This window comes from Achromobacter sp. GbtcB20 (assembly GCF_019091095.1).
GTDB classification, from domain to species: Bacteria; Pseudomonadota; Gammaproteobacteria; order Burkholderiales; family Burkholderiaceae_B; genus Achromobacter; species Achromobacter mucicolens.
The window spans coordinates 1-113,120 of sequence record NZ_JAGXJZ010000002.1; the positions used below are offsets into that span (position 1 = coordinate 1).

105 protein-coding genes and 3 tRNA genes (1 of these 108 running past the window's edge) are annotated in these 113,120 nt (G+C 65.8%); 26 read left to right on the forward strand and 82 right to left on the reverse strand.

All coding sequences use genetic code 11. The features are described 5' to 3' along the window. Window positions 1–143: 143 nt before the first annotated feature. From KVT32_RS02800 to KVT32_RS02855, 12 genes are all read right to left on the reverse strand, one after another. Entirely contained in the window at window positions 144–1,526 is a 1,383-nt protein-coding gene (locus tag KVT32_RS02800; protein WP_056322477.1) for a replicative DNA helicase, read from the reverse strand. After that, window positions 1,523–2,362, reverse strand: a complete 840-nt coding sequence (locus tag KVT32_RS02805) for an RIO1 family regulatory kinase/ATPase (protein ID WP_062838664.1) — start codon at window positions 2,360–2,362, stop codon at window positions 1,523–1,525. The genes KVT32_RS02800 and KVT32_RS02805 overlap by 4 nt, the downstream gene beginning before the upstream one ends. Before the next feature lie 131 nt (window positions 2,363–2,493). Next, window positions 2,494–2,949, reverse strand: a complete 456-nt coding sequence (rplI, locus tag KVT32_RS02810) for a 50S ribosomal protein L9 (protein ID WP_056322471.1) — start codon at window positions 2,947–2,949, stop codon at window positions 2,494–2,496. A 14-nt stretch (window positions 2,950–2,963) separates the two neighbouring features. Then, window positions 2,964–3,236 carry a 30S ribosomal protein S18 gene (gene rpsR / locus KVT32_RS02815; protein WP_006218308.1) on the reverse strand — a complete coding sequence of 91 codons (273 nt, stop codon included), beginning with the start codon at window positions 3,234–3,236 and terminating at the stop codon, window positions 2,964–2,966. 99 nt (window positions 3,237–3,335) lie between these two features. Then, complete coding sequence (priB, locus tag KVT32_RS02820; RefSeq protein ID WP_056322469.1) at window positions 3,336–3,659, reverse strand: primosomal replication protein N; 324 nt, start codon at window positions 3,657–3,659, stop codon at window positions 3,336–3,338. A 50-nt stretch (window positions 3,660–3,709) separates the two neighbouring features. Further along, a complete protein-coding gene (gene rpsF, locus KVT32_RS02825; RefSeq protein WP_056322467.1) occupies window positions 3,710–4,084 on the reverse strand; it encodes a 30S ribosomal protein S6 in 375 nt (124 codons plus the stop codon). Window positions 4,085–4,270: 186 nt separating this feature from the next. Then, window positions 4,271–5,194, reverse strand: coding sequence for a DUF817 domain-containing protein (locus KVT32_RS02830; protein ID WP_217617683.1), 924 nt, complete (start codon window positions 5,192–5,194; stop codon window positions 4,271–4,273). A gap of 6 nt (window positions 5,195–5,200) precedes the next feature. After that, the gene (folE2, locus tag KVT32_RS02835; protein ID WP_142049988.1) at window positions 5,201–5,998 is read right to left on the reverse strand and encodes a GTP cyclohydrolase FolE2; all 798 of its coding nucleotides are present in this window, start codon (window positions 5,996–5,998) and stop codon (window positions 5,201–5,203) included. Between the two features lie 192 nt (window positions 5,999–6,190). Continuing rightward, entirely contained in the window at window positions 6,191–8,053 is a 1,863-nt protein-coding gene (dxs, locus tag KVT32_RS02840; RefSeq protein WP_175156236.1) for a 1-deoxy-D-xylulose-5-phosphate synthase, read from the reverse strand. A 54-nt stretch (window positions 8,054–8,107) separates the two neighbouring features. Continuing rightward, entirely contained in the window at window positions 8,108–9,019 is a 912-nt protein-coding gene (locus tag KVT32_RS02845) for a polyprenyl synthetase family protein (RefSeq protein ID WP_217617684.1), read from the reverse strand. 7 nt (window positions 9,020–9,026) lie between these two features. After that, complete coding sequence (locus tag KVT32_RS02850) at window positions 9,027–9,293, reverse strand: exodeoxyribonuclease VII small subunit (RefSeq protein WP_056322452.1); 267 nt, start codon at window positions 9,291–9,293, stop codon at window positions 9,027–9,029. Window positions 9,294–9,374: 81 nt separating this feature from the next. Next, window positions 9,375–10,229 carry an IclR family transcriptional regulator gene (locus KVT32_RS02855; protein ID WP_217617685.1) on the reverse strand — a complete coding sequence of 285 codons (855 nt, stop codon included), beginning with the start codon at window positions 10,227–10,229 and terminating at the stop codon, window positions 9,375–9,377. Window positions 10,230–10,408: 179 nt separating this feature from the next. On the opposite strand from KVT32_RS02855, the gene KVT32_RS02860 reads away from it, so the two are divergent. The 3 genes from KVT32_RS02860 to KVT32_RS02870 all read left to right on the forward strand — a co-directional run bounded on the left by KVT32_RS02860 (window position 10,409) and on the right by KVT32_RS02870 (window position 14,037). Beyond that, complete coding sequence (locus KVT32_RS02860) at window positions 10,409–11,377, forward strand: tripartite tricarboxylate transporter substrate binding protein (RefSeq protein WP_217617686.1); 969 nt, start codon at window positions 10,409–10,411, stop codon at window positions 11,375–11,377. 213 nt (window positions 11,378–11,590) lie between these two features. Further along, a complete protein-coding gene (locus KVT32_RS02865) occupies window positions 11,591–12,601 on the forward strand; it encodes an acyltransferase (protein WP_056322444.1) in 1,011 nt (336 codons plus the stop codon). Between the two features lie 290 nt (window positions 12,602–12,891). Next, window positions 12,892–14,037, forward strand: coding sequence for an aromatic ring-hydroxylating dioxygenase subunit alpha (locus tag KVT32_RS02870; RefSeq protein ID WP_062838656.1), 1,146 nt, complete (start codon window positions 12,892–12,894; stop codon window positions 14,035–14,037). 90 nt (window positions 14,038–14,127) lie between these two features. Here the strand turns inward: KVT32_RS02870 and KVT32_RS02875 are convergent, their stop codons facing one another. The 5 genes from KVT32_RS02875 to KVT32_RS02895 form a co-directional block, all read right to left on the reverse strand. Continuing rightward, window positions 14,128–15,258 (reverse strand): TIGR03364 family FAD-dependent oxidoreductase, encoded by a 1,131-nt coding sequence (locus KVT32_RS02875; RefSeq protein ID WP_217617687.1) that lies wholly within the window; start codon window positions 15,256–15,258, stop codon window positions 14,128–14,130. A 15-nt stretch (window positions 15,259–15,273) separates the two neighbouring features. Continuing rightward, window positions 15,274–16,296 (reverse strand): putative 2-aminoethylphosphonate ABC transporter substrate-binding protein, encoded by a 1,023-nt coding sequence (locus KVT32_RS02880; protein ID WP_217617688.1) that lies wholly within the window; start codon window positions 16,294–16,296, stop codon window positions 15,274–15,276. A gap of 126 nt (window positions 16,297–16,422) precedes the next feature. Next, window positions 16,423–17,253 carry a phosphonoacetaldehyde hydrolase gene (gene phnX, locus KVT32_RS02885; protein ID WP_217617689.1) on the reverse strand — a complete coding sequence of 277 codons (831 nt, stop codon included), beginning with the start codon at window positions 17,251–17,253 and terminating at the stop codon, window positions 16,423–16,425. Window positions 17,254–17,270: 17 nt separating this feature from the next. Then, entirely contained in the window at window positions 17,271–19,043 is a 1,773-nt protein-coding gene (locus KVT32_RS02890) for a putative 2-aminoethylphosphonate ABC transporter permease subunit (protein ID WP_371825566.1), read from the reverse strand. Between the two features lie 7 nt (window positions 19,044–19,050). Then, on the reverse strand, window positions 19,051–20,124 hold the full coding sequence (locus tag KVT32_RS02895; RefSeq protein WP_217617690.1) for a putative 2-aminoethylphosphonate ABC transporter ATP-binding protein: 1,074 nt from the start codon (window positions 20,122–20,124) through the stop codon (window positions 19,051–19,053). A 146-nt stretch (window positions 20,125–20,270) separates the two neighbouring features. On the opposite strand from KVT32_RS02895, the gene KVT32_RS02900 reads away from it, so the two are divergent. Then, on the forward strand, window positions 20,271–21,134 hold the full coding sequence (locus KVT32_RS02900) for a LysR family transcriptional regulator (RefSeq protein WP_056322757.1): 864 nt from the start codon (window positions 20,271–20,273) through the stop codon (window positions 21,132–21,134). Between the two features lie 53 nt (window positions 21,135–21,187). Further along, window positions 21,188–21,757, forward strand: a complete 570-nt coding sequence (locus KVT32_RS02905) for a phosphonate degradation HD-domain oxygenase (RefSeq protein WP_056322428.1) — start codon at window positions 21,188–21,190, stop codon at window positions 21,755–21,757. Between the two features lie 56 nt (window positions 21,758–21,813). Here KVT32_RS02905 and KVT32_RS02910 read toward each other — a convergent pair whose 3' ends face one another. Together KVT32_RS02910 and KVT32_RS02915 are read right to left on the reverse strand one after the other, a co-directional pair. Further along, complete coding sequence (locus KVT32_RS02910) at window positions 21,814–22,665, reverse strand: sulfurtransferase (RefSeq protein ID WP_217617691.1); 852 nt, start codon at window positions 22,663–22,665, stop codon at window positions 21,814–21,816. Between the two features lie 39 nt (window positions 22,666–22,704). Next, window positions 22,705–23,559, reverse strand: a complete 855-nt coding sequence (locus tag KVT32_RS02915) for a DMT family transporter (RefSeq protein ID WP_217617692.1) — start codon at window positions 23,557–23,559, stop codon at window positions 22,705–22,707. A gap of 153 nt (window positions 23,560–23,712) precedes the next feature. Here KVT32_RS02915 and htpX point away from each other — a divergent pair, with 153 nt between their 5' ends. Beyond that, a complete protein-coding gene (htpX, locus tag KVT32_RS02920; protein WP_056322419.1) occupies window positions 23,713–24,594 on the forward strand; it encodes a protease HtpX in 882 nt (293 codons plus the stop codon). A 185-nt stretch (window positions 24,595–24,779) separates the two neighbouring features. Here htpX and KVT32_RS02925 read toward each other — a convergent pair whose 3' ends face one another. Next, on the reverse strand, window positions 24,780–26,171 hold the full coding sequence (locus KVT32_RS02925; protein ID WP_217617693.1) for an L-serine ammonia-lyase: 1,392 nt from the start codon (window positions 26,169–26,171) through the stop codon (window positions 24,780–24,782). A 175-nt stretch (window positions 26,172–26,346) separates the two neighbouring features. On the opposite strand from KVT32_RS02925, the gene KVT32_RS02930 reads away from it, so the two are divergent. After that, window positions 26,347–28,008, forward strand: a complete 1,662-nt coding sequence (locus KVT32_RS02930) for a Na/Pi cotransporter family protein (protein ID WP_056322414.1) — start codon at window positions 26,347–26,349, stop codon at window positions 28,006–28,008. 141 nt (window positions 28,009–28,149) lie between these two features. Here the strand turns inward: KVT32_RS02930 and KVT32_RS02935 are convergent, their stop codons facing one another. From KVT32_RS02935 to polA, 3 genes are all read right to left on the reverse strand, one after another. Next, window positions 28,150–28,938: a dienelactone hydrolase family protein gene (locus tag KVT32_RS02935; RefSeq protein WP_217617694.1), complete on the reverse strand. Its 789-nt coding sequence runs from the start codon at window positions 28,936–28,938 to the stop codon at window positions 28,150–28,152. Window positions 28,939–28,994: 56 nt separating this feature from the next. Then, window positions 28,995–29,834 carry a ZIP family metal transporter gene (locus KVT32_RS02940; RefSeq protein WP_152383806.1) on the reverse strand — a complete coding sequence of 280 codons (840 nt, stop codon included), beginning with the start codon at window positions 29,832–29,834 and terminating at the stop codon, window positions 28,995–28,997. A gap of 98 nt (window positions 29,835–29,932) precedes the next feature. Further along, entirely contained in the window at window positions 29,933–32,650 is a 2,718-nt protein-coding gene (gene polA / locus KVT32_RS02945) for a DNA polymerase I (RefSeq protein WP_152383805.1), read from the reverse strand. 52 nt (window positions 32,651–32,702) lie between these two features. Between polA and KVT32_RS02950 the strand changes: the two genes are divergently transcribed. Beyond that, on the forward strand, window positions 32,703–33,329 hold the full coding sequence (locus KVT32_RS02950) for a TIGR00730 family Rossman fold protein (RefSeq protein WP_217617790.1): 627 nt from the start codon (window positions 32,703–32,705) through the stop codon (window positions 33,327–33,329). Between the two features lie 64 nt (window positions 33,330–33,393). Here KVT32_RS02950 and KVT32_RS02955 read toward each other — a convergent pair whose 3' ends face one another. Continuing rightward, the gene (locus tag KVT32_RS02955; protein ID WP_217617695.1) at window positions 33,394–34,257 is read right to left on the reverse strand and encodes a LysR family transcriptional regulator; all 864 of its coding nucleotides are present in this window, start codon (window positions 34,255–34,257) and stop codon (window positions 33,394–33,396) included. A 106-nt stretch (window positions 34,258–34,363) separates the two neighbouring features. Between KVT32_RS02955 and KVT32_RS02960 the strand changes: the two genes are divergently transcribed. Beyond that, window positions 34,364–34,762, forward strand: a complete 399-nt coding sequence (locus tag KVT32_RS02960) for a 4-oxalocrotonate tautomerase (protein WP_175156241.1) — start codon at window positions 34,364–34,366, stop codon at window positions 34,760–34,762. Between the two features lie 120 nt (window positions 34,763–34,882). Here KVT32_RS02960 and typA read toward each other — a convergent pair whose 3' ends face one another. From typA to scpB, 8 genes are all read right to left on the reverse strand, one after another. Next, complete coding sequence (typA, locus tag KVT32_RS02965; protein WP_056322397.1) at window positions 34,883–36,706, reverse strand: translational GTPase TypA; 1,824 nt, start codon at window positions 36,704–36,706, stop codon at window positions 34,883–34,885. Then, a complete protein-coding gene (gene truB, locus KVT32_RS02970) occupies window positions 36,703–37,455 on the reverse strand; it encodes a tRNA pseudouridine(55) synthase TruB (protein ID WP_128827766.1) in 753 nt (250 codons plus the stop codon). Before truB ends, typA begins: the two co-directional genes overlap by 4 nt. A 42-nt stretch (window positions 37,456–37,497) precedes the next feature. After that, complete coding sequence (rbfA, locus tag KVT32_RS02975) at window positions 37,498–37,899, reverse strand: 30S ribosome-binding factor RbfA (protein WP_056322392.1); 402 nt, start codon at window positions 37,897–37,899, stop codon at window positions 37,498–37,500. Between the two features lie 21 nt (window positions 37,900–37,920). Continuing rightward, complete coding sequence (infB, locus tag KVT32_RS02980; protein WP_217617696.1) at window positions 37,921–40,989, reverse strand: translation initiation factor IF-2; 3,069 nt, start codon at window positions 40,987–40,989, stop codon at window positions 37,921–37,923. 97 nt (window positions 40,990–41,086) lie between these two features. After that, a complete protein-coding gene (gene nusA, locus KVT32_RS02985; RefSeq protein WP_056322387.1) occupies window positions 41,087–42,565 on the reverse strand; it encodes a transcription termination factor NusA in 1,479 nt (492 codons plus the stop codon). Continuing rightward, window positions 42,562–43,065: a ribosome maturation factor RimP gene (gene rimP / locus KVT32_RS02990; protein ID WP_056322384.1), complete on the reverse strand. Its 504-nt coding sequence runs from the start codon at window positions 43,063–43,065 to the stop codon at window positions 42,562–42,564. Before rimP ends, nusA begins: the two co-directional genes overlap by 4 nt. Before the next feature lie 479 nt (window positions 43,066–43,544). After that, window positions 43,545–45,431 (reverse strand): 23S rRNA pseudouridine(2605) synthase RluB, encoded by a 1,887-nt coding sequence (rluB, locus tag KVT32_RS02995; RefSeq protein WP_371825563.1) that lies wholly within the window; start codon window positions 45,429–45,431, stop codon window positions 43,545–43,547. A gap of 17 nt (window positions 45,432–45,448) precedes the next feature. Beyond that, a complete protein-coding gene (gene scpB / locus KVT32_RS03000; RefSeq protein WP_217617698.1) occupies window positions 45,449–46,681 on the reverse strand; it encodes an SMC-Scp complex subunit ScpB in 1,233 nt (410 codons plus the stop codon). A 63-nt stretch (window positions 46,682–46,744) separates the two neighbouring features. Here scpB and KVT32_RS03005 point away from each other — a divergent pair. Together KVT32_RS03005 and KVT32_RS03010 are read left to right on the forward strand one after the other, a co-directional pair. Next, window positions 46,745–46,821: transfer RNA gene (locus KVT32_RS03005), tRNA-Met, on the forward strand. 173 nt (window positions 46,822–46,994) lie between these two features. Beyond that, complete coding sequence (locus KVT32_RS03010) at window positions 46,995–47,204, forward strand: hypothetical protein (RefSeq protein ID WP_217617699.1); 210 nt, start codon at window positions 46,995–46,997, stop codon at window positions 47,202–47,204. 224 nt (window positions 47,205–47,428) lie between these two features. On the opposite strand, the gene KVT32_RS03015 is transcribed toward KVT32_RS03010, so the two are convergent. The 3 genes from KVT32_RS03015 to KVT32_RS03025 form a co-directional block, all read right to left on the reverse strand. Then, window positions 47,429–48,334 (reverse strand): LysR family transcriptional regulator, encoded by a 906-nt coding sequence (locus KVT32_RS03015; RefSeq protein ID WP_152383799.1) that lies wholly within the window; start codon window positions 48,332–48,334, stop codon window positions 47,429–47,431. A 101-nt stretch (window positions 48,335–48,435) separates the two neighbouring features. Then, window positions 48,436–49,437: a GTP-binding protein gene (locus tag KVT32_RS03020; RefSeq protein WP_175156246.1), complete on the reverse strand. Its 1,002-nt coding sequence runs from the start codon at window positions 49,435–49,437 to the stop codon at window positions 48,436–48,438. A 90-nt stretch (window positions 49,438–49,527) separates the two neighbouring features. Then, window positions 49,528–49,603 (reverse strand) — tRNA-Asn (locus tag KVT32_RS03025). A 214-nt stretch (window positions 49,604–49,817) separates the two neighbouring features. Here KVT32_RS03025 and KVT32_RS03030 point away from each other — a divergent pair. The 4 genes from KVT32_RS03030 to KVT32_RS03045 all read left to right on the forward strand — a co-directional run bounded on the left by KVT32_RS03030 (window position 49,818) and on the right by KVT32_RS03045 (window position 53,520). Next, window positions 49,818–49,893 (forward strand) — tRNA-Thr (locus KVT32_RS03030). Window positions 49,894–50,032: 139 nt separating this feature from the next. Next, window positions 50,033–50,692 (forward strand): response regulator, encoded by a 660-nt coding sequence (locus tag KVT32_RS03035; RefSeq protein ID WP_062838637.1) that lies wholly within the window; start codon window positions 50,033–50,035, stop codon window positions 50,690–50,692. After that, window positions 50,689–52,017 carry an ATP-binding protein gene (locus KVT32_RS03040; protein ID WP_217617700.1) on the forward strand — a complete coding sequence of 443 codons (1,329 nt, stop codon included), beginning with the start codon at window positions 50,689–50,691 and terminating at the stop codon, window positions 52,015–52,017. The genes KVT32_RS03035 and KVT32_RS03040 overlap by 4 nt, the downstream gene beginning before the upstream one ends. Before the next feature lie 63 nt (window positions 52,018–52,080). After that, complete coding sequence (locus KVT32_RS03045) at window positions 52,081–53,520, forward strand: DegQ family serine endoprotease (protein ID WP_056322366.1); 1,440 nt, start codon at window positions 52,081–52,083, stop codon at window positions 53,518–53,520. Between the two features lie 12 nt (window positions 53,521–53,532). Here KVT32_RS03045 and maiA read toward each other — a convergent pair whose 3' ends face one another. From maiA to KVT32_RS03060, 3 genes are read right to left on the reverse strand one after another with little or no spacing between them, the layout of a single operon-like run. Continuing rightward, window positions 53,533–54,177, reverse strand: a complete 645-nt coding sequence (maiA, locus tag KVT32_RS03050) for a maleylacetoacetate isomerase (RefSeq protein ID WP_056322364.1) — start codon at window positions 54,175–54,177, stop codon at window positions 53,533–53,535. A 49-nt stretch (window positions 54,178–54,226) separates the two neighbouring features. Then, window positions 54,227–55,204 carry a 4-hydroxy-3-methylbut-2-enyl diphosphate reductase gene (ispH, locus tag KVT32_RS03055; RefSeq protein ID WP_056322361.1) on the reverse strand — a complete coding sequence of 326 codons (978 nt, stop codon included), beginning with the start codon at window positions 55,202–55,204 and terminating at the stop codon, window positions 54,227–54,229. Beyond that, the gene (locus KVT32_RS03060; RefSeq protein ID WP_081100848.1) at window positions 55,204–55,680 is read right to left on the reverse strand and encodes a peptidylprolyl isomerase; all 477 of its coding nucleotides are present in this window, start codon (window positions 55,678–55,680) and stop codon (window positions 55,204–55,206) included. Before KVT32_RS03060 ends, ispH begins: the two co-directional genes overlap by 1 nt. A gap of 50 nt (window positions 55,681–55,730) precedes the next feature. Here KVT32_RS03060 and radC point away from each other — a divergent pair, with 50 nt between their 5' ends. From radC to KVT32_RS03090, 6 genes are all read left to right on the forward strand, one after another. Next, window positions 55,731–56,408 carry a DNA repair protein RadC gene (gene radC, locus KVT32_RS03065; protein ID WP_217617701.1) on the forward strand — a complete coding sequence of 226 codons (678 nt, stop codon included), beginning with the start codon at window positions 55,731–55,733 and terminating at the stop codon, window positions 56,406–56,408. A 91-nt stretch (window positions 56,409–56,499) separates the two neighbouring features. Next, the gene (gene kynB / locus KVT32_RS03070) at window positions 56,500–57,126 is read left to right on the forward strand and encodes an arylformamidase (protein ID WP_062838632.1); all 627 of its coding nucleotides are present in this window, start codon (window positions 56,500–56,502) and stop codon (window positions 57,124–57,126) included. 144 nt (window positions 57,127–57,270) lie between these two features. After that, the gene (gene kynA, locus KVT32_RS03075) at window positions 57,271–58,119 is read left to right on the forward strand and encodes a tryptophan 2,3-dioxygenase (protein ID WP_152383794.1); all 849 of its coding nucleotides are present in this window, start codon (window positions 57,271–57,273) and stop codon (window positions 58,117–58,119) included. Window positions 58,120–58,333: 214 nt separating this feature from the next. Beyond that, window positions 58,334–58,600 (forward strand): type B 50S ribosomal protein L31, encoded by a 267-nt coding sequence (locus KVT32_RS03080; protein WP_008164119.1) that lies wholly within the window; start codon window positions 58,334–58,336, stop codon window positions 58,598–58,600. A 124-nt stretch (window positions 58,601–58,724) separates the two neighbouring features. Then, window positions 58,725–60,455: a glycosyltransferase family 39 protein gene (locus KVT32_RS03085; RefSeq protein WP_152383793.1), complete on the forward strand. Its 1,731-nt coding sequence runs from the start codon at window positions 58,725–58,727 to the stop codon at window positions 60,453–60,455. Further along, on the forward strand, window positions 60,452–61,852 hold the full coding sequence (locus tag KVT32_RS03090; protein WP_152383792.1) for an MATE family efflux transporter: 1,401 nt from the start codon (window positions 60,452–60,454) through the stop codon (window positions 61,850–61,852). Before KVT32_RS03085 ends, KVT32_RS03090 begins: the two co-directional genes overlap by 4 nt. A 42-nt stretch (window positions 61,853–61,894) precedes the next feature. On the opposite strand, the gene paaK is transcribed toward KVT32_RS03090, so the two are convergent. From paaK to paaA, 9 genes are all read right to left on the reverse strand, one after another. Further along, window positions 61,895–63,208, reverse strand: a complete 1,314-nt coding sequence (gene paaK / locus KVT32_RS03095; RefSeq protein ID WP_062838629.1) for a phenylacetate--CoA ligase PaaK — start codon at window positions 63,206–63,208, stop codon at window positions 61,895–61,897. 36 nt (window positions 63,209–63,244) lie between these two features. Further along, window positions 63,245–63,715 (reverse strand): hydroxyphenylacetyl-CoA thioesterase PaaI, encoded by a 471-nt coding sequence (gene paaI, locus KVT32_RS03100; protein WP_152385435.1) that lies wholly within the window; start codon window positions 63,713–63,715, stop codon window positions 63,245–63,247. Then, window positions 63,715–64,503 carry a 2-(1,2-epoxy-1,2-dihydrophenyl)acetyl-CoA isomerase PaaG gene (paaG, locus tag KVT32_RS03105; RefSeq protein ID WP_175156250.1) on the reverse strand — a complete coding sequence of 263 codons (789 nt, stop codon included), beginning with the start codon at window positions 64,501–64,503 and terminating at the stop codon, window positions 63,715–63,717. The genes paaI and paaG overlap by 1 nt, the downstream gene beginning before the upstream one ends. Before the next feature lie 15 nt (window positions 64,504–64,518). Then, a complete protein-coding gene (gene paaN / locus KVT32_RS03110) occupies window positions 64,519–66,183 on the reverse strand; it encodes a phenylacetic acid degradation protein PaaN (protein ID WP_062838628.1) in 1,665 nt (554 codons plus the stop codon). 47 nt (window positions 66,184–66,230) lie between these two features. Next, window positions 66,231–67,319, reverse strand: coding sequence for a 1,2-phenylacetyl-CoA epoxidase subunit PaaE (gene paaE / locus KVT32_RS03115; RefSeq protein ID WP_056322336.1), 1,089 nt, complete (start codon window positions 67,317–67,319; stop codon window positions 66,231–66,233). Window positions 67,320–67,333: 14 nt separating this feature from the next. Next, the gene (gene paaD / locus KVT32_RS03120; RefSeq protein WP_152383789.1) at window positions 67,334–67,840 is read right to left on the reverse strand and encodes a 1,2-phenylacetyl-CoA epoxidase subunit PaaD; all 507 of its coding nucleotides are present in this window, start codon (window positions 67,838–67,840) and stop codon (window positions 67,334–67,336) included. Beyond that, window positions 67,837–68,601: a 1,2-phenylacetyl-CoA epoxidase subunit PaaC gene (paaC, locus tag KVT32_RS03125; protein ID WP_062838627.1), complete on the reverse strand. Its 765-nt coding sequence runs from the start codon at window positions 68,599–68,601 to the stop codon at window positions 67,837–67,839. The genes paaD and paaC overlap by 4 nt, the downstream gene beginning before the upstream one ends. A 16-nt stretch (window positions 68,602–68,617) precedes the next feature. Next, a complete protein-coding gene (paaB, locus tag KVT32_RS03130) occupies window positions 68,618–68,902 on the reverse strand; it encodes a 1,2-phenylacetyl-CoA epoxidase subunit PaaB (protein ID WP_006388300.1) in 285 nt (94 codons plus the stop codon). 197 nt (window positions 68,903–69,099) lie between these two features. Continuing rightward, window positions 69,100–70,089 (reverse strand): 1,2-phenylacetyl-CoA epoxidase subunit PaaA, encoded by a 990-nt coding sequence (gene paaA / locus KVT32_RS03135; protein ID WP_056322331.1) that lies wholly within the window; start codon window positions 70,087–70,089, stop codon window positions 69,100–69,102. 172 nt (window positions 70,090–70,261) lie between these two features. On the opposite strand from paaA, the gene paaX reads away from it, so the two are divergent. Then, complete coding sequence (gene paaX / locus KVT32_RS03140) at window positions 70,262–71,191, forward strand: phenylacetic acid degradation operon negative regulatory protein PaaX (RefSeq protein WP_175156251.1); 930 nt, start codon at window positions 70,262–70,264, stop codon at window positions 71,189–71,191. Between the two features lie 25 nt (window positions 71,192–71,216). Here paaX and KVT32_RS03145 read toward each other — a convergent pair whose 3' ends face one another. Both KVT32_RS03145 and orn read right to left on the reverse strand, forming a co-directional pair. Next, entirely contained in the window at window positions 71,217–71,855 is a 639-nt protein-coding gene (locus KVT32_RS03145; RefSeq protein ID WP_217617702.1) for an NAD(P)H-hydrate epimerase, read from the reverse strand. A gap of 59 nt (window positions 71,856–71,914) precedes the next feature. Next, a complete protein-coding gene (gene orn, locus KVT32_RS03150; protein ID WP_142050072.1) occupies window positions 71,915–72,460 on the reverse strand; it encodes an oligoribonuclease in 546 nt (181 codons plus the stop codon). A gap of 61 nt (window positions 72,461–72,521) precedes the next feature. On the opposite strand from orn, the gene KVT32_RS03155 reads away from it, so the two are divergent. Both KVT32_RS03155 and rsgA read left to right on the forward strand, forming a co-directional pair. Then, window positions 72,522–73,772, forward strand: a complete 1,251-nt coding sequence (locus KVT32_RS03155) for a M48 family metallopeptidase (RefSeq protein ID WP_175235443.1) — start codon at window positions 72,522–72,524, stop codon at window positions 73,770–73,772. Next, a complete protein-coding gene (rsgA, locus tag KVT32_RS03160; RefSeq protein ID WP_217617703.1) occupies window positions 73,769–74,671 on the forward strand; it encodes a ribosome small subunit-dependent GTPase A in 903 nt (300 codons plus the stop codon). The genes KVT32_RS03155 and rsgA overlap by 4 nt, the downstream gene beginning before the upstream one ends. An 87-nt stretch (window positions 74,672–74,758) precedes the next feature. Here rsgA and KVT32_RS03165 read toward each other — a convergent pair whose 3' ends face one another. Both KVT32_RS03165 and rplS read right to left on the reverse strand, forming a co-directional pair. Further along, complete coding sequence (locus KVT32_RS03165) at window positions 74,759–75,490, reverse strand: CoA pyrophosphatase (RefSeq protein ID WP_056322314.1); 732 nt, start codon at window positions 75,488–75,490, stop codon at window positions 74,759–74,761. Between the two features lie 124 nt (window positions 75,491–75,614). Further along, window positions 75,615–75,995, reverse strand: coding sequence for a 50S ribosomal protein L19 (gene rplS, locus KVT32_RS03170; protein ID WP_056322312.1), 381 nt, complete (start codon window positions 75,993–75,995; stop codon window positions 75,615–75,617). Between the two features lie 212 nt (window positions 75,996–76,207). Between rplS and KVT32_RS03175 the strand changes: the two genes are divergently transcribed. After that, complete coding sequence (locus KVT32_RS03175; RefSeq protein WP_217617704.1) at window positions 76,208–77,080, forward strand: DMT family transporter; 873 nt, start codon at window positions 76,208–76,210, stop codon at window positions 77,078–77,080. Window positions 77,081–77,099: 19 nt separating this feature from the next. Here KVT32_RS03175 and KVT32_RS03180 read toward each other — a convergent pair whose 3' ends face one another. The 16 genes from KVT32_RS03180 to KVT32_RS03250 form a co-directional block, all read right to left on the reverse strand. After that, window positions 77,100–77,582: a hypothetical protein gene (locus KVT32_RS03180; protein ID WP_217617705.1), complete on the reverse strand. Its 483-nt coding sequence runs from the start codon at window positions 77,580–77,582 to the stop codon at window positions 77,100–77,102. Window positions 77,583–77,658: 76 nt separating this feature from the next. Then, window positions 77,659–79,080, reverse strand: a complete 1,422-nt coding sequence (locus KVT32_RS03185) for a PA0069 family radical SAM protein (RefSeq protein WP_217617706.1) — start codon at window positions 79,078–79,080, stop codon at window positions 77,659–77,661. Between the two features lie 211 nt (window positions 79,081–79,291). Continuing rightward, window positions 79,292–80,590, reverse strand: a complete 1,299-nt coding sequence (locus KVT32_RS03190) for a sulfate adenylyltransferase subunit 1 (RefSeq protein WP_062838618.1) — start codon at window positions 80,588–80,590, stop codon at window positions 79,292–79,294. A gap of 42 nt (window positions 80,591–80,632) precedes the next feature. Then, window positions 80,633–81,541 (reverse strand): sulfate adenylyltransferase subunit CysD, encoded by a 909-nt coding sequence (cysD, locus tag KVT32_RS32055; RefSeq protein ID WP_152383782.1) that lies wholly within the window; start codon window positions 81,539–81,541, stop codon window positions 80,633–80,635. A gap of 39 nt (window positions 81,542–81,580) precedes the next feature. Then, on the reverse strand, window positions 81,581–82,324 hold the full coding sequence (locus KVT32_RS32060) for a phosphoadenylyl-sulfate reductase (RefSeq protein ID WP_254595357.1): 744 nt from the start codon (window positions 82,322–82,324) through the stop codon (window positions 81,581–81,583). Beyond that, complete coding sequence (locus tag KVT32_RS03200; protein ID WP_217617707.1) at window positions 82,321–83,385, reverse strand: sulfate/molybdate ABC transporter ATP-binding protein; 1,065 nt, start codon at window positions 83,383–83,385, stop codon at window positions 82,321–82,323. The genes KVT32_RS32060 and KVT32_RS03200 overlap by 4 nt, the downstream gene beginning before the upstream one ends. 24 nt (window positions 83,386–83,409) lie before the next feature. Continuing rightward, the gene (gene cysW, locus KVT32_RS03205; RefSeq protein WP_142050089.1) at window positions 83,410–84,309 is read right to left on the reverse strand and encodes a sulfate ABC transporter permease subunit CysW; all 900 of its coding nucleotides are present in this window, start codon (window positions 84,307–84,309) and stop codon (window positions 83,410–83,412) included. Continuing rightward, the gene (gene cysT, locus KVT32_RS03210; protein ID WP_056322290.1) at window positions 84,306–85,196 is read right to left on the reverse strand and encodes a sulfate ABC transporter permease subunit CysT; all 891 of its coding nucleotides are present in this window, start codon (window positions 85,194–85,196) and stop codon (window positions 84,306–84,308) included. The genes cysW and cysT overlap by 4 nt, the downstream gene beginning before the upstream one ends. 24 nt (window positions 85,197–85,220) lie before the next feature. Further along, window positions 85,221–86,186 (reverse strand): sulfate ABC transporter substrate-binding protein, encoded by a 966-nt coding sequence (locus KVT32_RS03215; RefSeq protein WP_254636760.1) that lies wholly within the window; start codon window positions 86,184–86,186, stop codon window positions 85,221–85,223. Between the two features lie 276 nt (window positions 86,187–86,462). After that, window positions 86,463–87,104 (reverse strand): peroxiredoxin, encoded by a 642-nt coding sequence (locus tag KVT32_RS03220; RefSeq protein WP_217617709.1) that lies wholly within the window; start codon window positions 87,102–87,104, stop codon window positions 86,463–86,465. Window positions 87,105–87,308: 204 nt separating this feature from the next. Next, entirely contained in the window at window positions 87,309–89,009 is a 1,701-nt protein-coding gene (gene aspT, locus KVT32_RS03225) for an aspartate-alanine antiporter (RefSeq protein ID WP_152383777.1), read from the reverse strand. A 39-nt stretch (window positions 89,010–89,048) separates the two neighbouring features. Continuing rightward, window positions 89,049–90,869, reverse strand: a complete 1,821-nt coding sequence (locus KVT32_RS03230) for a bifunctional aspartate transaminase/aspartate 4-decarboxylase (RefSeq protein ID WP_062838611.1) — start codon at window positions 90,867–90,869, stop codon at window positions 89,049–89,051. Window positions 90,870–90,984: 115 nt separating this feature from the next. Then, complete coding sequence (aspT, locus tag KVT32_RS03235) at window positions 90,985–92,676, reverse strand: aspartate-alanine antiporter (RefSeq protein ID WP_056322278.1); 1,692 nt, start codon at window positions 92,674–92,676, stop codon at window positions 90,985–90,987. A 194-nt stretch (window positions 92,677–92,870) separates the two neighbouring features. Continuing rightward, on the reverse strand, window positions 92,871–93,800 hold the full coding sequence (locus KVT32_RS03240; protein WP_056322276.1) for an electron transfer flavoprotein subunit alpha/FixB family protein: 930 nt from the start codon (window positions 93,798–93,800) through the stop codon (window positions 92,871–92,873). Window positions 93,801–93,802: 2 nt separating this feature from the next. Further along, window positions 93,803–94,552, reverse strand: a complete 750-nt coding sequence (locus KVT32_RS03245) for an electron transfer flavoprotein subunit beta/FixA family protein (RefSeq protein WP_056322273.1) — start codon at window positions 94,550–94,552, stop codon at window positions 93,803–93,805. 71 nt (window positions 94,553–94,623) lie between these two features. Continuing rightward, the gene (locus tag KVT32_RS03250; RefSeq protein ID WP_175156257.1) at window positions 94,624–95,547 is read right to left on the reverse strand and encodes a histone deacetylase family protein; all 924 of its coding nucleotides are present in this window, start codon (window positions 95,545–95,547) and stop codon (window positions 94,624–94,626) included. A gap of 10 nt (window positions 95,548–95,557) precedes the next feature. Between KVT32_RS03250 and mltB the strand changes: the two genes are divergently transcribed. Beyond that, the gene (gene mltB / locus KVT32_RS03255) at window positions 95,558–96,718 is read left to right on the forward strand and encodes a lytic murein transglycosylase B (RefSeq protein WP_152383774.1); all 1,161 of its coding nucleotides are present in this window, start codon (window positions 95,558–95,560) and stop codon (window positions 96,716–96,718) included. Window positions 96,719–96,876: 158 nt separating this feature from the next. Here the strand turns inward: mltB and cysM are convergent, their stop codons facing one another. From cysM to gyrA, 15 genes are all read right to left on the reverse strand, one after another. Next, entirely contained in the window at window positions 96,877–97,785 is a 909-nt protein-coding gene (gene cysM / locus KVT32_RS03260) for a cysteine synthase CysM (RefSeq protein WP_056322744.1), read from the reverse strand. Between the two features lie 199 nt (window positions 97,786–97,984). Further along, the gene (locus KVT32_RS03265; RefSeq protein WP_217617710.1) at window positions 97,985–98,491 is read right to left on the reverse strand and encodes a helix-hairpin-helix domain-containing protein; all 507 of its coding nucleotides are present in this window, start codon (window positions 98,489–98,491) and stop codon (window positions 97,985–97,987) included. A 170-nt stretch (window positions 98,492–98,661) separates the two neighbouring features. Further along, on the reverse strand, window positions 98,662–99,651 hold the full coding sequence (gene rfaD, locus KVT32_RS03270) for an ADP-glyceromanno-heptose 6-epimerase (RefSeq protein ID WP_062838608.1): 990 nt from the start codon (window positions 99,649–99,651) through the stop codon (window positions 98,662–98,664). Beyond that, window positions 99,648–100,589, reverse strand: coding sequence for a D-glycero-beta-D-manno-heptose-7-phosphate kinase (rfaE1, locus tag KVT32_RS03275; RefSeq protein ID WP_056322264.1), 942 nt, complete (start codon window positions 100,587–100,589; stop codon window positions 99,648–99,650). The genes rfaD and rfaE1 overlap by 4 nt, the downstream gene beginning before the upstream one ends. Beyond that, entirely contained in the window at window positions 100,586–101,800 is a 1,215-nt protein-coding gene (gene lapB, locus KVT32_RS03280) for a lipopolysaccharide assembly protein LapB (protein ID WP_056322260.1), read from the reverse strand. Before lapB ends, rfaE1 begins: the two co-directional genes overlap by 4 nt. A 46-nt stretch (window positions 101,801–101,846) precedes the next feature. Continuing rightward, window positions 101,847–102,161: a lipopolysaccharide assembly LapA domain-containing protein gene (locus KVT32_RS03285; RefSeq protein WP_062838607.1), complete on the reverse strand. Its 315-nt coding sequence runs from the start codon at window positions 102,159–102,161 to the stop codon at window positions 101,847–101,849. A 209-nt stretch (window positions 102,162–102,370) separates the two neighbouring features. Beyond that, the gene (locus tag KVT32_RS03290; RefSeq protein WP_056322254.1) at window positions 102,371–102,733 is read right to left on the reverse strand and encodes an integration host factor subunit beta; all 363 of its coding nucleotides are present in this window, start codon (window positions 102,731–102,733) and stop codon (window positions 102,371–102,373) included. A 3-nt stretch (window positions 102,734–102,736) separates the two neighbouring features. Continuing rightward, entirely contained in the window at window positions 102,737–104,449 is a 1,713-nt protein-coding gene (gene rpsA / locus KVT32_RS03295) for a 30S ribosomal protein S1 (RefSeq protein WP_056322251.1), read from the reverse strand. A 176-nt stretch (window positions 104,450–104,625) separates the two neighbouring features. Further along, window positions 104,626–105,312, reverse strand: a complete 687-nt coding sequence (gene cmk / locus KVT32_RS03300) for a (d)CMP kinase (RefSeq protein WP_152383772.1) — start codon at window positions 105,310–105,312, stop codon at window positions 104,626–104,628. Window positions 105,313–105,327: 15 nt separating this feature from the next. After that, the gene (gene aroA, locus KVT32_RS03305) at window positions 105,328–106,650 is read right to left on the reverse strand and encodes a 3-phosphoshikimate 1-carboxyvinyltransferase (protein WP_152383771.1); all 1,323 of its coding nucleotides are present in this window, start codon (window positions 106,648–106,650) and stop codon (window positions 105,328–105,330) included. Between the two features lie 4 nt (window positions 106,651–106,654). Then, window positions 106,655–107,557: a prephenate dehydrogenase/arogenate dehydrogenase family protein gene (locus tag KVT32_RS03310; RefSeq protein ID WP_152383770.1), complete on the reverse strand. Its 903-nt coding sequence runs from the start codon at window positions 107,555–107,557 to the stop codon at window positions 106,655–106,657. Continuing rightward, on the reverse strand, window positions 107,554–108,675 hold the full coding sequence (gene hisC / locus KVT32_RS03315; RefSeq protein WP_152383769.1) for a histidinol-phosphate transaminase: 1,122 nt from the start codon (window positions 108,673–108,675) through the stop codon (window positions 107,554–107,556). Before hisC ends, KVT32_RS03310 begins: the two co-directional genes overlap by 4 nt. Before the next feature lie 10 nt (window positions 108,676–108,685). After that, window positions 108,686–109,771, reverse strand: coding sequence for a prephenate dehydratase (pheA, locus tag KVT32_RS03320; RefSeq protein WP_056322239.1), 1,086 nt, complete (start codon window positions 109,769–109,771; stop codon window positions 108,686–108,688). Further along, on the reverse strand, window positions 109,764–110,894 hold the full coding sequence (gene serC, locus KVT32_RS03325; RefSeq protein WP_056322236.1) for a 3-phosphoserine/phosphohydroxythreonine transaminase: 1,131 nt from the start codon (window positions 110,892–110,894) through the stop codon (window positions 109,764–109,766). Before serC ends, pheA begins: the two co-directional genes overlap by 8 nt. Further along, window positions 110,894–113,120 carry the 3' portion of a DNA gyrase subunit A gene (gyrA, locus tag KVT32_RS03330; RefSeq protein WP_152383767.1) on the reverse strand. 434 nt of this gene lie beyond the right edge of the window, so 2,227 of the gene's 2,661 nt are visible here — the last part of the coding sequence; its start codon lies off the right edge, out of view; it ends in the stop codon at window positions 110,894–110,896. The genes serC and gyrA overlap by 1 nt, the downstream gene beginning before the upstream one ends.

Consider the following 113,120-nt stretch of genomic DNA (forward strand, 5'->3'; position numbering starts at 1 on the left):
GTTCGCTTGATCCTTGATTCCAATTGACTCTCCTTTTTTCTCTCAAAAAGGTGTCAACCAATTCCAGGACGGGTCACCAGAATGAAAAAAGCCGCGCTTACACTGCGCGGCTTTTTTATTGGGCGGCAGCTGTCGCCAGAGGATCAGTACATGTCCCGCGGCTGCGCGCCGGAGAAGTTCAGGAAGCGCGTGCTGGAGCCCTGGAACGTCAGGCGCACCGTGCCGATGGGACCGTTACGCTGCTTGCCGATGATGATCTCGGCCGTGCCCTTGTCCGGCGAATCCGGGTTGTAGACCTCGTCGCGATAGATGAACAGGATCACGTCCGCGTCCTGTTCGATAGCGCCCGATTCACGCAGGTCGCTCATCACGGGACGCTTGTTGGGGCGCTGCTCCAGGCTTCGGTTCAGCTGCGACAGCGCGATCAGCGGGCAGTTCAGTTCCTTGGCCAGACCCTTGAGCGAGCGGCTGATTTCCGACACTTCGGTGGCCCGGTTTTCGCCGGAGCCGTTGCCCGACATGAGCTGCAGGTAGTCGATGATGATGAGGCCGAGCTGTCCGCACTGGCGCGCCAGACGGCGTGCGCGGGCGCGCACTTCCATCGGGCTGAGCGCGGGCGATTCGTCGATGTAGACCTGCGCGTCCTGCATGAGCTGCACGGCGTGGGTGACGCGCGGCCAGTCTTCGGCGATCAGCTTGCCGGTACGCATGCGGTGCTGGTCCAGCAGCCCCACGGAACCCAGCATACGCATGGCGAGCTGAACCGCGCCCATTTCCATGGAGAAAACCGCCACGGGCAGGCCCTCTTCGATGGCGACGTGTTCGCCGATGTTCATGGAGAACGAGGTCTTGCCCATCGAGGGGCGTCCCGCCACGATGATGAGGTCGCCGCCCTGCATGCCGGACGTCATCTTGTCCAGGTCGGTAAAGCCCGTGGGCACGCCCGTCACGTCGGACGTGCTCTCGCGGTGATAGAGCTCGTCGATGCGCTCGACCACCTGGGTCAAGAGCGGCTGGATCTCCTGGAAGCCCGCGGCGCCGCGCGCGCCTTCCTGGGCGATCTTGAACACCTTGGACTCGGCCTCGTCCAGCAGTTGGCGCGCTTCCTTGCCCTGCGGGTTCATGGCGGCCGAAGAGATTTCGTCGGCGATGGACACCAGCTTGCGCAGCATGGCGCGCTCGCGCACGATCTCGCCGTAGCGGCGGATGTTGGCGGCGGACGGCGTGTTGTGCGCCAGCGCGTTCAGGTACGCCAGCCCGCCGGACTCTTCGGCCTTGCCCGCGCTGACGAGGGATTCGTGCACGGTGATGACGTCGGCCGGGCGCGCCAGACCGATCAGGCGAGCGATGTGGTGCCAGATCAGCCGGTGGTCGTGCCGGTAGAAGTCTTCTTCGAGGAGCACGTCCGCGATGCGGTCCCATGCGGCGTTGTCCAGCAGCAGTCCGCCCAGGACCGACTGCTCGGCCTCGATGGAATGGGGAGGGACGCGCAGGTACTCGAGCTGGGAATCGGCGGGTGTGTTCATGGCTTCAATAGTAACGGCTGCAGGATATCCGCGACGCGGAAAAACCCTTGGATATCGCGCGAGGGAAAGCGGGCGAGGACCGGGCGCAGGGGCATGGCGATGCCGCACAGCACGCGCGCCAGCCGCTTCAAGCGGATGCGCACTTCGGGATCCGGATTGCTCTCCAGGTAGACGTCCAGCGCCAGCTTGCCCAGCGACCTGGCGTCGTCGTCTTCGAGTTTACGCAAGGAGACCAGCGAGGCCAGCATCTGGAACAGGTCATACGCTTGCGCAAGCGGCCGGGACAGCGTCGCACCGATGTTTTCCTCGAAGTCGATGCGCCAGATCTCGCCATCGCGCAACGTCACGTTGCGGATCTGCGCCCCGCCATGCCACATGCCGCGCACATGGAAAGCGGCCAGGTCGGCCGCGGCGGCGCGCGTGAGCCACAGGCGCGAGGTGGAGTCTTCGTTGCGGATGAGATCGGCCAGGTCTTCGCCCACGAACTCCAGCACGAGCAGGTTCTGCTCGCGCCACCAGACTTCGGGGACACGGGCCCCGGCTTGCAGCAACTGCGCCAGACGCTGCCCTTCGTGGGCCAGGCCATTACGCAGCAGCACGCTGGGGCGCGGAAACTCGCCCAGGAAAACTTTGCAGCCCACGGCGAGGAACAAGGCGCGCACGTAGCGCAGGACATAGCTCACGCCCTGCAGGATGCCGGGCCGGCGCCGCTTGATGATGCAGCGCACGCCATCTATCGTCACATCGCGCACCGAAGGTTCACGCGACGCATCCACGCTGTCGAGCCAGGCTCGCAATCCGGGCGGGGCGTTGTGGTGGACAGGCGGATGAGTCAAGAGGTCCTCGGGAATGACAGCGTACAGCGAGGGTGTGGGGCCACGCACCCTTCAGCAGAAAATGGGCCCATTGCCGCGAAAAGAAAAAAAGCCGGCGCGCGGGCCGGCTTCTTTTTACCGCGACTGCCGGATCAGGACAGTTCGCCTTCGACCAGCACCGTGATGTCGACCACGACGTCGGCGTGCAGGGCGACCTGGACCGGGTACTCGCCGATGGCCTTGAGCTGACCATTGGGCAGACGGACCTGAGCCTTTTCGACGGCTTCGAACGAAGCCTTCTTCAGACCTTCGGCGATGTCGGCGTTGGTGACCGAACCGAACAGACGGCCGTCGACGCCGGCCTTCTGAACGATCTTGAGCTGGTAGCCGTTCATGCGCTCGCCCAGCGCTTGGGAAGCGGCCAGCTTTTCAGCCTGGGCCTTTTCCAGTTCGGCGCGGCGGGCTTCGAATTCCTTCAGGGCGGCGTCGGTTGCGCGACGGGCCTTCTTCTGGGGAATCAGGAAGTTGCGGGCGTAGCCATCACGCACGCGCACGACTTCACCCAGGTTGCCCAGGTTGACGACTTTTTCGAGCAGAATAACTTGCATTTCAGTGCCCCGGATTAGTTGTGGTTGTCGGTGTAAGGCAACAGAGCCAGGAAGCGCGCGCGCTTGATGGCGGTGTCCAGCTGGCGCTGGTAGATTGCCTTGGTGCCGGTCAGGCGAGCCGGGATGATCTTGCCATTTTCTTGCACGAAGTCGCGCAGGGTGTCCAGATCCTTGTAGTCGATCTCTTCGACGCCGGCTGCGGTGAAGCGGCAGAACTTACGACGCTTGAAGAGCGGGTTCTGCTGCGTGAATTTGCGTTTTTCTTTGCGTTTTCCGAAGAAAGCCATGATATGTGCCTTTATGTTTGAGGGGACTGGGTCATTGCCCACTTCCCCATAACCTATCCGTATTCAGAAGGCGCTCTCGCACCCTGGGTCTCATTCGCTTCAAGCCACCTGCGGATCGCGTCCGGCGCTTGCCTTGATCTTGCGTGCCTGCTGCAGATGCAGCTTGATCTTCACCGAGTCCTTGCGGGTGGGAGCCAAAAACCCCTGCACCAGCAATTCGGACCCTAACGCGGTGTCCTTCAACAGCAGCGCCAGATCTCCCAGTGCCACGGCGGCGATCGTCAGTTCGACACGGCGCGGGTGGCCGGCTTCGATGACCTCCGACTCGTGCGCCAGCAGCATTTCGAGTGCTGGCAGACCGGCGGGCGTGTGGCGCAAAGGCTCGCATTCGAGAACGCGTGCGCTGAGTTCCAGCTTGTTCATCCTGCCTGGTACCGAGGGGACTTGATGCGATGAGCTCTGCGTGAGCGTGCTTACTCGGCCTGAGCCGGGGCAGCTTCCGCCGAAGCCTTGCGGGCTTCTTCGCGCTCGACCGACTTCATCATGATCGACGGGGTGGTCTGGGCCTTCTTGGTCTTGATGACCAGGTGGCGCAGCACGGCGTCGTTGTAGCGGAACGAGTGTTCCAGCTCATCCAGCGTGGCTTGGCCGCACTCGATGTTCAGGCAGACGTAGTGAGCCTTGACGAGCTTCTGGATCGGGTAGGCCAGTTGACGGCGGCCCCAGTCTTCCAGGCGATGGATCGAGCCGCCTTGGCCCGTGACCAGTGCTTGGTAACGCTCGACCATGGCGGGCACTTGCTCGCTTTGGTCGGGGTGAACGATAAACACTACTTCGTAGTGACGCATGGGTAAAACTCCTTGAGGATGTCTTGCTGGCAGTTCGTCTTGCACCCGCGCTTTCCATCATGGGTGGATCAAGGATCATCGACGATCGCCGCAAGGGGCAGCCCGCTACCCAAAAACCATGGGTGGTCGAGCAAGAAAGCTCTCGATTATCACCGATTGAGCGATCCCGTGCAAGCCGATGAAAGCTCAGGAAATAAGGGACGCGTTACCGGCAGACGCTTGCCCGTCGGCGGCGGGCAGATCGGCCTGGCCAATGGGCCGCGGCCGGTTCACGGCGCTGACCATGACGTAGCTGATGATCATCAGCAGGAACCACGAGCCCAGCTTGGCGATGGGCACCACCTGCCACACGTGCGACTGGTTGGGATAGCGCCACGCATTGGCGAAGGTGCCGATGTTCTCGGCGAACCAGATGAACAGCGCCACCAGCACGAAGCCCAAGAGGAGCGGCATGCGCCGGTAGACCTGCCAGATGCGGAAATACACCCACGTGCGCGCGAACAGCATGGCCGTCATCGCGAACAGCGCCCACCGGAAGTCCCAGACGTAATGGTGCGCGAAGAAATTCAGGTAGATCAGCACCGACAGCGCCACCGTCGCGGCCAGCGGCGGATGCGCCCGAAAGCGAAAGTCGAAGAGGCGCCACACACGGGCAAGATAGCTGCCCACCGCGGCGTACATGAAGCCCGTAAAGAGCGGCACGCCGCCAATGCGCAGCACGCTCGCCTCGGGATAGATCCACGAGCCGGCGGCGGTCTTGAAGATTTCCATGCAGGTGCCGACCACATGGAACATCAGGATCACGCGGGCCTCGCTCCAGGTTTCCATGCGCAGCGCGAGCAACGCGGCCTGGATGCCCAGCGCGGCAAGCGTCAGGAAGTCGTAGCGCGCCAGGGCGGCACCCTTGGGATACCACCAGTGCGTGCCCAGCAGCAGCGCGCACATCAGGCCGCCAAAAAGACAGGCCCACGCCTGCTTCACGCCAAAGCGGAAGAACTCGTACAGCGCCACGCCAAGGCGGCCCCGGCTGGCCAGATTGCTGGCCAGCCGCGCTTCCCATTGCTGCAGGCCGGCAATGAGCGGCCAGTCGCTGGCCGCCGGATGGCGCATCGGCGCTCAGCCTTCGACGACGGCGTATGCCGAGTGGTTGTGGATGGACTCGAAGTTCTCGGCCTCGACGCGATAGCGCGCGATGCCGGGATGGGCGTTCAGGCGGGCGGCCACGTCGCGCACCAGGTCTTCGACAAACTTGGGGTTGTCATAGGCGCGCTCGGTGACGAACTTTTCGTCGGGGCGCTTGAGCAGGCCCCACAGTTCGCAGGAGCCTTCGTCTTCGATCAGGCGGATCACGCCGTCCATCGAGATGTCTTCGTTCAGGATGGCCGAGACCGTGACGTGCGAACGCTGGTTGTGCGCGCCGTACTCGGAGATGGCCTTGGAACACGGGCACAGGCTGGTGACGGGCACCTGCACCACGAGCTCGAACTCGACCCGGTCGGCCTGTGCGCGCGCGATCCACTGGACCTCGTAGTCGAGCAGGCTCTGCACGCCTGAGATCGGCGCGGACTTGTTGATGAAGTACGGGAACGAAGCCGTGATGTCGCCGCGCTCGGCATGCAGGAGAGGCAGCATGTCGGCCGCCATGGTGCGGAACAGCGCCGGCGTCATGGGCGTGCTGCGGTATTTTTCGAGCAGGGCCACGAAGCGGGACATGTGCGTGCCCTTTTCTTCGGGCGGCAGGGCCACGGTCAGCGTCCAGTTGGCGACCGTGCCTTGCGCCGAGCCGTCGCCGCTTTGAACCAGCATGGGGTGACGCACGCCGCGGATGCCGACGCGCTGGATCGGGATATGCCGCGTGTCCGTGGCGCTCTGGACGTCGGGCATCACGATGGCGGGGTCGATCGGAGAATTCATTTCGGCTTACCTGTCCGGGCCCGGTGCGCCGTGGAGCGACCCGCCCAGTTGTCTTGAAAGGGGCTAATTATCGCCCACCCGCAGGCGATCGGGAGCGGTAACCCTGTGGCCCGCATGCCCGAGGGGCCGGAACAGTGTGTTTCATCCTTGCGGCTGAGGGCGCGCGCCCTCGGCCGCAAGCATGAAGCCGGCTCAGGCCAGCAGGCTGGCGTAACGCGCGCGGATCGACTGTTCGATGCCGGCGGCATCCAGACCCAGGCCGGCCAGCAGGGCCGATTGTTCGCCGTGGTCGATGAATTCGTCCGGCAGGCCCAGTTGCAGCACCGGGATCAGCACGCCGGCCGCGCTCAGCACTTCCAGCACCGCGCTGCCCGCGCCGCCCATGATGCAGGCGTCTTCCACGGTGACGAGCGCGTCGTGGCGGCTCGCGAGATCCAGGATGAGGTCGCGGTCGATCGGCTTGACGAAACGCATGTCGGCCACGGTGGCATCCAGCTTGCCGGCGGCGCCCAGCGCTGCCTGCACCAGCGTGCCAAAACCCAGGATGGCGATCTTCTTGCCTTCGCGCCGCACGATGCCCTTGCCCAGTTCAACGGTATCCAGGGCCTCGGCTTCCGCCGCGCCGCAGCCCGCGCCGCGCGGATAGCGCACCGACGCCGGCCCCGGGTACTGATAACAGGTGGACAGGAGCAGACGGGTTTCGTTTTCGTCGGAGGGCGTGGCCACCACCATGTTGGGCACGCAGCGCAGGAACGCGATGTCGTAGTTGCCCGCGTGCGTGGCGCCGTCCGCGCCCACGATGCCGGCGCGGTCCAGGGCGAAGGTCACGTCCAGGTTTTGCAGGGCGACGTCATGGATGAACTGGTCGTAGCCGCGCTGCATGAAGGTGGAGTAGATGGCGACGACGGGCTTCTGCCCCTCGCACGCCACGCCGGCCGCGAACGTGACGGCATGCTGTTCGGCGATGCCCACGTCGAAATACCGCTGTGGAAAGCGTTGTTCGAATTCGACCAGGCCACTGCCTTCGCGCATGGCCGGCGTGACGGCCACCAGACGCGCATCCTCTTGGGCCGTGTCGCACAGCCATTTGCCGAACACCTGCGTGAAGGTGCGCTTGCCCGGCGCCTTGGACTGCAGGATGCCGACGGCGGGATCGAACTTGCCGGGACCGTGATACAGCACCGGGTCGGCTTCGGCCAGTTTGTAGCCCTGGCCCTTGCGCGTGACGACGTGCAGGAACTGCAGGCCCTCCAGGGCCTTCAGGTTCTGCAGCGTGGGAACGAGCGCGTCCAGGTCGTGGCCGTCGATGGGGCCGACGTAGTTGAAGCCGAATTCCTCGAACAGCGTGGCGGGCGTGACCATGCCCTTGGCGTGTTCCTCGAAGCGGCGCGCCAGCTCCAGCACCGGGGGCACATGCTGCAGCACCGCCCGGCCCACATTCTTGGCCGTGGCGTAAAAGCGTCCGGACATCAGGCGCGCCAGATACCGGTTCAGCGCCCCCACGGGCGGCGAGATCGACATGTCGTTGTCGTTCAGGATCACCAGCAGGTTGATGTCGGGCGTGACGCCCGCGTTGTTCATGGCCTCGAACGCCATGCCGGCCGACATGGCGCCGTCGCCGATCACCGCGATGTGCTGGCGCTGCACGCCCGCATTGCGCGAGGCGACCGCCATGCCCAGTGCCGCCGAGATCGACGTGGACGAGTGCGCGGTGCCGAAGGCGTCGTACTCGGATTCGCTGCGCTTGGGGAAACCGGAGATGCCGCCCTGCTGGCGCAGCTTGGCCATGCCGGCCCGGCGCCCCGTCAGGATCTTGTGCGGATAGGACTGATGGCCGACGTCCCAGACGATGCGGTCATGCGGCGTGTCGAACACCTGATGCAGCGCCAGCGTGAGTTCGACGGTGCCCAGGTTGGACGACAGGTGACCGCCCGTTTTGGATACCGACTCCAGCACGAAGCCACGCAGTTCGTCGGCGAGCTTTTTCAGTTCGCGACGATCCAGGCGCTTGAGGTCAGCCGGCGATTGAATGCGGTCCAGTAAATCTGTCGTCATGCTTTTATGGGGTTCGTTGGCCCGGCCTACCAGGAAGGCCGGGCTGATCTCGGATCAGCGGTCTCGAAGAACGATGAAGTCGGCAAGCTGGGCCAGTCGCCCGCCGGCGTCGCCCAGCGGCGCCAGGGCGGCCAGCGCAGTCATGCGCAGTTCCTCGGCGAAGGCCCGCGCTGCGTCAAGGCCCAGCAGGGAAACATAGGTGGGCTTGTTTTCGGCGGCGTCCTTGCCGGGCGTCTTGCCCAGGCTGGCGCTGTCCGCGGTGACGTCCAGAATGTCGTCGACCACCTGGAACGCCAGGCCCATGGCCTGCGCGTAGGCATCCAGCGCCTGGCGCGAGGCCGAGCTGGCGCCCGCCACGATGCCGCCCAACGCCACGCTGCACGCCAGCATCGCGCCGGTCTTCATGCCGTGCATCGTCTGGAGTTCGTCGCGCGACAGCGCGCGGCCGACGCTGAACAGATCGATGGCCTGCCCGCCCGCCATGCCACGGCTGCCGGCGGCGCGCGCCAGCGACTGGGTGGCCTGGACGATCAGCGCCGGGGCAATCGGCATGGAGGCGACCAGCTCGAACGCCAGCGGCTGCAACGCGTCGCCCGCCAGCATGGCGGTGGCTTCGTCGAACTGCACATGCGTGGTGGGCCGGCCGCGGCGCAGCGTGTCGTCGTCCATGCAGGGCAGATCGTCATGGATCAGCGAATAGGCGTGGATCAGTTCGACGGCGGCCGCCGCGCGGTCCAGCGAGGCCTCGATGGCCAGCACGCTGCCACTGACGGGGCAGGCCTGGCCGGCGGCATAGACCAAGGCGGCCCGCACGCGCTTGCCGCCGCCAAGCACGGCGTAGCGCATGGCTTCGTGCAAACGGGCAGGCGCCAGGTCCGCCGGCGGCAGCAGGTCGTCGAGCACGTCTTCGACATGCAGCGCACGGCCTTGCAACCACTCGGGAAAAGCGAGTTGAATTTGCTTCATCGGCTTCTTATTCGTCGTCCAGCGCCGCGGGATCCAGCGGCCGGAGCAGGCCGCCTTCGAGGACCTTGACCTGCTGCTCAGCCTGGGCCAGTCGTTCCTGGCAAACCCGTGTGAGCGCCACACCGCGCCGGTAGGCAGCAAGCGACTGCTCGAGCGGCAACGATCCGTCTTCCATGGCCGCGACCAGCGATTCCAGTTCGGCCAGCGCCGTTTCGAAATCCTGGGGCAAGGGACGATCGTCGTTCTGCGGATCAGCTTGAGTGGGTTTGGCCAAACGGGCCTCCGGGGCACTAGGGGTGGATTAATCCGTGAATTGTACGAGATAGCCAAGCGCGGCCCGCAAGGGCCCCGCGCGCTAGGCCGGCGCCCCCGCCAGGCCTGCCACGGCAGCCAGAAGCGCCGGGGCCACGCGGTCGCGAAGGAGCGAGGCCTCGAGCAGGCTGGCCGGTCCGCCGCAGCTCATGACGAAGACGCCCTCGCCCGTGATCGACGTGAACGGCACGGCGACGGCGTTGATGCCGGACTGCCATTCGCCGATTGCGAAGCAGCAGCCGGTTTGCGCGAGTTCGGCGCGCGCCCGCGCAATGGTCTCGGCGGCTGGGGCGCCCTGGTCCAGACGCGCGAGGACGGCGTCGCACGCGTCCGCGGGCAGGCTGGCGAGATAGGCGCGCCCCATGGCGCTGTCCAACGTGGCGCGGTAACCCACGGGCAAGCGCAAGTACAGCGCCGACGAGCCGTGGATGGCTTCGACGTAGGTCATGGCATCGCCGTCGAAGGCGCCCAGGGCCACGGCGCCACCGGTCTCGCGCGCCAGGTCGGTCATCGAGGCCTTGGCAAGCTCACGCACCTCTAGTCCCGCAAGCAGGCCGAATCCCAGCGCCAGCACACCATAGCCAGGCGAGTACTTGCCGGTGTCGGGGTGGTAGCGCAGATAACCCAGTTCAGTGAGCGTGTAGGTGATGCGGCTGATGGTGGGCTTGGGCAAGCCGGTCAGGCGCGCCAGGTCCAGGTTGCCCAGCGCGGCCACGCCGTGCCGGAAGCACCGCAGCACGTCCAGGCCCCGCGCCAGCGCCGTGATGAAGTCGGGCGAATGGGCGCCTTCTCCCGAGCCGGCGGCGCGCTTGCGGCGCGCGGGCAGGCTCAATTCAAGCTTCTGGTCCGGCTTGGACGGCGGGAGGGCGGCGCGCTTGCCGCCAGAAAATGATTGCATTTCTATACGCTTCGTTTTTATAGTTTATTTCGAATGACAAAATTAAATTCCATATGACGGAATTTAGAGCATCCAAGGAGACCTGGCAAGCGGCCCGATGTTCGCACCCGGCGTGCGTATCAAGTCAGCCAAGCCAGGCCCGTCGATCCACTCTGACCACGCGATTTCAAGGGGAAAACATGATTCGCAACAGCTTCAAACTGCTCGCCACCCTGATGCTCAGCGCTGCCGCGCTGGGCGCGCAGGCCGATACGTATCCGGCGCGGCCGATCAAGGTGATTTCGCCCTTCCCGGCCGGCGGCGCCACCGACGTGCTGACGCGCGTGCTGGCCGAGCGGATGGCCAAGAACCTGGGCCAGTCGATGATCGTGGAGAACAAGGCTGGCGCGGGCACGTCCATCGGCGCCGCCTACGTCTCGCGCGAAGCGCCGGACGGCTACACCATCCTGATGGCCACGAACTCCACGCTGGTGACCAACCGATATCTCTATAAGGAACTGCCCTACGACCCGGACAGCTTCGCCAAGATCGGCATGGTCGGCGTCGGCCCGCTGGTCCTGCTGTCCACGCCGAAGCGCCCGTTCAACAACACCCAGGACGTGGTGGCCTACGCCAAGCAGAATCCGGGCAAGCTGACGTTCGCCACGTTCGGTCCGGGCACCTCGTCGCACCTGGCCGGTGAACTGTTCAAGGAACGCGCTGGCATCGACATCCTGCACGTGCCGTTCAAGGGCGCCACGCAGGCCCTGCCCGCCCTGATCAGCGGCGATGTGGACCTGTTCTTCGACATGGTGGCCACCGGCATGCCGCAGGCCGACGCCGGCAAGGTCAAGGTCTTCGCGATCACCAGCCCCAAACGCCTGGCGACGCAGTCCAACCTGGGCACGCTGGCTGAACAGGGCTACCCGTCGTTCGACATGACCGCCTGGTTCAGCTTCGTTGCACCCAAGGGCACGCCGGCCCCCGTGGTCGAACGCCTGCAGGCCGCACTGACCGAAACGCTGCAGGACGAAGCCGTGAAAAAGCGCCTGCTGGACATGGGCATCGACCCGCGTTCGGGCACCGCCGCCGAACTGGACAAGCAGATCAAGACCGAGCAGCCCATCGTGTCGCAGCTCATCAAGCAGGCCAACATCGTCCTGCAGTAAGCCTCGACCCGCCGGTTTCGTGACAAAACGTTCGCGGACCGCCGGCCCGCGATCGGCCTGCCCGCGGCTCAGCTGCGGGCAGGCCCCTTCCCCCCGACAGCGCCCTCCCGGCCCTGTCGGTTTTTTACGCGCGGGTTAACCCCTGGATACAGAAATCGGCGTGGCGCCGCTGATAAGGTAAGGCGAGAAGAAGCCGAACCATCCGGGAGCCCGATGCCTCACTCCGAAGACCGATACGCCCGCCTTGACTCAGCCCGATGGCTGGCTGCGCTGGCCGTCGTTCTGCTGCACAGCGCGGCACTCATCGTCAGCGATCCCGCCGCGCACGGCCGCGGCGCATGGCTGGCTGCCAACCTGTATGACTCGGCCGCGCGCTGGTGCGTGCCCGTCTTCGTGATGGTGAGTGGCGCCCTGCTGCTCGATCCCGACAAGCCGCACGATGCGCGGCGCTTCTACAGCAAACGCATGGCGCGGATCTGCGCGCCGCTGCTGTTCTGGACGCTCTTCTACCTGGCGTGGCGCACCGGCCTGGATTGGTGGGACGACGGACGCGTGGACTTTTCGTTCTGGCCGCGCAAGGTCGCGCAGGGCGAGCCCTACTACCACCTGTGGTACCTGTACATGATCGTCGGCCTGTACCTGTTCGCGCCGCTGGTGCGGGTGCTGTATGCGCGCAGCACGCCGAAGGCGCGCGCGTTGTGGGTCGTGGGCATCCTGGGGGTGGCAATCCTTGACGCCCTGTATCGCCGCGCGCTGGGCGCGCCGCATGGTTTTTTCCTGACGTGGTTCCTGCCCTATCTGGGCTACTTCGTCGCCGGCCGCCTGATCTTTGACGGCGAGATGCGCGTGCCGCGCCCGGGCCTGATGCTTGCCGCCACCGTGGCCGCGACGGCGATGGGCGTGACGATCATGTCCAACGGCCACGTGCTGGACACCTACTTCTACGACTACTTCAGCCTGACGGTCCCGTTCATGTCGCTGGCCGCGTTCCAATGGATCGTGTCCTCGCCGCGGCTGCCCAGGCTTGCCGCGCTGGCCCCGCTGACCTTTGGCGTCTATCTCATCCATCCGGTCTTCCTGGATGTCGCGCGCCGCGCGGGCGCGTTTTCCGGCGGGGACCGCGATGTGTGGGCGGTGCCCTTGCTGACGATGATGGTGTTTGCGTTGTCAGCCGCCAGCAGCTGGCTGCTGCGCCGTCATCCGGCCACGCGGCGCCTCGTCTGAAAGACCTACGGATTAAAGGGTTAATCGCGCTTTGCGCCGGGTCAACACCACCCGCGGATTGCCTCGATAAGCCGGGGGGATTGCCCCGGGCGTCGCGCAGGCCCTTGGGGTACAATTCACGGCTTACTTGATCGGCCAGACACCGATTTTTCTTCGCGCCAGAACGGATTCAACCAGGCTCGAATTCACGAACAAGACCCGCCGGAACCGTCGCCGGGATCCTGGACTTGAACAAAAGCACCTGGCAAGGCTCAAACCGTCCTGGCTTTTTTATCCGAGCGGAGGGAATCATGACCGACATCGGTCGGATGGCACATGTCGTGCCAGCTCGCACCCAGCTACCCGTCAGCGCATATTTTGACGAAGCCCTCTTTGCCCGCGAGCAAGAACTCATTTTCAAGCAATCCTCGCTTTATGTCGGCCACCAGAAATTGGTGCCCGAAATCGGGGATTGGCGTACGTTGGTCCAGGAAAACGGAGGGCGCTCGCTGGTTCGCAACCAGCACGGCGTCGAACTCATCTCAAATGTCTGCCGCCACCGTCAGGCACTGATGCTTGGCGGCCAGGCCGGCAACGTGGCTGGCAACTGCAACACGCATGGCAACCTGAAGGCCACGGGCGGCAATATTGTCTGCCCGCTGCATCGCTGGACGTACAACAACCAGGGTGAGTTGTTGGGCGCGCCGCAGTTCGAGACCACGCCCTGCATGAACCTGCAGAAGTTCCGCCTGCGCGATTGCCACGGGCTGCTCTTCGAAGGCCCGCGCGATCCGGCCGCCGACATGGCGCCGCTGTTTGCGCGTCCCGAGTTCGACTTCGGCGACTACGTGCTGGACCACGTTGAAGTGCATCAGTGCAACTACAACTGGAAGACCTTCATCGAGGTCTACCTCGAGGACTACCACGTCGGCCCGTTCCATCCCGGACTGGGGCGTTTCGTCACCTGCGACGACCTGACCTGGGAGTTCAACGACTGGTACAGCCTGCAGAAGGTGGGCGTGCACAATGCGCTGGCGCAGCCGGGCTCGGACGTCTACAAGCAGTGGCACGACCGCCTGCTGTCGTTCCGCGAAGGCGACGCCCCCGACTTCGGCGCCGTGTGGGTCACGTACTTCCCGACGCACATGATCGAGCTCTATCCGCACGTGCTTGTGCTGTCCACGCTGTACCCAAAGAGCCCGCAGGAAACGGTGAATGTGGTCGAGTTCTACTACCCCGAGGAAATCGCCGCCTTCGAGCGCGAATTCGTCGAGGCGCAGCGCGCGGCCTACATGGAAACGGCCATCGAGGACGACGAGATCGCCGAACGCATGGACGCTGGCCGCAAGGCATTGATGCTGCGCGGCGTGAACGAGACCGGTCCCTACCAGTCGCCCATGGAAGACGGCATGCAGCACTTTCATGAGTGGTACCGCCGCATCATGCAAGCGGTGTAGTTCCCCTGCCCCGGCTTGCAAGACAAAGGGCCTCGCGATATCGGTTCCGATTCGCGAGGCCCTTTTTTCGTCTGGATGCGTCAGCGTGCGTCAGCGTCCGATGACACCAGCGACCGTCCTTTCTCCGATCGCCAGCCCCACCGTCATGCCGACGCCGGAGTGCATGACCGCCACCGTGGTCGCCGGATCCACCGGCATGACCGAGAACGGCGCCGGCCCGTGCGCGCCGTAGACGCCCTGCCAGCGCTCCACCACGCGCAGCCGCGCGCCCAATGCCTGCGACGCCAGGTCCAGCATCGCGTTGTCGACGGCCTCGTCATTGAACGGCAGCGCGTCCTGCCCATAGCGATGCGAATCGCCGATGATCAGTTCGCCGTAGGGCGTGGGGCTGATCAGCAGGTGGATGCCGTTTTCCAGCAGCATGGGCGTGCGCGCCTGGATCACGCCGCGCAGCGCCTGCGCCGTGGGCAGGTCCGAGAACGCGCCGTAATGCACGCACGACAGCCCGGTCAGCAGCGGCCGGTCCAGCGCGATGGGATGCGTGTCGAACACCGCACGCAGCATCTGCAGGCGCGTGACCTCCAGATCCAGCGGCGCGAACAGTTCCGGCAGCAGGGTCAGGTAGTCGTGGCCCGGGCACACGAACACGTGCGTGCCCGTGAAGTCGCCCGCCGACGTGCTGACTTCGCCCTTTTCCACGGCGCGCGCGAGCGTTCCGGTGATGAAGTCCACGCCCAACGAAGACTGCAGGTAGTGCGTGATGGCCGGCAGCGCCTCGCGCGAATAGATCTGCAGATCGTCGTGGCCGCGCAGCGCCAGGCAGTGATGCGCGAGCTGGCCGCCATAAAGGCCGGCCACCTCACGCGCGGAAAGCAGATCCGCGCGATACCCTTCCTGCCGCAGGCGCGTGTCCGCGAACTCCTGCAGCACGTCGGCCTCGTCGCCGTTGCGGGCCAGCACCAGCGCCCCGTTGGCGCGCACATGAAAGCCCGCCTTGTCCGCCAGGTCGAGCCACAGCTCGCGCGACTGCTGCGCGTGCGACAGCATCGTGCCAGGCGCCTGCCCCGTCACGATGACCTGTCCGAAGTTGCGGATGGTGGCGCCGTGGGCCTGGCGGCTGCGCTCGATGACGGCCACGGACAGGCCGCGCTTGGCGGCCGCCCAGGCATGCGCGATGCCGAGCATGCCCGCGCCCACCACGATTACGTCGTAAGTCTTCATCGCCGGGACGCCGCCTTACTTCTTCTTGGGCTCGGACTTGCCGTCGTAGCGGCGGGTCCACTCCGCAATGATGCGGTCGCGGTTCGTGGCGGCCCACGTGAAGTCGTTCTTGATCATGCGCGCGGTCAGGTCGGCGGGCAGGTTCGGGTTGGCCGTGGCGATCGACGGAATCGCCAGCACCGCGAAGTTGGCCTTGTACAGCTCATTGGCCTCGCGGCTGGCCGAGAAGTCAGCCAGCTTGCGGGCGGCTTCCAGGTTCTTGGTGCCCTTCATGATGGCGGTGGCTTCCACTTCCCAGCCCAGGCCTTCCGAGGGGAACACGGCTTCGACCGGCGCCCCATCAGCCTTCAGCTTGGCCGCGCGGTAGTCGAACGAAATGCCGATCGGGAATTCGCCGGCGGCAGCCATGTTGCACGGCTTGGAGCCCGAGTGCGTGTACGAGCCGATGTTCTTGTGCAGGGCGTCCATGTAGGCCCAGCCCTTCTCTTCGCCAAACATCTGCAGCCAGGCGCTCACGTCCAGAAAGCCCGTGCCGGACGAGGCCGGGTTGGGCATGACGATCTTGCCGGCATACACCGGCTTGGTCAGGTCCTGCCACGACGTGGGCTTGGGCAGCTTCTGCTTCTCGGCTTCGATCGTGTTGAAGCAGATGGCGGCGGCGTAGCCGTCCATGCCGACCCAGGCGGGTTCGGCCTTGGCGTCGCGCATGTTGGCGGCGATCTGGTCCAGGCCCTTGGGGGCGTAGGGCTGCAGCATGCCTTCCTTGTCCATCAGGCCCAGCGCCGTGCCGGCCAGGCCCCAGATCACGTCGGCCTTGGGGTTGTTCTTCTCGGCCAGCAGCTTGGCGGCGATGATGCCGGTGGAGTCGCGCACCCACTGGATCTTGATGTCGGGATTGGCCTTTTCGAAGGCGGCCTGGTAGGCCTTGATCTGGTCGGCTTCCAGCGCCGTGTAGACGGTCAGCGTGGTCTCGGCCGAGGCGGCGCCCATCACGCCCGTCAGGGCGGCGGCCAGTGCAAGCAGCTTGTAGCGATTCATGAACAACTCCGTGCGTGAGCGAAAAACAGGATGAACGAGGTCCCCGCGGCCGGCGGCTGCCGGCTGCGGATCGCGGTGAGTCAAAGGTTTAGGGGTGGCCCGGGACGCCGGGCGGAAGGGTTTAGATCAGGGGCGTTCGCCTCGCGCCAGACGGGCTTCGATGTCGTCGACCACGGCCGGCAGATCAGCCACCGTGTCGATCACGTAATGCGGGCCGGCCGGTACCAGCTCCGCGCGCGCGGCGGCGCGTGCTGCGTCACGGGCGGGGCCGGCAAGGCCAAGGTATTCGTCCAGCGTCAGGCCCGCGGCGTTGCCCGACAGCAAGAGGCCGACGGTCCACATGCCGGCGCGGCGGCCTTCTTCGATGCCCGGCGCGGTGTCGTCGACCTTGATGCACGCGGCCACGTCGGACAGGCCCAGCTCGACCACGTTCTTTAAGGCCATCGCGGGCGCCGGACGCGCGCGCGGGACCTCGTCGCTGGCGACGATGCAATCGGGCGTCAGGTTATCGGCGGCCGCACGCTCGACGACGCGGCGCATCACACTGGCGGGATAGCCGGAGCACGACCCGATCTTCAGGCCGCGCCCGCGCAAGGCGCGCATCACGTCGGCCGCGCCGGGAATGGCGGCCGAATACTGCGCCACCTTCTCCAGCTGCATCGGCAGGAAGCGCTCGTAGATGGCGGTGACGTCGTCGTCGCTGGGCACGCGGCCGAAGCGGGCCAGATACTGGGCGGCGATGGCGGGCCGGTCGCACAGGGTACGGATGTGGTCCCACTTGCCCATGCCCATCGGGCCGCGCGCCTCCTTCAGCGACACGTCCATGCCGAACTGCGCGAACGCGTCCACGAACACCTTGGTGGGCGCAAAGGAGCCGAAGTCGACCAGCGTGCCGGCCCAGTCGAAGATCACCGCCTCGAGGCGGACGGGCAAGGGTTGAACTGTCATGGAAGTCATCCTGAAAAATTGGCCGGTCAACGGGTCGCCGGGCGCCGCCAGGCCTGCGTGCGCGCCACCAGGGCACGGCTGGCCAGGTGCAAGACCAGGGCGGCAACGGCGGAGCTGGCCATGATGACCGTGCACATGGCGGCGGCCGGACCGATGAAGCCGGCGTCGTCCATGTTAAGCACGGCCACGGCGGCCAGCACCGTCGACGGGCTGTAGAGAAACACCACGGCCGACACCGTCGTCATGGCGGATACGAAAAGGTAGCGGGCAACATCCAGCGCCGCGGGCAGGCACATCGGCAGCGTCACGCGCAGGAAGGTCGTCAGGCGCGGCACCTTCAGCGACGCGGAGGCGGCCTCGAACTCCGGGTCGAGCGCATTGAGCGCCGTGGCGGCTGTCAGGTGGGCGCTGGTGTAGAAGTGCACGACCGTGCACAGCACCAGCAGCGGCATCGTCCCGTACAGCACGTTCAGGGGGTTTGCCAGGCTATTGAAAAAGAAGATGTAGCCCAGGCCCAGCACCAGCCCCGGCACCGCCATCGGCATCAGCGCCAACATGCCGGCCATGCCGCGCAGGCCGCGCGCCATCGCGCCGCGCGCTGGCACCTTCTCCATCATCCACGCGCCCACAAAGACCACCACGGTGCCCGCGAGCGCCGTGAAGAACGCGAGCTGCAGGCTGTTGCGCCAGGCGAGCCAGCCGCCGCCGTCCATGTTGTCGAAGTCGTAAGAACGCAGCGACATCGACAGGTTGTACGGCCACATCTTCACGAACGACGCCCACACCGCCACACCGATGATGAGCAGCAGAAAGGCAGCCATCACGCCGGCCAGGACCAGGAATGCCGCGTCGCGGCGGCCGTTCACGCCAGCCGCGTAAGGCTGCGCGCGGCCGCTCATCTGGGCGCCCTGGCGGGCCCGCAGCCGGCGGTCCAGCACGAAGGTCAGCAGCGCCGGCAGCAGCAACAGGATGCCGATGGCCGCGCCCTTGGGGAAATTTTGCTGCCCGACCACCGCCTTGTAGGCCTCCATGGCAAGTACGTTGTAGTCGCCGCCCACCACCTTGGGCACGCCAAAGTCGGTGACGGTCAGCGTGAAGACCACGCAGCACGCCGAGAACACCGCGTAACGCGTGCCGGGCAGCGTGACCGTCATGAAGGTGCGCCACGACCCCGCGCCCATGGCGCGCGCCGCGTCATAGAGGCGGCCGTCGGCCAGTGCCAGGCCCGTCAGCAGGATCATGAGCGCATGCGGAAACGTGTAGAACGCCTCGCCCACCACGATGCCCCAGAAGCCATAGATCGTGGCGCCGCCGGTCAGGCCCTTGAGCAGTCCCTGGTTGCCCAGCAGATAGACCAGCGCGATGCCGGGCAGCAGCGACGGCGCAAGCAGCGGCAACAGCGCGATCGTGCGCAGGATGCCCTTGCCCGGCAGGCGGGTGCGCGTGAGGCCATAGGCAAAGCCGTAGGCGCAAGGCACGACCAGCAACGTCGTCACGATTCCCACGGCAAGGCTGCGCCCCACCATGTCCAGGAAACCATCGGCGCCGATGATGCCCGCGATGACAGACAGGCCGGCCCAGCCGCCATCGGCGTCCGTCACCGATTTGACGAGGATCGCCGCCAGGGGCAGCGCCAGGAAAACGAGCAGGCCGAGCGCCAGACCGCCCTGCCCCAGCGCCAGGCCCAGCGCGCCGATCCAGGCGGGCAGCGGGCGGCGCCCCAAGGCGGGCAGCGGGGCGAAGGCGGCGGGAGCCGGGGAATGGGGCACGGTCTGACCCACGGCGCGCGAATCGTTCATGGCCGGATCAAGCGTAGGCGCGTATCGCATGGCGCGGCAGCTCCACCCAGCAACGGCTGGCAGCGTGAGGGCCCAAGAGGGCATCTCCGGTTTCGGGGGACACGATGGAATGCACGGTGGCGCCAGGCACGCCTTCCAGGCGCAGGGCAAGGCGGTAGCTGCGCCCCAGGAACACGCCGTCCAGCACGTCGGCCAGCATGGCGTTGGGCTCTTCGGGCTTGGCCATGCTGACGCGCACGGCTTCGGGCCGCACGAAGAGTTTGCCCGAGCGGGCCTCCAGCGCCGCGTCAACCGCCAGCTCCTGCCGCCCCACCCGGGCGCGATGCGTATCGATGCGTTCGAACGGCAGCCAGTTGGCTTCGCCCACGAAGTCGGCGATGAAGGCCGATCCCGGCTGGCGGTAGAGTTCGCGCGGCGTGCCGTACTGCTCGATCACCCCGCCATTCATCACGGCGATGCGGTCGGCCATCACCATGGCCTCTTCCTGGTCATGCGTCACCATCAGCGTGGTGATGGACAGGCGCTTTTGCAGCGCGCGCAGTTCGATTCGCAGGTGTTCGCGCACCCGCGCATCCAGCGCCGACATGGGTTCGTCCAGCAACAGCAGCGACGGAGACGGGGCCAGCGCGCGCGCCAGCGCCACGCGCTGTTGCTGGCCGCCCGAAATCTGGCCGGGATACTTCTGCGCCGCGCCGGCCAGGCCGACCAGCGTCAGCATTTCCTCGACGCGGCTGGCGACGTGGTTGCGATGGGCGCGCTTGCCGCTCAGGCCATAGGCCACGTTCTGGGCCACGGTCAGGTTCGGAAACAGCGCATAGGACTGGAACAGGATGCCGTAGTCGCGCGCCTGCGGCTCGGCATGCGAAATATCACGACCGGACAGCACGATGGTTCCGCTGTCCTGGCGCTCCAGGCCGGCGATCGCGCGCAGCAGCGTTGTCTTGCCGCACCCCGACGGCCCCAACAGGCACACCAATTCTCCGGCGCGGATATCCAGCGAAACGTCGGCCAGCGCCGTGTGGCTGCCGAATCGCTTCACGAGATTCTGCACGGAGAGAAAGGCGGTATCGCGTTGGGGCATGGGGCCTCCGGTCTGGGAACGAAGGCAGTATGGGAGCCGCGTATTGAGCGTTTATGACACTTCGCGCAAATGCAGTAATAAAAACATCAAATTATTTTGGTGTACTGGCGGTCTTGCGCATTGCGTCCAACCTTCGCCCCCCGACCGTGCTCGTCGCCGAACTCAAATCCTTCTATGCCGTGGCCCGCTGCGGAACCGTCACCAAGGCCGCCGCCCAGCTGGGCGTCAGCCAGCCCACGGTGACGGGGCAATTGCGCCAGCTTGAATCGCGCTACGGCATCGAGCTGTTTCATCGGCAGGGGCGCGGCATGCGGCTGTCGGACGCCGGGCAAAACCTGATGCCGATGGTCGAGAAGCTGGTGCAGCAGGAGACCGAGATCGACTTCCGGCTGCGCGACGCGAGCGACCTGCGCGAGGGCAACCTGCGCATTGGCGCGACCGGCCCCTACTACATCATGGATACCGTGCGGCGCTACAACCAGCGCTATCCCGGCATCGACCTGACGGTCACGATCGGCAATTCGCAGTCGATGCTGCAGGCGCTGCAGGATTACCGCATCGAGATTGCCACGTCTTCCTTTCTGATGGATGACAAGCACCTGTACCGCCGCAAGATCGCCGCGGACCCGATCCGCGTGGTGGCGCATCGCGATCATCCGCTGGCCCGGCGCGGCCAGGTGCGGCTGGCCGATCTGGCCGAGCATGCGCTGCTGCTGCGCGAGCCCGGCTCCATGACGCGCCAACTGACCGAAGACGCGCTGCGAGCGGCCGGCGTCACCGTGCGCCGCACGCTGGAGATCGGCAGCCGCGAGTCGATCCGCCAGGCCATCCTGTGCGAACTGGGCATCAGCCTCATCCCGTCACGCGAAATTCCGTCCCATCCCGATCTGGCAGCCCTGGACATCCAGGACGCCGGCATCGTGATGAATGAATACCTGTACTGCTTGCGCGAGCGCCAACCGGTGCAACTCATCGCGCGCTTTCTGGAGATGGCGCCGGCAGCCGGCTGACCGTCGCGGTCACTGTCCCGCCTCTTCCCCTTGCGGCCACTCAGGAGACAACCATGGCCTTGACCCTGCAGGACATCGAACAGCTTTTCCTTGAACGCGGACACCGGTCCTATGACGGCGAATCCGTCAGCCATCTGCGCCATGCGCTGCAAACGGCCGCACTGGCCGAACAGCACGGCGCGAAAGCCCATCTCATCACGGCCTGCCTGCTGCATGACCTGGGCCATCTGATCGCCGACCGGCCGGGCACGCCCACGCTGCGCGGCATCGACGACAAGCATCAGTATTTCGTGCTGCCCTTCCTGCGCGGCTTGTTCAGTTCCGCCGTGCTGGACCCCATCCGGCTGCACGTGGAAGCCAAGCGCTACCTCTGCTACGTGGAACCGCAGTACGAAGCGAAGCTGTCGGACGATTCCCGCCGCAGCCTGGCGCTGCAAGGCGGCAGTTTCGACGCGGGCCAGGCGGTCGACTTCGCCAGCATGCCCGGCGCGCCGGACGCGATCCGTCTGCGGCGCTGGGACGACATGGCCAAGGTGCCGGGGCTGGCCACCCCGCCGCTCGACCACTTCCTGGAGATCGCCGAAAGCGTGTCCGGCCGCGTCAAGCTGGCCGCCGTCTGGTAATGGCCGCGCACCGCCCATGAAAAAGCCAGGGCGCGTTGCCCTGGCTTTTTGTTCGTTTAATCGCCCTTGGCTACCGGCCGGGCGGGATCGCTGCACCATTCGCTCCACGACCCCGGGTAGAGGCGCGAGCCCGTCAGGCCGGCAATCTCCATGGACAGCAGGTTGTGGCAGGCCGTGATGCCCGAGCCGCACTGGTGGACGACCGAGGCTGGGTCGCGCCCGGCCAGCAGGCTGCCGAACTCCGCGCGCAGCTGATCGGCCGTCTTGAAACGGCCATCGGGCTGCAGGTTTTCGCCGTTCGGGCGGTTCAGCGCGCCGGGGATATGGCCGGCCACCGGGTCCATGGGTTCGACTTCGCCGCGATACCGGTTGGCGGCGCGCGCGTCGACGACCGTGAACGACGGCTGGGCGATGTTGGCCAGCACCGCCTGGGCATCGACCGTGCCCGCCAGGGACTTGCCCGGTTCGACAGGCGTGCCCGGCTGCACCGCCGGCGCCGGATCGTGGCTGACGGGCAGCCCCGCAGCCGTCCAGGCCTGCCAACCGCCATCCAGCACGGCGACCCGGTCATGGCCCAGCCAGCGCAGCATCCACCACAGATGCGCGGCGTACATGCCGCCGCTGGCGTCGTAGGCCACCACCAGCGTGCCGGGCGTCACGCCATGCGCGGCCATCAGGGCGCCGAATTGCGCCCGGTCGGGCAGCGGATGCCGTCCGTTCTTGCCGGTGCGGGCGGCGGCCAGCTCGGTTTCGTGATCCAGGAAGCGGGCCCCGGGGATGTGGCCTGCGTCGTAGGCCTGGCGGCCCGCCAAATGATTGGTCAGGTCATGGCGCACGTCGAACACGCGCACGTCGGGCGAGTCCAGGCGGGCCGAGAGATCGGCAGCGGTGATCAGGGTCGTCGTCATGCGATGGGGCTCCTGTGTGAAAAGCGGCGGGCGCCGGGATCAGCCCGGCTTGGGGTCGCGCATGGTGCGCCACACCGACAGCAGGCCCGCGAAAATGATGAGGCCCATGCCGGCCCAGGCCACGACGTCCAGATGGTCGCCCCAGAAGCCCATGCCGATCAGTGCCGCGAAGATGATGGTGCTGTATTGCAGGGCGGCGGTCAGCAGCGCCGACCCCATGCCGAACGCCCGGGTCATGGCCAACTGCCCGAACAGCCCCGCGACGCCCACGCCCAGGAGCGACAGGTAGCCGGTCCAGTCCGCGTAGCCCCAGCCCTCGAAAGCCAGGCCGCCAGCGCTGGAGGCGCACACGGCCACCGAAAAGAACAGCACGGTACGCCATTCGGGTTCGCCAATGCGGCCCAACTGGCGGATCTGCATCATCGCAATGGCGGACATGGCCCCCGCCCCCATGCCGAGCAGGGCGGCAAGCCACTGGTCGTCGTTGATGCTTGGCCGCAGCACGGCGATCACGCCCAGAAAGCCCAGCACCACGGCCAGGATCCGCACCGGGTCGCGCTGCGCCCCGCCCCATCCCAGCATCCAGCAGGCGATGAACAGCGGCGCCGTGTAGTTCAGGCTGGTGGCGGTGGCCAGCGGCAGATGGGAGATGGCAAAAAAGCCCAGCCACATCGAAGTGACGCCGGACAGGTTGCGCCAGATGTGCAGCTTCCAGCTGGTGGGAATGATGGACTGGCGGCCGGCGCGCGCCCAGAGCAGCAGCAGGATCACCGAGGGCAGGCCGCGAAAGAGCACGACCTGCGGCAGCGATGCGCCGTGTTCGGTGCCGAGCTTCACGAACGACCCCATGATGGCGAACATGGCGGACGCCACCAACATCCAAAGTGCTTGCATGCGGGTCTACGCTAAGGGAAAAGGGGGAAGGAATAAGGGAAAGCGATACTATACTCTCCGTCACCGGGCGAGGAGCCGGCAAGTCGGGGAACTGGCAAGGCTCCGCCATGTCGAAATCCGGGTATTTGCCGCTCGCAGAGGAATATAAAAAACATGAAACGCATTGTTCTGTTCGTCATTACCAACCTGGCCGTCATGCTCGTGCTGTCGGCCACGCTTCGCATCCTGGGCGTGGACCGTGTCATCACGGCCAACGGGATCAACTTCAACGCGCTCCTGATCTTCTCGGTCGTGGTCGGCTTCACCGGCGCCATCATCTCGCTCCTCATGAGCAAGCCGATGGCCAAATGGAGCACGGGCGCGCAGGTGCTGGATCCCAACTCGCCCCGCAACCAGCGCGAGGCCTGGCTGGTCGACACCGTCCACCAACTGGCCGACCGCGCCGGCATCGGCCGCCCCGAAGTCGCCATCTACGAAGGCGCCCCCAACGCATTTGCCACGGGCGCATTCAAGAACGACTCGCTGGTCGCCGTGTCCACGGGCCTGCTCGAAAGCATGACCGAAGAGGAAGTCGCGGCCGTGCTGGCGCACGAAGTCGCGCACATCGCCAACGGCGACATGGTCACCCTGACCCTGATCCAGGGCGTGGTGAACACCTTCGTCATCTTCCTGGCGCGCGTGGTCGGCTACTTCATCGACCGCGTCGTGTTCAAGAACGAACGCGGCATCGGCCCCGGGTACTTCGTCACCGTGCTGGTCTGTGAAATCATCTTCGGCGTGCTGGCCTCGATCATCGTGGCCTGGTTCTCGCGCCAGCGCGAATACCGCGCCGACGCCGGCTCGGCCCACCTGATGGGCGCCCGCGAACCGATGATCCGCGCGCTCGCCCGCCTGGGCGGCCTGGAACCGGGCGAGCTGCCCAAGTCCTTCGAAGCGTCCGGCATCACCGGCAAGGGCGGCCTGGCGGCCATGTTCGCCTCGCACCCGCCGATCCCGGCCCGCATCGCCGCGCTGCAGAATGCCCGCGTGATCTGACCGGTCACCGGCCGCAAAAAAAGCCCGCTTCGGCGGGCTTTTTTGCGTTCAAATCCGACGCCGTTGCAGGGATGGGTGTCTGACACCCGCTGAGATGTTGCGACACGCCCGAGATCATCTCCCCTGGGTGTCAGACACCTTGCCGCGGGTGCGTTGCAGCAACAACGACCTCGGCATCACATCGCTCAGCACTCGACGATATTCACCGCCAAACCGCCCCGCGCCGTTTCCTTGTACTTGGTTTTCATATCCGCGCCGGTTTCGCGCATGGTCTTGATGACCGAATCCAGCGACACGTAGTGCTGTCCGTCGCCGCGCAGCGCCATGCGGGCGGCGTTCACGGCCTTGACCGAGGCCATGGCGTTGCGTTCGATACAGGGAATCTGCACCAGCCCGCCGACGGGATCGCAGGTCAGGCCAAGGTTGTGCTCCATGCCGATCTCGGCCGCGTTTTCCACCTGCTCCACCGACCCGCCCAGCGCCGCCGCCAGTCCGCCGGCCGCCATCGAACAGGCCACGCCGACTTCGCCCTGACAGCCCACTTCCGCGCCGGACAGCGACGCGTTGTACTTATAGAGCAGTCCGATCGCCGCCGCGGTCAGCAGGAATTCGCGCACGCCCTCGCGGTTGGCGCCCGGCACGAAGCGGTCGTAATAGTGCAGCACGGCCGGAATGATGCCCGCCGCGCCGTTGGTCGGCGCCGTGACCACCCGGCCGCCCGCGGCGTTCTCTTCGTTGACGGCCATCGCGTACAGGTTCACCCAATCCATGACGGAAAGCGGGTCGGACAACGTGCGCTCGGCCCGCTGGGTGAGATTGCGGTATAGCTCGGGGGCGCGCCGGCGCACGCGCAACGGGCCAGGCAACTCGCCGTCCGCCTCCGGATAGTTGATGCCGCAGCCGCGCGCCACGCAGTCCTGCATGACCTGCCAGATGCGGTCCAGGCCGGCATTGACCTCCGAGGTTTCGCGCCAGGTCAGCTCGTTCTGCATCATGACCTGCGCCACCGTCAAACCGTTGTCCTGGCACATGGCCAGCAGTTCCCGCCCCATGCGAAACGGGTACGGCAACTGGTCGTGCGCCGCGATGACCTGGCTGTTGGAGGCGCCGGCTGTGACGACGAACCCGCCGCCCACCGACAGGTAGCGGGCCTCGCGCAGAGACTGGCCGTCGGCGTCGAATGCTTGGAATTTCATGCCGTTGGGGTGTTCGGCCATGGCTTCGCGGCGGTAGAACATCATGTGTTCCTTTTCCACGAAGGGCAGCGGGTACTTGCCCAGCAATGGCAACTGCCGGCTGGCGCGCACCGAGGCAATCATGCCGGCGATGGCCGCGGGGTCGACCGTATCCGGCGCCTCGCCCATCAGGCCCAGCAGCACCCCCTTGTCGGTGCCGTGCCCCTTGCCGGTGGCGCCCAGCGATCCGTACAGTTCGGCCCGCACGCTGGCCACGCGCGGAACAAGGCCGTCGCGCTCCAGCCCTTGCGCAAACAGCAGCGCCGCCCGCATCGGGCCCACGGTATGAGAGCTCGACGGGCCAATGCCTATCTTGAACAGATCGAAAACGGAAACGGCCACGCCAAACTCCAATACATCCACCAACGATCAGGCAATGATACGCGCGAGCCCGGGCGCACGCAGCAAAGCCCCGCCCGGCGTATCCTGTATCTTCGCGCCGGGTGTCAAAGCCTGCCCCGGCATGCGATCATTACAGAATTATTACTTGTCATAAAAAGAACGGAAAAACGCCTGCATGTCTGGACTCATTACCCTGCTTGACTTCGCCGGCTACGTTGCGCTGCTGCTTTGGGGCGTGCATATGGTCCAAACCGGCGTGCAGCGCGCGTTCGGGGCGGCGCTGGGCGCGGCCTTGGGACGCGCCCTGGGCACGCGGTTGCGGGCCTTTTTTGCGGGCCTGGGCATCACGGCGGCGCTGCAAAGCAGCACCGCCACCGGCCTGATGATCACCGGTTTTGCCGCGGGCGGCGTGGTCGGCCTGGTGCCGGCGCTGGCGGCGATGCTGGGCGCCAACGTGGGCACCACGCTGATCGTCCAGCTGCTGTCCTTCGACCTGACCGAGCTCGCCCCGATCCTGATCCTGGCCGGTGTCTGGATGTTCCGGCGCTACCCGCCCGGCCGCACCCGCGACCTGGGCCGGGTCTTCATCGGCCTGGGCCTGCTCCTGCTGTCGCTGCACCAGCTCGTCGAACTCTTCGCGCCGTTTCAGACCGCCCCCATGTTGGGGATGATCCTTGCCGCCCTGTCGACCCAGCCGGTCGCCGCGGTCTTGCTGTCCGCCGCATTCACGTGGGCCGCGCACTCCAGCGTGGCCGTCGTGGTGCTGGTGATGTCGCTGGCCAGCCACAACATGGTCGCGCCGCACGTGGCGTTTGCGCTGGTGCTGGGCGCCAACCTGGGCACGGCGATCAACCCGATGATCGAAGGCGTGACGGGCGACGACCCCGCCGCCCGCCGCCTGCCGCTGGGCAACCTGCTGACGCGGGTGCTGGGCGTGCTGGCCGGGCTGCTGCTGTTGCCTTTCCTGGAGCCCTGGATGAGCGATCTGGCGAGCGACCCCGCCCGCGCGGTCGCCAACTTCCACACCCTGTTCAATGCCGTCATCGCCCTGGCCTTCCTGCCGATCCTGACGCCGTACGCCGCGCTGCTGACCCGCTGGCTGCCCAAGCGCGCCGACCCGAACGACCCGTCCCGCCCCCAATACCTGGACGAATGGGCCCACGACGTGCCCGCCGTGGCGCTGGGCAATGCCGCGCGCGAGGCGCTGCGCATGGCCGACATGCTGCAGACGCTGCTGCTCTACGCGCGGGCCGGCTTCAAGCGCGACAACCGCCACCGCATGGTGCAGGCGCGCCAGCTGGACGGCGCGCTGGACAAGCTGGAGAACGCCATCACCACCTACCTGGCGACACTGGACCAGGAGAACATGACGCGCGAGGACCTCCAGCGGCTGGACGACATCCTGGCGTTCACCAGCAACATCGGCCACGCGGGCGATATCGCGCATCACGGCTTGCTGAGCCACGTGGCCAAGCTGCGCAAGCAGGGCTGGACGTTCTCGCCCGAGCAACGCGCCAGCCTGGACGACACCCTGGGCCAGCTCATCGCCAACCAACGCACGGCGGCCGCGCTCTTCGTGAACGACGACCTGCGCCAGGCGCGCTCGCTGGCCGGCGAAAAGGCGCGCTTTCGCACGATCGAAACCCAGGCGGCCGACACTCACCTGCAGAAGATCAAGTCCGGCCAGGTCGACGCCGCGGAAGTGGGCGCGCTGTACCTGGACATCCTGCGGGACATGAAGGGCATCAACTCGCACCTTGTGGGCGCGGCGGCGTACCCCTTGCTGGCCCGCCACGGCGAGCTCCTGCCCAGCCGCCTGCGCGAGGCGGGCAATTGAATGGTGAATAGGTAAGCCCCCAGCGCGGGTGTCTGACACCGTCCCAAGCACGCTGACGCACGAAAAAGCCGACCCACGGGTCGGCTTTCGTTTGCATCGGGCAAATCCGGCGGGCCAACCTGGTGGCTCACCCTCCCCGCCTTACAGATACCGCTTGAACCACTCCAGCATCCGCTTCCAGCCATCCTTCGCGGCCTCGGGGTGGTAGCTGGCCCGGTAGTCCGCCAGGAACGCGTGATCGGCTTCGGGGTAGACCACGATCTCGGACTGCTTGGCGGCGGCGTTGCCGGCGGCCAGTTTCGTCTTCATGGTTTCCACGTCCGACAGCGGGATGCTGGCGTCACGGCCGCCGTAAAGGCCCAGGACGGGGCCGTGCAGCTCGTGGGTCACGTCCAGCGCGACGCGCTTGATGAGCGGACCGTGGCCCACGCTGAGCTTGCCGTACCACGCCACGCCCGCCTTCACGTCCGGATTGTGCGCCGCGTACATCCAGGTCAGGCGGCCGCCCCAGCAGAAACCCGTCACCGCCACGCGGCGCGCGTCACCGCCATTGGCGGCGGCCCACGCCACGCTGGCGTCCAGATCGGCGTACACCTGTTCGTCAGGCACCTTGCTGACGATTTCCGAAATGAGCTTCGGGATGTCGGTGTAGACCGACGCGTCGCCCTGGCGTTGATAGAGGTTGGCGGCGACGGCCAGGTAACCGACCTTGGCCACCCGGCGGCAGATGTCCTTGATGTGTTCGTGCACGCCGAAGATTTCCTGGATCACCAGCACGACCGGCAGGTCACGCTGGCCTTCGGGCGCGGCGTAATACGCGTCGATCGAACCGTCCGTCACGGGAAGCTTGAAATCCCCGTGGACCAGGCCCTGCGTGTCCGTGTGGATCACGGTGGGGGCGACATTGCCAGCGGCGGTGGAAAAACTCATGGAGAACTCCTTGGTTGGGTCGACGAAAGCCGGCCATCCCCGCCGCGCCACCTGCGCTAGTGCCGGTGGCCGTGCTCCGCCTGGGACACGCCTTGATCCGCGTGTGCCTCATGGTCGTGCCCGTGGTGCATCAACGTCGTGACGCTGTAGATCAGCGCCACGCCCACACCGACCAGCAGCAATTGCGGAACGGCATCGGACAGGGATACCCGCTCGTGCATCTGCGGCATCAGGTCGGCCACCGAGATGTACAGGAAGCTGCTGGCGGCAATCACCAGGATGTACGGCGTCCACTCCTGCGCCTGCTGCAGCACGAAGTACCCTATTATGCCGCCGACCGCTGAACACAAGCTGGTGAACAGGATCAGCGCAAAGGCGCGGCGGCGGCGCAGGCCGGCGTTGAGCAGCACCACGAAGTCGCCCAGCTTGTGCGGCACTTCGTGGATGATGATCGACGCGGCCGTCAGTACGCCCAGCAGCGGATCGGTCAGGAACGCCGCGGCGATCAGCACGCCGTCACACAAGTTATGCAGCGAACTGCCGATCAGGATCAGCATCCCGCCGCGCCCCGCCTCGTGGCGGTCGTGGCCCTTGTGATGGTGGTGGCCGTCGCCCTCGTGGTGATGGCTGTGGCGCAGCAGCGCAATCTTCTCCAGCACGAAAAAGCCGATCAGCGACGCCAGCATCAGTCCGAAGAGCACGTGGGCGTTGCCGACCCCCGTCTCGAATGCCTCGGGCAGCAGATGCAGGAGCGCCACGGACAGCAGCACGCCGACCGACAGGCTCACCATGTGATGCAGGTATTTGGCAAAGACCTTGTACGCGAGCCAGCTCGCGATAAGGACGGCAATCAGGCCGCCAGTGATGGTGGCGAGCAGAACCCAGAGCAGCAACATGAGGGGGAGAATTAAGGCGGGGGGAAGCGCAACATTATATTGTTTCAAACCAAAAACCGGAAATGGGCCGTCAGAAGACGGCCCAGCCCCATCAAAGCCTAGTGCGCCTGCTCCCAGTTCTTGCCGACGCCCACTTCCGCCACCAGCGGCACGCGCAGCGTCGCCACGTTGCACATCAGGCGCGGCAGCGCTTCCTTGACCACTTGCAGCTCGTCGTCGGGCGCTTCCAGCACCAGTTCATCGTGCACCTGCATGATCATGCGCGTCTTCAGGTTTTCGGCGTCCAGCCAGTCCTGCACCGCCACCATCGCCATCTTGATGAGATCGGCCGCCGTGCCTTGCATGGGCGCGTTGATCGCCGCGCGCTCGGCGCCCTGCCGGCGCGGACCCGACGCCCCCCGGATTTCCGGCAACTGCAGCCGGCGTCCGAAGACGGTTTCCACGTAGCCCTGCTCGCGCGCCAGGCGCCGCGTGTTCTCCATGTACATCGCCACGCCCGGATAGCGCGCAAAGTAGCGGTCGATGTAGGCCTGCGCGGCGTCGCGCGTGATGCCCAGGTTGGATGCCAGGCCGAACACGCCCATGCCGTAGATGAGACCGAAGTTGATGGCCTTGGCGGCACGGCGCTGATCGGTCGTCACGCCTTCCAGCGGCACGCCGAACACTTCGGAGGCGGTGGCGCGGTGGATGTCCTCGCCCGCCGCGAAGGCGCTTTGCAGGTTGGCATCGTCCGAGACGTGCGCCATGATGCGCAGCTCGATCTGCGAATAGTCCGCGGACAGCAGCATGCCCTGCTCGGCAATGAACGCCTCGCGAACGCGCCGGCCGGCCTCGGTGCGCACCGGAATGTTCTGCAGGTTGGGATCGGATGACGCAAGGCGCCCGGTGATGACGGCGGCCTGGGAATAATGCGTATGCACTCTGCCCGTCGCCGGATTGATCATGCGCGGCAGCTTGTCGGTGTACGTCGACTTCAGCTTGGACAGCCCGCGGTACTCCAGCAGCACCTGCGGCAGCGGGTAGTCCAGCGCCAGCTTGCTCAGCACTTCCTCGTCCGTGGACGGCGCGCCGCTCGCGGTCTTGCGCACCACCGGAAGCTGCATGCGGCCGAACAGGATCTCGCCCAGCTGCTTGGGAGAATTCAGGTTGAACGGCTGGCCCGCCAGTTCGTAGGCCTTCTGCTCGAGCTGCAGCATCTCTTGCCCCAGCTTGTTGCTCTGGCGGCCCAGTTCCGCAGCATCGACCTTCACGCCGTTGCGCTCGATGGTGGTCAGCACCGCCGACACCTGCATTTCCAGGCGATAGATGCGCTCCAGCCCCGCGTCGGCGGCGACCATCGGGCGCAGCACCTGATGCAGTTGCAGCGTGAAGTCGGCGTCCTCGGCCGCGTAATGCCCGGCCTTGTCGACCGCCACCTCGTCAAAACCGATCTGCTTGGCGCCCTTGCCGCACAGATCCTCGTACGACACGCCGCTGCGGCCCAAAAAGCGCTGCGCCAGGTCGTTCAACCCAACGCCGCGATGCGACTCCAGCACGTAGGCCTGAAGCATGGTGTCTTCGGCGGCGCCCGCCAGGCGGATGCCTTCGTTGGCGAACACGTGCGTGTCGTACTTGGCGTGGTGCAGCAGCTTTGCGCGCGCCGGGTCTTGCAGCCACGGCTTGAGCCGTGCCAGCACCTCGTCCTTGGGCAACTGGACCGCGCCATCCGGCCCCCGATGCGCGACGGGGATGTAGCAGGCCACGCCAGGCGCCACCGACATCGACAAGCCCACCAGCCGGGCCTGCATTTCGTCCAGCGACGTCGTCTCGGTATCCAGCGCAACCAGCGCAGTCTGCTGCACCAGTTCCATCCAGGCGTCGAACGCCGCCCAGTCGGAAATGATGCGGTAGTCGGTGGTCTCCGGCGCGGCCGGCGCCTCGTGCGCGATGCGGGCGTCGCCCGCGGGCACGCGCTCGGCGTCACCGGTCAGGTCGCGCAGCCAGGTGCGGAACCCGTAGCGTTCGTACAGTTCGGTCAGCGTCGCGTCGTCGCGCGCACGCGGCGTCAGGTCATCGACGCCGTCGACGTGCCCGGTCAGATCGCAATCGCACTTGACCGTCAGAAGCTGGCGCGTCAGCGGGAAATTGGGAATGGCCTCGCGCAGGTTGTTGCCGGCCACCCCCTTGATGCCCTCGGCGCCTTCGACCAGTTTGTCGATGGAGCCAAATTCCGTAATCCATTTGGCGGCCGTCTTGGGGCCCACCTTGGTGACGCCCGGCACATTGTCGACCGTGTCACCCACCAGCATCAGGTAATCCACGATACGGTCGGGCGGCACGCCGAATTTGTTCACGACGCCGGCCTCGTCCAGGACCTCGCCGCTCATCGTATTGACCAGGGTGACGTGGCTGTTCACCAGCTGCGCCAGGTCCTTGTCGCCCGTAGAGACGATGGTGTGCACGTCGTGCTGCGCGGCACGATGTGCCAACGTGCCAATGACGTCGTCGGCCTCGACACCCTCGATGGCCAGCACCGGCCAGCCCAGCGCGCGCACCGCGCGATGGATGGGATCGATTTGTGCTGCAAGGTCTTCGGGCATGGGCGGACGGTGCGACTTGTACTCCGGATACAGGTCGTCCCGGAAAGTCTTGCCGCGAGCATCGAAAATACATGCGGCATACTCTGCCTTATAGTCCGATACAAGCTTGCGCAGCATATTGACCACGCCGTAAATCGCACCCGTAGGTTCGCCTTGCGCGTTGCGCAAATCAGGCATAGCGTGGAAAGCGCGGTACAAGTAACTTGAACCGTCGACCAGTAATAAGGTTTTTTTCATGGTTACAAAGGCAGATATGGATACACCCGCCGGCAAACAAATTCCGCTGATTATGTCAGAGATAAGGACGGCGGCAGACAAGCTCGCACACATCGGGCCCGCAGTCAGCATTTTTGGTAGCGCACGAGTCAGCCGTAATTCCCCGTACTATGAAACCACCATCGCGATTTCCGCGGCCCTGGCCGAAGCAGGCTTTGCCGTCATCGCGGGTGGCGGCCCCGGCATCATGGAAGCCGCCAACAAAGGCGCATTCGAATCAGGAGGCACGAGCGTCGGCTTGAACATCAGCCTGCCGCACGAAGCGCACAACAACGAATACCAGACCATCAGCCTGTCCTTCGAGTACTTCTTCCCTCGCAAGGCGGCATTCTTCATGCACAGCTTCGCCTACGTGGCGATGCCGGGCGGCTTTGGCACCCTGGACGAACTCTTCGAAGCGTTGACGCTCATCCAGACCGGCAAGGTCCCCCCGGCCCCCATCGTCCTGGTCGGCAGCGAGTACTGGTCAGGCCTTGCCGAATGGATTGGCGATCAGGTGCTCGGCAATGGCATGATCGGCGCGCATGACCTGGATCTTTTCATCATCGAAGACGATCCCGTGAAGGTCGTGCGCAAGGTGGTCGAGTTCCACGAACGCGTGATGTCCGACGAGCAGTACGCCCCTTCCCTTCCCGCCTGATCCCGCACGCCCGTCCGGGGCCGCATGCCCCGCGGGCGCGGCCGGCCATCGTCAAGGCAGTGACTTAGGTCATCGCCTTGACGATGGCCTCGCGCGCCAGCCCCACGAACTCGCTTTCGCCGGGGCGGGCCGCTAGCAGCCGGAATTCCACCGACGGCAACGCCGGCAGGCCAGGCGCCTGCAGCCGCGCCATGCCGGCGCCAAGCGCCGATTCGTTCAGGCACGCCACGCCCAGTCCCGCCGCCACCGCCAGCTGCAATCCCGCCACGCCGGATGCCTCGTGCGACACGACATAAGGAAGGCTGCGGCGTGACAACAGCCGCTCAACGTATTGGCGCAAGGCGCACGTCTCCGGCAGGGCCAGCAAGGGCAACGGTTCGGCCAGCGGCGGCGTCGCGCCCTCGGCTGCCATCCACAGCAGCGGTTCGCGCCGCAGTAGCGCGCCATCGGCCCGGCCGCGCGCCGCGCCCCGCTCCTGGATGACCATGGAGATGCCGACGTCGATCTCGCCGCGCTCGTAGGCGGCCTCGATCGCCCCGCTCTTCATGATGGTGACGTGCAGCCGCACCTGCGGGTATTGCTCGTTCAGCCGCCGCAGCAGGCGGGCGACGTCGCCGGGGCGGAAGTAATCCGTGATGCACAGGCGCAGTTCGCCGCGCAGCGCCACGCCGCGCAGGTCGCGGTAGGCCTCGTCGCTCAGGGCCAGGATCGTGCGCGCATGCGCCAGCAGGCGCTGGCCGGCGGGCGTTGCCCGCACGCCCGTCTTGCCGCGCACCAGCAGCGGCTGGCCCGCCCTGTCCTCCAGCTTGCGCATCTGTTCACTGACCGAAGACTGCGACAGGAACACCTTGGGCGCGGCTGCCGTCAGGCTGCCCGCATCCAGCACGGCAACCAGGGTGCGCAGTTGGTCCAGGTCAAATCCGCTCATGGCCTATCCAACGGCAAATACGATGGGTGAGATCGTAAATTCCCGCTTTTCCGATGTCAATGCGCTTTCTACACTGGCGCCGTACCTACCCACCCGGAGAGCCGTCATGCCCCACATCGTCATCCATCGTTCCGGCACGCCCGACGCCGCCACCGACCACCGCATCGTCGAATCCGTCGCCGGGCTGACCCAGTCTGTCCTCGGAAAAAAGCTGCCCGTCATCGCCATCACGCTGCAGCACATTGCGCACGACCTCTGGTTCATCGGCGGGCGTCCCTTGTCGGAACTGGGCAAGAACGCATTCCATCTGGATATCAGCGTGACCGACGAGACCAACACCAAGGCCGAGAAAGCGCGCTTCATCAAGGAGATCTACGCGGCTTTCTCGGACATCCTGGGCGAGCTGCACGAATGCTCCTATGTGCACGTCATCGACGCGCGCGCGGCCGCCTACGGCTATGGCGGACGCACGCAGGAATACCGGCACCAGCACAGCGCCTCGTAAGCCGGTAGTGCCACGTCCCGCGATGTCGGGCACCCGCCCAACATGCAAAAAGCCGCGCACCCAACGGTGCGCGGCTTTTCATTGGCCGGGCTTGTTGGCGGCAGGCTGCCGTCGGCAAGCTTAGACCGCGGATTCGCGCGCGGCGCGCTTGCGCTCGTTTTCGAGCAGGTAGCGCTTGCGCAGACGGATCGACTTCGGGGTGATTTCGACCAGTTCGTCGTCGTCGATGAATTCCACGGCGTATTCCAGCGACATCTGGATCGGCGGAACCAGGCGCACGGCTTCGTCGGTGCCCGAGGCGCGCACGTTGGTCAGCTGCTTGCCCTTGATCGGGTTCACGACCAGGTCGTTGTCGCGGCTGTGGATGCCGATGATCATGCCTTCGTACAGCGCATCGCCCGGGTTGACGAACATGCGGCCGCGATCCTGCAGCTTCCACAGTGCGTAGGCCACGGCGTCGCCGTTGTCCTGGCTGATCAGCACGCCATTGCGGCGCTCGCCGATGGAGCCTTCCTTGATGGGCGCGTATTCGTGGAAGATGTGGCTCATCAGGCCCGTGCCGCGCGTCAGCGTCAGGAACTCGTTCTGGAAGCCGATCAGGCCGCGGGCCGGGATCAGGTATTCCAGGCGCGTACGGCCACGGCCGTCCGGCTGCATGTCCTGCAGGTCGCCCTTGCGGCGGCCCAGCTCTTCCATGACGCCGCCCTGATGGGCGTCTTCGACGTCAACGGTCAGCGATTCGAACGGCTCGCACTTCACGCCGTCGATTTCCTTGAACACCACGCGCGGACGCGACACGGCCAGCTCGTAGCCTTCGCGGCGCATCGTTTCCAGCAGAATGGTCAGGTGCAGTTCGCCACGGCCCGACACTTCAAACACGGTGTCGTCGCCCGTGTCGCGCACACGCAGCGCCACGTTGGATTTCAGCTCGCGGTCCAGGCGGTCGCGCACTTGGCGGCTGGTCACGAACTTGCCTTCGCGGCCCGCCAGCGGCGACGTGTTCACCATGAAGTTCATGGTCAGCGTCGGCTCGTCGATGCGCAGCATCGGCAGCGGCTCCTGGTTGGCCGGATCCATCACGGTGCAACCGATGCCCAGGTCTTCAATGCCGTTGATCAGCACGATGTCGCCGGCTTCGGCTTCGTCCACCACGATGCGCTCCAGGCCATGGAACTTCAGCACCTGGTTGATGCGGCCGCGGCCGCCCTGGCCGTCGGGACCGAACTTGTAGGCCACTTCCATGCCGGGGCGCATACGGCCACGGTTGATGCGGCCCACGCCGATCTTGCCGACGTAGCTGTTGTAGTCCAGCGAGATGATCTGCATCTGCAGCGGACCGTTGGGATCGTCCTCGCGCTGCGGCACGTGCTGCAGGATGGCTTCGAACAGCGGACGCATGTCGCCTTCGCGCACATCCGGCGTGAGGCCGGCGTAGCCGGACAGGCCCGACGCGTACACGACCGGGAAGTCCAGCTGCTCGTCGGTGGCGCCCAGCTTGTCGAACAGATCGAACGTGGCGTTGATGACGAAATCCGTACGGGCGCCCGGACGGTCAACCTTGTTGACCACGACGATGGGCTTCAAGCCCAGTGCCAGCGCCTTGCGGGTCACGAAAATGGTCTGGGGCATCGGGCCTTCGACCGCGTCCACCAGCAGCAGCACGCCGTCGACCATGGACAGCACGCGCTCGACTTCACCGCCGAAGTCCGCGTGTCCCGGGGTGTCGACGATGTTGATGTGGGTACCTTCGTATTCCACGGCACAGTTCTTGGCCAGAATCGTGATGCCGCGTTCCTTTTCCAGGTCGTTCGAGTCCATGACCCGTTCGGTCAGCGCCTGGTTTTCGCGGAAGGTGCCGGATTGGCGCAGCAGCTGGTCGACCAGGGTGGTTTTACCGTGGTCCACGTGGGCGATGATGGCGACGTTGCGCAAGGCGCGAGTCATAGCGAGTCCTTTAAGGTCAGGGTGGAGGGCAGCAAGCCCTCCGGCAATTCGTTCAGTGCAAGCAATGCCTGCTTCGGGTCTGGCATGGCCTGCAAGGCTTCCAGTTCAACGGCGCGTTCCAGAGAGAAGGGCCCGACGTGCGTGCGCCGCAGCGCCGTCAGGTGGGCGAAACAGCCCAGCACGCGCCCGATGTCCTGGGCCAGTGTTCGGATGTATGTGCCTTTACTGCAAGCCACATCGATCTCTGCCTGCGTCCCTGTGAGGGACAACAGCTCGATGCGGTATATCGTGATCTGGCGCGGCGGCCGCTCCAGTTCGATGCCCGCGCGGGCGTACTCGTACAGCGGCTTGCCGTCGCGCTTGAGCGCGGAGTACATCGGCGGAATCTGCTCGATGGTGCCCGAGAAACGTGACAGCGCGTCGCGCAGCGCCTGTTCCTCGACGGTAAAACCGGGTTCGGCGGTCGCCGTGACGTTGCCCGTCAGGTCGCCGGAATCGGTTTCCGATCCAAATTGCAGCGTAGCGCGATATGCCTTGTCGGCGTCAAGCATCGCGCCGGAAATTTTGGTGGCGCGACCCATGCAGCACACCAGCAAGCCGGTGGCAAAGGGGTCCAGCGTGCCGGTATGGCCGGCCTTGGCCGCATCCATGGCGCGTTTGGCGCGCTGCAAGGCGTGATTGCTCGACAAACCCACGGGTTTATCAAGCAACAGCACACCGTCGAGCGCAAGCCCGCGTCGTTTAGCCATCGTCGGAATCCGGAAAAAAATGAAGCAGTGACGACAGCCCGATCAGGACTGGTCTTCTGGCTCGTCGGGTACGCCCGAGTGCGGGCCGGGGCGGTTTGCGCGGTCGATGAGGATCGACATCTCGATGCCACGAGCGACTTGCTCGTCGTGGAAGAAGCGCAAAGTGGGGACGGTATGGATGTGCAAAAGCTTGTAGAGCTGCGAATGCAGCCAGCCGGCCTTCTCGTTCAGCAAGGTGGCGGCGGCTTCGGGCTCGGCGCCCAAAACCGTGAACCACACCTTGGCATGCGCGTAGTCGGTCGACAGTTCCACACCCGAAATCGTGATCAATCCAGCGCGCTTGGTGTCGATCTCGCGCTGGATGATCCCGGCCAGATCCTTCTGGATCTGGTCGGCCAGCCGCAGATTGCGGCCGGGAATGGCTTTGGACTTGTGACGGCTCATTAACAATGCCTGGCGCCTGCTTTACAGCGTGCGCGCAATTTCCTTGATTTCAAAGACTTCCAGCTGGTCGCCCACCTGGATGTCGTTGTTGCCGCGCAGCGTCAGGCCGCAATCGAAGCCCGACTTGACTTCCTTGACGTCGTCCTTGAAGCGGCGCAGCGATTCGAGGTGCCCCGTCCAGTGAACCACGTTGTTGCGCAGCAGGCGGACCTGGGAATCGCGGCGCACGATGCCATCGAGCACCATACAACCGGCGATGTTGCCGAGGCGGGAGATGCTGTACACCTCGCGGATCTCGACCAGGCCGATGATTTCTTCCTTCTTCTCGGGCGCCAGCATGCCCGACATGGCGGCCTTAACTTCATCCACGGCGTCGTAAATGATGTTGTAGTAGCGCACGTCGATGCCGTTGTTCTCGGCAAGCTTCTTGGCGCTGGCGTCGGCGCGCACGTTGAAGCCGATGACGACGGCGTGCGAGGCGATGGCCAGGTTGATGTCGGTTTCCGAGATGCCGCCCACGGCGGCGTGCACGACCTGAACGCGCACTTCGTCGGTGGACAGCTTGACCAGCGATTGCACCAGCGCTTCCTGCGAACCCTGCACGTCGGTCTTGACGATAAGGGTAAGGGTCTGGGTGCCTTCGCCGAGGTTGTCGAACATCGATTCCAGCTTGGCGGCCTGTTGGCGGGCCAGCTTGACGTCGCGGAACTTGCCCTGACGGAACAGCGCGATTTCGCGCGCCTTGCGCTCGTCGGACAGCGCCATCAGCTCGTCGCCGGCGGCCGGCACTTCGGTCAGGCCCTGGATCTCGACGGGGATCGACGGTCCGGCCGTCTGGATCGGCTTGCCGTTTTCGTCGAGCATGGCGCGCACGCGGCCAAAGCTTGCACCGGCCAGCACCACGTCGCCGCGCTTGAGCGTGCCGCTCTGCACCAGGATCGTCGCGACCGGGCCGCGGCCCTTGTCCAGACGGGCTTCGATGACCAGGCCCTTGGCGGGCGCGTCTTCCGGCGCCTTCAGTTCCAGCACTTCGGCTTGCAGCAGCACGTTTTCGAGCAGATCGTCGATGCCTTGGCCAGTCTTGGCGGACACGCCCACGAACGGCACGTCGCCGCCGTATTCTTCCGGCACGACCTCTTCGGCAACCAGTTCCTGCTTGACGCGGTCCGGGTTGGCGGCGGGCTTGTCGATCTTGGTGACGGCCACGACGATGGGCACACCAGCAGCCTTGGCATGGTGGATGGCTTCACGCGTCTGGGGCATCACGCCGTCGTCGGCGGCAACCACCAGAATCACGATGTCGGTCGCCTTGGCGCCGCGGGCACGCATGGCGGTGAACGCCTCGTGGCCCGGGGTGTCCAGGAAGGTCACCATGCCGCGCTCGGTGCGCACGTGATAGGCGCCGATATGCTGCGTAATGCCGCCGGCTTCGCCCGCGGCAACCTTGGCGCGGCGGATGTAGTCCAGCAGCGAGGTCTTGCCGTGGTCGACGTGGCCCATGACGGTCACGACCGGCGCGCGCGGCAGCTGTTCGGCTTCGGATTGCGTGGCGGATTCGTCCAGGAAGGCTTCCGGATCGTCCAGCTTGGCGGCGATCGCGACGTGGCCAAGTTCTTCGACCACGATCATGGCCGTTTCCTGGTCCAGCACCTGGTTGATGGTGACCATCTGGCCGAGCTTCATCAATTGCTTGATGACTTCGGCGGCCTTGACGGACATCTTGTGGGCCAGGTCGGCGACGCTGATGGTTTCCGGCACGTGGACTTCACGTGCGATGAATTCCTGCGGCGCCGGCTCGTTGCGGCGGTCGTTCTGCTGGTTGCGGCCACCACGGCCGCCCGACTTGCCACCGCCCTTGCCGCCTGCACGCCAGCCATCGCGGCTGGCCGGGGCTGCCGGCTTGTCGGCGGGCTTCTTGCGCGACGAATCGTCCGACCAGGTCGACGACACTTCGGCGGTCTTGATGGTCTTCTTGGCGCCAGGCGCGGCCGGCTTGGCGTCCTTCTTGGCCGCGGGCGCGGCGCCGGGCTTGCCGGCGGGCTTGTGCAGCGTGCCGGAGATCGGCGCGGCAGCGGGCGCTTCCGGTTCCGGCGCGCGCAGCACCTTGCGGGGACGGTTCAGCATTTCGCGCAGCGCGGCGGCCTCGGCCTCGGCGGCGCGGCGGGCTTCGTCACGGCCAGCGGTCGTGGCGGAAGCGGCCAACGGCGGCGCAGCGCGACGATTGTCGGCGCGCGAGGCCACCTTGGGCGCAGCGGCGGGCGCGGCGGCCTCGGGCTTGGCGGCGGGCTTCACGGATTCGGATTTCGCGGCAGGCTGCGCCTGGGCAACAGGCGCGGCGGCCTGGAAGGAAGATGTTTCGGACTTATTGGCTAGCACAGCAGGTTCCGGCTTGGCTTCTTCAGCCTTGGGCTCGGTGGTTTCAGTCTTGATTTCGGGCTTGGCCTCTTCGGCCACGGGCTCGGCAGGAGCAGGCGCCGGCGTCGGTTCGGGTTCAGGCTGGGCCTGAACTTCGGGCGCTTTGGCCTCGACGGGGGCGGGCGCTTCGGCCGCGACGGATTCGGTTGCCGCGGGCGCTTCAGCCGGGGCGGCGGCTTCGACAGCGGCGGGCTCCTGCTGCGGCGCTTCGGCCTGGGCGGGAGCTTCGGCCTCTACAGGCGCCGTTTCGCGAGGTTCGGCGGCGGCGGGCGCCTCGGGCACTGCGGGCGCAGCCGGAGCGGAAACCTGCGGAGCGGCTTGCTCGGCAGCTTCCTCTTCGGGACGGGCCGAGGCAGCCTGCTCCAGGGCGAGTTCGGACGGGTCGCGCTTGACGAAGACGCGCTTCTTGCGCACTTCGACCTGGATCGTGCGCGAACGGCCCGTGGCGTCGGCTTGCCGGATCTCGGAAGTCTGGCGGCGCGTCAGCGTGATCTTCTTGCCTTCGGTTGCGCCGTGTGCGCGACGCAGCGATTCGAGCAATTTCGCCTTGTCGCTGTCGGTGACGGAATCGTCAACCGATTTGAGGTCAACGCCAGCCGAACGCAGCTGATCCAGCAGCACGTTGGCAGGCATTTTCAGCTCGGTAGCGAACTGGGCGACGGTATTACTCGACATTAGGCTCTCTCTTCCCTATAGGCAGCTATTACAAACAACGTGAACTTGCGGTGGACGAAGCGGCAGCATCCTCCACCGCAGACCCGTGTCCTTATGGTTATTCTTCGTCAAACCAATGGGCACGGGCACGCATGATGAGATCGCTGGCTTCCTGTTCGGTCAGACCGGCAATTTCCGCCAGTTCGTCCGTTGCCAATTCGGCCAGATCATCACGCGTATGCACTTGACGCTCGGCCAGCTTGGCGGCCAGTTCCGGCGTCATGCCTTCGAGTTCTAGCAGATCCTGTGCGGTCTCAAGGCGCTCTTCCTGGGCAATTGCCTCGGTCAGCAGCGCATTGCGGGCACGGGCGCGCAACTCATTGATGGTGTCTTCGTCAAACGCCTCGATTTCCAGCAGTTCCTGCATGGGCACGTAGGCGATTTCCTCGATACCGGTAAATCCTTCGTCGATCAGGATGTCAGCGACTTCCTCGTCGACGTCCAGCTTGCTCATGAACGTGGTGCGCAGACCCGAACGCTCGACTTCCTGGCGGTTCAGGCTTTCTTCCGGCGTCATGATGTTGATCTGCCAGCCGGTCAGTTCGGACGCCAGGCGCACGTTCTGGCCCTTGGCGCCGATGGCCTTCGGCAGGTTTTCCTCGTCCACGACGACGTCCATCGCATGCTTGTCTTCATCGACGACGATGGATTCGACGTTGGCCGGCGCCAGCGCGCCGATGACGAACTGCGCGGGGTCTTCCGACCACAGCACGATGTCGACCTGCTCGCCGCCGAGTTCGTTGCGCACGGCGGTCACGCGCGAACCGCGCATGCCCACGCACGTCCCGATGGGATCGATACGCTTATCGTATGCCACGACGGCGATCTTCGCACGCACGCCGGCATCGCGGGCAGCAGCCTTGATCTCGAGCAGACCCTGCTCGATCTCGGGCACTTCGTTCTCGAACAGCTGGCGGATGAACTCGGGCGAGGTGCGCGACAGGATGACCTGCTGGCCACGCGCGGCGTGGTCCACACGCAACACGAAGGCGCGCACGCGATCGGCAACCCGAAGGTTTTCCTTGGGGATCATTTCGGAGCGCGGCAGGCGCGCTTCGATCTTGCCGGTTTCAACGATGGCGTCGCCCTTGTCCATGCGCTTGATCGTGCCGGAAACGATGGTTTCACCACGATCCAGGAAGTCGTTCAGCACCTGTTCGCGCTCGGCGTCGCGGATCTTTTGCAGGATCGCCTGCTTGGCGGCCTGGGCGCCGATGCGGCCGAATTCGATGGGCTCCAGGGGCTCTTCGATGTACTCGCCTTCCTTGATGCCGGGGACGATTTCCTCCGCGTCCGACAGCATTTCCTGCTTGTCGGGTTCTTGCAGGCCGGCCTCATCGGGCACGACCAGCCAACGGCGGAAGCCTTCGTGGTCTCCCGTTTCCCTATCGATGGAAACACGAATGTCCGCATCATCCTTGAAGCGCTTTTTCATGGCCGAGGCCAGCGCACTTTCGAGAGCGCCGAACACGACGTCACGCGTGACGTTCTTTTCACGCGCCAAGGCATCGACCAACAGAAGAATTTCGCGACTCATCGCTTTTTGCCCTTGAAATCCAGAACGGGATCCAGTTTTGCACGCTCGATGTCTTCGACCGTGAAATTCAACACCTGGACTTCGTTCTTTTTTGCCTCAAATTCGAGACCGAACACGGTCTTGTGCATGCCAGCAGCCGCGTCGGAAGCAGCGGCGTCGTCTTCCGGCACGGTCAACGTGCCCGAGAAGACCTTGCGGCCGTCCAATGCTTCGCGCAGCTTGATTTCGATGCGCTCGCCTGCGAACCGGCGGAACTCGGCCTCGGTGCGCAGCGGGCGATCCACGCCCGGCGACCCGACCTCGAGGCGCTTATAGTCGATGTTCTCGACCTCATAGACCCGCGACAATTGGCGGGACACCTGCTCGCAGTCTTCGATGCGCACACCGCCGACCCGATCGATCGTGACGCGCAAAAGACCCAGGGCGGCACGTTCCACGTCGACGAGTTCGACGTCCATGCCGGCCAGAGCCTCTTCGGTCAATGCGAATAAATCAGCCATATACTCAAAAAAAATGGGCTGCACGCCCAGCCCACCGATATTGCACAGAGCCCAGCCGCTTCCCTACTGCACGTAAGGAGCAATGCTGGGCAGTGCCCTATATTGCGACCTAATTTTTGGCTTGCGCCGTCCTGACTGCCCGTCCCGGTCTGGCCGGGGTCGGGATCAATGCCGTGGCGCCTGTGCGCCGTCCGCAGATAGCGGCTCGCTCCAACGAGACTGCTGCAAGCAGCGCCCCTGGGCACGCCAACACGCCAGCACAAAGCCGAGCGCCCGGTCGGCACACATGCAGCCGACGTGCTTTTTGCGGTAAAGCGCACTTGATAAACCAGTGCATCCAGCAAAAAGCCATGACGCGAAGCCATGAAAACCATTGATTTTACCAGATAAACGGGAAAATCGCCTGATTCGTCACGGGCTTACGTTTATATGGGACGGATGCGGGGCGGCAGCGCGTTCAGCGGGCCGCCCTGCAGGGATCAGCGCCCCTGACGTCCCCGGCCGCCGCCCACGACACCCAAGCGGGATTCGTGCGCCGACGCACTGCGCGGCTGCCAATCGTCGCCCCGCTGACCGCCTTCGCTGCGAGCGCCGCCCGCACGCGGCGTGCGCGGCTTGCCGCCCGCGCCGGGACCCTTGTTGTTGCCGCCGGCGCGTGCGCCTTCGGCCTTGTTGCCGCCGCGGCCGCCGGCAGCCGGCTTGCCGCCGCGCGCCGCATTGCCGCCACGCGCGCCTGCCGGTTTGTTGCCGCCCGGCTTGCCGCCGCCCGGCTTGCCACCGGACTTGCCGCCAGGCCTGCGGCCCGCGCCAGCCGGCGCTTCCGCCATGCCGCCAACCGCCGGGTTCACGCCTGCGACATTGCCGCCCGCCGGGCTGCTGGCCATCGGGTTACCCGGGCCGGCGTTCGCCGCAGCGCGAGGCCCGCGAGCATTGCCGCCCGAGCGTCCACCTGCCTTGCCGCCCGGCTTGCCGCCCGCCTTGCCACCGGGCTTGCCGGCGCCAGCGGGCCGCGAACCCGGTTTGCCCTTGCGATTGCCGAAGCCGCCCTCGCCCGAGAGCGGGTGGCCGTTGGCATAGCCGCCAGCAATCATCAATCCGGTGCCGAACGGATCGGACGGACACGCCGCGGCCTGACCCGCGCTGCCCACACCGCCGCCCTGCAGCTTGCCGCGGCGCCCGATGCGGGCGCCATTCATGCCATTGCGGTCCAGCGTGCCAAACCCCGGGGGCAGCGCGCTGTCATGCGATTGCGGCTGCTTGGAGCGGCGGCGGTTGCCGGACGAATCGTCGTCGTCACGCAACAGCCCCAGTTGCACCATCAGCGCGGTCACGAGAGACGCATCCAGTTCGTCCCAGCGGCCACGGCGCAGCGTGCGCGGCAGCACGACATCGCCAAAGCGCGTACGGATCAGGCGGCTGACCGTGACGCCAACCGCTTCAAACATGCGGCGCACTTCCCGGTTGCGGCCCTCTTGCAGCGTGACGCGATACCAGCGGTTGCTGCCGTCGCCGCCCAGATAATCCAGCGCGCCGAACGCGGCCAGACCGTCTTCGAGTTCGATGCCGTCCACCAGCGACTGGCGCTGCGCTTCGTCCATTTCGCCCAGGACACGGACGGCGTACTCGCGTTCCGTGCCATAACGGGGGTGCATGATCCGGTTGGCCATGTCGCCCGACGTCGTGAAGATGAGCAGGCCTTCGGTGTTCAAGTCCAGGCGGCCCACCGAGAGCCACTTGCCGGTGCGCAGCTTGGGCAAGCGCGCAAACACGCTGGCACGGCCGCCGGGGTCGTCGTGGCTGACGATCTCGCCGGCGGGCTTGTGATACAGGATCACGCGCGGCGGCTTCTTGGTGTTGGCGCGCATGATGGGCTTGCCGTTGACGCGCACCTGGTCGTTGGGACCCACGCGCTGGCCAATATGCGCCGGCTCGCCGTTGACGGACACGCGGCCCGCCACGATCAGTTCTTCCATTTCGCGGCGCGAGCCGATGCCAGCATCCGCCAGCACCTTGTGCAGCTTGGGCATGACCGCTTCGCTGTTCAGGTACTTGCCCAGGCGCTGCTCCATGCGGTCAGCCGTGTCCAGGTAGGACAGGGCCTGTTCGGCCTCCTGCTCGCCGCCACGGGAGTCCGCGGACTCGACCGGCGCGGCCGGCGCGGCGGCCTGGCCTTCGGCGGCGGGGGCCTGTTCGGCGGCGGCATCGCCACGACGGCGGCGGAATGGCGTCCTCAGCTTGCGTCCGCGGCCGCGGGCGCCGGCATCGCCTTCGGCGGCCGGTTCGCGCGCGGCGGAGGATTCCGGCGCGCCGGCAACGGCGTCATCCGAACGGGGGGTGTCGTCCTGTATTGCTGTATTCGTTGTCACTGGGACAGCTCCGAATTTCAAACTTGGGTAGGCCTGCCGGGAGCAGGCTCGTCATCATCTGGGGACGCCGAATCCCGTCCAGACCCGGACCGTTCGGGGTCCGCCTCTTCCGGCGCCGCGACGGCGGCATCGGCGTCGGGCTGAACAGCCCCGCCAAGACCATGAACGGGCTCACGCCTGGCGTCGCCAGGGGCCTCGGCATCGGTCTTGTCAGTCGGGTCAGTCGGTTCCGCGTGTTTTGCGTTCTCGACTCTTTCCTTTGCAGCACCGGCCTCGGAGGCATCGGCGGCCATATCGGAAGTGTCGTTGCCAGCCCTGTCGTCGGGAAGATCGGACGAGAGCGGCGTATCGGACAAGCCTTCGGCTTGCTCCCGGACGGTGGATTCGTCGGCGGGATCCGCGCCTTCTTCTGTGCGCGAAAGCTGGGATTCTACGCTATCGATGGCCGCCATGGGGGCCTCGTCTTCCGAAACAGACAATTCCGCAACAGGGAAGTTCTCGCGGTTTTGTTCGTCGAGGCCAGCCAGGGGCAGATTTTCGCCTTCGGGCGCCGCCTGGTCCGGCTCAACATCCGAGCCCGGCTCTACGCCATCGGCGCCAAGCGCGGCGCCTTCTTGGGCCGCCTCGCCTGCTGGCGCGGCGCCCTCGCCTTCGGCCGGTTCCGGCCCCTCGCCCAGCACCTGCTGCACTTCGCCCAGATCCAGCCCGGCCAGTGCGGCGGCCGCGTGCGCGGTTTCCAGCGGCGGCAGCTCGTCCAGCGCGCGCAGCCCCAGATCGTCCAGGAACTGACGCGTGGTGCCGAACAGCGCGGGGCGTCCCGGCGCGTCACGATGACCGATCACCTCGATCCAGCCACGGTCTTCGAGGGCCTTGACGATCTGCGACGACACCGTCACACCCCGGATGTCTTCGATATCCCCGCGCGTCACGGGTTGGCGCCAAGCCACGATGGCCAGCGTTTCCATCACGGCGCGGGAATATTTAGGCGGCTTTTCCGGGCTTAGACGCTCCAGATAGCGCTGCATGCTGGGGCGGCTCTGGAAACGCCAGCCGGAGGCAAGCTGCACAAGTTCCAACCCGCCGTCGGCCCAGTTGGCCTGCAAGGTCTCCAGCAGCCGGCGCACGGCACTGTTGTCGAATTGTTCATCATCCCCGAACAGCTTGCGCATATCGGAAATCTGCATCGGCTGCACCGCGCACAGCAGCGCGGTTTCCAGCACGAGTATTGCCTCGCTATCGTTCATCGACATCCAAATTCAAAAAGGAGCTAACTTGCGCTTGGTTTAAAATAAGGTTAATATTCTTTTCTCAGACGCGGGGTGGAGCAGTCTGGCAGCTCGTCGGGCTCATAACCCGAAGGTCGTAGGTTCAAATCCTGCCCCCGCAACCAATTCGATGAAGGCTCGGCATTCGCCGGGCCTTTTTCATTTGCGCGGCCAAATTGAATGCGCGAGAAACCGGCATTCGAATTGCGGACGAACCCGCGACAGCAGGCATCTTCGCGCGCAAACACCCGGGCCGCCGCATGAGCGGCGGCGCAACAGTCGATGTTGGCTTGCGAAATTGTCACTGGGTTCCTGTTTACCGCCGCGCGCCGGCGCCCATAAGGCGGAACGCCTGCCGCTGCTGCGCAGCAGCGGCAAACGTCTGAGCAAAATCCGGTCTGAGCAAAATCTGGAAAAGCTGGCGCCAGCTATGCCGACGCCGGTCGCCAAAATGGCTGCGGAACGCGCCGGAACCACCGGCACCAAGCGTTATCCGCGAAAGTATTGATTGCAACGACTAGAACCAACAGGCATCGGCCACAGCCGCGCGACGCAGTAGCGCCGCTGCCAGACAGACACGCCCACTGGCACACCCCCATGCGCAAACCGAGCCGTGCCGCGGATTGCGCCGACCTGCCACCAGGCCGGAATGATTCTTAGGTTTTTTAAGGTCAAATGCCGGCAAATTATACCGCCATATATTGCGCTCTCAAGCTGCGGCGCACCCGGAGTCTAGGTTGCCGGCCTGTCCCACGGCGCCGATCCCAGCCGCTCGGCAAGATAATCCAGCATCGAGCGCAAAATCAGCGGCATTTGCCGGCGCGAGGCATAAACGCCATAAATGCCAAGCTCCTGAGGTTTGCACTCGCGCAGGATGACCTGCAGCTTGCCAGACGCAATGTATTCGGCCGCGTAATAGGTGGGCAACATGGCAATGCCCGCCCCCTCCACCGCCGCGGACGACAATACTGACACTTCATTGGCGCTGATGTTGCCGCCGACCGGCACATCGACCGGCTCGCCGTCGCGTTCGAAACGCCAGAGGCTTTTACCGAAATAGGAATGCGTCAGGCAGTTGCGCAATGACAGATCTTCGATGCGCGCCGGCACACCTTCGCGCGCCAGATATTCCGGGGATGCGCAAACCACCGAGCGGCACACGGCCAGCTTGCGCGCAATCAGGTTGGGATCGAGGTCATTGGTGATCCGCACGGCAAGATCCACGCGCTCTTCCACCAGATTGACCGCCCGCTCCACCAGCATCAGGTCGACCGATGTGCCGGGGTGCCGCTTGACGTAGTCGGTGACCGCCGGCGCCAGGTGACGGGCGCCGAAGGACATGCTCGTCGTGATGCGCAGCAGGCCGCGCGGCGTGTCTTCGGGGGTGGCGACGGCGCTATGCAGGTCGCCAACCATATCCAGCATCTGGCGGCAGCGTGGCAGCGTTTCGGCGCCGGCCGGCGTCAGGCTCAGGCGCCGCGTGGTGCGATGCAGAAGCCGCACGCCGACCCATTGCTCCATCTCGGCCAGGTAGCGAGACACCATGGCCCGCGACATGTCCAGATGGACGGCGGCCGCCGACAGGCTGCCCCGGTCGGCAACCTCGACGAACACCTGCATGGCTTTCAGTCGATCCATCTTCGTCTCGGCACGGGCATCAGACCGTTCCGGTTATACCGTATTTCCGCGCCGCATCCGCAACGGAATATCGATCAATGAAACGGGGTCCTTCGAAAGGATCAGGCCGCGGGCTGCCCCAGCGCCTCGCGCACGGCCCCGGCCACTTCCGTCTCCGCCACGCCCCGCACGATGAGCACCAGCCGCGACGCGCGCGTTGCGTCCGGCCAGGCGCGCAAGGCCTGCAGCGGGTACAACTCGCCATGAACGCCATGCACCTCGCAGGGCATGGATTCGCCCTCGAAGCAGATCAGCCCCTTCATCCTGAGCAAGCCTTGCCCATAGTGCTCCTGGATCCGGGCCATGCCCGCCAGAAACGCTGCCCGCCCGACGGGCGCCTGCAACGTGATCGACACACTGCCCACGCCCGCATGCCGAGCGCCCGGGGGCGTGGAAAAGGCCGCAAGCCAATTGGCGGCAATCACGCCATCCTGCCGCGCAAAAAGATCCGGCGCCTCGCGCAGCATGAGCGCAAGCGGCTCGTCCGGGCGCTGCACGCACCGCCCTGCGCCGGGATTGATGGCAGCAACCGCCCGCTCGACCTGCTGCACTTGCGCCTGATCGGCCAGGTCGGACTTGCTGACCACAACCGTGTCGGCGAGCGCCAGCTGCCGGGCCGCCTCGGGCTGCGTCTGCAACTGCCCGGCGCCATGCGTCGCCGACACCACCACGATCGCGCCCCGGTACACGTAGCGTTCGGCCAGAAACCGGTCATGCTTGAGCGTGAAGAGAATGGGCGCCGGATCCGCGAGGCCGCTGGTTTCGATGACGACGTGCCGAAACGGCTTGATCTTGCGCCCGAGCGCCGACATGAACAGATCGCGCAAGGTGTCGACCACCGAGCCGCTGACGACGCAGCACAGGCAGCCGCCCTCGACCAACACGACATTGTCCGGGGCGAGCCGGACCAGATGATGATCGACCCCGATATCGCCGTATTCATTGACGATGACCACCGCGCCGGCATAGGCGGGCTCTTGCAGCAGGCGATTGAGCAGCGACGTCTTTCCGCTGCCCAGAAAGCCGGACACCACGGTCACGCCCACGCGCTTGTCGTCACTCATGCCGATTCGACCCTTTGATGGACGCGCAACGGCGCCACGCCGCAAAAACCAAAAGGGCCGCTCACTTGCGTGAGCGGCCCAACATTCTTTTGGCTCCCCGAGCTGGGCTCGAACCAGCGACCTGCGGATTAACAGTCCGTCGCTCTACCGACTGAGCTATCGGGGATCTGCCAAGACCGAAATTATGAACTAAAAATTCATCGAGTGCAAACGCCATCTTTTTCCAGATTTTTTTCACTCCTTGTTTCCCATCGCGAAAAAACTCTGATATGATTTCGGTCTTTCCAGATCGGGCCCCAAAAAAGGCAGCGAACGGGAAAGAAAAAGATGTTTTGCTTAGCGCTTTCCGGCTTGGTCCAGAAACAAAAGCAAATGGTCTTGCCGGCATAGCTCAGTTGGTAGAGCAGCGCATTCGTAATGCGAAGGTCGTAGGTTCGACTCCTATTGCCGGCACCAGATTTCCAAAAAGCAGCCCTCTCGGGCTGCTTTTTTCATTTCCGCCCCCTATCCTCGTCCCGCCCGCCCCGCCCCAGCCGGGAACTCGGGCTGATCGCTGCGCGTCCAACCCCCTTGGACCACCCCAGCGGAAAAAACCATGCGCATTCTTCTCGTGGAAGACGACACGATGATCGGCGAAAGCGTGCTGGACTGCCTGCGCGCGGAACACTACGCCGTTGATTGGGTCCGGGACGGCAGCGCGGCGGACTCGGCGCTGCGCACCGATCCTTACGACCTTGTCCTGCTCGACCTGGGCCTGCCCAAGCGCGACGGGCTGAGCTTGCTGCGCGACATGCGCACGCGCAAGGACCGCACGCCGGTGCTCATCGCCACCGCGCGCGATGCGGTCAGCGACCGTATCGCGGGGCTGGACGCCGGCGCCGACGACTACATCGTCAAGCCCTACGACGTGGACGAACTGCTGGCTCGCATGCGGGCACTGATCCGCCGCAGCGCGGGCCGGGCCGAACCCATCTTCGAACACGAAGGCATCACCATCGACCCGCAGTCCCATGCCGCCATGGTCGACGGCTCGCCGGTCACGCTGACCGCCCGCGAATGGGCGGTGCTGGAACCCCTGATCGCCCGGCCCGGCATGATCTTCTCGCGCGCCCAGCTCGAAGAAAAACTCTACAGCTGGAAGGAGAGCATCAGCAGCAATGCCGTTGAGGTTTATATTCATGGCCTGCGCAAGAAACTGGGTCCGAACCTGATCCAGAACGTCAGAGGCGTCGGCTATGTCATCCCCAAAACATGAGCATTCCGCTTAGCTACTCGCTGAGAGCCAGGCTGCTTTTCTTTCTTCTGGCCGCCATCGCGGTCGGCGCGCTGGTGCAAGGCGCAATCGCCTACCGCAGCACCTTGGCGCAAGCCGACGACATCTTCGATTCGCTGCTGCAGCGCACGGCGCTGTCGCTGGGCACCGGCGACGGCTTGCTCAGCACGGGGCCGACGCACGCGCGTGGGGCGGGTTCGCCGGTTGCCGACGATCTCATCATCCAGATCTGGACGCCGGACGGCCTGCGGGTCTTCAATTCGCGCTCCCGCCTGCGCCTGCCCAGCCAGATCGTGCTGGGGTTTTCGGATGCCAGGCTCGAGGGCGAGACCTACCGCGTGTATTCGCTGGCCACGCCCTTCCAGGTGATCCAGGTGGCGCAGGATATGCGCGTGCGCAAGAACATGGCCAGCGCGCTTGCACTGCGCACCGTCGCGCCGATCGCCGCGGCCGCGCCGCTGCTGATGCTGATCATCTGGTGCGTCGTGAGCTGGTCGCTGCGGCCGGTCAAGCGCGCCCGCGCGCAAGTGGCCGCGCGCCAGCCCGAAGACCTGTCGCCCGTGAGCGTGCGGGGGCTGCCCGATGAAATCCGCCCGCTGGTGCAGGAACTGAACCTGCTGCTCGAACGCATGCGCGGCGCCTTTGCCCAACAGAAGCAATTCGTGGGCGACGCGGCGCACGAATTGCGCTCGCCATTGGCGGCATTGCGCCTGCAGATGCAGGCGCTGCAGCGCGCAACCGACCCCGAGGCCCGCCAGGTTGCCGAGCAGCGCCTGGCCGCGGGCATCGATCGCGCCACGCGGCTGGTCGAGCAGTTGCTGTCGATGGCGCGCCAGGAAGGCGCGCAGGCGCAGACGCCGCTTGCGCCCGTGGATCTGGCCGACGTGCTGCGCCAGGCCATATCCGAGACGCTGCCGCAGGCGAACGCCAAATCCATCGACATTGCGCTGGACGGCGAGGCAGAGGCACAGGTGCGCGGCAATCGCGATGCGCTGGTGCTGCTTGCGCGCAATCTGCTGGACAACGCGATCAAGCACTCGCCTGCCGGCGGGCGCGTCGGCATCCGCCTTGACCGCACGCCGGACCGGGTCTCGCTGCTGATCGACGACGCGGGCCCGGGCATCCCCGTCCACGAACGCGAGCGCGTGTTCGACCGCTTCTATCGCGCCGAAGGCAACACGACGCATGGCAGCGGGCTGGGGCTGGCCATCGCGCGCACCATCGCCGACCGCCATGGCGCCACCATCACTTTGGAAGATCCGCCTGCCGGCCAGGGCCTGCGCGCGCGCGTGGATTTTCCTGCTTAAGTTTCCCCTAAGTGTCGGGCCTGAAGATAGCGCCATGTCCCCAACATGATCGCAGGAGCCGACATGAAGACCACGCAAATCAAACCCTCGCGCCTCATCATGGCGCTGCTGGCCGCCGGCGCCATTGGCGGCGCAGGTGCCACCGCCTTGACCGGCAGCGTTTCGATGGCTGCCGACGCCCCCACCGCGGCTTCGCAGCCGATCAGCGCGTCCGTGCCGCCCAATTTCGCGCAGATCACGCGCGAATCCGGTCCGGCCGTCGTCAACATCAGCGTGAGCGGCACACGCAAGGTGTCCGCCGCCGAGAGCGACGACCCGTTCGCCCAGTTCTTTGGCCAGATTCCCGGCTCTCGCGGCCGCGCGCCAGCCCGTGAAGTGCCGATGCGCGGCGAAGGCTCGGGCTTTATCGTCAGCTCGGACGGCATCATCCTGACCAACGCGCACGTGGTCCAGGACGCCAAGGAAGTGACCGTGAAGATGACCGACCGCCGCGAGTACAAGGCCAAGGTCCTGGGCGCCGATCCGCAGACCGACGTCGCCGTCATCAAGATCGAGGCGAAGAACCTGCCGGTGGTCAAGGTGGGCGACGTCAACAAGCTGCAGGTGGGCGAATGGGTGCTGGCCATCGGCTCCCCCTATGGCCTGGAGAACACCGCCACCGCCGGCATCGTCAGCGCCAAGGGCCGCTCGCTGCCGGACGACACGTCGGTGCCGTTCATCCAGACCGACGTGGCCGTGAACCCCGGCAACTCGGGCGGACCGCTGTTCAACGACCGCGGCGAAGTCGTGGGCATCAATTCGCAGATCTACAGCCGCACCGGCGGCTTCCAGGGTCTGTCGTTCTCGATCCCCATCGACCTGGCTTACAAGATCAAGGACCAGATCCTCGAGCACGGCAAGGTGCAGCATGCGCGTCTGGGCGTGACGGTCCAGGAAGTGAACCAGGACCTGGCCGATTCGTTCAAGCTGGATTCGCCGTCGGGCGCGCTGGTATCGAGCGTCGAAAAGGGCAGCGCGGCGGATAAGGCCGGCCTGCAACCGGGCGACGTGGTGCGCAAGATCGACGGCAAGACCATCGTGTCTTCGGGCGATCTGGCTTCCACGATCACCATGGCCGCCCCCGGCGAGAAGATCAAGCTGGACGTGTGGCGCAATGGCGGGCAGAAGGAAATGGTCGCGACGCTGGGTGGCGTGCCCAAGGACAAGACGCAGGCGTCGGCCGACGGCCAGGAAGTACAGCGCGGCCAGCTTGGGCTGGCGCTGCGCCCCCTGAGCCCGCAGGAGCAACAGGAGGCCGGTGCGGAAGGCTTGCTGATCGAACGTTCGGCCGGCCCCGCCGCCAAGGCTGGCATTCAGCCCGGCGACGTGCTGCTGTCGCTCAATGGTGTGCCGGTGCACAACGTCGGCCAGGTGAAGGCCGAGTTGTCCAAGGCGGGCAAGACCGTGGCCTTGCTGGTGCAGCGGGGCGAAGACAAGATCTTCGTGCCGGTGCAGATCGGCTGACCGGCCGCTGTGTCACTCCGCGTCGGGCTGGTTGCCCGGCGCGGCCTTTTCGAAAGCCGGTAAGGCCCGGCACGCCGCATCGATGCGCAGCACATTGGGCATGGCCGACAGGTCACACTCGAAGCGCTGCGCATTCGCCACTTGCGGCACCAGGCACAGGTCCGCGATGGTGGGCGTGTCGCCATGGCAAAACTGGCCCGTGGCGCTTGAGCCGGCCAACTGGGCTTCCAGGGCTTCGAGCCCCTGATGCACCCAGTGCTTGTACCAGGCGGTCTTGGCCGCTTCGTCCACGCCCAGCGTGTGCTTCAGGTACTTCAGCACGCGCAGGTTGTTCAGCGGATGCGTGTCGCAGGCAATGCCCAGCGCCAGATCGCGCACCCGGGCGCGGCCGATGGCGTCGGCCGGCAGCAGCGGCGTCTGGGGATGGGTCTCTTCCAGGTATTCGATGATGGCCAGCGATTGGCCGATAACCGCATCGCCGTCGACCAGCGCCGGAACCAGAGCGGTCGGATTCACCTTGCGGTAATCGGCCGACAGCTGCTGGCCGCCGTCCTTCAGCAGATGGACCGGCACGTATTCGTAGGGCAAGCCCTTCAGGTTCAAGGCGATGCGCACGCGGTAAGCGGCCGAGCTGCGGAAGTAGCTGTAGAGCTGCATGAAGTCTCCTCGGTGTTCTTGTGGCGCCGCCCGCACGGGCGGCGCTTGTTCATTCCAGCGATTCGGTCTGGGCCGCCTTGCGCGACAAGCCCTTGGGCAACGGGAACGCGACGTTTTCTTCGAGCCCCGGCATCTTGCGCACCGAGACGGCGCCCAGTTCCTTGACCCGCGCAATCACCTGCTGCACCAGCACTTCCGGCGCCGAGGCGCCCGCGGTCACGCCAATGCGCTTGCGGCCAGCCAGCCAGGCCGGATCGATGGAATCCGCGCCGTCGATCAGATAGGACGCAACGCCCTTGCGCTCGGCCACTTCGCGCAGCCGGTTGGAGTTCGAACTGTTCGGGCTGCCCACGACCAGCACCAGGTCGCATTCGGGCGCCATGACCTTGACCGCGTCCTGCCGGTTCTGCGTCGCATAGCAGATGTCGCTCTTCTTGGGCTCGGCAATGTTGGGAAAACGCGCCTTGAGCGCCTGCGACACGGCGGCCGCGTCGTCGACCGACAGCGTGGTCTGCGTGACGAAGGCCAGGTTTTCCGGGTTTGCGACATCAAGGCCGGCCACGTCCTCGACGGTTTCGACGAGATACATGCCGCCCTGCGCCTGCCCCAGGGTGCCCTCGACCTCGGGATGGCCCTTGTGGCCGATCATGATGATCTCGCGGCCGGCCGCGCGCATGCGTGCGACTTCGATGTGGACCTTGGTGACCAGCGGGCAGGTGGCGTCAAACACTTGCAGGCCGCGCGATTCGGCTTCGGCGCGCACGGCCTTGGAGACGCCATGCGCCGAAAACACCACGATGGCGCCCGCCGGGGCGTCCTCGAGCTCGTCGATGAAGATGGCGCCCTTGGCGCGCAGGTCTTCGACGACATAGCGGTTGTGAACGATCTCGTGGCGCACATAGATGGGCGCGCCGTGCAGTTCGATAGCCCGCTCGACGATATCGATGGCGCGATCCACGCCTGCACAGAAGCCGCGCGGCTGCGCCAGCAGGACTTCGGCGTCGGAGGCGGTGACAGCCTGGCTCATCAAAGCACTCCCAGCAGCGCGACGTCCACTTTCAGGCTGATGCCCGCCAGCGGGTGGTTGAAATCGAACAGGGCCGAGTCGTCGTTGATTTCCTTCAGGACGCCCGAGTAGCGGCCCCCGTTGGGCGCGGTGAATTCGACCAGGTCGCCGGGTTCGAAGGTGGCATCCGGACCCGCGTGTTCGGCCAGCATGGCGCGCGTGACGCGCTGGATGAGTTCGGGATTGCGGTCGCCGTAGGCATCGGCGGGCTCGATGGTGACGCTGAACTTGTCGCCTTCGGCGCGGCCGACCAATGCGGCCTCAAGGCCGGGCGCCCACTGGCCGCTGCCCATCTGCAGCGTGCCGGGCCGGCCATCGAAGGTGTCCGTGAAGATGGAGCCAGCGCCCGGGCCGGACGCCAGCGTGATGCGGTAATGCAGCGTCAGGTAGGAATCCGGACGGACCAAAACGTTCACTTCATTAGAGGCGATGCTCACGATCTGCCACCGTATGGGTATTTGAGTAAACCCTGATTTTAGAGCCTCTTATGAAATTGTCCGTCCGGCTGCCAAAACAAGACCGTCCCCGAGAGCGCATGCTGCGCCACGGGGCCGCATCCATCCAGGACGCCGAACTGCTTGCCGTCGCCCTGCGCACGGGCATTCCGGGGCTGAATGTGGTGGATCTGTGCCGCCAGTTGCTGGACCGGTTCGGCGGCCTGCGCGGCCTTTTAAGCGCCTCGCCCGAGGAACTGATGGCCGTCGCCGGCCTGGGCTCGTCCAAGGCCTGCACCCTGGCGGCCTTGCTGGAACTGGCGCGCCGGGCGCTGGAAGAAGATCTGGTCAGGGACATCGCCATGAACCACCCGACCCGCGTGAAGCAATACTGCAAGGCGGCGCTCGGGCATCGCCAGGTAGAGCACTGCATCGCGCTCTACCTGGACGCCCAACTCCGTTTGATCGCCACCGGCGAACTGGCACGGGGCACGCTGTCGCAGGCGGCGGTCTACCCCCGGGAGGTCGTGCGCGAAGCCTTGCGCCACCACGCGGCGGCCCTCATCGTGGCGCACAATCATCCATCGGGCGTGGCCTCGCCAAGCGCCGCTGACCAGAGCTTCACCCGGCACCTGAAGCAAGCCCTGGCGCTGGTGGACGTCCGGCTGGTCGACCACCTGATCGTCGCGGGCGGCTCGGCGCTGTCGATGGCCGAGCTGGGCTGCCTCTGACCGCAACGCGGGCCGGAATTCCGTTAGACTACCGCCCGATATTGTTTTAGGCTTAACCTAATTTCGGCCCTCGCGACCCTTCTTGCCTGCCATGAAACGCCTGTGGGACATTTCCCCGCCCGTCTCGACGGCATCGCCCGTGTTTCCGGGCGACACGCCGTACCGCCAGCAATGGAAGTGGTCGCTCACGCCTGGCTGTCCGGTCAATGTCAGCGAAATCACGCTGTCGCCGCACATCGGTGCGCATGCCGACGCCCCGCTGCACTACGAAAACGGGGCCGCAGCCATCGGCGCGGTCTCGCTTGAACCCTTTCTGGGCCCCTGCCGCGTCATCCACGCGATCGACTGCGGCGCGCTCATCACCATCGATCACCTTGCCCATGCGGCGCACAACCTGCCGCCCCGCGTGCTGGTGCGCACCGCCAAGCATGCCGCGCAGGACTGGTGGACGGACGACTTCTCCGCCTACGCGCCCCAGACGATCGAATGGCTGGCCGAACGCGGCGTCATGCTGATCGGTCTGGACACCGCCAGCATCGACCCCGCTTCCAGCAAGACCCTGGACAGCCACCACACGATCTTGCGGCATGACATGCGGGTACTGGAGAACCTGGTGCTCGACGACGTGCCGGAAGGCGATTACGAGTTGATCGCCTTGCCGTTGGCGCTGGTCCAGGCCGATGCCAGCCCGGTCCGCGCGGTCCTGCGCGAACTGTAGGCTGATTTGCCTGCCTGGGAGCGGCTGCGCGACTGCATCCGCCCCACCCGGAGAATCGACCATGCAATTGCTATTCGCGCCCCACTGGCGCGCCCTGCTCGCATCCGCCCGCCGCGCCGCCCCGCCCTGCCCCGGAGGCCGCGCATGAACCAGAACGAACGCCCCGAAGACATCGTCCACCAGGAAAAAGCGCAGCTCGATTTCGCGCGCGACATGACCTACGGCGATTACCTGCATCTGGACGAACTGCTCGGCGCCCAGCATCCGATGTCGCCCGAGCACAACGAAATGCTGTTCATCATCCAGCACCAGACCAGCGAACTCTGGATGAAGCTGATGCTGCACGAGCTGCGCGCGGCGATCGCCAGCGTGGCGGCAGACCGTCTGCAGCCCGCCTTCAAGATGCTCGCGCGTGTCAGCAAGATCATGGAGCAGCTCGTTCACGCCTGGGACGTGCTGGCCACCATGACGCCGCCCGAATACTCGGCGTTGCGTCCCTATCTGGCGCGGTCGAGCGGATTCCAGAGCTACCAGTACCGCCAGGTCGAATTCCTGCTGGGCAACAAGAACGCGGCAATGCTCAAGCCGCATTCGCACCGCGCCGACCTGCTGGCCCAGGTGCAGAGCGCCTACGAGGCGCCGTCCCTGTATGACGAGGCGCTGCGGCTGCTGGCGCGAAATGGCCTGGACATTCCCGCGGACTACCTGGAGCGCGATTGGACGCAGCCCTATCAGGCGTCTGCGGCGGTTGAAGCCGCGTGGCTGACGGTCTACCGCGACACGGACCGCTACTGGGCGCTGTACCAGCTGGGCGAAAAGCTGACCGACCTGGAAGATGCCTTCCGGCTGTGGCGCTTTCGCCACGTGACGACGGTCGAACGGGTCATCGGCTTCAAGCGCGGCACGGGCGGCACGTCCGGGGTGGATTACCTGCGGCGCATGCTGGAAGTCGTGCTGTTTCCGGAAATCTGGAAGCTGCGCACGGATCTCTGACGTTCTCTCGCGTCAAGGCGCCCGGGCCGCAGGCTGGCCCAGGCGTCCACTTACGGCTGGCCGAGGGCAATATCGCGTGCTAGAATGCGGGGTTACTTTTTGGATACGTGGCTAGCGCCTGTCGCGCCATTGGGTGTAGGCAAACCCAACCCAGGCAGCTGTAGCTGGCGACCCTAACTCTTGAAAAAGACTCGACCGAGTCTAGGAAAGCACCATGAAAGAAGGCATTCACCCCGAATACCGCGAAGTCGTCTTCGCCGACCTGCAAACGGGCAACAAGTTCATCACCCGTTCCACCGTCCAGACGCGCGAAACCGTCGAACTCGACGGCAAGACGTACCCGCTCTTCAAGTGCGACGTGACCTCCGAATCGCACCCGTTCTACACTGGCGCCCAGACCCGCATCGTCGAAACCGGCCGCGTGGAAAAGTTCCGCGCCCGCTTTGCCCGCACTGCTGGCACGGTCAAGTCCGCTTCCTGATCCTGTTGCTCCTACGGGAGTCACAGCAAAAAGGCAGCCTTCGGGCTGCTTTTTTTTCCCCCCTTGACGCCGGACAATCGGTCAGGGGGTGGCGCATTCCGACCACTCGGTTACATTAACGCCCGTGTCCCCACTTTCCATTTCCACCCCGGCCCGGCTGACGTCGGTCGCCACCGCAAAACTGCCCCGCCTCATCCTGCTGGGCCTGTCCCTGGCCTACATCGTGGCCGGGCTGTTCATGCGCGACCCGTGGAAAACCGACGACGCCGTCGGACTGGCGACCATGATCACCGCGATCCGCGAAGGCGGCCTGACCTGGCTGCTGCCGCAGGTGGGGCATCTGGCGCACGCCGAGGAAGGTCCGCTGATCACGTGGGTGGGCGCGATCAGCATCTGGCTGTTTGGCCCGTTCATCGGCGACATCACCGCCGGCCGCCTACCCAACCTGCTGTGGTTCGGGATCACGGCCTCGAGCGTCTGGTACGGCACGTACCTGCTGGGCCGCCGCGCCGAGGCCCAACCGCTGGCGCTGCCCTTCGGCGGCGAACCCGAACCCCGCGACTATGGCCGCATGCTGGCCGACGCCGCCCTGCTGCTGCTGCTCGCCACCGTCGGCATCCTGCAGCGCACCCATGAAACGACGGTCATGCCCGCGATCATGGCCTGCCAGGCGCTGGCGTTCTATTCGCTGGCCCGCACCGTGGACCGCCCCGTCACCGGCTCCACCACACTGGGCATCGCGCTGGCCGCCAGCTTTCTGACGCGCGGCTGGGTCGGCGCCCTGCCCATCATGATCGGCGCGGCGCTGGCCTTCTATCCGCGCAGCCCGCTCTGGAAATGCAAGCGCTGGCTGCTCTGGGCCGCAGTGCTGGCCGCCGGCCTGATCCTCGCCTGGTGGATCCCGGCCAGCCAGGGCAGCGAATACTGGATCCGCAACTGGAAGACCTGGAACCTGTCGTCGTTTGCCATCCCGGGCCTGCATGACGCCGCCCGCACGCTGCGCGACCTGCCGTGGTACCTGTGGCCGACCTGGCCGCTGGCGCTGCTGGCCATCTGGCGCTGGCGTGCCTGGATCCATGCCCCGCACATCTGGGTGCCCCTGATGCTGCTGGCGTGCTCAACCGTCATCCTGTTCTTCGTGGACGAGGCCGGCGACTCCGAATTCGTGTTGCTGGCCGTGCCGTGCGCGGTGCTGGGCGCGTTCTCGCTTCCCACCCTGCGCCGCGGCGTGGTGAACACGCTGGACTGGTTTGCCGTCATGTGCTTTTCGCTGACCGTGGCCACCGCCTGGCTCGGTTGGGTGGCGCTGCATTTCCATTGGCCGGCGCAGATTTCCCGCAACATCGCCCGCCAGACCACCGGCTATGAGCCCGTGATCTCGTGGGTGGCCTTTGCCCTGGCCGTCCTTTTCACGCTGGGGTGGATCGTCCTGGTCGTATGGCGGCTGCGCGTGCGCCCGCAGGCGCTCTGGCGCGGCACGGTGCTGTCGGCTGGCGGCCTGACCGTGACCTGGATCCTGCTGGTGCTGCTGTGGCAACCCGCGGTGGACTACGCGCGCAGCTATCGCACCGTGTCGGGCCAGCTGGCCGAGGCCATCGCGCAGCACAAGCGTCCCGGCGAGTGCATCCGCGGCCTGAGCCTGGGCAGCGGGCAACGCGCCTCGTTCCTCATCTTCAACAACCTGTCGTTCCCGTTCGACACGCGCTGCACGCTGGTCCTGCAACAGACCACCAATCAAAGCCTGCGCGACGGCACCGCTGCCTACAGCGAAGGCGCCGAAGTCCTCTGGCAAGGCGGCCGCCGCGCCGACCGTTCCGAAACCTTCCGCCTGCTGCGCACCGGCGCCAAGCCATGACCCCTGCCTTGACGGCGCCGATGACCTTCGGCGCCACCCTGCGCGGGATCCTCAAGCAGGCCTGGCCCGTGCTCATCAGCCAGTGGGCCAGCATTTCGTTCGGCGTGCTGGACACCGCCATGACGGGGCATTCCAGCCCCGACGACCTGGCGGCGATGGCGCTTTCCGCTTCCATCTACATCACGATCTTCGTCGGCCTGATGGGCGTCGTGCATGCCCTGATCCCGATCCTGGCGCAGCAATTCGGCGCCGGCAACAACCTGGAAGTCGGCAAAAGCTGGGGCCAGGGCGTGTGGCTGGCGCTTGGCCTGTCGGTCGTGGGCGCGGTGCTGATGCTGTTTCCGGACATGTGGCTCTTCATGTCGGGCGATGTTGCCCCCGGCGTGCGCGACCGCATCGCGTCCTACCTGCAGGCGCTGGTCCTGGCGCTGCCCGCCGCGCTGGTGTTCCGCACCATCTATGCGCTGGGCACCGCGGTGTCGCGGCCCAAGCTCGTCATGGCCATCAACCTGTCCATCATCGGCTTCAAGGCGCTGTTCAACTGGATCTTCATCTACGGCAAGCTGGGCCTGCCCGCGATGGGCGCGGCCGGCGCGGGGCTGGCCACGGCCGTGGTGTCCTGGATGAGCCTGGGCCTGGGCCTGTGGGTGATCACGCACGACCGCTACTACCGCCGTTTCCAGCTGCGCATCGGCAAGCCTGACTGGAAGGCGCTCAAGGAACTGCTGCGTCTGGGCGTCCCGATGGGCGGCTCTTACCTGGTCGAGGTGTCGGCGTTCACCTTCATGGCGCTGCTGGTGGCGCGCGAGGGCACCTTCGTGACCGGCGGGCATCAGATCATGTCGAACCTGGCCGCGCTCTGCTACATGATGCCGATGGCGCTGGGCGTGGCGACCGCCGCGCTGACGGCGCAGGCCATCGGCGCGGGCAACTACGCGCATGCGCACCGCACCGGCATGGCCGGCCTGGCGCTGGGCCTGATAGGCGCGCTGCTGACGGCCGCCGTGCTGCTGATCGGCCGACCGCTCATCCTGGCCGCGTACACGGACGACGCCGCGGTCGCTGCCGTGGCGACCACGTTGCTCGCCGTCCTGCCGCTGTTCCATCTGTTCGATTCGATGCAGTGCATCAACTCGTACCTGCTGCGCGCCTACAAGATCGCCGTCGTGCCGCTGATCCTGCAGACGGTCGCGCTGGCCGGCGTGGGACTGGTGGGCGGCTGGTGGTTCGGCTTCGGTCCCGGCCAGGGCGGCATCGACGGCCTGCGAGACCTGCTGGTGCCGGGATCGCCGCAAGGCGCCGGCAGCATGTGGCTGATGGCCATGTTCGGCCTGGCGTTGTCGGCCGCCCTGCTGCACTTCTGGTACCGGCGGATCCTGCGCACCGTGGGTCAGTAGTGACGGCGCAATAAAAAAAGCAGCCTTGCGGCTGCTTTTTTTTTACTTCGGACGCTTGTCGATCACCCGGCGCGCCTTGCCGGTCAATGTGCGTTCCACATGCCCGGCATCCGACACCTGGATGCGCGCGCTGACGCCAATGTGCGTCTTGACCGCGTGCTGCAACTGCTTGCCCAGGTTGGCGCGCTCCGCGTCGGAAAGGCCCGAGAACTCGGCGCGCACTTCGGTCAGGATCTCCAGCTCGTCCATGTTGCCCGTGCGGCTCAGCACCAGCTGGTAATGCGGCGCAAGCTGCGCGATCTTCAGGACCAGTTCTTCCACCTGCGTGGGGAACATGTTCACGCCGCGCACGATCAGCATGTCGTCGCTGCGGCCCGTGATCTTGCCGATGCGGCGCATGCTGCGCGCCGTGGGCGGCAACAGGCGGGTCAGGTCGCGCGTGCGGTAGCGCACGATGGGCATCGCTTCCTTGGTCAGCGACGTGAACACCAGTTCGCCCGGTTCGCCGTCGGCCACCGGTTCGCCCGTGTCCGGGTTGATGATCTCGGCGTAGAAATGATCTTCCCAGACGACCGGACCGTCCTTGGTCTCGACGCATTCGCTCGCCACGCCCGGGCCCATCACTTCGGACAGGCCATAGATGTCGACGGCGTCGATGCCGGCTTCGGCCTCGATGTCGGCGCGCATCTGGCCCGTCCAGGGTTCGGCCCCGAAAATGCCGATGCGCAGCGAGCTTTGACGCGGATCGATACCCTGGCGGCGTTGCTCTTCCAGGATGTTGCAGAAATAGGAAGGCGTGACCATGATGATGTCCGGACGGAAATCATTGATCAGCTGGACCTGCTTTTCAGTCTGTCCGCCCGACATCGGAATGACCGTGCATCCCAGGCGTTCGGCTCCGTAGTGCGCGCCCAGGCCGCCCGTGAACAGCCCGTAGCCGTAGGCCACGTGAACCGTATCGCCGGGCTTGCCGCCCGCCGCGCGGATCGAACGGGCCACCAGGTTGGCCCAGTTGTCCAGATCGCCCTGCGTGTAGCCCACCACGGTCGGCTTGCCGGTCGTGCCGCTGGACGCGTGGATGCGCGAGATGCGCTCGCGCGGCACGGCAAACATGCCGAACGGATAGTTCTCGCGCAGTTCTTTCTTGGTGGTGAACGGGAACTTCGAAATATCGGACAACTGCTTCAGGTCGTCCGGGTGCACGCCGGCTTCGTCGAACGCCTTTTTGTAGTGCGGCACGTTTTCGTACGCATGCTTGAGGGTCCACTTCAAGCGGTCCAGCTGCAGCGCCCGCAGCTCGTCCTGGCTGGCATGCTCGATAGGATCCAGTCCCGGCTTGCTCATGGTGTTGGGCATGATGATGTCTCTCTTCTCTTTGGTTCTGTAATGCAGTCAGGCGTCCGCGGGCGTCCCGACGATCTGGCCCTTGATGCGGTACGAACGTCCCCGGAACAAGGCCACGTTGCGGCCGTCCTGGTTGGTCACGGTGACGTCGTAGACGCCGGTGCGGCCAGCGAGCGAACGCTCCTGGGCCACGGCGGTCAGCAGGTCGCCCTCGAATCCCGGCGCCAGATAGTCGATCGTGCAACCCGACGCCACGGTGCTGACATTGCGCGAATTGCACGAGAACGCGAAGGCGCTGTCGGCCAGGGCGAAGATGAAGCCGCCGTGGCAGGTCTTGTGGCCGTTCAGCATGTCGGGCCGCACCCGCATGGTCAGCCGCGCGTAGCCCGGCGCCATTTCCTCGACCTTCATGTCCAGGCCTTGCGAGGCCGCGTCGCCGGCATACATCACCGAGCCCACGGCCTGCGCCAGTTCCTGCGGATCGGCCGGCACTTCAACGGGGGGAACGTGAACGCCCATCATTGCCCCTTGAACTGCGGTTCGCGTTTGCCCAGGAACGCGGCCACGCCTTCGGCATAGTCGGCGCTGCGGCCCAGTTCGCGCATCATGTCGCGCTCCAGGTCCAGCTGCGTGGACAGGTCATTGCCCAGGCTGGCCTGCAGCGCCCGCTTGGTGAACGCCAGGCCCTTGGTGGGCGCGGACGCGAAATGCGTGGCCAGGCGCTCCAGCGCGGCGTCGAATTCCTCGTCGGCCACGCATTGCCAGATCAGGCCCCACTCTTCTGCCTGCTTGGCGCTCAGCTTGTCGCCCAGCATGGCCAGGCCCATGGCGCGGGCGCGACCCACCAGACGGGGCAGCGCGAACGTGCCGCCCGTATCCGGAATGAGCCCCAGGCGGCAGAACGACTGGATGAAGTTGGCCGACGCCTTGGCGATGACGATGTCGCCCGCAAACGCCAGATTGGCACCCGCCCCCGCGGCCACGCCGTTCACGCCCACCACGACCGGCATGGGCAAGGCGCCCAGCCGGCGCACCAGCGGCGCGTAGAACTTGTCGACGGTCTCGCCCAGATCGGGCGGCGTGCCGTCGGGCGCGGGCTTGCGCTCGCTCAGGTCCTGGCCGGCGCAGAAACCGCGGCCGGCGCCCGTCAGCACCAGCACGCGCGCGCCTTCGGTTTCGACGCGGGTCAGCGCGTCGGCCACTTCCGCGTGCATGTTGGCCGTGAAGCTGTTGAGCTTGTCCGGGCGGTTAAGCGTCAGGCGCGCGATGCCGCCCGACAGGTCGAATTGAATATCCTGGTAGGTCATGTGCGATCGCCCGGCTTAGATGTGACGGCGGGTTTGCACCACGCGGAAGCGGTTGGAGACGAACGCCGTGTCCGACAGCGCCGCGTTGGCCGCCGGGTTGGCGCCGGTGCCATGGAAGTCGCTGAAGGCCGCGGTCTGATTGACGAACACCGCGCCGGTCAGGTTCAGCGACAGCGATACGCCCGACACTTCGGCGGCGTCCTGGATCTGCTCGGCCACGCGCTCGTCCGTGGTGTAAGCGGACAGGGACAGCGCGCCGTGCTCGATGACGCTGTCACGCGCCAGCTGGATGCTGTGCGCCGTGGAATCGGTGGCCACGACAAACGCGATGGGACCGAACCACTCCTGGCTGAGCGCCGGGTTGCCGGCCTCGGTGCGCAGCAGCAGCGGCGTGCGCACGCGCGCGTTCTCGAACTGCGGATGGACCAGCGTCTTGCTGTCGGCCACGACCGGCAGACCCAAGGCGCGCGCCTTCTCGATGCGCTCGACGATGCCTTCGTTCTGGATGGCGCCCGTCAGTTCGACGGCCTTGGCGGCGTCGGCGCCGACCTTTTCCAGCGCCACGCCCAACGCGGCGGCCACGTCGTCGAAGCTGACCCGGCCTTCGGGCGTGTTGATGCCGTCGCGCGGCACGTAGATGTTTTGCGGCGCCGTGCACATCTGGCCGGAATACAGGGCCAGCGAGAACGCCAGGTTACGGGCCACGCCCTTCAGGTCCGAGGTCGAATCGATGATGACCTGGTTCACGCCGGCCTTCTCGGTGTAGACCTGGGCCTGGCGCGCATTGTTCTCCAGCCAGTCGCCGTTGGCGGTGCTGCCGGTGAAGTCGACGATCTTGACCGCGGGGTCCAGCGCCAGCTTCTGCGCGGTGTCGTCGCCCGCTTCATGGGCGGCAAGCTGCACGACGTCGGGATCGAAGCCGGCTTCCTGCAGCACTTCGCGCGCCACCTTCACGGTGATGGCCAGCGGCAGGATTGCGCCCGGGTGCGGCTTGACGATGACGGTGTTGCCCGTCGCCAGGCTGGCAAACAGCCCGGGGTAGCCGTTCCACGTCGGGAAGGTCGAGCAGCCGATCACCAGCGCGACGCCGCGCGGCACGATCGTGAAGTGCTTTTCCATGCGGATGGGATCGTTCTTGCCCTGCGGCTTTTCCCAGACGGCGACGCCCGGAATGCGCGACATCTCCTGCCAGGCGTAGGTGACGGCTTCAAAGCCGCGGTCCTGCGCGTGGGGGCCGCCGGCCTGGAAGGCCATCATGAAGCCCTGACCGGTGGTGTGCTGGACCGCGTAGGCGATCTGGAAGCTGAGCTTGTTCAGGCGCGCCAGGATTTCCAGCGACACGCCCACCCAGGCGTGGGGACCGGCGCGGCGCCAGTCTTCGAGGGCGCGCTTGGAAGCGGCGATCAGCTTGTCGGCCGGCACGCGCGGATAGGTGATGCCCAGGTCGAAACCATAGGGCGATTTTTCGCCGCCCACGACGCCGTCGGCATCGTGCAGGTTCAGCGGAAAGGGCTTGCCCTTGAGGGCTTCAAAGGCGGCGCGGCCCTCGTCGTTGGCGGTCTCGCCATAGTTGCGCGGGCTGGGCGACTCGGCAAACGGGCTCCAGTAGCCGCGCAGCGCGGCGGCTGCCAGGGATTGTTCCAGCAGGGGCTGGTGGCGTTCGAAGAATTTCTGGGACACGCTTGTCTCTCCAATAAGATTTGAATGCTTGCCTGGCGCGCGCCGGGTCAGGTTTCCTGGTCGAAGTCGATGACCAGCCGGTCGCTGACCGGGAAGCTCTGGCAGCTCAGGATGAACCCGCGCGCGACCTCATAGTCTTCAAGGGCGAAGTTGGCGTCCATGTCCACCTCGCCTTCAATCACCTTGCAGCGGCAGGTGGAACACACCCCGCCCTTGCACGAATACGGCAGTTCGATGCCCTGCGCCAGCGCCGAATCCAGCACGCTGTCCTTGTTCTTGTCGATGACGAACATGCGGCTATGCCCGTCCTGCACCACGGTGACCTCGCACTGTCCCTTGCCGGGCGCCTGGCGGGCGTCCTGCCCGGTGCGCAGCGCGCGCGGGCCCTTCGGCGCGCCGAAGAGTTCGAACTTGATGTTCGACTTCGGGATGCCGCGCGCCTGCAACCGTTCGACCACGCTCTCCGTCATGGTCTGGGGACCGCACACAAAAGCGTAATCGATATCCTCCGGGCTCATCCAGGCCGACATGAGCTGATCGACCTTGTCCCCGTCCAGGCGCCCGTTGAAGAGCTCGATGTCCTGCGTCTCGCGGCTCATGACGTAGACCAGCGAAAAGCGGTCCATGTACAGGTTCTTCAGGTCTTCGATTTCCTCGCGGAACAGCACCGCGGACGACGCGCGGTTGCCGAAGAACAGGGTGAACTTGCTCTTGGGTTCGGTCGACAGCGCCGTCTTGACCAGCGAAAAGACAGGCGTGATGCCGCTGCCCACCGCGAAGGCCACATAGTGGCGCTGGTTCTCGGGAGAGAAATCCACCGTGAAGTTGCCGGCCGGCGCCATGACTTCGAGCGTCTGGCCAGGCTGCAATTCGTGATTGGCCCAGCTGGAGAACACGCCCTCGTCGACCTTCTTGATCGCCACGCGCAGGAGCTTGTCGCGCGGCGCCGAACAGATCGAATACGAACGGCGCAGTTCTTCGCCGTTGAGCTGCGTGCGCAGCGTCAGGTACTGGCCGGGCTGGAAGGCAAATTCTTCCGTCAGCGCCTCGGGCAGGTCGAAGGTCACGACCACGGCGTCGCGCGTGTTGCGCGCGACGGACGCCACCTTCAAAGCATGGAATTGGTTCTGGCTCATCTCGAAACCACTCTTTAGTGAGTCTTGAAATAATCGAAGGGCTCGCGGCACGAGACGCAGCGATACAGCGCCTTGCACGACGTGGACCCGAAATTGCTGACCAGGCGCGTGTCGCGCGACCCGCAGCGCGGGCAGGCGATGGCCGGCGCGGCCTCGCGGCGGCTGATGCCCGAGATGTCGATGGCGCGTTCGGCGGGGGCCGCGATGCCGTAACCCTTGAGGGCCTCGCGGCCTTTTTCGGTCATCCAGTCGGTCGTCCAGGCGGGCGCGAGGCGCGTTTCCACCCGGACCTCGGGCACGCCGTGGCGTTCGAGCGTCTGGCGGATGTCCTGCGTGATTTCGCGCATGGCGGGGCAGCCCGAATAAGTCGGCGTGATGACGACGACACAGGCGTCGCCGTCCCACGACACATCGCGCACCACGCCCAGGTCCACCACGGACAGCACGGGGATCTCCGGATCGGGAACCTCCTGCAGCCAGGCGTAGACCTGGTCGGCGGAAATGGGCGCGAGCGCGTTCACCACGTGGCTCCCGGGTAGGCGCGGGGCAGGTATTGCATTTCAGCCAGCACGTAGCCCAGCGCCTCGGTGTGCTTGCCCTGGCGGCCGCCGCGGTGCGCCGCGTGGTTTGCGGCCGCCTCGTCGGGCACCGTCAAGGTGGCTTCTTCCAGCACTTCGCGCACGTGCGCAAGCCAGGGCTGGCGCAGCGCGGCCAGCTCACAGCCGATGCCGCGCGCCGCGAGGTCCTGGTCGATGGCGTCATCGGCGAAGAGCTCGCCGGTGAAACGCCACGCGTCGTCGATGGCGGCCTGCATCTTGGCGTGGCTTTCGGCCGTGCCGTCGCCCAGACGCACCACCATGTCGGAGGAACGCCGCACGTGATAGGTGACTTCCTTGAGCGACTTGGCCGCGATGGCCGCAACGCGCTCGTCGGCGGACGTCTCCAGGCGCTGCAGCAGGAAGTAATGCCACACGTCGAACAGGAATTGCCGCGCCATGGTGTCGGCATAGTTGCCGTTGTCGCGCTCGACCAGCAGCGCGTTGCGGAATTCGTGCGCGTCGCGCAGATAGGCCAGCGCGTCCTCGTCGCGGCCCGCGCCCTCGACCTCGCCGGCCAGCGTCAGCCACATGCGGGCCTGGCCCAGCAGGTCCAGCGCCGTGTTGGTCAGCGCCAGGTCTTCTTCCAGGATCGGACCGTGGCCCGTCCAGGCGCCCAGCCGCTGCGACAGGATGAGCGACGTGTCGCCCAGACGCAGCAGGTATTCAAAGAGTGCTTTATCCATGTCTCCCCCACCCGCCTTACATGTGCTTGATTTCTTCAGGCATCGGGAAGAAGGTCGGATGCCGGTAGACCTTGCTGTTGGCCGGCTCGAACAGCGGATCCTTGTCGCCCGGGCTGCTGGCCGAAATATCGGAGGCGCGCACCACCCAGATGCTCAGGCCCTCGTTGCGGCGCGTATACACGTCGCGGGCATGATTGATCGCCATTTCCGCATCCGGGGCATGCAGGCTGCCCACGTGCTTGTGCGCCAGGCCGTGCTGGCTGCGGATGAAGACTTCCCACAGAGGCCAGTCTTTGCTCATGATGGATTTCCTCTAATGCCGGGGCGCATGGCGCCAACGGTCTGCAATAAATGAAATTGGGAACTGCGAATGCCAGAAATTTGACCGATCCCGAAGCGCCAGCAAGGGCCAGCGGGGCCGCGCGGATCCGGGCTCCGCCGGTCCGCTGCGGCGCCCCCATGGGGGGGAAGCGCGCAGCGCTCCGGGGGGGAACCACCTCAAGCGGCTTTACGGGCGGACTGCTTTTCGGCGTGGGCGACCAGCGCGTCGCGCACCCAGGCGCCGTCCTCGTGCGCCTTGACGCGCGCGGCGAGGCGTTCGCGGTTGCAGGGGCCGTTGCCCTTGAGCACGGCGTAGAACTCGGTCCAGTCGATTTCGCCGAAGTCGTAGTGACCGCGCTCGGCGTTCCACTTCAGGTCAGGATCCGGGACGGTCAGGCCCAGGTACTCGGCCTGGGGCACGGTCTGGTCCACCATCTTCTGGCGCAGCTCGTCGTTCGAGAAGAGCTTGATCTTCCAGGCCATCGATTGGGCGCTGTTGGGCGAATCCGCATCCGAGGGGCCGAACATCATCAGGGCCGGCCACCACCAGCGGTTCAGCGAGTCCTGCACCATCGCCTTCTGTTCGGGCGTGCCGTGCAGGCACATCTGCATGAGCAGGTCATAGCCCTGGCGCTGGTGGAAGGACTCTTCCTTACAGACACGCACCATGGCCCGCGCGTACGGGCCGTACGAACACCGGCACAGGGGAATCTGGTTGATGATCGCCGAGCCGTCGACCAGCCAGCCGATCATGCCGATATCGGCCCAGCTGAGCGTGGGGTAATTGAAGATGCTGGAGTACTTGGCGCGCCCGGCGTGCAGGTCGTCGATCAGGTCGTCGCGCGACACGCCCAGGGTTTCCGCGGCGCTGTACAGGTAGAGCCCGTGGCCCGCTTCGTCCTGCACCTTGGCCAGGAGGATGGCCTTGCGCTTGAGGGACGGCGCGCGGGTGATCCAGTTGCCTTCGGGCAGCATGCCCACGATTTCCGAGTGCGCGTGCTGCGAGATCTGGCGAATCAGGGTCTTGCGGTAGGCCTCGGGCATCCAGTCCTTGGCCTCGATGCGGACGCCGTCGTCGATGCGCCGCTGGAACGTCTGTTCCAGGCCTTCAAGCTGGTCCGCGGTCTTGACCTGCTTGACGCCGGTTTCGACGAGTTGAGCGTACATAGTTGTCTCCTTGAGACGGTTTGCGAAAACGCAAAGCAAACGCTGCGCAGTGCCGTCATGTCATCGATCGATTATTTAATACAAAAAATTCATTGTCAAACTCAAATCTGTATCACATTGGATTTATGTATCATATCCAGCATCCCGATATCGGCCGTCCGCGGCCCTCCTTATGGCAAACCCTCAGTCGCCCCTGGAACGCGCCCTGTCCCGCTTATTGAAAAGCGATCCGCCCCGCGCGAAATCGCTCTGCGTCAGCGTGCTGGGCGATGCCCTCGCGCCCCACGGCGGCGCCATCTGGCTGGGCAGCCTGATCGAGCTGCTCGCCCCGCTGGGCATCAACGAACGCCTGCTGCGCACCAGCGTCTTTCGCCTGGTGGCGCAGAACTGGCTGCAGTCCGAACGGCACGGCCGGCGCAGCCTGTACCTGATCTCCGAGCAAGGCGCGCGGTATACGTCGCACGCGTCGCAACGCATCTACGAAGGCGGCGCCAAGGAATGGAACGGGGAATGGACGCTGGTCGCGCTGCCCCGCACGGGCAACGGACTGGCTGAACGCGGCGAGTTGCGCCGCGAATTGACCTGGGAAGGCTTCGGCATGATCGCGCCGGGGCTGTTTGCGCATCCGCACACCGAGGCGCGCGCCGCGCACGAGATCCTTGAGAAGCTGGGCATTCCGGACCGCGCCCTGGTGCTGTCGGCCCGCGATCTGGCCGGGGCCGGCGGGCTGCCCATCGCCAGCCTGGCCACCCAGTGCTGGAACCTGGACGACGTGGCCGAGCAATACCGGCAGTTCTCGCGCAATTTCGGCCCGCTGGAAAAGCTGCTGGACGACGCGCCCTCGCCCGCAGACGCATTTACCGTCCGCGTCATGGTGCTGCACAGCTGGCGCCGGATCGTCTTGCACGACCCGCAGCTTCCCGCCCCCATGCTGCCGGACAACTGGCCCGGCCACGCCGCCCGCGACCTATGCGGCCGGCTCTACTGGAAGGTATTCGATCCGTCCGAGATCCACCTGGATGCCCTGGCCGGCCAGGACAACGAACGCTATCGCCCGCTGTCGCCCGAGGTCGAAACCCGGTTTGGCGGACGGCCGGCCTGAGCTGCCCCCTCCCCGGTGCGGCAGCTCAGCGGTCTGCGCTGTCGGCGGGCATGACGACGCCCAGCGTATCGACGTGGCACTCTCCGGCGGCCGCGCGTCCCGCGCCGGGAAGCGACAGCCCGCGGCTGACCGCAATGAAAGATAACGTCCACCGCGCCTGAATCGGGCGGCCCAGCGCCGCCCCGCTGTCGGCCTCGATGCCGCTGGGCACATCCAGCGCCAGCACCGGCACCTGCAAGGCATTGACCGCATCGATCAGGGATTGCCATTTGGCATCCAGGGGACGGTTCAGACCGATGCCGAACAGGCCGTCCATCACCAGATCAGGGGACGGTCCGTCAGGCAGGTCTTCATGCGTGCGCGCTTGTCCGCCAGCGGCCAGCCAGCCGGCCCAGGCACGGGCAGCGTCGGCGGGCAGCTTGCCGGGGCCGGAAGGCAGCACCACATGGACATCGAAGCCCCGCGCCAGCAGCAGCGTGGCCGCTTCCAACGCGTCCCCGCCGTTATTGCCGGGACCGGCCAGGGCAAGCGCCGAGGCCTTCGCGGGAACCCGCGCGGTAACGAAGTTGGCGGCCGCGGCGCCCGCAAGCGGCATCAGGGTGCGCCCGGATGCCAGGGCGCGCTGCTCTGCAAGACGGATCTGCGCGACGGAGTAGGACGGCATAAGCGAAGCGCGGCGGCAAGGCCGTGTGTCGTTCGGAACCCGGCGGTCCGCCGCCGGTCTCAGACCTTCAGGAAATGCTCGCGGTAGTACTTGAGTTCGTCGATGGACTCGTAGATGTCGGCCAGCGCTTCGTGGCGGCTCTTTTTCTCGAATCCCTTGTAGACGGCGGGGGCCCAGCGGCGCGCCAGCTCCTTGAGCGTGCTGACGTCCAGGTTGCGGTAATGGAAGAACTGTTCCAGGCGCGGCATGTACGCAAACATGAAACGGCGGTCCTGGCTGATGGTGTTGCCGCACATCGGCGATTTTCCGGCCGGCACATGCTGCGCAAGGAACGCCAACAGCGTATCCTCTGCCTGCGCCTCGGACACCGTGGAGGCCTTGACCTTGTCGATGAGCCCGCTTTTGCCGTGGGTGGATTTGTTCCAGCTGTCCATGGCGTCGAGCAGGCTGTCGGATTGGTGCACAACAATCACCGGCCCTTCGGCCACGACCGTCAGGTCAGGCTCGGTCACCACGACGGCGACTTCGATAATCCGTTCTTTCTCGGGGTCCAGCCCCGTCATTTCCATGTCGAGCCAGATCAGGCGGTTTTCGTTCGCAGCCATATAATTTGCCTTTAAAACACGCGATTTTCGCACATCCCTTCTTGAGCAAAACGCATTGCCCATGTTCACACTGCTGTTCGTTGCCTTCCTGCTGACCGATATTGCCGTGCGCATGTGGCTGGCGTCGCGCCAGATCCGCCACGTCGCCCGCAATCGGGACCAGGTGCCTGCGGAATTCTCCCATCGCATCGGGCTGGCCAGCCACCAACGGGCGGCCGATTACACCGTGGCGCGGGTCAGGCTGGGCATGCTCGAACGCACCTACGACGCCCTCGTGCTGGTCGCCCTGACGCTGTTGGGCGGGCTGCAGTTCATCGACCTTGCGGTCAGCCAGCTTACCAGCAACGACTTCGTGCGGCAGATGCTGCTGCTGGTGACCGTGGCGCTGGTGCTGGGGTTGCTGGGCCTGCCCTTCACGCTCTGGCGCCAGTTCAAGCTGGAAGCGCGCTTTGGCTTTAACCGCATGACGCTCGGGCTGTTCGTGGCCGATGCCCTCAAGGGCCTCCTGGTCGCCGCCGTGCTGGGCTTGCCGCTGGCCGCCGCCGTGCTGTGGCTGATGGGCAGTGCAGGCGCCTACTGGTGGATCTGGGCCTGGGCGCTCTGGACGGTGTTCAACCTGGCGCTGCTGATCATCTACCCGATGTTCATTGCCCCCCTATTCAACAAGTTCACGCCGCTTTCCGACCCCGAACTGGCCGGCCGCATCCAGCGCCTGGCCCAGCGCTGCGGCTTTGCCTTGAACGGGCTCTTCGTCATGGACGGCTCACGCCGCTCGGCGCATGGCAACGCCTACTTCACCGGCTTCGGAAAATCCCGCCGCATCGTGTTCTTCGACACCCTGCTCGCCCGCCTGAACGCCGACGAAATCGAAGCCGTGCTGGCGCACGAGCTGGGGCATTTCGCCAAGCGTCACATCATCAAGCGCGTGGTCTTCAGCTTTGCCGCCGCGCTGGTGTTCTTTGCCATCCTGGGTTGGGTCGCGCAGCAACCGTGGTTCTATGTGGGCCTGGGCGTGCTGCCGCAACTGGGTGGCCGCAACGACGCCATGGCCCTGTTGCTGTTCTTCCTGGTCATTCCCGTATTCACCTTCATGTTGACGCCGCTTGCCAGCTGGTATTCCCGCCGCGACGAATTCGAAGCGGACCGCTATGCCGCCGAGCAAAGCTCGCCGGACCGCCTGGTTTCCGCGCTGGTCAAGCTGTACGACGACAACGCCGCCACCCTGACGCCCGACCCCGTGCATTCCGCCTTCTATGACAGTCATCCGCCTGCCGCCGTGCGCATCCGCCACCTGATGGCGGCCGCCGCATGAGCCCGCCAATGGAAGGCCGCATCATCGCCGCGCATGGCCGCCACTACACCGTGGAACTGGCCGACGGCGCGCTACGCAAATGCTTCCCGCGCGGCAAGAAGACCGGCGCCGCGGTGGGCGATCGGGTCAAGATCACGCCGCAAGGCAAAGACGAAGGCGCCATCGACGCCATCCTGCCGCGCAGCAACCTGCTCTATCGTTCCGACGAAATGCGGTCCAAGCAGTTTGCGTCCAATGTGGACCAGCTGTTGATCGTCGTGGCCGTGCGGCCCACCTTTTCGGACGACCTGACCGGCCGCGCCTTGGCGGGCGCCTGGAGCGCGGGCATCGCGCCGCTCATCATCCTGAACAAGACGGACCTGACCGACGAGCTGCCGGCCGCCCGCGCGCGGCTTGCGCCCATCGCGGCGCTGGGCGTGGATGTCATCGAACTGAGCGCGCTCGAGCCCGAAAAGGTCCACACCCTGCTCGCGCCGCGCCTGGCTGGCCGCACCAACCTGCTGCTGGGGCAAAGCGGCATGGGCAAGTCCACGCTGCTGAACGCACTGGTGCCGGACGCCGCCGCCGCCACGCGCGAGCACTCCACCGCGCTGGACATGGGCAAGCACACCACCACCAGCACCCGGCTCTACCATCTGCCGGCGCCGGGCGGCGACCTGATCGATTCGCCGGGATTCCAGGCTTTCGGGCTGCATCACCTGACCCGCGAAGACATCATCCGCGGTTTTCCGGAGTTCACGCAGCCCATCGAGGAATGCCGTTTCTACAACTGCACCCACCGCCACGAGCCCGGCTGCGGCGTGATGGCGGCGTTGCAGGCCGGCAGGATCGATCCTGCACGCTACGCGCTGTACGAACGCATCCTTGAGGAAAATCTGGCGGGCCAGCAGCGCTACTGACGCTTGGCGCCGCGCCATTGAAAACGGCCCCAATCGGGGCCGTCAGCGTGTGCGGGTCGCGCCCCCCCCCCCCCCTGCCCCAGCGCGTCAGCGCGGCGTGAATCCGTGGCGCAGCAGGTGATAAAGATTGCGCAGCATGCCCGCAGTCGCGCCCCAGATGAAATGCTTGCCATACGGCATGCCGTAATACTGGCGCACCCGCCCATCATCCAGCCGGGCTTCGTACAGGCGGTGATTGGCCGGGTCCATCAGAAAGGACAGCGGCACCTCGAACACCTCGGCCACCTCGAACGCATCGGGCGCCAATTCGAACCCCGGCCGCACCAGCGACACGACGGGAATGATCGAAAAGCCGGTCGCCGTCAGGTACGGCGGCATGCTGCCCAGGACTTCCACGTGATTGGCCGGCAAGCCGGTTTCTTCTTGCGCCTCGCGCAGCGCCGCCGCCACGGGCGTGGCGTCGCTGGTCTCGATGCGACCGCCGGGAAAACTGATCTGGCCCGCGTGATCATGCAGGTGCGCCGCACGCTGCGTCAGCATGATGTTCACGCCCTCGTCACGGGTCACCAGCGGAATCAGCACGGCGGCAGGCACCGGCGCGCCCTCTCGTCCGGGATAGCGCAGATCGTTGTCACGCGATAACTCCAGCGTCCAGGTGGACGGCTGGCTCAGCGTGCCCCGCAGCGAGTCCGGCGTGAGCAGGCGGGTCGGCACGGGCGGCAGCGATTCGTTGGCCACCACCCACGGTTGCGTCGCGGGATCGAAGCCGGGACGCGCCAGCGGCCGTCGGGGCCGCGCGGAAGACGAGGAATCAGACATACGGCTCAGAAATAAGAAAAAAGGCACCCTCGCAGGTGCCTTTTTAACCCGGAAACCCGTGCCGGACGGAAACGCGGGTTGGCGTGTACGTCCGACACTGGCAGGGCCGTGTACCGATAAGCGATCAAGCCGCGTTGGCTTGCTTGCTGACCAGCTTTTCCTTGATGCGAGCCGACTTGCCCGAGCGCGAGCGCAGGTAGTACAGCTTGGCGCGGCGCACGTCGCCGCGGCGCTTCACTTCGATGCTGGCGATTTGCGGCGAGTACAGCTGGAACGTACGTTCCACGGCTTCACCCGACGAAATCTTGCGCACGGTGAACGCGGAGTTCAGACCGCGATTGCGCTTGGCAATCACAACGCCTTCGAAAGCCTGCACGCGCTTGCGGGTGCCTTCGACAACGTTGACGCTCACGATGACGGTGTCACCAGGAGCAAATTCAGGCTTGGCTTGACCGCCGGTCAGACGGGCAATTTCTTCCTGTTCCAGGATAGCGATGAGGTTCATGTGAACTCCTAGATCATCATGCCTTTGCGGGGTAATACTTTTGCCGTTCAGTATTGTGAGTGCTATGCCGCAAGCAGAGGATGAGATTTGGCAAACCAATGATTCTACACCAAAAATTCCGCTAAGCCTCGGGTAACATGTGCGGCTTGAGCATGGTTTGCGGTACCCTTCCAACTCCCTGTAACAAACACGTCATCTGACGCTGTTCCCTCATGTCGTACTCGTCCCTGTTATTGGTCGTCCTGGCGGCGATGGCCCACGCCACGTGGAACCTCCTTGCCAAGCGCGCGGCCATGGTGGGCGCGCCCTTCGTCTTCGCGTACGGCCTGTGCGCCTCGGTGCTGTATGCGCCCTGGGTGATCTGGGTGTTGATGCAAGACGGCATGAACTGGACCTGGCCCGTCGTCGGGGCAATCCTGGCGTCCAGCCTGTTGCATCTGGGCTACAGCCTGTGCCTGCAACGCGGCTATCAGGTGGCCGACCTGTCCGTGGTGTATCCGATTGCCCGGGGCACCGGCCCGCTGCTTTCCACCACGGGCGCCTTCCTGCTATTGGGCGAGCCAGCCACCCACACCGGGATTGCGGGCATGCTGTGCGTGGTCGCCGGGGTGCTGCTGATCGCCACCCAGGGACGGCTGGCCATCTTCAAGCAGCCGCAGGCGTGGATCGGCGTGCGCTGGGGTGTGGTGATCGGCCTGTTCATCGCCGCTTATACGGTGGTGGACGCGTACGGCGTGAAAGTGCTGCTGATCAGCCCGGTGCTGTTCGACTGGTTCACCTGTGTAACCCGCACCGCGATGATGACGCCCCACATGCTGCGCCGCCCCACGCATTCGTGGGAATCCATGCGCGGACATTGGCACCTGGCGCTAGCCGTGGGTTTTCTGTCGCCGCTGGGGTACATCCTGGTGCTGTATGCATTGCGCAACGGCGCGCCGCTGAGCCTGGTGGCGCCTGCCCGCGAAATGTCCATGATGCTCGGCACCCTGGCCGGCATGTTCCTGCTGCGTGAAAAAGTGGGCGTCGGCCGTCTGGCCGGTTGCGTGTCCATTCTGGCGGGCGTGATCCTGTTGGGATCGAGCTGACCGCCGCGTGGCGGCGTATTCAGAATCCGCCCGCCACGCCCAACCACATCAGGCCGGGAATCATTGCGCCCCAGGCCAACACCAGCACGACGTCCGTGATCATGGCTTTCATGGTGAGCTGGTTGGCAACGGGCTGAGCCTTGGCGTCACCGATGCTGTGATCACGCGCGCCCGAGGCGACCGGCACGGCTGCGGGAACGGGAGCGGCGGCCGGAGCCGGAGCCGAAACGCTCGCCGGGGTGTCGACCGCGGGAGCGCCTGCCGCAGGACCGCCTGCCGCAGGACTGATGGCCACTTCCTCAGGCGTGGGCGCCGGCGGGAACGGCCAGCGGGCGGGCATGCGGGTGGCACGCGTGCGCGGGCCAGAGGCCGAACCGCTCCAGGGCAAGGCCATGCCCGTCAGGCTGGCGCAGAACGCGCGGGCGCGGTTGGCGCCACGGCGCAGCGGGTTCAGGGAAACGGCGAGCTCATCCTGCAGGACGGAAAAATCAGCGGTGTTCATGGGAACTCCTTGGATAAACGTTCCAGCGCCGAGGCGATTCGCCCTGGCATGCACCCGAGGCAACAGCAGCCTGCGGTCAGTCGAACAAAGACAATTGGCCGGCGGCCATGGCGCGCAACTGGCGCGCACCGCGCCCGTACGCGCCGCTGACCGCGGGCAAACCACCAGGAAAAGGGACCCCTGAAGACGCTTTCGCGCCAGCCGGGGATGGGAAATCGGAGTCGGCACCGCCGGCATCACCCGGCGGAACCGCAACCGCAGCCGCGGACGCAGCGTCGAAAAGCGACGCCGAAGCGCCAGGCCCCGCGGGCGGCGCAAAGCGGCTGCAATCGAGCGACAGGCGCGTGCGGTTGAGCCCCAGCTTGCGCGTGGCGACCGCGAAGCGCTGGCGCAGCAGGTCGGCCCAGATGCCCGTCCCGCGCATGCGTGACCCGAAGTTGGGATCGTTGCGGCGGCCGTTGCGCAGGTCTTCGATGCGATGCAGCACGCGCTGCGCGCGGTCCGGATAGTGGGCGTTGAGCCAGTCTTCGAACAGAGTCTTGACCTCCCAGGGCAGGCGCAGGACCGTGTAGCTGGCGTAGTGCGCGCCGGCGGCCTTGGCCTCCTGGAGGATGTGTTCCATGGATTCGTCGTTGATGAACGGAATGACCGGGGCCACCAGCACGCCCACCGGCACGCCGGCGTCGGTCAGGCTGCGCACCGCTTCAAGGCGGCGCCACGGCGCGGCGGCGCGGGGCTCCAGCGTGCGGGCCATGCCGGCATCCAGCGTGGTGATGCTGATGTAGACCACCACGAGGTTCTGCTGCGCCAGGGCGGCCAGCAGGTCCAGGTCGCGGGCGACCAGCGCGTTCTTCGTGACGATGGTGACCGGATGCCGGGTTTCGAGCATGAGCTCGAGCATGCCCCGCGTCAGGCGCCAGTCGCGTTCGATGGGCTGGTAGGCGTCGGTGGCCGAGCCAATGTTGATGGGCGACGGCTTGTAGCCGGGCCGGGACAGTTCGGCGCGCAGTGCCTGCACGGCGTTGGCCTTGGCCACCAGCCGGGTTTCGAAGTCCAGCCCGGGCGAATAGCCCAGATAGGAATGCGTGGGCCGGGCATAGCAATACACGCAACCGTGCTCGCAGCCGCGATACGGGTTGGCGGCGACCTCGAAGGGGATGTCCGGGGAGTCGTTGCGCGACAGGATCTTGCGCGCTTCTTCCGCAGTGACCGTGGTCTTGGGTGCGGGCGGCGCGCAGCGGGTGTCGGGCAGGATGGGGATAACGGACGAGCGGGCGGAAGAACGGGCGGCGTCGCCAGCATCCGGGGCGTTATCGGGGACGGAATCGATGAAGTCGGCCGGCAGACCGGAAGCGGACCAGCCATCGTCGACCTGGACGCGGTCATCGCGCTGAAAGCGATGCCGAACATTAGTAACCGCACCCCGACCGCGCAAGGCGGCGGGGGCGGCAGCCGGGGACCCAGAACCGGCGGGAAAAGAATGATCGGTGCGTGCCATAAAAACTACTGTACAAAAACACAGTGGTTTTGACAAGCACCAAAAGCCTTTTCGTCAGACAGCCCAACTTTACCGCAAGAAGAAGACATCGTCTGAACAATTCGATTTCATCTTGCGATATCGCCCGGAAACCCGCGCCAACACTAGGTTTGGACGAAAAACAACACGAAAATCGGGCGCGAAATTCAGCGATTTCGCCCCTGTTTGCGGCTTACCGCAGCATGCCGGCGGCAGCCGTCTGATGCGTGGCCTCGTCGATCAGAATGAACGCGCCGGTTGCCGCCACATCGTCATAACGATCGACCGCGAGCGACTCGCGCGTGGTGAGCGTCACGCGTCCGATGTCGTTCATGCGCAGCGTGCCTTCGGTGTTCTCGACTTCCTGCAGTTCGTGGATGTCCCGATGCGACAGCACCGCACGCACCTTCGCCGACGTCAGGCGCGTGCCCGACTTGAGCAGATACTTGCGCGCCGGATTCAAGGCCTGCGCGTCCAGCCAGCACAGCTCGGCTTCGAACTCGCGCGACACCTGCGCCGGCGCGGCCGTGTGCACGATCACGTCACCGCGCGACACGTCGACATCGCGGTCCAGCACCAGCGTGATGGAGTCGCCCGCCACCGCTTCGTCAAGCGTGCGGTCAAAGGCGCGCACTTCCTGCACCACCGCCGTCACGCCAGAAGGCTGCACCGTCACCGCGTCTCCCGGGCGCACCACGCCACTGGCGAGCCGGCCCGCATAGCCGCGGAAATCATCGGCGCGCTCGCCGCCATGACGCGCAACCCACTGCACCGGAAAACGCAGCGGCAACGCGCGGCCGTCGCCCGACAAATCCAGCGACTCCAGGAGCGCGAGCAGCGGCTGCCCGTCGTACCAGGGCGTCTTGCCGGACAGCGTGACGACGTTGTCGCCGCTCAGCGCCGACAACGGCAATGCGTCGAAATGCGCGATGCCCAGCTTGCCGGCCAGGTCCGCATAGGCGTCGCGGATGCGTTCGAAGACGGCGCGGTCCCAGTTCACCAGGTCCATCTTGTTCACCGCGACGACGATGTGGCGTATGCCCAAAAGGCGCGCGATGGTGCTGTGCCGCTTGGTCTGCGGCAGCAGCTTGCCGTCGGCGGCGCGGGTCGCGTCGATGAGGATGACCGCGACATCCGCGGTCGATGCGCCAGTCACCATGTTGCGCGTGTACTGCTCGTGCCCCGGCGCATCGGCGATGATGAATTTGCGCGTGGGCGTCGAAAAGTAGCGGTACGCCACGTCGATGGTGATGCCCTGCTCGCGTTCGGCTTCCAGGCCGTCCGTCAGCAGCGAGAAATCGATGCCGTCGCCCGCGACGCGCTTGTGCTTGGCGCGCGAGATCGCATCGAGCTGGTCGGCAAACACGCCCTTGCTGTCATACAGCAGGCGGCCGATCAGCGTGGACTTGCCATCGTCGACGGAGCCCGCCGTGATCAGGCGCAGCACGCCGGTGTCGGCGCCGGAAAGAAAGGAATCGTTCAGTGCGTTCATGTGGTTCCCCAGACGCCGGCATGCGCCGGCGCGTCTTTTCGTTCAGAAATAGCCTTCCTTCTTGCGGCGCTCCATGGAGGCCTCGGAAGTCTGGTCGTCCATGCGCGTGGCGCCGCGCTCGGTGATGTCCGTCACGGCGGTCTCGGCGATGATGGCCATGGTGTCGCCGGCGTCGGAGGCGACCGGGCACGTGCACGAGATATCGCCCACCGTGCGGAACCGGACCGACAGGCGTTCGACCTGTTCGCCCTCGGCCGGCGGTGTCAGACGGGTGACGGGCACCAGCAGACCCTTGCGGCGCACCACTTCGCGCTCGTGCGCGAAGTAGATCGACGGCAGCGCCAGCTGTTCGCGCTGGATGTACTGCCAGACGTCCAGCTCGGTCCAGTTCGAGATCGGGAAGACGCGCATGTTCTCGCCGCGATGCACGCGCGTGTTGAACAGGCTCCAGAGCTCGGGACGCTGGGCCTTGGGATCCCACTGGCCGAACTCGTCGCGGAACGAAAAGATGCGTTCCTTGGCGCGCGCCTTTTCCTCGTCGCGGCGCGCGCCGCCGATGCAGGCGTCAAAGCCGAATTCCTCGATGGCCTCCAGCAGCGTCACCGCCTGGGCCGCGTTGCGCGAGTCGGTCTCGCGGCGCAGCACGACGCTGCCGCGCTTGATCGAATCCTCGACGCTGCGCACGATCAGCGTCTCGCCCAGCTCGGCCGCGCGGGCATCGCGAAACGCGATCACCTCGTCGAAGTTGTGGGCGGTGTCGATGTGCATCAGCGGAAACGGGAAGCGGCCTGGCCGGAAGGCCTTTTCGGCCAGGCGCAAGAGCACCACGGAATCCTTGCCCCCCGAAAAAAGCAGGACGGGCTTTTCGCATTCGGCCGCGACTTCGCGCAGGATGAAGATCGCTTCCGATTCCAGCCAATCCAGGTGGCTGCGTTGAATAACAGCAGACATAGGTTTTCCCCTAAAACGATTTTGAATTCATGGCCGCGCTCAATCGGCGCGCGCCGCAGTGGTGATGACCCGGTTGCCCGCGTGCAGGCCGCATTCCTTCGAGTCGGACGATTCCCACCACCACCGCCCTGCCCGCAGGTCCTCGCCGGGGCGGATGGCGCGCGTACAGGGTTCGCAACCGATGGACGGGTAGCCCTGGTCGTGCAGCGGGTTGTAGGGAATGCCGAGCGCGCGGATGGCGGACCAGATGTCGTCCTCGCTCCACTCGGCCAGCGGGTTGAATTTGTAAAGGCCGAAGGTCTTGTCGTCCTCTTCGAGCAGCAGCTCGCCGCGCGTCGTGGACTGCGCGCGCCGCTGTCCGGTGATCCAGGCGCCGCGGCCGGCCAGCGCGCGCTTGAGCGGCTCGACCTTGCGGATCTGGCAACAGGCCTTGCGCAGCTCGACGCTTTCGTAGAAAGCATGGGCGCCATGCGCGGCGACGTGTTCGTCGACTGCCGCCTGCACGGGCCGGTACACCGTGATCTCCCGGCCGTAGCGTTCGCGCACCGCATCCAGCACGCCCAGCGTCTCGGCATGCAGCCGCCCCGTATCCAGCGTGAAGACCTCAAGATCCAGGTCCGAGCTGTAGATGGCATGCGTCAGCACCATGTCCTCGGCCGCCAACGACGAGGCCAGCGCGGCGTCCGGGTAACGCCGGCGGATGTCCGCCAGCCGCCCGGTCAGGTCGCGCCAGCGCGCCGCCAGGGCGGGTTCAAGTTCTGAAGTAAGTTCCGTTGTGGTCATGGTTGCACCGCGAAAATGCGGGCGCGCCGGGGACGCGCCAGCAGGATCTCGCCATCCCGCAGATTGAGTTGCTGATATAGGGATTCGGGCACCTCGGCCTCGATGATGGCGTCCGAGTCCTGGCGCGCCAGTTCCAGGTATGCGCTGGGGCCCGCCAGATAGGCGTGAGACAGCCGAACGGCAATGCCCTCGGCGCCGGCGCGGTAGCGCTCGACCTCGAACTCATGCGGCCGCACGTAGGCCGTGGCGCGCTGCGCGTCGGCCTGCGCCAGGTCCGGGGCCGGCAGCGACAGGCCGGCGCCTTCCCACACCCCGCGCGTGGCGGTGCCCTGCAGTTGATTCACGTCGCCCAGGAATCCGTAGACGAACGGCGTGGCCGGACTTTCCCAGACCTCGCGCGGCGTGCCCACCTGCTCGATGCGGCCGGCGTTCATCAGCACCACGCGGTCCGAGACTTCCAGCGCCTCTTCCTGATCGTGCGTGACGAACACGCTGGCCACGTGCAGTTCGTCGTGCAGCCGCCGCAGCCAGCGGCGCAGCTCCTTGCGCACCTTGGCGTCCAGCGCGCCGAAGGGCTCATCGAGCAGCAGCACGCGCGGCTCGACCGCCAGCGCCCGCGCCAGGGCGATGCGCTGACGCTGCCCGCCCGACAGCTGCGCCGGATAGCGGTCGGCCAGCCAGTCCAGTTGCACCAGGCTCAGCAGGTCATGCACCTTGCGCTTGATCTGATCCTCGGACGGACGCTGCGAGCGGTGCTTGACGCGCAGGCCGAAGGCCACGTTCTCGAACACCGTCATGTGCTTGAACAGCGCGTAGTGCTGGAACACGAATCCGACCTGCCGCTGGCGCACGTCCACGGCCGTGGCGTCTTCGCCCGCGAACAGCACGCTGCCCGAATCGGCCGATTCCAGCCCGGCAATGATGCGCAAGAGCGTGGTCTTGCCGCAGCCCGACGGCCCCAGCAGCGCCACCAGCTCGCCGGTCTCGATGTGCAGCGACACATCGTTCAGCGCGCGGAACTGGCCGAAGCGTTTGGATAGATTGCGTACTTCGATACTCATGCCTATGTCTCCTTGCCCAGCCCGTCAGGCGGCAGCCGGGTTGATGGCAACCGCGGGGCCGGGATACTCCACCGGCTGGTCGGCGCCCTGCAGAAGGCGCGCGTTGCGCCACTCGACCACGTTCTTCGCCACCAGGGTCACCAGCGCCAGCAAGGCCAGCAGCGAGGCGACGGCGAACGCCGCGGAATACTGGTATTCGTTGTAGAGAATCTCCACATGCAGGGTCATCGTGTTGGTCAGCCCCCGGATCTGCCCGGACACCACCGACACCGCCCCGAACTCGCCCATCGCCCGCGCGTTGCACAGGATGGCGCCGTACAGCAGGCCCCACTTGATGTTGGGCAGCGTCACGCGCCAGAAGATCTGCCAGCCGCTCGCGCCCAGCGTCAGCGCGGCCTGCTCTTCCTCGCTGCCCTGCGCCTGCATCAGCGGGATCAGTTCGCGCGCCACGAACGGGAACGTCACGAACAACGTCGCGAGAATGATGCCGGGCACCGCATAGACGATCTTGATGTCGTGCGCCTGCAGCCACTCGCCAAACCAGCCCTGCGAGCCGAACAGCAGCACGAACACCAGGCCGGCCACCACGGGCGAGACCGAGAACGGCAGGTCGATCAGCGTGATGAGGAACTGCTTGCCGCGGAACTGGAACTTGGTGATGGCCCAGGCCGCCGCCACGCCGAACACCAGATTGACCGGCAAGGCGATTGCCGCGACCAGCAGCGTCAGACGGATCGCCGCCAGCGCGTCCGGTTCGACGATGGCGTCCAGGTACAGCGCCCATCCCTTCCGGAAGGCCTCGGCAAACACGGCCGCCAGCGGCACCAGCAGAAAGAGCGCCAGAAACCCCAGCGCGATGAACAGCAGAACGCCGCGCACCCAGCGCGGCTCGGTCAGATGCGCGGGACGATCCGGTGCGCTCATGACAGCCTCCCCAGGCCGCGGCGCGCCTGCCAGCCCTGCAACAGATTGATGACGAGCAGCAGCACGAACGACAGCACCAGCATCACGGTCGCGATGGCGGCCGCGCCGGCGTAGTCGAACTGCTCCAGCTTGGAAATGATCAGCAGCGGCGTGATCTCGGACACCATGGGCATGTTGCCCGCAATGAACACCACCGATCCGTACTCGCCCACCGCGCGCGCAAACGCCAGCGCAAACCCCGTCATCAGCGCGGGCGTGATGGTCGGCAGCAGCACGCGCCGGAAGGTCTGCCAGCGGTCCGCGCCCAGGCTGGCGGCGGCCTCTTCGATTTCGCGCTCGACGTCCTCAAGCACCGGCTGCACCGTGCGCACGACGAACGGCACGCCGATGAAGATGAGCGCGATGACGATGCCCAGCGGCGTGAACGCCACCTTCAGGCCAAACCATTCCGACAACGGCCCGCCCAGCCAGCCCTTCTGCGAGTACAGCGCGGTCAGGGCAATGCCCGCCACGGCGGTGGGCAGCGCGAACGGCAGGTCGACCAGCGCGTCCAGGATCTTCTTGCCGGGAAAGCGGTAGCGCACCAGCACCCACGCAACCACCGTGCCGAACACCAGGTTCACCAGCGCAGCGATGAACGAGGCGCCGAAGGTCAGCTTATAAGAGGCCAGCACGCGCGGCGCGGTGACCGCGTCCCAGAAGCCTTGCCATCCCAGGCCGGCGCTCTTGATGGGCAAGGCGGCAAGCGGGATCAGCACGAGCACGCTGAGATACAGCACCGCGTAACCCATGGAAATGCCAAATCCGGGCAGCACGCCCGGGCTGTTGCGCCGAGCGGCAAAAGGCGCTTGCGCGCCGTTTGCCACCGGGTTCGAGGCTGAAGTCATGGCCGTCGTCCGAACGTGATGCCGTTATTTCTTCTGCGGCTGGTAGATCTGGTCGAAGGTGCCGCCGTCGCTGAAGTGGTCCTTCTGCGCCTTGCGCCAGCCGCCGAAGATCTTGTCGTCGATGGTGACGAGCTTGACCTTGGGGAACTTCGCCTCGTATTTGGCGGCGACCGTCTTGTCCAGCGGACGGTAGTAATTCCTGGCGATGATTTCCTGGGCGGCCGGGGTGTACAGGAATTCCAGATAGGCCTGCGCGGCGGCGCGTGTGCCCTTCTTGTCCACGACCTTGTCGACGATGGCCACCGGCGGTTCGGCCAGGATGGACAGCGACGGCACCACGATGTCGAACTTGTCCGGGCCCAGTTCCTCCAGGGCCAGGAACGCTTCGTTCTCCCAGGCCAGCAGCACGTCGCCCACGCCGCGCTCCACGAACGTCGTGGTGGCGCCGCGCGCGCCGGTATCCAGCACCGGCACATGCTTGAGCAGTTCGCCGACGAAGGCGCGCGCCTTGTCCTCGCTGCCGCCGTTCTTTTCCAACGCGTAGGCCCACGCGGCCAGGTAGTTCCAGCGGGCGCCGCCAGAGGTCTTGGGATTCGGGGTGATGACCTGCACGCCGTCCTTGACCAGATCGTCCCAGTCCTTGATCTGCTTCGGGTTGCCCTTGCGCACCAGGAACACGATGGTGGACGTGTACGGCGAGCTGTTCTGCGGCAGGCGGGTCTGCCAGTTCTCGGGCAGCAGGCCGCGGTCGGCAATGGCGTCGATGTCGTAGGCCAGCGCCAGCGTCACCACGTCGGCTTCCAGCCCGTCGATGACCGAACGTGCCTGGCGGCCGGAACCGCCGTGCGACTGGCGGATCGTCAGATCGACGTTGGCCTTTTCCTTGTACTGCTTGACGAAGGCGTCATCGATGGCGCGATAGAGTTCGCGCGTCGGATCGTAGGACACGTTCAACAGCGTCTGCTTCTGCTGTGCCTGCGCGGGCGCCATCGCGGCAAACGACACCGTGACTGCGGCCAAGGCGGCCAACCAACCGGCTTTCCTGAAAGACATGCCCTGCTCCCTGTGATCTGCAATGTGGAGGCAAGTTTGCGGGCAGGCCAATCTGAACGGAACGAATCATTTTTTGATTGCTCATCGCCAAGAGGCATATAGGACGCGCGTCCCAGCAACGAAAAACCGCCGCAATCCTCTATGAAGATTGCGGCGGTCCAGGTGGTTATCGGGCGCGCTGAAGCGGCAGCGCGCACCCCCTGTTTTTCGTATTTACTTATTCGGTTGCGGCGTGATGCGCAGGTACGGACGCACGGCCTTGTAGCCCTTGGGGAACTTCTCCTTGATGACCGCTTCGTCCTGCAGGGAAGGAACAATGATCACGTCGTCGCCGTCTTCCCAATTGACCGGCGTGGCCACGCTGTGGCTGTCGGTCAGTTGCAGCGAATCGATGACGCGCAGGATCTCATTGAAATTGCGGCCCGTGCTGGCGGGATACGTGATGGTCAGGCGGATCTTCTTGTTCGGATCGATGACGAACACCGAACGCACGGTCGCCGTGGCGCTGGCATTCGGGTGGATCATGTCGTACAGCTCGGAGACCTTGCGGTCCTTGTCGGCGATGATCGGAAAGTTGACCGTCGTCGATTGCGTGTCGTTGATGTCTTCGATCCACTTGGCGTGCGAATCGGCGCCATCGACCGACAGGGCCAGAACCTTCACGTTGCGCTTGGCGAACTCGTCGGCCAGCTTGGCGGTGTAGCCCAGCTCGGTCGTGCAGACGGGCGTGAAATCGGCCGGATGCGAGAAAAGCACCCCCCAGCTGTTGCCCAGGTACTCGTGGAAGCGGATCTTGCCAGCCGAGGATTCCTGCTCGAAATCAGGGGCGGTGTCGCCCAGGCGTAGTTGACTCATGATGTCTCCTGTACGGGATTCAGTTGATGGGACCGGCCGCCGGTCCGGCTTGGACCGCAGCGGGCAATCGCGTTTCGGGGCGGCGGTGACCGCGTGTGAAACGATTCTTCCATCAAACCAACAGGCGGGGAAATACGCAAGTCATATAACCTTATGCAATATTCGCAGCAGGCTTTGCGCCATCCCGCCCCCGACCGAATACCCTCAGCTCAGGTGGTACGCCAGCGACACGATGATCGGCCCCAGCACCGGCAGCAGCACGTTCGCGATGGCGTACGTCACGGTGTAACCCAAGAGGGGCACCGAACTGCCGCTGGCCGTCAGGATGGCGCTGATGGCCGGCGTGCTGACATGCTGCCCGGCAATGGCGCCCACCAGCAGCGGCCCTTCGATCTTCAACAGCTTGTGTCCCACCCATAGCGACAGGCACGCGGGCCCCAGCGACACCAACAGGCCGATCAAGGGCAGCACCGCGCCATGCTCGCGGATCAGCGACAGCGCATCCGGCCCGGCCGACAGGCCCACGCAGGCCACGAAGATCGCCAGTCCCAGGTCCTTGAGCAATTGCACGGCATGGGCCGGCATGTGTCCGATCGACGGCCGCTTCGCATTGATCCAGCCGCACACCAGGCCGCTGACCAGCGCCCCTCCCCCGCTGCCCAGCGATACCGGAATCCCCCACAGCCTTGCCCCCAGGCTGCCGATCATCAGCCCGGCAAGAATGCCGAACGCCAGAAAGACCAGGTCGGTCACGCCGCTGCGGCGCAGTTCGGATCCCAGCGCCGCGCCAGCCTCGGACAGCTCCGGCTCCGCGCCCACCAGGGTGACCAGATCGCCGTATTGCACGACCGTCGCGGGGGTCAGGGGCAGCACGTGCCCCGACCGCGTAATGGATTGCAGGAACACGCCACGCGCGCGCCGGGCGTTGGGGCGCTTAGCCAGCTCGCCCACCGTGTGACCATTGATGGTCTTCTTGCTGACGATGACTTGCAGCTCGCTCAATTGCAGGTCGTCCGCGTGCGCCTCGGGCAACTGGATTTCCGGGCCGATCACCGATCCGGCCCGCAGCGCAAAACGGCGCTGTCCCAGCACCACCACGATGTCGCCGGTCGCCAGCACATAATCGGGCGTGGCATCGACCGCCTCGCCATTGCGCAGGACGCGGCTGACCACCGTGCGCCCGCCCAACTCGGCCTCCACGTCGGCGACCCGTTTGCCGTCCACGTCCTTGACCACGTGGGCGCGTCCCACCAGCCGCGGCAGCGTCGGCAGGCTGGCTTCGTCGTTGTCGCCGGGCGTGGCGCCCAACTGGGCCTCCAGCGCCTTGGACGCCTCGCGCAGGTTGATGCGCAGCAGCGCGGGCGCCACCTGGCTGGTGAAGAACACGATGCTGATAAGCCCCACCAGGTAGGTCAGCGTGTAGGCCGTCGCGATGTTGGCCTCCATGCGCTGCACCTCGGCATCCGGCAGCCCCAGGTGCTTGAGCGCCTCGGCGGCGGTGCCAACGACAGCCGATTCCGTCGCCGCACCGGCCGCCAGGCCCGCGGCGGTGCCGGCATCCAGCCCGAACAGCGGCACGGCCGTCAGCACGATCGTCAAGACCAGCACCGCCTCGATGAGCGGCAGCGCCACAAAGCGCAGGCTGGACCGGTTGAGGTTGGCGAAGAACTGCGGGCCGCCGGAGTAGCCCATGGCAAAGATGAACAGGGCGAACGCGACCTCCTTCAGGTCGCCGCGCATCTGGCAGCCCGTCTGGCCGATCAGCAGGGCGACGATGAGCGTGCCGCACACCCCGCCTAGCTGTATCGGCCCGACCTTCAGCTTGCCGATCAGGTATCCCAAGCCCACCGTGACGAACAACACCGCGATGGGGACGCTATTGAAAAACCCGACCGAACACGTCATGAGTTCACGCCGCCCTGTTGTTGCCTGCGTTGCGGCCGCCTACTTCGCGGCGGCCTTCTTGGCCGACTTCGCAGCCGTGTCGGCCTTCTTCACCGCCTTCTTCACGGCCTTCTTGGCCGCCGTCTTGCCAGCCGGGACGCGCTTCTTGGCGGCAGAGGCCTTGACCGTCTGGCCCTTGCCCGCGGTGGGGCCGGAACGCACCAGTTCAGACGACTTCCACGCCTCGACATATTCGGTCGCGGATTCGACCATGTACTTGCCGATCTTGGCGTAGTCCCCGTCGTCCAGGTTGGCCAGCGAAATCCGGATCGACCACGGCGGGCCGCCGAAGCCGCCGCCGTCCATCAGCACGACCCCCGACTTCTCCGCCAGGCGGAACAGGAAGTCCACCGGTTCGTAGTTGTCGATCATGTATTTGCAGAAGGCGTCTCCATACATGACCTTGGCCCAGACCATGAAGTCCAGTTCGACGTAGTACCAGCCCCGCATCGGATCTTCCGGCGGCATCGGAATGCCCAGCCCCCGCCACAGCGCGTCGCGCCGGCTGCGCACGATCTGCATGGTCAGATGCTTGTAGGCGTCCTTCAGGTCCAGCAGATGCGACAGCGCGAAAAAGCCCATCTGCACCTGCTGCGGCAACGACAGCCCCGCCGTGTGATTCAAGGCGACATCCCGGCTGTCCGCGACCAGGCGGTCGATGAACTTCAGTTTCTCCGGCTCCATCGTCATGGCGCTGTAGCGCTTGTCCAGCCGCTTTTTCCAGGCTGCGGGCAGCTCGGCGATGCGCCGGTCCATCGTGTTGTTCTCGTGCGTGGCGATGACGCCCAGACGCCAGCCGGTGCAGCCGAAATTCTTTGAAAAGGAGTACACGCAGATGGTGTTCTGCGGCACCTCGGCCATCAGCGACCGGAAGTTCGGCACGAAGGTGCCATAGACGTCGTCGGTCACCAGCACCAGGTCGGGATTCTTGCGGATCAGGCGCACGATCTGCTTCATCTCGACGGGACTGAACGCGACGGAGGGCGGGTTGCTCGGGTTCACCGTGACCGCCAGCTTGATCTTGGGATCCTCCAGCTTGGCGATTTCCGAGGGCGGATAGTGCCAATCGTGCGTGCCGTCGGCGCGCATGCTGCTGGCGTTGATGCCGACGATCTTGAACTGGAAGCGCTCGAGGTGCGCGATCTCGATGTAGGGCGTGAAGGTGGGCAGGAACAGCGCGATGGTGTCGCCCTGCTTGAGCAGACCGTTGACCATCAGCGAATCGAAGATGTAGCACATGGCCGCCGTGCCGCCTTCCACCGGGAAGAGATCGAACTTGCCCTTGGGCGGGCGGCCATCGCACATTTCCTTGACGAGGTAGTCATGGATGATCTGCTCGATGTGCACCAACGCCCGGGGAGGCACGGGATAGTGGTCGCCGATGATGCTGTCGGTCAGTTCATGGATCCATTCGTCCGGATCAAACCCCTTGATCTTCACGCCGTATTCCAGCACCCCGACCAGAAAGTCGTAGCCGTCTTCACCCTTGTGCTTGGAGAGGAACTTGCGCAGCCGGTCGGCGCATCCCTTCTTGGCCGGCATGCCCGCCAGAATGCCTTCGTCGCGCACCCGGCGCGCCTCTTTCATGGCAAACCGGCCCAACAGGAAAAACGCATCCCGCGGTTCCGTGGCGATCCAGTTGGGATTGCCCCGGCCCGCATTCAGCATGGAGGCGGCGGCCGATTGCTGGCTATCCTTGGCCAGCGTGATCAGATAGTCCTTCAGTTCAAACGGAGACAACTGTTCCAGGTCGCGCTGATGGGAACGCGTGGTCTTCAAGGCCGAGGCCAGGCTGACGGTGACGGGCGCAGTGGAAGCCATTTTGTGTACTCCTGATGAGCTTGTTGGCCGACGCCGTGAAGACCGGCGCCGTTACGATTGCCGCGCTTTTCTGCTCTGTAGCACCCGCACGCCGCGGCTTTGCGGGGCTGTCCTGCTAGGCCATGAGCATGACGATGACAATGCCCCAGATGATCAGGAGGGTATTGCCGATGGCATAAGGCACCGTGTAGCCAAGCGCCGGGACCTGGCTTTTCGCCGTCTCGGTGATCTGGCCGATGGCCGCGGTCGTGGTCCGGGCGCCGGCGCAGACCCCCAACGCAATGGCCGGGTGGAACTTGAAGACATGACGGGCGATCAGCACGCCCAGGATCATCGGAATGCTGGTGGCGATGACACCGGCGATGAAAAGCTTGGCGCCCAACTGCTGAAAACCCTGTACGAACCCCGGTCCGGACACGATGCCCACGACGGCGACGAACGCGGTAAGGCCGACCGATGTCAGGAACCAGTGCACCGGCTCGGGCACACGCCCGAACGTCGGATGCACGGAGCGCAGATAGCCGAACACCAGCCCTGAAATCAGCGCGCCGCCGGAGGTCGACAGCGTGATCGGAATTCCGCCCACGGTCAGCACCAGCGTGCCGAACAACCCGCCCAGCAAAATGCCGAAACCCACGAACACCATGTCGGTCTGGTTGGTCGCGCGGTCCACGTAGCCCAGCTTGCCCACGACCCGTTCGACGTCGCGCTTGGCGCCCAACATGAAAAGGCGGTCGCCGCGGTCCAGCTTCAGGCCCCAGTTGACCGGCATCTCGTGGCCGCCACGCACGACCTTGCGCAGGAATACGCCCCGGCCCAGTTGGCGCACAGTCTCGTTATCGGCAAGCTCCTTGATCGTCTTGCCGGCCACGTTCTTGTTGGTCAGCACGACTTCGACGACTTCGGCGGGCAGGTTGATGACGTCACGGTCCTCGACCTCGGTGCCAATGAGACCCGAGGCCTGCAGCACCAGCGCGTCATGGCGTCCGGTTACGCCCAGCACGTCGCCCGCCTGCAATGCGGTGGTGGAGTCGGCATCGATGATCTGGTCGCCGCGGCGGATACGCTCGACAAACACGCGGGCGTCGACGAACTTCGCCTCCAGGTCGCCCACCGTCTTGCCCACGTATTCCGTGTTGTCCAGCCGGTATGCCCGCGCCGTGAATTTGCGGTAGCCCGACAGTTCCATCGAGTCCGCCCCCCCGGACATCTTGGCCTCGTACTCCTGGCATTCCTTGACGATGTCCACGCGCATCAGCTTCGGACCCAGGGACGCCAGCAGCCAGGCGCTTCCCACCGTGCCGTAGATGTAGCAGACCGCGTACGCGACGGGGATGCTGTCGATCCACTGCTTCTTGGTGGCGGCGTCGACGGACAGCCCGTTGATCGTATCGGTGGCCACGCCCATGACCGCCGAAATGGTCTGCGCGCCCGACAGCAATCCCGCGCCTGTGCCGGCGTCAAAGCCGAACGCAACCGCGGTCCCCCAAGTGACCAGCAGGCAGAGCACGCAGATGACGACGGCAAAAATGACCTGAGGAAGGCCATCGCTTTTCATGCCGCGGAAGAATTGCGGTCCTACGCCGTAGCCAAGACCGAAGAGGAAAAGCAGGAAAAACACCTGCTTGAGAATGGGGGCAATCGATATGTTGAGCTGGCCGACCAGCACGCCCACCAACAGAGTTCCCGTTACTGCGCCCAGATTGAAGCCGAAGATCTTCTTGGCGCCGATCCAATAGCCAAGACCCAAGGTCAGGAAAATCGCCAGCTCCGGGTACTTACGTAGTGTGTCAAAGAACCATTCCATCCCGAATCTCCTTCGTTCTGTACAGGTCAAGCACATTCGCAAACAGGGGGTAGCGCGCCGGTTACGTTAGCAGAGTCTTTGCGAAAATCAAACGTTTTTGACAGTTTTGCGGCGCGGATAAACCGAAAACAAACCGCGCAAAAAAAAACCGCGGGCGTAACGCCCGCGGTTCTGATTGACGCCTGCGCTGCGGTTTACAGCGCGTTGGTCAGTTCTGGAACGACCGTGAACAAATCGCCCACCAGGCCGTAATCGGCCACGCCAAAAATCGGCGCCTCGGCGTCCTTGTTGATCGCGACGATGACCTTCGAGTCCTTCATGCCGGCCAGATGCTGGATGGCGCCCGAGATGCCGACGGCCACGTACAGTTGCGGCGCGACGATCTTGCCGGTCTGGCCAACCTGCCAGTCGTTCGGCGCGTAGCCGGCGTCGACCGCGGCGCGCGAAGCGCCCAGCGCGGCGCCCAGCTTGTCGGCCAGCGGATCCAGGATCTTGAAGTTTTCGGCGCTGCCCAGACCGCGGCCGCCCGACACCACGACGCGGGCGCCGGCCAGTTCGGGACGATCGCTCTTGGCGACTTCGCGGCCCACGAACGTGGACAGGCCCGAGTCGGCGACAGCGGCAGCGTCTTCGACCGAGGCGGAACCGCCTTGCGCGGCAACGGCATCAAAGCCGGTCGTGCGCACGGTGATGACCTTGACGGCGTCGGCCGATTGCACGGTGGCAATGGCGTTGCCGGCGTAGATCGGGCGCTGGAACGTATCGGCGGATTCGACGCCGATGATGTCGGAGATCTGCGCCACGTCGAGCTTGGCGGCGACGCGCGGCGCCACGTTCTTGCCCGAGGCCGTGGCCGGGAACAGGATGTGGCTGTAGCTCGAGGCCACGGCCAGCACCTGCGCGGCGATGTTTTCGGCCAGGCCGTCAGCCAGATGCGGGGCATCGGCCAGCAGGACCTTCGCCACGCCGGCGGCCTGGGCGGCCTGGTCGGCCACGGCGCGCGCGTTGGCGCCGGCGACCAGCACGTGCACGTCGCCTCCGATCTTGGCGGCGGCGGCGATGGCGTTCAGGGTTGCGCCCTTGAGTTGGGCGTTATCGTGTTCGGCAATAACCAGCGTCGTCATGATCAGACCACCTTCGCTTCGTTCTTGAGTTTGTCCACCAGCGCCGCGACATCGGCAACCTTGATGCCGGCCTTGCGGGCGGGCGGCTCGCTGACCTTCAGCGTCTTCAGGCGGGGCGCGGGATCAACGCCCAGGTCCTGCGGCGTGACGGTGTCCAACTGCTTTTTCTTGGCCTTCATGATGTTCGGCAGCGTGACGTAGCGCGGCTCGTTCAGGCGCAGGTCGGTGGTCACGATGGCGGGCAGCTTGAGCGACAAAGTTTCCAGGCCTCCGTCGACTTCGCGCGTCACGGTGACCTTGCCGTCGGCCAGTTCGACCTTGCTGGCGAACGTGGCTTGCGGCCAGTCCAGCAGCGCGGCCAGCATCTGGCCCGTCTGGTTGGCGTCGTCGTCGATGGCCTGCTTGCCCAGAATCACGAGCTGGGGCTGTTCCTTATCGACCAGCGCCTTGAGCAGCTTGGCGACAGCCAGCGGCTGCAGTTCGGCATCGGTCTGGACCAGCACGCCGCGATCGGCACCGATGGCCATGGCGGTACGCAGTGTCTCCTGGCATTGCGCAACGCCGCAAGAAACCGCCACGACTTCAGCGACCGCGCCCTTTTCCTTCAGGCGGGTGGCTTCTTCGACGGCGATCTCGTCAAAGGGGTTCATGGACATCTTCACGTTGGCGATATCCACGCCGGTCTGATCAGACTTGACGCGCACCTTGACGTTGTAGTCAACGACGCGCTTGACAGGTACCAACACCTTCATCCCGCTGCCTCCAATTGGAAAATAATGACCCGGCATGCGCCGGGATCGCATTGCACAATTTTTTCCTGATTCTACAGCTTCGCCAGCGCCCGTATGTGCGCGACCACGCTGCGGCCCAGGGCGGACAAGTTGTAACCGCCCTCGAGCGTGCTCACGATCCGGCCCTGACAGTGGCGATCCGCCACCTCGACCAGCTGCTCGGTGATCCAGGCGTAGTCCGCCTCCACCAGTCCCATCTGCCCCATGTCGTCCTCGCGATGAGCATCGAAGCCCGCGGACACAAGGATCAATTCCGGACGGTGGGCCTCCAGCCGCGGCAGCCAGGTGTCCGTGACGATGGTCCTGACCGCGGCGCCCGCGGTATAGGCGGGCACCGGCACATTGAGCATGTTGGCGGCCGGATGGTCCGCGCCGCTGTTGGGAAAGAACGGATGCTGGAAGAAGCTGCACATCAGCACCCGATCGTCCCCGGCAAAGATATCCTCGGTGCCGTTGCCATGATGGACGTCGAAATCGACGATCGCCACGCGCGTCAGGCCGTGAAAGTCGATGGCATGCTGCGCCGCAATGGCGACGTTGTTGAAAAAGCAGAAGCCCATGGCCTGCGACCGGCACGCGTGGTGCCCGGGCGGACGCACGGCGCAGAAAGCCGTTCGCGCCTCGCCGCCCAGCACGGCATCGACCGCCGCCACCCCCGCTCCCGCCGCGTGCAACGCCGCCTCGAAGGTGTGCGGGTTCATGAGCGTATCGGGATCGATAGGGTAATACCCTTGGTCCGGCGTATGTTTCTGCAAACTGTCCAGGTACTGGACAGTGTGCACGCGCAAGAGGTCATTGCGGGACGCCTGGGGCGCCTGCCGGTCATCCAGATAAGGCATCAATCCGCTTGCGAGCAACTGATCGGAGATGGCGTCCAGCCTCTGGGGGCTTTCCGGATGCCAGCTTCCCATTTCATGCAAGCGGCATGCCGGGTGGGTAAGATACATGGTCTCCATAAGGAAGATTATGTTCATCTGTCGGCGAATACTGCAACTCGGCGCGCTTTCCGCTCTGCTGGCGGGGTGCTCCACCACCACTCCCACCGCAGCAACCTCCACTCCTTCCGCTTCCCAGACCGCTCAGGCTTCAGGGACGCCCGCCATCCGCATCGGGCCCAGCACGCCGACGCTCGGCCCCGAACTCGCGGACGACGCGCCCGCCACGTTGACGCCATCCGGCGCCTTGCGGCCCGACGTCCGCACCTTCGTCGAGAACCTGGCCGCCGAGCGTCAGCTGCCGCTGGCGCCGATGGTCCAGGCGCTGGAAAGCTCACGTTACAACGCCACGGTGGCGCGGCTCATCGCGCCCTCCCCACCCGGCAAGAAGGTCTGGCGCAGCTGGCTGACCTATCGCTCCCGCTTCGTCGAACCCAAGCGCATTGCCTGGGGCGTCGAGTTCTACAACGAAAACCGCGACCTGCTGAATCAGGCGGCGCAACGCTTTGGCGTGCCGGCCCCGATCATCGCCTCCATCATCGGCGTCGAAACGCTGTATGGCCGCAACATGGGCAATTTCCGCGTGCTGGACGCGCTGGCCACGCTGGCCTTCGACTACCCGGACCCGGCCAAGCCCGAGCGCGCCACGATGTTCCGCACCCAGCTGGCCGACTTCCTGACGCTCGTCATGAACGACAAGCTGGAACTGGAAACCAAGGGGTCTTACGCCGGCGCCATCGGCATGCCGCAATTCATGCCGACCAGCGTGATGCATTACGCCGTGGACGGCGACGGCAACGGCCATATCGACCTGACCAACAACACCCAGGACGCCATCATGTCCGTGGGCAGCTTCCTGGCACAGCACGGCTGGCAGCGCGGCCTGCCGGTCTTTGCGCCCGTGGTGCTGCCCGCCGACCCGACGGCCTTGGTGGACGGCGGCCTGGAGCCCAAGCAAAGCTGGACCACGCTGACGGCGGCGGGCTCGCGCCTGCAGCCCGGCGCATCCAGCGATGGCTGGGTCAGCCAGCCGCTAGGCGTGGTGGATCTGGTCGAGGAAATGCGCGGCACAGCGCAGTATCGCGTGGGGACGCCCAACTTCTTTGCGCTCACCAAGTACAACCGCAGCTACTTCTACGCCACGTCGGTGGCCGACCTGGCCACCGAGATCGAGGCCCGCGTGACGCGATGATCGCGCGCGCGCCGATTTTCCCCGCGCGGTGACTGCTGCCCGCGCGGATGGACAAACGCCCCGGCGGATGCAACCGCCGGGGCGTTTTTTCATTCAAGCGATGGCCGCCTCGTCCTGGGCGGCGCGCCGCGCGTCCCGCGCGGGGGCCAGCCAGCAGGTCAGTTGAAGACGCCCGTGGACAGATAGCGGTCGCCGCGGTCGCACACGATGAACACGATGGTCGCATCGTTGACGCGCTCGGCAACGCGCAGGGCCGCGACCAGTGCGCCGGCCGACGAGATCCCGCCGAAAATGCCTTCCTCGGCGGCCAGCCGCCGCGCCATCACTTCGGCTTCGGACTGCTGGATGGACTCGTAGGCGTCCACGCGGCTGCGGTCGAAGATCTTGGGCATATAGGCCTCGGGCCATTTGCGGATGCCCGGGATCTGCGATCCTTCGGCCGGCTGCGCACCCACCACCTGCACGGCGGGGTTGCGCGACTTGAGGTACGTGGATACGCCCATGATCGTGCCCGTGGTGCCCATCGCGCTGACGAAGTGCGTGATGCGTCCTTCCGTCTGATTCCAGAGTTCCGGGCCAGTGGTTTCAATGTGCGCGCGCGGATTGTCGGGATTGGCGAACTGGTCCAGCACCAGCCCCCGGCCATCGGCCTGCATCTCGGTGGCCAGGTCGCGGGCGTATTCCATGCCGCCCTTGTCGGCCGGCGTTAGGATGAGCTCAGCGCCATACGCCGCCATGGCGGCACGCCGCTCGACGGACAGGTTGTCCGGCATGATCAGGATCATGCGGTAGCCCTTCATGGCGGCCGCCATGGCCAGCGCAATGCCGGTATTGCCGCTGGTGGCTTCGATGAGGGTGTCGCCCGGCTTGATGTCGCCGCGCTCTTCGGCGCGCTGGATCATCGACAAGGCCGGGCGATCCTTCACGGATCCCGCCGGGTTGTTGCCTTCCAGCTTGGCCAGGATGACATTGCCGCGCGCGTCGCCCGCCGCCCCGGGAATGCGCTGCAGGCGCACCAGGGGCGTGTTGCCGACGGTCTGCTCGATGGTGGGGTAGGTAGTAGTCATGCGGTCGATCATAACTCCGCCCGGCGCCGCGCGGCCCCAAAAGCCGCGCACACGCCAGGGGCTCCCCGCATCGCCGGGATGCGGGGATGCGGGGATGCCGGATCGTCGGATCGCCGGATCGCCGGATCGCTGGACCTTGGGATCGCCGGATCGCCGGATCGGCTGATCGGCTGATCGGCTGATCGCCAGATCGCCGGGCTCAGGGCTTGGCGCGGGCCGGGACCGGCGCGCCGCCCGCCGTGGACGCCCCGGCCGGCTTTGCCGCAGCCGCCTTGCCTGCTGCGGCGCGGGCTGCGGGCGCGGCTGCCGCCCCAGACTTCGGCGCGGCGCCCTCGGCGCCGATCGTCAGGCCGGCCGCCTGAAGCGCCTGCGCCTTTTTCTGTCCGATGCCCCGCACACGCTCGGTCAGGTCGTCCAGCGATTCGAAACGGCCGCCGCGCTCGCGTTCGCGCACGATGATGTCGGCGGTGCGCGGGCCGATGCCCCGCAGGCCTTCAAGCTGGGCCGCGGTGGCCTGGTTGATATCCACGGCCTGAGCGGGCGGCGCGGCAACGCCAAGGCCGGCGGACAGCAGCAAGGCGCCAAGCGCCTGCCGCAGCGCACGCTGGCCCGCGCGTGGGCAGGCGGGCATGGCGGCCGGACGCGCGCGGCGCCACGGCGCCAGCGGCAGATGGCGGGCAACGGTGGAATGGACGAAGGGATTCATGGGCTCTCCTGACGGGTCGGAGCGCAGCGGTTGCCGCGCCTTGTTCCCATCATCGGGCCCCGCCCCGCGCCGCGGCCGGCGAGTGAATCAATTCATCCAGCCCGGCAACCACGCAGGCGAAAAAAAGCCACCGCATGGCGGTGGCCTTGTCGGATCGGCTGCCGGAAGGATTACTTGCGGGCGCGCCAGTAGCGCACGTATTCAGCCACGCCCGTCTGCACATCGCGCATGGGCGCCGTGAAGCCGGCGGCGCGAAGCTGCGTGACATCGGCCTGCGTGTAGCTTTGGTAGCGGCCCTTGAGGTCGTCCGGGAACGGGATGTAGCGGATCAGATCCAGTTCGGCCAGCTGCGCCAACGTCAGCTCGGCCTCGCCCCGCTCGGCGCGCAGCGTGTTGACCACCGCGGCCGCCACGTCATTGAACGGCTGCGCCTTGCCGGTGCCGCAGTTGAAGATGCCGGATTGTTCGGGATGATCCAGGAAGTGCAGGTTCACCGCGACCACGTCTTCGACCGAGATGAAATCGCGGCTCTGGCCGCCATCCACGTAGCCGTCCCAACCCGCGAAGAGGCGCACGTGCCCGTGTTCCAGGAACTGGTTCATGTTGTGGAAGGCCACCGAGGCCATGCGGCCTTTGTGCTGCTCGTGCGGGCCATACACATTGAAGTACCGCAGGCCGACGACTTGCGCCGTCAGGCTGTCCATGCGCTTGCGCAACACCTGGTCGAACAGCAGCTTGGAATAGCCGTAGACGTTCAGCGGGCCTTCGTTGTCGGGATGCTCGACGTAGGTCGTCGACCCGCCGTACACGGCTGCGGAGGACGCATACAGGAACGGCACGCGGCGCGTCTGGCAGAACTCGAAGAGTTCCAGCGTGACGCGGTAGTTGTTGTCCAGCATGTAGCGGCCGTTACGCTCGGTGGTGTCCGAGCACGCGCCCTGATGCAGCACAGCGCGGATATCGGGCAGACTGCCGTCGGCGACGCGGCGGCGGAAGTCGTCCTTGTCCATGTAGTCGGCGATCTTGCAATCGACGAGATTGACGAACTTATCGCCTTCGGTCAGGTCATCGACGGCAATGATGTCTTCGATGCCGCGGCGGTTGAGCCCGCGAACCAGGTTGCTGCCAATGAAGCCCGCGGCTCCGGTAACGACGATCATGAGGATTCTCCTGCCAATTCCGCGGCGGTGACGACGGACGTGCCCAGCTTGCCCACGGCGATCCCGCCGGCCTTGTTGGCCCAGCCCATGGCTTCGGCCCAGGGCAGCCCGATGGCGCGCGTGACCGCCAGCGTGGCAAGCACGGTGTCGCCCGCGCCGGACACGTCGAACACTTCGTGCGCCTGCGCATCGGTGTGATCGCGTCCCGCATCGGAAAACAAAGTCATGCCCTGCTCGGACCGCGTCACAAGCAGGGCTTCAAGGTCCAGATCCGCGCGCAGGCGCTGCGCGCGATCGGTCAATTCGGCCTCGGAATTCCAGCGGCCGACCGCCTGCTGCATTTCCGAGCGGTTGGGCGTGACCAGGGTCGCGCCGCGATAGCGCGAGTAGTCATCGCCCTTGGGATCCACCAGCACCGGGATGCCTGCGCTGCGCGCCAGCGCAATCAAAGACTCCACGCGGGTCAGCACGCCTTTGGCGTAATCCGACAGCACCACGATGTCGTGGTTGGCCAGGTGGCGCGCCAGTGCCGCGTCCACGGCGTCCAGCGACGCCTGCGAGGGATGCTGTTCGAAATCCACGCGCAAGAGTTGCTGCTGGCGGCCCAGAACGCGCATCTTCAGGGTGGTGTGCAGTTCGTTGTCGGCGATCAGGTCGCCCTGGATGCCGGCCTCGGTGGACAGGCGCCGGACGCTGTCGCCGGCCTCGTCCTGACCCAGCACGCCGACCAGCGTGACATGGCCGCCCAGCGCGGCCACGTTGCGCGCCACGTTGGCGGCGCCGCCCAGACGATCTTCGCGGCGGGCGACCCGCACGACCGGCACCGGCGCTTCGGGGGAGATGCGCTCCACTTCGCCGAACCAGTAGCGGTCCAGCATGACGTCGCCAACCACGAGCACGCGGCTACGCGAAATGGCTTCGGCGGGAAAAGAGTTCATTCAAGTTCTTCCAGACGGCGCGGCGCATAGGTTTCCCAGGCATTGCAGCCGGGACATTGCCAGTAGAAGCGACGCGCTTGAAAACCGCAATTGCGGCATGCATAGCGATCGAGCCGTTGCGTGTGTTTGTGGATCAGGCTGCGCAGCAGGGTCAGGTCCGCGCCCGGCACCGGGCCGTGGTCGCCATCGCTGTCGCCGTTGGCCAGTTCGGCCTCCAGGAGGCGATCTAGCCCCAGCAGCGAAGGATGGCTGCGCAGCGCGCCGCGCGCGAAAGCCCAGGCCGTCGCCGCGCCCTGCTGCACGCGCAGTTCCCGGAACACCACGTTGAACAGATCCAGGGACGCATGGCGGCCATATTGCTTTTGCAGGAAGTCCAGGCCCGCAGCGGCCTGGTTGGCGTTGCGATAGTTCGCCAGCAACTGCTCGGCCACCAGCCCGGCGTACTCGGACGCGTCGGTCATGACCGATTCCAGGTACAGCCTTTCGCGCTTGGGATCCTGCTCGATCAGCGCCAGGCGCGCGCGCAGCATGGCGGTGCGCACCTTGGCGCCCTTGCTCGAGGCGGCCTCGGTGGTGGTCAGCGCGTGGTCTGCGGCGTCCAGCGCCTTGTGCGCGCTTTCGACGTCGGCGGGCTTGGCCGCCAGCGCGGTCTGCGCCTGCTCGCAGTAGTAGTGCACGATTTGCGGGACGGGCTCGTCGACCAGGCCCTGCAAGGTCTTGACGGCCTCGATCGCACGCGGCCAATCGTGTTCGGATTCATAGATGCGGATCAGCGAGCGCAGCGCGGGCAACGCATAACGCGTGTCCTTGAGCTGCTCGAAACCGCTTTCGGCCCGGTCCAGCATCCCGGCCTTCAGGAAGTCCTGCGCCAGTTCGTGCTGGGCGTGTTCGCGCTCGGCCTGCGGCAGGTCCGAACGGTTCAGCAAGCTTTGATGCACGCGGATGGCGCGCTCCATTTCGCCGCGGCGGCGAAACAGGCTGCCCAGGGCAAAGTGCAGCTCCGTGGTTTCCGGGTCCAGCTTGGCGACCTCGACGAACGCGTCGATGGCGCGGTCCGGCTCTTCGTTGAGCAGGAAGTTGAGCCCGCGAAAATAGGAGTCAGGCAGGCTGCGCGTTTCCCGTAGCATCTGCCGGATATCGAAACGCGCGGCCAGCCAGCCCAGCGCGAACAGCACCGGGACGAAAATCAACCACCAAGGTTCAAAATCCACTATTCGGACTCATGCGGTAATTCGGTGCAAAAAAGGCGGCGCGATGTCACAGCGGCGACATGGGAGCGACGGCTTCGGGGGGCACGACAGGCGTGGTGCCGTTGGCGGCGGCCTGGATGCGATCCAGTTCGCGGCGCAGGCGGATGGCCTCGCGGCGGCGGCGCAGCGCTGCGGGAACGGTCAGCAGCAGCCCGAACAACGCGCCCAGCACGAATACGACCAGCATGACGACGATCAGCGGGACGTCCTGGATGACGTAGTCGGCGTAGAACTTCACGGCGACGGGGTCGGTGTTCTTCAAGGCGAACATCAACACCGCCACAAAGACGAGCAATCGCAGGGCCCAGACGAGATAGCGCATGGCGCATGCTCCAGATGATTCGAGACCGACAATTGTAAGCGACGTCTTCACGGCGAGAGAAAAAAAAGCCCCAAGGCGGAGCCCGGACAGCGAATGCGAAGGTGGGACGAACGCGTGAACGGGCGCCGCAAAAACAAAGCCCCTTGATTTCTCAAGGGGCTTCGTTCGCGGTCCGATCTGCCCGAAGGCAGCTCTGCCTGGCCGACGCGTCAATGCATGGCGTGCAAACCTGCCATGGAAGACGGCATCGACTCGCTCGATCCGGAGGATTGAGCGTCCTCGTCATTGCCGCCGACCAGGTCCACCCGTTCGCGCAATTCCTTGCCTGCCTTGAAGTGCGGCACCTGTTTGCCAGGCACCAGCACCTGCTCGCCGGATTTGGGATTGCGACCGATGCGGGGAGACCGCTGCGACAACGAAAAACTGCCAAAACCGCGGATCTCGATGCGCTGACCCGAGGCAAGCGCCTGGGTCATTGCATCAAGTACGGTCTTGACCGCGTAATCGGTGTCGCGGGCGGCCAGCTGAGGATAGCGGGCCGCCAAGGCGGCGATCAGCTCCGACTTGGTCACGAATTAACCGTCGTTGCGCTGTTGGTCCAGCTTGGCCTTCAGCAGCGCGCCGAGGTTGGTGGTGCCGGACGAAGCGCTGGCGTCGGACATGCGCTGGATCGTGTCGGCGGTTTCGGCGTTGTCGCGGGCCTTGATCGACAGCTGGATCGAACGCGTCTTGCGGTCGATGTTGACGATCATGGCTTCGATGTTCTCGCCGGCGGACAGCACGGTGGTGGCATCTTCGACGCGGCCCGAGGAGATCTCGGAAGCGCGCAGGTAGCCTTCGACGTCCACGGACAGCGTAACCACGGCGCCCTTGGCTTCGACCGACTTGATGGTGCCCGGAACCACGGCGCCCTTGTCAAACGTGGCGACGAAGTTGTTGAAGGGGTCGCCTTCCAGCTGCTTGATGCCCAGCGAGATGCGTTCCTTGTCGGTGTCGATGCCCAGAACCACGGCTTCGATTTCGTCGCCCTTCTTGAAGTTGCGCACGGCTTCTTCGCCAGCTTCCGTCCACGACAGGTCGGACAGGTGGACCAGGCCGTCGATGCCGCCGGGCAGGCCGACGAACACGCCGAAGTCGGTGATCGACTTGATGGCGCCGCGGACCTTGTCGCCACGCTTGAAGTTCGTGGCGAACTCTTCCCACGGGTTCTGGCGGCACTGCTTCATGCCCAGCGAAATGCGGCGACGGTCTTCGTCGATTTCCAGGACCATGACTTCGACTTCTTCGCCCAGGGTCACAACCTTGCGCGGGTCGACGTTCTTGTTGGTCCAGTCCATTTCGGACACGTGGACCAGGCCTTCGATGCCGGCTTCGACTTCAACGAACGCGCCGTAGTCGGTCAGGTTCGTGACCTTGCCGAACAGGCGGGTGCCTTGCGGGTAGCGGCGAGCCAGGCCCACCCACGGATCTTCGCCAAGCTGCTTGACGCCCAGGGAGACGCGGCTCTTTTCCTGGTCGAACTTGAGGACCTTGGCTTCGACTTCCTGACCCACTTGCAGGACTTCGGAGGGGTGACGCACACGGCGCCAGGCCATGTCGGTGATGTGCAGCAGGCCATCGATGCCGCCCAGGTCGACGAACGCGCCGTAGTCGGTGATGTTCTTGACCACGCCCTTGACCACGGCACCTTCGTGCAGGGTTTCGAGCAGCTTTTGACGCTCTTCGCCCATGCTGGCTTCCAGCACCTGGCGACGCGACAGCACAACGTTGTTGCGCTTGCGGTCGAGCTTGATGACCTTGAATTCGAGGGTCTTGCCTTCGTACGGGGTGGTGTCCTTGACCGGACGCAGGTCCACCAGCGAACCCGGCAGGAACGCGCGGATGCCGTTGGTCATGACGGTCAGACCGCCCTTCACCTTGCCGGTGATGGTGCCGGTAACCAGTTCGCCGTTCTCCAGGGCCTTTTCCAGTTGCAGCCAGGCCGACAGGCGCTTGGCGCGGTCACGCGACAGGATGGTGTCGCCGTAGCCGTTTTCCAGGGAATCGATGGCCACCGAGACGAAATCGCCGGGTTGCACTTCGAGCTCGCCCTGGTCGTTCAGGAACTCTTCCAGGGGGATCAGCGCTTCGGACTTCAGGCCGGCGTTGACGACGACGAAATTGTGGTCGACGCGCACGACTTCGGCGCTGATGACCTCGCCGGACTTCATGTCCTGGCTCTTGAGGCTTTGTGCGAAAAGGTCGGCGAAGCTTTCGCCGCCGGTGGCGGTAGTGGAAACGGAAGACATGGGGTTGAAATCCATTGGGCCGAAATGGCCGTTAAGAACACACCGCAGCGGATTGCCCGCCACAGTGGAGTCAAAATACCTGCCGGCTGGCTGACCCTTGCGGGGTGGCCCGTGGGGGAGTCGCCTGGCTTGAGCAGGGCCTAATCAAAAAACTGCTTTAAGTGCTGCGTCGCGCATCACTGGCTGGCTTGCTGCCAGAAATCCAGTATTGCCTGCACCGTTTCTGCGATTGTCAGGTTGGACGAATCCAGCACGTGTGCATCTGCTGCGGGAGCGAGCGGCGCGGTGGCGCGCCCGGTATCGCGCGCATCACGCTCGCGCATATCCCGCAAAAGGTCGTCTAGATTAGCAGAAATTCCCTTTTCGATCAACTGCTTACGCCGCCTCTCCGCCCGGGCAACGACGTCGGCCACCAGGAAGACCTTCAGGGACGCATCCGGGAACACGACGGTGCCCATGTCCCGGCCGTCCGCGACCAGGCCCGGCGGCAGCCGGAAGGCGCGCTGGCGCTCGAGCAGCGCCTGCCGCACGCCGGGAAAGGCAGCCACGCGGGACGCGAAATTGCCCACTTCCTCGCGGCGGATGTCATGGCCCGCATCGGCGCCCTCGAGGTACACGTGGGGCCCCTCGAAACGCACATCCAGCGTCTCGGCCACGCGCGCCACGGCCGGCTCGTCCTCGGCGGCAACGCCCCGGTTGATGGCGGCCAGCGCGGTCAGGCGGTACAGCGCGCCGCTGTCCAGCACGGCCCAGCCCAGCGTCTTGGCGACGCGATGAGCCACGGTGCCCTTGCCGGACGCGGTGGGGCCGTCGATCGTGATGACCGGGGCCGGTGAGGCGGAAGTTGAAGCTGTCGAAGTCATGGATGCCATGCAGCGCTAGGCCGACACCAGGCCGGCGTAGACGTCAAAGTAACCCGGGAACGTCTTGCTGACACAACCGGGGTCGAGAATGCGGACCGCCGCCGGGCCAAATGCCGCCAGCGAGAAGCACATGGCCATGCGATGGTCGTCCCAGGTGCCGATGTGCGCATCGCGCCAGGCGCCCTGCGCCGGCGGCGTCACCTGCAGCCAGTCGGGGCCGGATTCCACCCGTGCACCCAGCTTTTCAAGCTCGGTCTGCATGGCGTGGATGCGGTCCGTCTCCTTGACGCGCCAGCTGCCGATGTTGCGCAGCCGGCAGGGGCCGTCGGCATACAGGGCCAGCGCAGCGGCCGTCATGGCGGCGTCGGGAATCAGGTTGAAATCGGTGTCGAAAGCCTTCAGGCGCGCGCCGTCAGCGACCTGCACACCGGAGACTTCGATCCAGCCCGGGCCGTAGGTGACCTGGGCGCCCATGTCGGCCAGGGTGCTCGCGAATCCCACGTCGCCCTGGATGCTGTCGGCGCCCACGCCGGTCACCCGCACGGGGCCGCCGCCGATGGCGCCCAGCGCCAGGAAATACGACGCCGTCGATGCATCCCCTTCCACGGCGATCTCACCCGGGCTGCGGTATGCCGCGCCCGCCTCCACCACGAAGCGGCTCCAGCCGTCCCGCTGCACCAGCACGCCAAAGCGCGCCATCAGGTTCAGGGTGATTTCGATATAGGGCTTGGAGATCAGCTCGCCGACGACCTCGATGGTCACCGGCTTGCCGCTGCGCGCCGCCTGCAGCGGCGCGGCCAGCAGCAATGCGGTCAGGAATTGGCTGGACACCGAACCCTGCACGCGCGTCACGGCGTTCTCGGCGATGTCGCCGCGGCCGATGTGCAGCGGCGGATAGCCCGGCTGCCCCAGGTAGTCGATGCGCGCGCCCAGCGCGTTCAGCGCGTCGACCAAGTCGCCGATGGGGCGTTCGTGCATGCGCGGCACGCCGGACAGGCGGTAGTCGCCGCCCATCAGCGCCAACGCCGCCGTCAGCGGGCGAATCGCAGTGCCGGCATTGCCCATGAAAAGGTCGGCGCTTTCCACCGGAAAGCGGCGCACGCCCTGCACCGTCACGCGGCCGGCGTCCAGGTCGGACACCTGCACGCCCAGCTGGCGCAACGCAGCCAGCATGACGCGGGTATCGTCGGAGTCCAGCAGGCCGGTGATGACGGTCGTGCCCTCGGCAATGGCCGACAGCAGCAGCACGCGGTTGGAAATGCTCTTGGATCCCGGCAAGGCCATCATGCCCTGCGCGCGCCGCACACGCGGCAGATCGAGGTAAGGCAAAGCGCCCATTGAACTACTCCTTGCGCCAGCCGCGGCGCGCACGCGCCGCCGTCTCCAGCAACGTCAGCAAAGCCTCGCCGTCGCCATCGGCAATAGCGCGCTCGGCACGGTCCAGCACTCCGCGCACCGCAGCCAGTTCGGCCAGCATCGCGTCGCGGTTGGACAGAAAGATGTCGCGCCACATCTCGGGCGATCCGGCGGCGATACGGGTGAAGTCGCGAAAGCCGCTGCCCGCCAGGTCAAGCCGGGTCTGGGCGTCGGCGGCCGTGGCCACCTGTTCCATATACACCGCGGAAAGCAGATGCGGAAGATGGCTGACCGACGCGAGCACACGGTCATGCGCGCCCGCCTCCATGTCGATCACGTCCGCGCCGCAGGCCTGCCAGGCCCGGCGCACCAGCGTCAGGGCGGCCGCGTGGTTTTCCGGCACGGGCGTAAGGATGACGGTGCGCCCGCGATACAGGCTGGCGTCCGCCGCCTCCGGCCCGGTACGCTCGGCACCCGCGATGGGGTGGCCCGGCACGAACTGGCCTATGCGGTCGCCCAGCGCCTCGCGCGCGGCGTCGACCACCTCGGCCTTGGTGCTGCCGCCATCGGTCAGGATGGTATTTGGGGCAAGGTGCGGCCGCATCTGCGACAGCACGTTGGTCAGGCCGCCAACCGGGGTGGCCAGCATGATGAGATCCGCCTGGGCGGCCGCGGCTTCGGCCGGCACGGCCTCGTCGATCAGGCCCAGCGCGACGGCGCGTTCCAGCGACTGCGCATTGCGTCCCACGCCCAGCACCTTGCCGACCTGCCCGGCTTGGCGCAAGGCCGCCGCGAACGAACCGCCGATCAAGCCGACGCCAACCACTGCCAACACAGGAATCAGGGGGCCCGCGGCCCCCTGATCGGAAGAAGGTAACGCGTCGTTCATGCGGTCAGGATGGCGGTCAGGGCGTCGATGAATCGGGCGTTTTCATGGGGCAGTCCAATGGACACGCGCAACCACTCCGGCAGGCCGTCGCCGGCCACCGGACGCACGATGACGCCACGCTTGAGAAGTTCAAGATTGATGCGCGGCGCGTTGCCCACGTGGACCAGCACGAAGTTGCCGTAGCTGGGCACGTAACGCAGGTTGAGCTTGTCGAACGCGGCGCAGAGCTGAGCCTTGCCCGCCTTGTTGGAGGCGTAGGCTTCTTCCAGGTAGTCCGCATCGCCGAGCGCGGCGATGGCCGCGGCCTGGGCCAGCGTGTTGACGTTGAACGGCTGGCGCACGCGGTTCAGCAGATCGGTCAGGCCGGGCTGCGCGACCGAGAATCCGACACGCAGGCCCGCCAGGCCATAGGCCTTGGAGAACGTGCGCGACACGATCAGGTTCGAATAGCGGCGCACCAGCGCGGTGCTGTCAAAGCGCAATTCGGGGTCGAGGTATTCGTTGTAGGCCTCGTCCAGCACAACGGTGACGCGGTCGCCGTGGGCGGCCTCTACGCGTTCGAGGAATTCGGCGACCTTCTCGCCCGGCACGAAAGTGCCGGTCGGGTTGTTCGGGTTGGCGATGAACACCAGCCGCGTGTCGTCGGCGATCGCCTCGAACATCGCATCCAGGTCATGGCCGTGGTCGACGGCGGGCACCACGATGTGGCGCGCGCCGCGCGCCTGCGTGGCCAGGCGATAGACCGCAAACGAGTGCTGTGCGTACACCGCCGAAGTGCCCGGTTCCAGCAGCGCGAGCGCGGCGATTTCCAGGATGTCGTTGGAACCGTTGCCCAGCGTGATCCAGTTCATCGGCACGCCATAGCGTTCGGCAAGCGCCGCCTTCAGGTCGAAACCGTTGGGGTCCGGATAGCGCGCCAGCGATTCGGCGGCGGCCAGCATGGCCGCGCGCGCCGACTTGGGCATGCCAAGCGGGTTTTCATTGGAAGCCAGCTTGACGATGGTGGCCGGATCCAGCCCGAACTCGCGGGCCAGTTCTTCAATCGGCTTGCCGGCCTGGTACGGGGCAATGGCACTGACGTGCGCGGGGGCAACGAGGGGCTTGGATGCGTGGGTCATGATGTGGGATTCACTGCGCCGGGTATGAGCCCAGCACTTTGAGATAGGCAACCTGCGCCTGCAAGGCTGCCAGGGCGCGCTCGACATTCGGGTCGTTCCGGTGGCCCAGGACGTCGACGTAGAAATAGTATTCCCACTGGCCGGTACGCGCCGGGCGCGACTCGAAGCGCGTCATCGACACGCCGTTGGCGGCCATGGGCGCCAGCATTTCATAGACGGCGCCCGCGCGGTTGGGCACGGCCAGGATCAGGCTGGTCTTGTCCTTGCCGCTGACAAGCGGCTCGATGTTGCCGATCGCCAGAAAGCGGGTGCGGTTGTGCGGGTCGTCCTGGATGCCGGCGGCAATGATCTGCAGGTTCCAGGCAGGCGCCGCGACATCGCCGGCAATCGCCGCGATGGTCGGATCCCCGGCGGCAGCGCGCGCCGCTTCGGAGTTGCTGGACGCGGCCACGCGCTCGACGTCGGGATAGTTGCGCGTCAGCCAGCCCTGGCACTGGGCCAGCGCCTGCGGATGCGCGGAAATGGTCTTGATGCCGTCCATGCTGCCCGATTGCGACATCAGGCAATGACGAATCACCAGCGAACGCTCGCCCAGGATCTTGAGCGGGGTGTTCAGCAGCAGGTCCAGGCTGCGGTTGACGGCGCCTTCGGTCGAATTCTCGACAGGCACCATGCCCACGTCGGCCTGCCCGGCCTCAACGGCCCGGAAGACTTCGTCGAACGAGGCGCAAGGCAGCTTCTGCACCGCATGCCCGAAGTGTTCCAGCGCGGCCTGTTCCGAAAACGAACCCTGCGGGCCCAGGAACGCGACTGTCATGCCGCGCTCGAGGCCGCGGCATGCGGAAATGATTTCGGTCCAGACCGACGCCACGCCGGCATTCGGAAACGGACCCGGATTGATCTGCTGCAGGCGGCGGATGACTTCGGCCTCACGCTCGGGCCGCAGCACGGGGCCGTCTGCGTGCGCCGCGTGTTTGGCCTCGCCCACTTCCAGCGCGGCGCGGGCGCGCTGCGACAGGAGATCAAGGATTTGCGCATCGAGGTCGTCGATACGCTTGCGCAGGGGAAGCAGCTTGCGCTGCAGCTCTTCATCCATGGCGGCGCTCGAAGTCCTTCAGGTACTCGACCAGCGCCTTCACGCCTTCGAGCGGCAGCGCGTTGTAGATGGAGGCGCGCATGCCGCCCACGCTCTTGTGGCCCTTCAGCTGCGTGAGGCCCGCTGCCTCGGCGCCCTTCAGGAAGGCGTCGTTGAGCGACTCGTCATGCAGCACGAACGGCACGTTCATGCGCGAACGCACGGGCGCGTGAATGGGATTGCGGTAGAAACTGGTGCTGTCCAGATAACCGTACAGCAGGTCGGCCTTGGCCTTGTTGGCCGCTTCCATGCCCGCCACGCCGCCGTTGGCCTTGACCCACTTGAACACCAGGCCCGCGATGTAGATCGCGAAAGTGGGCGGGGTGTTGTAGCGCGAGTGTTCGGCGGCCACGTTGGCGTAGTCGAACGCGGACGGGCAGATCGGCAATGCCTGGCCGATCAGGTCGCGGCGCGCGATGACCATGGTGACGCCGGCCGGACCAGCGTTCTTCTGCGCGCCGGCGTACATCATGCCGCAGCGCGTCACGTCCATCGGGCGCGACAGGAAATGCGAGGAAGCGTCGATGACCAGCGGCACGTCGGGCGCGCCCAGGTCGGCGGTGTCGGGCCAATCCAGGAACTCGACGCCGCCAATAGTCTCGTTGCTGCACAGGTGCAGGTAGGCCGATTCCTTGCGCACCTGCCAGGTATCGGCAGCCGGCACCCAGGTCAAGGGCGCCTGCTCGCGGCCGTCGATCTGGGTGGCGTGGTCGGAGCTGGCCGCGATATGCGTGCTGCCGTAGCGGCCGGCTTCCTTGTACGAGCGCTTGGACCAATGGCCCGTCACGACGAAGTCCGCAGCCGGCGCGCCGCGGCGTCCCATGAGATTCATGGGAACGATGGCGTTTTCCCCGGAACCGCCGCCTTGCATGAACATGACGGCGTAGTCCGCCGGCAGGCCCAGCAGGTCGCGCAGATCGGACTCTGCTTCATCGCAGATCTGCACGAAATGCTTGCCGCGATGGCTCATTTCCATCACGGACATGCCGCTGCCGTGCCAGTCCAACATTTCTGCAGCGGCTTGCTGCAGCACCACCTCGGGCAGGACCGAGGGGCCGGCCGAGAAGTTCCAGGGGCGGGCCATTATTGCTCCGTAGGTTCCGTCGAATCTGCTGCGTCGCTGCTCTCGTCGCCACCGGCTTGCTGGCCGTCTTCGTCCAGTTCGCCGTCGTCGTCCGCATCGCTTTCCACGACACGGCGCACGCCGGACAGCGTGCTGCCGTCGTCGACGTTGATCAGCGTGACGCCCTGCGTCGCGCGGCCCATTTCGCGGATTTCCGCGACGCGGGTGCGCACCAGGACGCCGCCAGTGGTGATGAGCATGATTTCATCCGTGGGCGTGACCAGCACCGCCCCTACGACCTTGCCGTTACGCGAGGTGGTCTGGATGGCGATCATGCCCTTCGTGCCGCGGCCGTGGCGCGTGTACTCCGCGATCGGCGTACGCTTGCCGTAGCCGTTTTCGGTGGCGGTCAGCACCGTCTGCGTTTCGTCGCCGGCGACCAGCAGCGCAATCACGGTCTGCGTGTCTTCGAGCATCATGCCGCGCACGCCGCGGGCATTGCGGCCCATCGGACGCACGTCGTTCTCGTCGAAGCGCACGGCCTTGCCGGCGTCCGAGAACAGCATGACGTCATGCTTGCCGTCCGTGAGGTCAGCGCCGATCAGGTAGTCGCCATCGTCAAGGTCGACGGCGATGATGCCGGCCTTGCGCGGGTTGGAGAAGTCGGACAGCGGCGTCTTCTTGACCGTGCCGCGCGAGGTCGCCATGAAGACGAAGTGGTCTTCGCTGAATTCCTTGACCGGCAGCACCACCGTGATCTTCTCGCCGTCGGCCAGCGGGAACATGTTGACGATCGGCTTGCCGCGCGAATTACGCGTGCCCTGCGGCACTTCCCAGACCTTCAGCCAGTAGACGCGGCCGCGGTTCGAGAAGCACAGCAGGAAGTCGTGCGTATTGGCGATGAAGAGCTGGTCGATCCAGTCGTTTTCCTTCATGGCCGTGGCCTGCTTGCCGCGTCCGCCGCGCTTTTGCGAACGGTATTCGGACAACGGCTGGCTCTTGATGTAGCCGCCGTGCGACAGCGTCACGACCATGTCGGTCGGCGTGATCAGGTCTTCGGTATCCAGTTCCGTCGCGTTCAGTTCGATTTCCGAACGGCGCGAATCCTTGGCGCCGGTCGAGAACTCGGCCTTGATGGCCTGCAGTTCTTCGCTGATGATCGTCGTAATGCGCTCGGGACGGGCCAGGATGTCCAGCAGGTCGGCGATGGTGGACATGATGTCCTTATATTCGCCGACGATCTTGTCCTGCTCCAGCCCGGTCAGGCGTTGCAGGCGCATGTTCAGGATTTCCTGGGCCTGGGTGTCGCTCAGGCGGTACAGGCCGTCTCCCTGAAGGCCGAACTCGACGCCCAGGTCGTCCGGACGGAAGGCCGCGCGGCCTCCCGGCGTGTCGCCGTCGGCGCGCGACAGCATTTCGCGCACCAGCGACGAATCCCAGGACTTCGCCATCAGTTCCTGGCGGGCCACCGGCGGGGTCGGCGCTGCCTTGATGATGGCGATGAAATCGTCGATGTTGGCCAGCGCCACCGCCAGGCCTTCCAGCACGTGGCCGCGCTCGCGGGCCTTGCGCAACTGGAACACCGTGCGGCGCGTGACCACTTCGCGGCGATGCTGCAGGAAGTAGTCGATCATCTGCTTCAGGTTGAGCAGGCGGGGCTGGCCGTCGACCAGCGCCACCAGGTTCATCCCGAAGGTGTCCTGCAGCTGGGTGTTCTTGTAGAGGTTGTTCAGCACGACCTCAGGCACTTCACCGCGCTTGAGCTCGATGACAAGGCGCATGCCGTCCTTGTCGGACTCGTCGCGGATGTCGGAGATGCCTTCGATCTTCTTGTCGTTGACCAGCTCGGCAATGCGTTCCTGCAGCGTCTTCTTGTTGACCTGGTAGGGAATCGCGTCGATCACGATCGCCTGGCGATTGCCCTTCTCCATGTCTTCGAAGTGCGTCTTGGCGCGCATGATGACGCGGCCGCGACCCGTGCGATAGCCTTCGCGCACGCCGGACATGCCGTAGATGATGCCGCCCGTGGGGAAGTCCGGCGCCGGGATGAGCTCGATCAGCTCATCGACCGTGCACGCCGGATTGCGCAGGCAGTACAGGCAGCCGTCGACCACTTCCTGGAGGTTGTGCGGCGGAATATTGGTGGCCATGCCCACCGCGATGCCCGAGCTGCCGTTGACCAGCAGGTTGGGCAGGCGCGACGGCAGGAGCAGCGGTTCCTGTTCGCTACCGTCGTAGTTGGGTCCG

Excerpts from the sequence above, each read along its gene's own strand:
- KVT32_RS03165 (WP_056322314.1), bottom strand. The coding sequence starts at position 75,490 with ATGTCTGATTCCTCGTCTTCCGCGCGGCCCCGACGGCCGCTGGCGCGT.
- cysM (WP_056322744.1), bottom strand. The coding sequence starts at position 97,785 with ATGACTACTACCTACCCCACCATCGAGCAGACCGTCGGCAACACGCCC.
- KVT32_RS03020 (WP_175156246.1), bottom strand. The coding sequence starts at position 49,437 with ATGAGTGACGACAAGCGCGTGGGCGTGACCGTGGTGTCCGGCTTTCTG.
- cysT (WP_056322290.1), bottom strand. The coding sequence starts at position 85,196 with ATGACTTCAGCCTCGAACCCGGTGGCAAACGGCGCGCAAGCGCCTTTT.
- infB (WP_217617696.1), bottom strand. The coding sequence starts at position 40,989 with ATGTCGAGTAATACCGTCGCCCAGTTCGCTACCGAGCTGAAAATGCCT.
- rfaD (WP_062838608.1), bottom strand. The coding sequence starts at position 99,651 with ATGATCGTCGTTACCGGAGCCGCGGGCTTCATTGGCAGCAACCTGGTT.
- aspT (WP_056322278.1), bottom strand. The coding sequence starts at position 92,676 with ATGGAATGGTTCTTTGACACACTACGTAAGTACCCGGAGCTGGCGATT.
- rbfA (WP_056322392.1), bottom strand. The coding sequence starts at position 37,899 with ATGAGCCGTCACAAGTCCAAAGCCATTCCCGGCCGCAATCTGCGGCTG.
- KVT32_RS02860 (WP_217617686.1), top strand. The coding sequence starts at position 10,409 with ATGATTCGCAACAGCTTCAAACTGCTCGCCACCCTGATGCTCAGCGCT.
- KVT32_RS02950 (WP_217617790.1), top strand. The coding sequence starts at position 32,703 with ATGTCAGAGATAAGGACGGCGGCAGACAAGCTCGCACACATCGGGCCC.
- KVT32_RS03180 (WP_217617705.1), bottom strand. The coding sequence starts at position 77,582 with ATGAACACCGCTGATTTTTCCGTCCTGCAGGATGAGCTCGCCGTTTCC.
- maiA (WP_056322364.1), bottom strand. The coding sequence starts at position 54,177 with ATGCAGCTCTACAGCTACTTCCGCAGCTCGGCCGCTTACCGCGTGCGC.
- paaK (WP_062838629.1), bottom strand. The coding sequence starts at position 63,208 with ATGCCCAACACCATGAGCAAGCCGGGACTGGATCCTATCGAGCATGCC.
- aroA (WP_152383771.1), bottom strand. The coding sequence starts at position 106,650 with ATGGGCGCTTTGCCTTACCTCGATCTGCCGCGTGTGCGGCGCGCGCAG.
- KVT32_RS02880 (WP_217617688.1), bottom strand. The coding sequence starts at position 16,296 with ATGAATCGCTACAAGCTGCTTGCACTGGCCGCCGCCCTGACGGGCGTG.
- KVT32_RS03310 (WP_152383770.1), bottom strand. The coding sequence starts at position 107,557 with ATGAACGACGCGTTACCTTCTTCCGATCAGGGGGCCGCGGGCCCCCTG.
- KVT32_RS03190 (WP_062838618.1), bottom strand. The coding sequence starts at position 80,590 with ATGAACGCACTGAACGATTCCTTTCTTTCCGGCGCCGACACCGGCGTG.
- ispH (WP_056322361.1), bottom strand. The coding sequence starts at position 55,204 with ATGAGCCAGGCTGTCACCGCCTCCGACGCCGAAGTCCTGCTGGCGCAG.
- paaE (WP_056322336.1), bottom strand. The coding sequence starts at position 67,319 with ATGAGCCAGAACCAATTCCATGCTTTGAAGGTGGCGTCCGTCGCGCGC.
- kynA (WP_152383794.1), top strand. The coding sequence starts at position 57,271 with ATGAACCAGAACGAACGCCCCGAAGACATCGTCCACCAGGAAAAAGCG.
- mltB (WP_152383774.1), top strand. The coding sequence starts at position 95,558 with ATGTTCATCTGTCGGCGAATACTGCAACTCGGCGCGCTTTCCGCTCTG.
- KVT32_RS03245 (WP_056322273.1), bottom strand. The coding sequence starts at position 94,552 with ATGAAGGTGTTGGTACCTGTCAAGCGCGTCGTTGACTACAACGTCAAG.
- paaB (WP_006388300.1), bottom strand. The coding sequence starts at position 68,902 with ATGAGCAAAGACTGGCCTCTGTGGGAAGTCTTCATCCGCAGCCAGCAC.
- paaI (WP_152385435.1), bottom strand. The coding sequence starts at position 63,715 with ATGGGCGTTCACGTTCCCCCCGTTGAAGTGCCGGCCGATCCGCAGGAA.
- KVT32_RS02865 (WP_056322444.1), top strand. The coding sequence starts at position 11,591 with ATGCCTCACTCCGAAGACCGATACGCCCGCCTTGACTCAGCCCGATGG.
- KVT32_RS03240 (WP_056322276.1), bottom strand. The coding sequence starts at position 93,800 with ATGACGACGCTGGTTATTGCCGAACACGATAACGCCCAACTCAAGGGC.
- KVT32_RS03155 (WP_175235443.1), top strand. The coding sequence starts at position 72,522 with ATGTTCACACTGCTGTTCGTTGCCTTCCTGCTGACCGATATTGCCGTG.
- pheA (WP_056322239.1), bottom strand. The coding sequence starts at position 109,771 with ATGGATGAAGAGCTGCAGCGCAAGCTGCTTCCCCTGCGCAAGCGTATC.
- typA (WP_056322397.1), bottom strand. The coding sequence starts at position 36,706 with ATGACTCGCGCCTTGCGCAACGTCGCCATCATCGCCCACGTGGACCAC.
- rpsA (WP_056322251.1), bottom strand. The coding sequence starts at position 104,449 with ATGTCTTCCGTTTCCACTACCGCCACCGGCGGCGAAAGCTTCGCCGAC.
- KVT32_RS02800 (WP_056322477.1), bottom strand. The coding sequence starts at position 1,526 with ATGAACACACCCGCCGATTCCCAGCTCGAGTACCTGCGCGTCCCTCCC.
- htpX (WP_056322419.1), top strand. The coding sequence starts at position 23,713 with ATGAAACGCATTGTTCTGTTCGTCATTACCAACCTGGCCGTCATGCTC.
- KVT32_RS02960 (WP_175156241.1), top strand. The coding sequence starts at position 34,364 with ATGCCCCACATCGTCATCCATCGTTCCGGCACGCCCGACGCCGCCACC.
- serC (WP_056322236.1), bottom strand. The coding sequence starts at position 110,894 with ATGGCCCGCCCCTGGAACTTCTCGGCCGGCCCCTCGGTCCTGCCCGAG.
- KVT32_RS03285 (WP_062838607.1), bottom strand. The coding sequence starts at position 102,161 with ATGCGCTATCTCGTCTGGGCCCTGCGATTGCTCGTCTTTGTGGCGGTG.
- KVT32_RS03015 (WP_152383799.1), bottom strand. The coding sequence starts at position 48,334 with ATGGATCGACTGAAAGCCATGCAGGTGTTCGTCGAGGTTGCCGACCGG.
- KVT32_RS03045 (WP_056322366.1), top strand. The coding sequence starts at position 52,081 with ATGAAGACCACGCAAATCAAACCCTCGCGCCTCATCATGGCGCTGCTG.
- KVT32_RS03215 (WP_254636760.1), bottom strand. The coding sequence starts at position 86,186 with ATGGCGCCCGCGCAGGCACAGCAGAAGCAGACGCTGTTGAACGTGTCC.
- KVT32_RS03145 (WP_217617702.1), bottom strand. The coding sequence starts at position 71,855 with ATGCCGTCCTACTCCGTCGCGCAGATCCGTCTTGCAGAGCAGCGCGCC.
- cysD (WP_152383782.1), bottom strand. The coding sequence starts at position 81,541 with ATGTCTGCTGTTATTCAACGCAGCCACCTGGATTGGCTGGAATCGGAA.
- rsgA (WP_217617703.1), top strand. The coding sequence starts at position 73,769 with ATGAGCCCGCCAATGGAAGGCCGCATCATCGCCGCGCATGGCCGCCAC.
- rpsR (WP_006218308.1), bottom strand. The coding sequence starts at position 3,236 with ATGGCTTTCTTCGGAAAACGCAAAGAAAAACGCAAATTCACGCAGCAG.
- phnX (WP_217617689.1), bottom strand. The coding sequence starts at position 17,253 with ATGACTTCCATGACAGTTCAACCCTTGCCCGTCCGCCTCGAGGCGGTG.
- KVT32_RS03080 (WP_008164119.1), top strand. The coding sequence starts at position 58,334 with ATGAAAGAAGGCATTCACCCCGAATACCGCGAAGTCGTCTTCGCCGAC.
- cmk (WP_152383772.1), bottom strand. The coding sequence starts at position 105,312 with ATGACTTCGACAGCTTCAACTTCCGCCTCACCGGCCCCGGTCATCACG.
- rimP (WP_056322384.1), bottom strand. The coding sequence starts at position 43,065 with ATGGCTGATTTATTCGCATTGACCGAAGAGGCTCTGGCCGGCATGGAC.
- rplI (WP_056322471.1), bottom strand. The coding sequence starts at position 2,949 with ATGCAAGTTATTCTGCTCGAAAAAGTCGTCAACCTGGGCAACCTGGGT.
- KVT32_RS02905 (WP_056322428.1), top strand. The coding sequence starts at position 21,188 with ATGGCCTTGACCCTGCAGGACATCGAACAGCTTTTCCTTGAACGCGGA.
- scpB (WP_217617698.1), bottom strand. The coding sequence starts at position 46,681 with ATGTCGATGAACGATAGCGAGGCAATACTCGTGCTGGAAACCGCGCTG.
- KVT32_RS03035 (WP_062838637.1), top strand. The coding sequence starts at position 50,033 with ATGCGCATTCTTCTCGTGGAAGACGACACGATGATCGGCGAAAGCGTG.
- KVT32_RS03175 (WP_217617704.1), top strand. The coding sequence starts at position 76,208 with ATGTCGTACTCGTCCCTGTTATTGGTCGTCCTGGCGGCGATGGCCCAC.
- KVT32_RS03250 (WP_175156257.1), bottom strand. The coding sequence starts at position 95,547 with ATGGAGACCATGTATCTTACCCACCCGGCATGCCGCTTGCATGAAATG.
- paaG (WP_175156250.1), bottom strand. The coding sequence starts at position 64,503 with ATGACCTACCAGGATATTCAATTCGACCTGTCGGGCGGCATCGCGCGC.
- KVT32_RS02955 (WP_217617695.1), bottom strand. The coding sequence starts at position 34,257 with ATGAGCGGATTTGACCTGGACCAACTGCGCACCCTGGTTGCCGTGCTG.
- KVT32_RS02910 (WP_217617691.1), bottom strand. The coding sequence starts at position 22,665 with ATGACGACGACCCTGATCACCGCTGCCGATCTCTCGGCCCGCCTGGAC.
- KVT32_RS02895 (WP_217617690.1), bottom strand. The coding sequence starts at position 20,124 with ATGCCCCAACGCGATACCGCCTTTCTCTCCGTGCAGAATCTCGTGAAG.
- rfaE1 (WP_056322264.1), bottom strand. The coding sequence starts at position 100,589 with ATGAACTCTTTTCCCGCCGAAGCCATTTCGCGTAGCCGCGTGCTCGTG.
- KVT32_RS02940 (WP_152383806.1), bottom strand. The coding sequence starts at position 29,834 with ATGTTGCTGCTCTGGGTTCTGCTCGCCACCATCACTGGCGGCCTGATT.
- paaC (WP_062838627.1), bottom strand. The coding sequence starts at position 68,601 with ATGGATAAAGCACTCTTTGAATACCTGCTGCGTCTGGGCGACACGTCG.
- KVT32_RS03200 (WP_217617707.1), bottom strand. The coding sequence starts at position 83,385 with ATGAGTATCGAAGTACGCAATCTATCCAAACGCTTCGGCCAGTTCCGC.
- kynB (WP_062838632.1), top strand. The coding sequence starts at position 56,500 with ATGAAACGCCTGTGGGACATTTCCCCGCCCGTCTCGACGGCATCGCCC.
- KVT32_RS02935 (WP_217617694.1), bottom strand. The coding sequence starts at position 28,938 with ATGAGTTTTTCCACCGCCGCTGGCAATGTCGCCCCCACCGTGATCCAC.
- hisC (WP_152383769.1), bottom strand. The coding sequence starts at position 108,675 with ATGACCCACGCATCCAAGCCCCTCGTTGCCCCCGCGCACGTCAGTGCC.
- KVT32_RS02855 (WP_217617685.1), bottom strand. The coding sequence starts at position 10,229 with ATGCAATCATTTTCTGGCGGCAAGCGCGCCGCCCTCCCGCCGTCCAAG.
- KVT32_RS02845 (WP_217617684.1), bottom strand. The coding sequence starts at position 9,019 with ATGAAGCAAATTCAACTCGCTTTTCCCGAGTGGTTGCAAGGCCGTGCG.
- rplS (WP_056322312.1), bottom strand. The coding sequence starts at position 75,995 with ATGAACCTCATCGCTATCCTGGAACAGGAAGAAATTGCCCGTCTGACC.
- truB (WP_128827766.1), bottom strand. The coding sequence starts at position 37,455 with ATGGCTAAACGACGCGGGCTTGCGCTCGACGGTGTGCTGTTGCTTGAT.
- aspT (WP_152383777.1), bottom strand. The coding sequence starts at position 89,009 with ATGACGTGTTCGGTCGGGTTTTTCAATAGCGTCCCCATCGCGGTGTTG.
- paaA (WP_056322331.1), bottom strand. The coding sequence starts at position 70,089 with ATGTACGCTCAACTCGTCGAAACCGGCGTCAAGCAGGTCAAGACCGCG.
- priB (WP_056322469.1), bottom strand. The coding sequence starts at position 3,659 with ATGAACAAGCTGGAACTCAGCGCACGCGTTCTCGAATGCGAGCCTTTG.
- rpsF (WP_056322467.1), bottom strand. The coding sequence starts at position 4,084 with ATGCGTCACTACGAAGTAGTGTTTATCGTTCACCCCGACCAAAGCGAG.
- KVT32_RS02870 (WP_062838656.1), top strand. The coding sequence starts at position 12,892 with ATGACCGACATCGGTCGGATGGCACATGTCGTGCCAGCTCGCACCCAG.
- KVT32_RS02915 (WP_217617692.1), bottom strand. The coding sequence starts at position 23,559 with ATGCAAGCACTTTGGATGTTGGTGGCGTCCGCCATGTTCGCCATCATG.
- polA (WP_152383805.1), bottom strand. The coding sequence starts at position 32,650 with ATGAAAAAAACCTTATTACTGGTCGACGGTTCAAGTTACTTGTACCGC.
- nusA (WP_056322387.1), bottom strand. The coding sequence starts at position 42,565 with ATGAGTCGCGAAATTCTTCTGTTGGTCGATGCCTTGGCGCGTGAAAAG.
- KVT32_RS02830 (WP_217617683.1), bottom strand. The coding sequence starts at position 5,194 with ATGCGCCATCCGGCGGCCAGCGACTGGCCGCTCATTGCCGGCCTGCAG.
- KVT32_RS03220 (WP_217617709.1), bottom strand. The coding sequence starts at position 87,104 with ATGAGTCAACTACGCCTGGGCGACACCGCCCCTGATTTCGAGCAGGAA.
- KVT32_RS03090 (WP_152383792.1), top strand. The coding sequence starts at position 60,452 with ATGACCCCTGCCTTGACGGCGCCGATGACCTTCGGCGCCACCCTGCGC.
- orn (WP_142050072.1), bottom strand. The coding sequence starts at position 72,460 with ATGGCTGCGAACGAAAACCGCCTGATCTGGCTCGACATGGAAATGACG.
- KVT32_RS03265 (WP_217617710.1), bottom strand. The coding sequence starts at position 98,491 with ATGAATCCCTTCGTCCATTCCACCGTTGCCCGCCATCTGCCGCTGGCG.
- KVT32_RS32060 (WP_254595357.1), bottom strand. The coding sequence starts at position 82,324 with ATGACCACAACGGAACTTACTTCAGAACTTGAACCCGCCCTGGCGGCG.
- paaX (WP_175156251.1), top strand. The coding sequence starts at position 70,262 with ATGGCAAACCCTCAGTCGCCCCTGGAACGCGCCCTGTCCCGCTTATTG.
- KVT32_RS02890 (WP_371825566.1), bottom strand. The coding sequence starts at position 19,043 with ATGAACGATTCGCGCGCCGTGGGTCAGACCGTGCCCCATTCCCCGGCT.
- KVT32_RS03040 (WP_217617700.1), top strand. The coding sequence starts at position 50,689 with ATGAGCATTCCGCTTAGCTACTCGCTGAGAGCCAGGCTGCTTTTCTTT.
- dxs (WP_175156236.1), bottom strand. The coding sequence starts at position 8,053 with ATGACGACAGATTTACTGGACCGCATTCAATCGCCGGCTGACCTCAAG.
- KVT32_RS03230 (WP_062838611.1), bottom strand. The coding sequence starts at position 90,869 with ATGGCTTCCACTGCGCCCGTCACCGTCAGCCTGGCCTCGGCCTTGAAG.
- KVT32_RS02875 (WP_217617687.1), bottom strand. The coding sequence starts at position 15,258 with ATGAAGACTTACGACGTAATCGTGGTGGGCGCGGGCATGCTCGGCATC.
- folE2 (WP_142049988.1), bottom strand. The coding sequence starts at position 5,998 with ATGAATTCTCCGATCGACCCCGCCATCGTGATGCCCGACGTCCAGAGC.
- KVT32_RS02930 (WP_056322414.1), top strand. The coding sequence starts at position 26,347 with ATGTCTGGACTCATTACCCTGCTTGACTTCGCCGGCTACGTTGCGCTG.
- cysW (WP_142050089.1), bottom strand. The coding sequence starts at position 84,309 with ATGAGCGCACCGGATCGTCCCGCGCATCTGACCGAGCCGCGCTGGGTG.
- radC (WP_217617701.1), top strand. The coding sequence starts at position 55,731 with ATGAAATTGTCCGTCCGGCTGCCAAAACAAGACCGTCCCCGAGAGCGC.
- KVT32_RS03185 (WP_217617706.1), bottom strand. The coding sequence starts at position 79,080 with ATGGCACGCACCGATCATTCTTTTCCCGCCGGTTCTGGGTCCCCGGCT.